The sequence below is a fragment of the Sphaerisporangium rufum genome, from assembly GCF_016863395.1.
GTDB lineage: Bacteria > Actinomycetota > Actinomycetes > Streptosporangiales > Streptosporangiaceae > Sphaerisporangium > Sphaerisporangium rufum.
The window spans coordinates 55,992-159,200 of the sequence record NZ_BOOU01000059.1 but is presented as its reverse complement, the minus strand read 5'-3'; the positions used below and the strand labels follow the sequence as shown (position 1 = coordinate 159,200).

101 protein-coding genes and 1 riboswitch (1 of these 102 cut by a window edge) are annotated in these 103,209 nt (G+C 73.5%); of the genes, 47 read left to right on the top strand and 54 right to left on the bottom strand.

The features are described 5' to 3' along the window. On the top strand, window positions 1–955 hold a 955-nt coding region (locus Sru01_RS23000), incomplete at its 5' end, for a KamA family radical SAM protein (RefSeq protein ID WP_203989730.1). A gap of 158 nt (window positions 956–1,113) precedes the next feature. On the opposite strand, the gene Sru01_RS22995 is transcribed toward Sru01_RS23000, so the two are convergent. The 4 genes from Sru01_RS22995 to Sru01_RS22980 all read right to left on the bottom strand — a co-directional run bounded on the left by Sru01_RS22995 (window position 1,114) and on the right by Sru01_RS22980 (window position 3,835). Further along, complete coding sequence (locus tag Sru01_RS22995; RefSeq protein ID WP_203989728.1) at window positions 1,114–1,293, bottom strand: hypothetical protein; 180 nt, start codon at window positions 1,291–1,293, stop codon at window positions 1,114–1,116. 112 nt (window positions 1,294–1,405) lie between these two features. Continuing rightward, entirely contained in the window at window positions 1,406–1,939 is a 534-nt protein-coding gene (locus Sru01_RS22990) for a YbhB/YbcL family Raf kinase inhibitor-like protein (protein WP_203989726.1), read from the bottom strand. 89 nt (window positions 1,940–2,028) lie between these two features. Next, window positions 2,029–2,883: an ABC transporter ATP-binding protein gene (locus Sru01_RS22985; protein WP_239137664.1), complete on the bottom strand. Its 855-nt coding sequence runs from the start codon at window positions 2,881–2,883 to the stop codon at window positions 2,029–2,031. Next, window positions 2,876–3,835 carry an ABC transporter permease gene (locus Sru01_RS22980; protein WP_203989724.1) on the bottom strand — a complete coding sequence of 320 codons (960 nt, stop codon included), beginning with the start codon at window positions 3,833–3,835 and terminating at the stop codon, window positions 2,876–2,878. The genes Sru01_RS22985 and Sru01_RS22980 overlap by 8 nt, the downstream gene beginning before the upstream one ends. Window positions 3,836–4,278: 443 nt before the next feature. Here Sru01_RS22980 and Sru01_RS22975 point away from each other — a divergent pair, with 443 nt between their 5' ends. The 5 genes from Sru01_RS22975 (at window position 4,279) to Sru01_RS22955 (ending at window position 9,942) form a co-directional block, all read left to right on the top strand. After that, window positions 4,279–5,928, top strand: a complete 1,650-nt coding sequence (locus Sru01_RS22975) for a peptide ABC transporter substrate-binding protein (RefSeq protein WP_203989722.1) — start codon at window positions 4,279–4,281, stop codon at window positions 5,926–5,928. A gap of 115 nt (window positions 5,929–6,043) precedes the next feature. Then, a complete protein-coding gene (locus tag Sru01_RS22970) occupies window positions 6,044–6,985 on the top strand; it encodes an ABC transporter permease (RefSeq protein WP_203989720.1) in 942 nt (313 codons plus the stop codon). Beyond that, a complete protein-coding gene (locus tag Sru01_RS22965; RefSeq protein WP_203989718.1) occupies window positions 6,978–7,895 on the top strand; it encodes an ABC transporter permease in 918 nt (305 codons plus the stop codon). The genes Sru01_RS22970 and Sru01_RS22965 overlap by 8 nt, the downstream gene beginning before the upstream one ends. Before the next feature lie 15 nt (window positions 7,896–7,910). Further along, window positions 7,911–8,948, top strand: coding sequence for an ABC transporter ATP-binding protein (locus Sru01_RS22960; RefSeq protein ID WP_239137663.1), 1,038 nt, complete (start codon window positions 7,911–7,913; stop codon window positions 8,946–8,948). Continuing rightward, window positions 8,932–9,942, top strand: coding sequence for an ABC transporter ATP-binding protein (locus Sru01_RS22955; RefSeq protein ID WP_203989716.1), 1,011 nt, complete (start codon window positions 8,932–8,934; stop codon window positions 9,940–9,942). Before Sru01_RS22960 ends, Sru01_RS22955 begins: the two co-directional genes overlap by 17 nt. A gap of 72 nt (window positions 9,943–10,014) precedes the next feature. Here the strand turns inward: Sru01_RS22955 and Sru01_RS22950 are convergent, their stop codons facing one another. Both Sru01_RS22950 and Sru01_RS22945 read right to left on the bottom strand, forming a co-directional pair. Beyond that, complete coding sequence (locus Sru01_RS22950) at window positions 10,015–10,416, bottom strand: hypothetical protein (RefSeq protein WP_203989714.1); 402 nt, start codon at window positions 10,414–10,416, stop codon at window positions 10,015–10,017. Window positions 10,417–10,821: 405 nt separating this feature from the next. Then, the gene (locus Sru01_RS22945) at window positions 10,822–11,634 is read right to left on the bottom strand and encodes an SAM hydrolase/SAM-dependent halogenase family protein (RefSeq protein ID WP_203989712.1); all 813 of its coding nucleotides are present in this window, start codon (window positions 11,632–11,634) and stop codon (window positions 10,822–10,824) included. Between the two features lie 262 nt (window positions 11,635–11,896). Here Sru01_RS22945 and Sru01_RS22940 point away from each other — a divergent pair, with 262 nt between their 5' ends. Both Sru01_RS22940 and otsB read left to right on the top strand, forming a co-directional pair. Beyond that, a complete protein-coding gene (locus Sru01_RS22940; RefSeq protein WP_275412203.1) occupies window positions 11,897–12,154 on the top strand; it encodes a DUF3263 domain-containing protein in 258 nt (85 codons plus the stop codon). Window positions 12,155–12,230: 76 nt separating this feature from the next. After that, the gene (gene otsB, locus Sru01_RS22935) at window positions 12,231–13,004 is read left to right on the top strand and encodes a trehalose-phosphatase (protein ID WP_203989708.1); all 774 of its coding nucleotides are present in this window, start codon (window positions 12,231–12,233) and stop codon (window positions 13,002–13,004) included. Between the two features lie 32 nt (window positions 13,005–13,036). Here otsB and Sru01_RS22930 read toward each other — a convergent pair whose 3' ends face one another. Then, window positions 13,037–14,464 carry an alpha,alpha-trehalose-phosphate synthase (UDP-forming) gene (locus Sru01_RS22930; RefSeq protein ID WP_203989706.1) on the bottom strand — a complete coding sequence of 476 codons (1,428 nt, stop codon included), beginning with the start codon at window positions 14,462–14,464 and terminating at the stop codon, window positions 13,037–13,039. A gap of 156 nt (window positions 14,465–14,620) precedes the next feature. Between Sru01_RS22930 and Sru01_RS22925 the strand changes: the two genes are divergently transcribed. From Sru01_RS22925 to groL, 5 genes are all read left to right on the top strand, one after another. Beyond that, a complete protein-coding gene (locus Sru01_RS22925) occupies window positions 14,621–15,175 on the top strand; it encodes an RNA polymerase sigma factor (RefSeq protein ID WP_203989705.1) in 555 nt (184 codons plus the stop codon). A gap of 125 nt (window positions 15,176–15,300) precedes the next feature. Then, a riboswitch (SAM riboswitch) is annotated at window positions 15,301–15,467 on the top strand. A 14-nt stretch (window positions 15,468–15,481) separates the two neighbouring features. Next, the gene (gene thrC / locus Sru01_RS22920) at window positions 15,482–16,783 is read left to right on the top strand and encodes a threonine synthase (RefSeq protein ID WP_203989704.1); all 1,302 of its coding nucleotides are present in this window, start codon (window positions 15,482–15,484) and stop codon (window positions 16,781–16,783) included. 4 nt (window positions 16,784–16,787) lie between these two features. Beyond that, window positions 16,788–17,063 carry a MoaD/ThiS family protein gene (locus tag Sru01_RS22915; RefSeq protein WP_203989703.1) on the top strand — a complete coding sequence of 92 codons (276 nt, stop codon included), beginning with the start codon at window positions 16,788–16,790 and terminating at the stop codon, window positions 17,061–17,063. A 349-nt stretch (window positions 17,064–17,412) separates the two neighbouring features. Beyond that, the gene (locus Sru01_RS22910) at window positions 17,413–17,613 is read left to right on the top strand and encodes a cold-shock protein (protein ID WP_203989701.1); all 201 of its coding nucleotides are present in this window, start codon (window positions 17,413–17,415) and stop codon (window positions 17,611–17,613) included. A 404-nt stretch (window positions 17,614–18,017) separates the two neighbouring features. Then, window positions 18,018–19,646 (top strand): chaperonin GroEL, encoded by a 1,629-nt coding sequence (gene groL, locus Sru01_RS22905; RefSeq protein WP_203989699.1) that lies wholly within the window; start codon window positions 18,018–18,020, stop codon window positions 19,644–19,646. 96 nt (window positions 19,647–19,742) lie between these two features. Here groL and Sru01_RS22900 read toward each other — a convergent pair whose 3' ends face one another. From Sru01_RS22900 to Sru01_RS22885, 4 genes are all read right to left on the bottom strand, one after another. Beyond that, window positions 19,743–20,438 (bottom strand): alpha/beta hydrolase, encoded by a 696-nt coding sequence (locus Sru01_RS22900; RefSeq protein ID WP_203989696.1) that lies wholly within the window; start codon window positions 20,436–20,438, stop codon window positions 19,743–19,745. Between the two features lie 40 nt (window positions 20,439–20,478). Next, window positions 20,479–20,997, bottom strand: coding sequence for a pyridoxamine 5'-phosphate oxidase family protein (locus Sru01_RS22895; RefSeq protein ID WP_203989694.1), 519 nt, complete (start codon window positions 20,995–20,997; stop codon window positions 20,479–20,481). A 90-nt stretch (window positions 20,998–21,087) separates the two neighbouring features. Continuing rightward, on the bottom strand, window positions 21,088–22,158 hold the full coding sequence (locus tag Sru01_RS22890) for an RNA polymerase subunit sigma-70 (RefSeq protein ID WP_203989692.1): 1,071 nt from the start codon (window positions 22,156–22,158) through the stop codon (window positions 21,088–21,090). A gap of 37 nt (window positions 22,159–22,195) precedes the next feature. Then, window positions 22,196–22,822 carry a TetR/AcrR family transcriptional regulator gene (locus tag Sru01_RS22885; protein WP_203989691.1) on the bottom strand — a complete coding sequence of 209 codons (627 nt, stop codon included), beginning with the start codon at window positions 22,820–22,822 and terminating at the stop codon, window positions 22,196–22,198. A 75-nt stretch (window positions 22,823–22,897) separates the two neighbouring features. Here Sru01_RS22885 and Sru01_RS22880 point away from each other — a divergent pair, with 75 nt between their 5' ends. Continuing rightward, on the top strand, window positions 22,898–24,613 hold the full coding sequence (locus Sru01_RS22880) for an FAD-dependent monooxygenase (protein ID WP_203989690.1): 1,716 nt from the start codon (window positions 22,898–22,900) through the stop codon (window positions 24,611–24,613). 26 nt (window positions 24,614–24,639) lie between these two features. Further along, window positions 24,640–25,338 (top strand): DUF998 domain-containing protein, encoded by a 699-nt coding sequence (locus Sru01_RS22875; protein ID WP_203989689.1) that lies wholly within the window; start codon window positions 24,640–24,642, stop codon window positions 25,336–25,338. Here Sru01_RS22875 and Sru01_RS22870 read toward each other — a convergent pair. The 8 genes from Sru01_RS22870 to Sru01_RS22835 form a co-directional block, all read right to left on the bottom strand. Beyond that, window positions 25,323–25,961: a TetR/AcrR family transcriptional regulator gene (locus tag Sru01_RS22870; protein WP_203989688.1), complete on the bottom strand. Its 639-nt coding sequence runs from the start codon at window positions 25,959–25,961 to the stop codon at window positions 25,323–25,325. The two genes, Sru01_RS22875 and Sru01_RS22870, sit on opposite strands and share 16 nt — an antisense overlap. A 42-nt stretch (window positions 25,962–26,003) precedes the next feature. Beyond that, window positions 26,004–26,636, bottom strand: a complete 633-nt coding sequence (locus Sru01_RS22865) for a DUF2306 domain-containing protein (protein WP_203989687.1) — start codon at window positions 26,634–26,636, stop codon at window positions 26,004–26,006. A 122-nt stretch (window positions 26,637–26,758) separates the two neighbouring features. Beyond that, window positions 26,759–27,127: an NYN domain-containing protein gene (locus Sru01_RS36630; RefSeq protein WP_373869536.1), complete on the bottom strand. Its 369-nt coding sequence runs from the start codon at window positions 27,125–27,127 to the stop codon at window positions 26,759–26,761. A gap of 487 nt (window positions 27,128–27,614) precedes the next feature. Then, a complete protein-coding gene (locus Sru01_RS22855) occupies window positions 27,615–28,043 on the bottom strand; it encodes a GNAT family N-acetyltransferase (RefSeq protein WP_203989684.1) in 429 nt (142 codons plus the stop codon). A 75-nt stretch (window positions 28,044–28,118) separates the two neighbouring features. Next, window positions 28,119–28,562, bottom strand: coding sequence for an MFS transporter (locus Sru01_RS22850; protein WP_203989682.1), 444 nt, complete (start codon window positions 28,560–28,562; stop codon window positions 28,119–28,121). Next, window positions 28,553–28,738: a DUF397 domain-containing protein gene (locus Sru01_RS22845; protein ID WP_203989680.1), complete on the bottom strand. Its 186-nt coding sequence runs from the start codon at window positions 28,736–28,738 to the stop codon at window positions 28,553–28,555. Before Sru01_RS22845 ends, Sru01_RS22850 begins: the two co-directional genes overlap by 10 nt. Beyond that, a complete protein-coding gene (locus tag Sru01_RS22840) occupies window positions 28,735–28,929 on the bottom strand; it encodes a DUF397 domain-containing protein (RefSeq protein ID WP_203989679.1) in 195 nt (64 codons plus the stop codon). The genes Sru01_RS22845 and Sru01_RS22840 overlap by 4 nt, the downstream gene beginning before the upstream one ends. Window positions 28,930–28,941: 12 nt before the next feature. Further along, window positions 28,942–29,778 (bottom strand): helix-turn-helix domain-containing protein, encoded by an 837-nt coding sequence (locus tag Sru01_RS22835; protein WP_275412202.1) that lies wholly within the window; start codon window positions 29,776–29,778, stop codon window positions 28,942–28,944. Between the two features lie 400 nt (window positions 29,779–30,178). Here Sru01_RS22835 and Sru01_RS22830 point away from each other — a divergent pair, with 400 nt between their 5' ends. Together Sru01_RS22830 and Sru01_RS22825 are read left to right on the top strand one after the other, a co-directional pair. After that, window positions 30,179–30,772: an ATP-binding protein gene (locus Sru01_RS22830; protein ID WP_203989677.1), complete on the top strand. Its 594-nt coding sequence runs from the start codon at window positions 30,179–30,181 to the stop codon at window positions 30,770–30,772. A gap of 26 nt (window positions 30,773–30,798) precedes the next feature. Further along, window positions 30,799–31,224 (top strand): DUF4143 domain-containing protein, encoded by a 426-nt coding sequence (locus Sru01_RS22825; RefSeq protein ID WP_203989676.1) that lies wholly within the window; start codon window positions 30,799–30,801, stop codon window positions 31,222–31,224. An 18-nt stretch (window positions 31,225–31,242) separates the two neighbouring features. Here Sru01_RS22825 and Sru01_RS22820 read toward each other — a convergent pair whose 3' ends face one another. Beyond that, entirely contained in the window at window positions 31,243–33,288 is a 2,046-nt protein-coding gene (locus tag Sru01_RS22820) for a HelD family protein (protein ID WP_203989675.1), read from the bottom strand. A 266-nt stretch (window positions 33,289–33,554) separates the two neighbouring features. Between Sru01_RS22820 and Sru01_RS22815 the strand changes: the two genes are divergently transcribed. Next, a complete protein-coding gene (locus Sru01_RS22815) occupies window positions 33,555–33,848 on the top strand; it encodes a hypothetical protein (protein ID WP_203989673.1) in 294 nt (97 codons plus the stop codon). A gap of 243 nt (window positions 33,849–34,091) precedes the next feature. On the opposite strand, the gene Sru01_RS22810 is transcribed toward Sru01_RS22815, so the two are convergent. From Sru01_RS22810 to Sru01_RS22800, 3 genes are all read right to left on the bottom strand, one after another. Further along, window positions 34,092–35,738, bottom strand: coding sequence for a DNA repair helicase XPB (locus tag Sru01_RS22810; protein ID WP_203989672.1), 1,647 nt, complete (start codon window positions 35,736–35,738; stop codon window positions 34,092–34,094). 103 nt (window positions 35,739–35,841) lie between these two features. Beyond that, a complete protein-coding gene (locus tag Sru01_RS36310) occupies window positions 35,842–36,516 on the bottom strand; it encodes a hypothetical protein (protein ID WP_275412200.1) in 675 nt (224 codons plus the stop codon). 91 nt (window positions 36,517–36,607) lie between these two features. Next, complete coding sequence (locus Sru01_RS22800; protein ID WP_203989671.1) at window positions 36,608–39,022, bottom strand: helicase C-terminal domain-containing protein; 2,415 nt, start codon at window positions 39,020–39,022, stop codon at window positions 36,608–36,610. Window positions 39,023–39,194: 172 nt separating this feature from the next. Here Sru01_RS22800 and Sru01_RS22795 point away from each other — a divergent pair, with 172 nt between their 5' ends. After that, the gene (locus Sru01_RS22795) at window positions 39,195–40,286 is read left to right on the top strand and encodes a hypothetical protein (RefSeq protein WP_203989670.1); all 1,092 of its coding nucleotides are present in this window, start codon (window positions 39,195–39,197) and stop codon (window positions 40,284–40,286) included. Here the strand turns inward: Sru01_RS22795 and Sru01_RS22790 are convergent. Continuing rightward, window positions 40,234–40,878, bottom strand: coding sequence for a TetR/AcrR family transcriptional regulator (locus tag Sru01_RS22790; protein WP_203989669.1), 645 nt, complete (start codon window positions 40,876–40,878; stop codon window positions 40,234–40,236). The genes Sru01_RS22795 and Sru01_RS22790 overlap by 53 nt on opposite strands. Window positions 40,879–41,201: 323 nt before the next feature. On the opposite strand from Sru01_RS22790, the gene Sru01_RS22785 reads away from it, so the two are divergent. After that, entirely contained in the window at window positions 41,202–41,834 is a 633-nt protein-coding gene (locus Sru01_RS22785; RefSeq protein WP_203989668.1) for an HAD family hydrolase, read from the top strand. Window positions 41,835–41,898: 64 nt separating this feature from the next. Beyond that, entirely contained in the window at window positions 41,899–42,297 is a 399-nt protein-coding gene (locus Sru01_RS22780; RefSeq protein WP_203989667.1) for a cold-shock protein, read from the top strand. 22 nt (window positions 42,298–42,319) lie between these two features. On the opposite strand, the gene Sru01_RS22775 is transcribed toward Sru01_RS22780, so the two are convergent. Further along, on the bottom strand, window positions 42,320–43,957 hold the full coding sequence (locus Sru01_RS22775) for an MFS transporter (RefSeq protein WP_239137661.1): 1,638 nt from the start codon (window positions 43,955–43,957) through the stop codon (window positions 42,320–42,322). Window positions 43,958–44,212: 255 nt separating this feature from the next. On the opposite strand from Sru01_RS22775, the gene Sru01_RS22770 reads away from it, so the two are divergent. After that, a complete protein-coding gene (locus Sru01_RS22770) occupies window positions 44,213–45,028 on the top strand; it encodes a DUF3027 domain-containing protein (RefSeq protein WP_239137660.1) in 816 nt (271 codons plus the stop codon). Window positions 45,029–45,148: 120 nt separating this feature from the next. After that, window positions 45,149–48,184, top strand: a complete 3,036-nt coding sequence (locus Sru01_RS22765) for a sacsin N-terminal ATP-binding-like domain-containing protein (RefSeq protein WP_203989663.1) — start codon at window positions 45,149–45,151, stop codon at window positions 48,182–48,184. A gap of 132 nt (window positions 48,185–48,316) precedes the next feature. Here the strand turns inward: Sru01_RS22765 and Sru01_RS22760 are convergent, their stop codons facing one another. Continuing rightward, window positions 48,317–48,664, bottom strand: a complete 348-nt coding sequence (locus Sru01_RS22760) for a DUF2530 domain-containing protein (protein ID WP_239137659.1) — start codon at window positions 48,662–48,664, stop codon at window positions 48,317–48,319. A 182-nt stretch (window positions 48,665–48,846) separates the two neighbouring features. On the opposite strand from Sru01_RS22760, the gene Sru01_RS22755 reads away from it, so the two are divergent. Continuing rightward, a complete protein-coding gene (locus Sru01_RS22755) occupies window positions 48,847–50,319 on the top strand; it encodes an NCS2 family permease (RefSeq protein WP_275412199.1) in 1,473 nt (490 codons plus the stop codon). Between the two features lie 49 nt (window positions 50,320–50,368). On the opposite strand, the gene Sru01_RS22750 is transcribed toward Sru01_RS22755, so the two are convergent. Next, the gene (locus Sru01_RS22750) at window positions 50,369–50,971 is read right to left on the bottom strand and encodes a hypothetical protein (RefSeq protein ID WP_203989661.1); all 603 of its coding nucleotides are present in this window, start codon (window positions 50,969–50,971) and stop codon (window positions 50,369–50,371) included. 189 nt (window positions 50,972–51,160) lie between these two features. Next, the gene (locus Sru01_RS22745; protein ID WP_203989660.1) at window positions 51,161–51,430 is read right to left on the bottom strand and encodes a hypothetical protein; all 270 of its coding nucleotides are present in this window, start codon (window positions 51,428–51,430) and stop codon (window positions 51,161–51,163) included. A 611-nt stretch (window positions 51,431–52,041) separates the two neighbouring features. Between Sru01_RS22745 and Sru01_RS22740 the strand changes: the two genes are divergently transcribed. The 6 genes from Sru01_RS22740 (at window position 52,042) to Sru01_RS22715 (ending at window position 56,957) form a co-directional block, all read left to right on the top strand. Further along, window positions 52,042–52,545 (top strand): helix-turn-helix transcriptional regulator, encoded by a 504-nt coding sequence (locus Sru01_RS22740; RefSeq protein WP_203989659.1) that lies wholly within the window; start codon window positions 52,042–52,044, stop codon window positions 52,543–52,545. A gap of 10 nt (window positions 52,546–52,555) precedes the next feature. Further along, the gene (locus Sru01_RS22735; protein WP_203989658.1) at window positions 52,556–52,984 is read left to right on the top strand and encodes a VOC family protein; all 429 of its coding nucleotides are present in this window, start codon (window positions 52,556–52,558) and stop codon (window positions 52,982–52,984) included. A gap of 331 nt (window positions 52,985–53,315) precedes the next feature. Next, window positions 53,316–53,759: a MarR family winged helix-turn-helix transcriptional regulator gene (locus Sru01_RS22730; RefSeq protein ID WP_239137658.1), complete on the top strand. Its 444-nt coding sequence runs from the start codon at window positions 53,316–53,318 to the stop codon at window positions 53,757–53,759. Continuing rightward, window positions 53,756–55,141: an MFS transporter gene (locus tag Sru01_RS22725; RefSeq protein ID WP_239137657.1), complete on the top strand. Its 1,386-nt coding sequence runs from the start codon at window positions 53,756–53,758 to the stop codon at window positions 55,139–55,141. Before Sru01_RS22730 ends, Sru01_RS22725 begins: the two co-directional genes overlap by 4 nt. Beyond that, a complete protein-coding gene (thpR, locus tag Sru01_RS22720; RefSeq protein WP_203989655.1) occupies window positions 55,095–55,685 on the top strand; it encodes an RNA 2',3'-cyclic phosphodiesterase in 591 nt (196 codons plus the stop codon). Before Sru01_RS22725 ends, thpR begins: the two co-directional genes overlap by 47 nt. 381 nt (window positions 55,686–56,066) lie before the next feature. After that, window positions 56,067–56,957 (top strand): hypothetical protein, encoded by an 891-nt coding sequence (locus Sru01_RS22715; RefSeq protein ID WP_203989654.1) that lies wholly within the window; start codon window positions 56,067–56,069, stop codon window positions 56,955–56,957. Window positions 56,958–57,012: 55 nt separating this feature from the next. Here the strand turns inward: Sru01_RS22715 and Sru01_RS22710 are convergent, their stop codons facing one another. Then, window positions 57,013–57,354, bottom strand: a complete 342-nt coding sequence (locus Sru01_RS22710) for a VOC family protein (protein ID WP_203989653.1) — start codon at window positions 57,352–57,354, stop codon at window positions 57,013–57,015. Window positions 57,355–57,507: 153 nt separating this feature from the next. Here Sru01_RS22710 and Sru01_RS22705 point away from each other — a divergent pair, with 153 nt between their 5' ends. Next, window positions 57,508–60,087: an efflux RND transporter periplasmic adaptor subunit gene (locus Sru01_RS22705; protein ID WP_203989652.1), complete on the top strand. Its 2,580-nt coding sequence runs from the start codon at window positions 57,508–57,510 to the stop codon at window positions 60,085–60,087. Window positions 60,088–60,343: 256 nt separating this feature from the next. On the opposite strand, the gene Sru01_RS22700 is transcribed toward Sru01_RS22705, so the two are convergent. Further along, window positions 60,344–62,596: an ATP-binding cassette domain-containing protein gene (locus tag Sru01_RS22700; protein ID WP_203989651.1), complete on the bottom strand. Its 2,253-nt coding sequence runs from the start codon at window positions 62,594–62,596 to the stop codon at window positions 60,344–60,346. Window positions 62,597–62,659: 63 nt separating this feature from the next. Between Sru01_RS22700 and Sru01_RS22695 the strand changes: the two genes are divergently transcribed. Beyond that, a complete protein-coding gene (locus Sru01_RS22695; protein ID WP_203989650.1) occupies window positions 62,660–63,628 on the top strand; it encodes a helix-turn-helix transcriptional regulator in 969 nt (322 codons plus the stop codon). A 247-nt stretch (window positions 63,629–63,875) separates the two neighbouring features. Here Sru01_RS22695 and Sru01_RS22690 read toward each other — a convergent pair whose 3' ends face one another. The 3 genes from Sru01_RS22690 to lhgD are packed head-to-tail and all read right to left on the bottom strand — an operon-like array spanning window position 63,876 to window position 67,317. Then, window positions 63,876–65,414, bottom strand: coding sequence for a sensor histidine kinase (locus tag Sru01_RS22690; protein WP_275412198.1), 1,539 nt, complete (start codon window positions 65,412–65,414; stop codon window positions 63,876–63,878). Continuing rightward, on the bottom strand, window positions 65,411–66,109 hold the full coding sequence (locus Sru01_RS22685) for a response regulator transcription factor (RefSeq protein ID WP_203989648.1): 699 nt from the start codon (window positions 66,107–66,109) through the stop codon (window positions 65,411–65,413). The genes Sru01_RS22690 and Sru01_RS22685 overlap by 4 nt, the downstream gene beginning before the upstream one ends. Window positions 66,110–66,132: 23 nt before the next feature. Next, window positions 66,133–67,317, bottom strand: a complete 1,185-nt coding sequence (lhgD, locus tag Sru01_RS22680; protein ID WP_203989647.1) for an L-2-hydroxyglutarate dehydrogenase — start codon at window positions 67,315–67,317, stop codon at window positions 66,133–66,135. A gap of 172 nt (window positions 67,318–67,489) precedes the next feature. Between lhgD and Sru01_RS22675 the strand changes: the two genes are divergently transcribed. Continuing rightward, window positions 67,490–67,873: a hypothetical protein gene (locus tag Sru01_RS22675; protein ID WP_203989646.1), complete on the top strand. Its 384-nt coding sequence runs from the start codon at window positions 67,490–67,492 to the stop codon at window positions 67,871–67,873. Between the two features lie 32 nt (window positions 67,874–67,905). Here the strand turns inward: Sru01_RS22675 and Sru01_RS22670 are convergent, their stop codons facing one another. After that, window positions 67,906–68,988, bottom strand: a complete 1,083-nt coding sequence (locus Sru01_RS22670) for a hypothetical protein (protein ID WP_203989645.1) — start codon at window positions 68,986–68,988, stop codon at window positions 67,906–67,908. Between the two features lie 243 nt (window positions 68,989–69,231). Here Sru01_RS22670 and Sru01_RS22665 point away from each other — a divergent pair, with 243 nt between their 5' ends. The 8 genes from Sru01_RS22665 (at window position 69,232) to Sru01_RS35835 (ending at window position 79,429) form a co-directional block, all read left to right on the top strand. Continuing rightward, complete coding sequence (locus tag Sru01_RS22665) at window positions 69,232–70,203, top strand: aldo/keto reductase (RefSeq protein WP_203989644.1); 972 nt, start codon at window positions 69,232–69,234, stop codon at window positions 70,201–70,203. 192 nt (window positions 70,204–70,395) lie between these two features. After that, entirely contained in the window at window positions 70,396–71,601 is a 1,206-nt protein-coding gene (locus tag Sru01_RS22660) for an efflux RND transporter periplasmic adaptor subunit (RefSeq protein WP_203989643.1), read from the top strand. After that, window positions 71,598–72,443 carry an ABC transporter ATP-binding protein gene (locus Sru01_RS22655; RefSeq protein WP_239137656.1) on the top strand — a complete coding sequence of 282 codons (846 nt, stop codon included), beginning with the start codon at window positions 71,598–71,600 and terminating at the stop codon, window positions 72,441–72,443. Before Sru01_RS22660 ends, Sru01_RS22655 begins: the two co-directional genes overlap by 4 nt. Before the next feature lie 36 nt (window positions 72,444–72,479). Continuing rightward, a complete protein-coding gene (locus tag Sru01_RS22650) occupies window positions 72,480–73,751 on the top strand; it encodes an ABC transporter permease (RefSeq protein ID WP_203989642.1) in 1,272 nt (423 codons plus the stop codon). Between the two features lie 33 nt (window positions 73,752–73,784). Next, window positions 73,785–74,384 carry a hypothetical protein gene (locus tag Sru01_RS22645; protein WP_203989641.1) on the top strand — a complete coding sequence of 200 codons (600 nt, stop codon included), beginning with the start codon at window positions 73,785–73,787 and terminating at the stop codon, window positions 74,382–74,384. 257 nt (window positions 74,385–74,641) lie between these two features. Then, complete coding sequence (locus tag Sru01_RS22640; protein ID WP_203989639.1) at window positions 74,642–75,160, top strand: hypothetical protein; 519 nt, start codon at window positions 74,642–74,644, stop codon at window positions 75,158–75,160. Window positions 75,161–75,371: 211 nt separating this feature from the next. Beyond that, window positions 75,372–77,339: a P-loop NTPase family protein gene (locus tag Sru01_RS22635; RefSeq protein ID WP_203989637.1), complete on the top strand. Its 1,968-nt coding sequence runs from the start codon at window positions 75,372–75,374 to the stop codon at window positions 77,337–77,339. Beyond that, window positions 77,336–79,429: a GTPase gene (locus tag Sru01_RS35835; RefSeq protein ID WP_239137655.1), complete on the top strand. Its 2,094-nt coding sequence runs from the start codon at window positions 77,336–77,338 to the stop codon at window positions 79,427–79,429. Before Sru01_RS22635 ends, Sru01_RS35835 begins: the two co-directional genes overlap by 4 nt. Before the next feature lie 329 nt (window positions 79,430–79,758). On the opposite strand, the gene Sru01_RS22625 is transcribed toward Sru01_RS35835, so the two are convergent. From Sru01_RS22625 to Sru01_RS22605, 5 genes are all read right to left on the bottom strand, one after another. Beyond that, window positions 79,759–80,856 (bottom strand): SPFH domain-containing protein, encoded by a 1,098-nt coding sequence (locus Sru01_RS22625; RefSeq protein WP_203989636.1) that lies wholly within the window; start codon window positions 80,854–80,856, stop codon window positions 79,759–79,761. A 10-nt stretch (window positions 80,857–80,866) separates the two neighbouring features. Next, complete coding sequence (locus Sru01_RS22620; RefSeq protein WP_203989635.1) at window positions 80,867–81,298, bottom strand: NfeD family protein; 432 nt, start codon at window positions 81,296–81,298, stop codon at window positions 80,867–80,869. A gap of 111 nt (window positions 81,299–81,409) precedes the next feature. Continuing rightward, window positions 81,410–82,651 carry a fumarylacetoacetase gene (gene fahA / locus Sru01_RS22615; RefSeq protein WP_373869535.1) on the bottom strand — a complete coding sequence of 414 codons (1,242 nt, stop codon included), beginning with the start codon at window positions 82,649–82,651 and terminating at the stop codon, window positions 81,410–81,412. Continuing rightward, window positions 82,648–83,823: a homogentisate 1,2-dioxygenase gene (locus tag Sru01_RS22610; RefSeq protein ID WP_203989634.1), complete on the bottom strand. Its 1,176-nt coding sequence runs from the start codon at window positions 83,821–83,823 to the stop codon at window positions 82,648–82,650. Before Sru01_RS22610 ends, fahA begins: the two co-directional genes overlap by 4 nt. Window positions 83,824–83,937: 114 nt before the next feature. Beyond that, entirely contained in the window at window positions 83,938–84,756 is an 819-nt protein-coding gene (locus tag Sru01_RS22605) for an NAD(P)H-binding protein (protein ID WP_203989633.1), read from the bottom strand. Between the two features lie 93 nt (window positions 84,757–84,849). On the opposite strand from Sru01_RS22605, the gene Sru01_RS22600 reads away from it, so the two are divergent. Next, window positions 84,850–85,458, top strand: coding sequence for a TetR/AcrR family transcriptional regulator (locus Sru01_RS22600; RefSeq protein WP_203989632.1), 609 nt, complete (start codon window positions 84,850–84,852; stop codon window positions 85,456–85,458). 112 nt (window positions 85,459–85,570) lie between these two features. Here the strand turns inward: Sru01_RS22600 and Sru01_RS22595 are convergent, their stop codons facing one another. Further along, window positions 85,571–86,218, bottom strand: a complete 648-nt coding sequence (locus tag Sru01_RS22595; protein WP_203989631.1) for a helix-turn-helix domain-containing protein — start codon at window positions 86,216–86,218, stop codon at window positions 85,571–85,573. 177 nt (window positions 86,219–86,395) lie between these two features. Here Sru01_RS22595 and Sru01_RS22590 point away from each other — a divergent pair, with 177 nt between their 5' ends. Next, on the top strand, window positions 86,396–87,664 hold the full coding sequence (locus tag Sru01_RS22590; RefSeq protein ID WP_203989629.1) for a hypothetical protein: 1,269 nt from the start codon (window positions 86,396–86,398) through the stop codon (window positions 87,662–87,664). 53 nt (window positions 87,665–87,717) lie between these two features. On the opposite strand, the gene Sru01_RS22585 is transcribed toward Sru01_RS22590, so the two are convergent. From Sru01_RS22585 to Sru01_RS22550, 8 genes are all read right to left on the bottom strand, one after another. After that, the gene (locus Sru01_RS22585) at window positions 87,718–89,052 is read right to left on the bottom strand and encodes a CU044_5270 family protein (RefSeq protein WP_203989627.1); all 1,335 of its coding nucleotides are present in this window, start codon (window positions 89,050–89,052) and stop codon (window positions 87,718–87,720) included. After that, window positions 89,045–89,644, bottom strand: a complete 600-nt coding sequence (locus tag Sru01_RS22580) for an RNA polymerase sigma factor (protein ID WP_239137654.1) — start codon at window positions 89,642–89,644, stop codon at window positions 89,045–89,047. Before Sru01_RS22580 ends, Sru01_RS22585 begins: the two co-directional genes overlap by 8 nt. 97 nt (window positions 89,645–89,741) lie before the next feature. After that, on the bottom strand, window positions 89,742–90,938 hold the full coding sequence (locus tag Sru01_RS22575; protein WP_239137653.1) for a PucR family transcriptional regulator: 1,197 nt from the start codon (window positions 90,936–90,938) through the stop codon (window positions 89,742–89,744). A 67-nt stretch (window positions 90,939–91,005) separates the two neighbouring features. After that, the gene (locus Sru01_RS22570) at window positions 91,006–91,212 is read right to left on the bottom strand and encodes an EF-hand domain-containing protein (RefSeq protein ID WP_203989625.1); all 207 of its coding nucleotides are present in this window, start codon (window positions 91,210–91,212) and stop codon (window positions 91,006–91,008) included. 151 nt (window positions 91,213–91,363) lie between these two features. Continuing rightward, window positions 91,364–91,813 (bottom strand): DUF6789 family protein, encoded by a 450-nt coding sequence (locus tag Sru01_RS22565; RefSeq protein WP_203989623.1) that lies wholly within the window; start codon window positions 91,811–91,813, stop codon window positions 91,364–91,366. Between the two features lie 45 nt (window positions 91,814–91,858). After that, window positions 91,859–92,578 (bottom strand): MgtC/SapB family protein, encoded by a 720-nt coding sequence (locus tag Sru01_RS22560; protein WP_203989621.1) that lies wholly within the window; start codon window positions 92,576–92,578, stop codon window positions 91,859–91,861. Window positions 92,579–92,776: 198 nt separating this feature from the next. After that, window positions 92,777–93,547: a helical backbone metal receptor gene (locus Sru01_RS22555; protein ID WP_203989619.1), complete on the bottom strand. Its 771-nt coding sequence runs from the start codon at window positions 93,545–93,547 to the stop codon at window positions 92,777–92,779. Continuing rightward, window positions 93,544–94,545, bottom strand: coding sequence for a (2Fe-2S)-binding protein (locus tag Sru01_RS22550; RefSeq protein ID WP_203989617.1), 1,002 nt, complete (start codon window positions 94,543–94,545; stop codon window positions 93,544–93,546). Before Sru01_RS22550 ends, Sru01_RS22555 begins: the two co-directional genes overlap by 4 nt. A 331-nt stretch (window positions 94,546–94,876) precedes the next feature. Here Sru01_RS22550 and Sru01_RS22545 point away from each other — a divergent pair, with 331 nt between their 5' ends. Further along, complete coding sequence (locus tag Sru01_RS22545) at window positions 94,877–95,698, top strand: GDSL-type esterase/lipase family protein (RefSeq protein WP_239137652.1); 822 nt, start codon at window positions 94,877–94,879, stop codon at window positions 95,696–95,698. Between the two features lie 4 nt (window positions 95,699–95,702). On the opposite strand, the gene Sru01_RS22540 is transcribed toward Sru01_RS22545, so the two are convergent. Genes Sru01_RS22540 through Sru01_RS22520 form a run of 5 tightly spaced genes read right to left on the bottom strand, consistent with a single transcriptional unit; the run spans window position 95,703 to window position 100,210 of the window. After that, the gene (locus tag Sru01_RS22540; protein ID WP_203989616.1) at window positions 95,703–96,527 is read right to left on the bottom strand and encodes a putative hydro-lyase; all 825 of its coding nucleotides are present in this window, start codon (window positions 96,525–96,527) and stop codon (window positions 95,703–95,705) included. Between the two features lie 38 nt (window positions 96,528–96,565). Continuing rightward, window positions 96,566–97,477 (bottom strand): 5-oxoprolinase subunit C family protein, encoded by a 912-nt coding sequence (locus Sru01_RS22535; RefSeq protein ID WP_203989615.1) that lies wholly within the window; start codon window positions 97,475–97,477, stop codon window positions 96,566–96,568. Beyond that, on the bottom strand, window positions 97,470–98,090 hold the full coding sequence (locus Sru01_RS22530; RefSeq protein WP_203989614.1) for a 5-oxoprolinase subunit B family protein: 621 nt from the start codon (window positions 98,088–98,090) through the stop codon (window positions 97,470–97,472). Before Sru01_RS22530 ends, Sru01_RS22535 begins: the two co-directional genes overlap by 8 nt. Then, window positions 98,087–98,893 (bottom strand): LamB/YcsF family protein, encoded by an 807-nt coding sequence (locus Sru01_RS22525; RefSeq protein WP_203989613.1) that lies wholly within the window; start codon window positions 98,891–98,893, stop codon window positions 98,087–98,089. Before Sru01_RS22525 ends, Sru01_RS22530 begins: the two co-directional genes overlap by 4 nt. 36 nt (window positions 98,894–98,929) lie before the next feature. Then, on the bottom strand, window positions 98,930–100,210 hold the full coding sequence (locus tag Sru01_RS22520; RefSeq protein WP_203989612.1) for an MFS transporter: 1,281 nt from the start codon (window positions 100,208–100,210) through the stop codon (window positions 98,930–98,932). A 188-nt stretch (window positions 100,211–100,398) separates the two neighbouring features. On the opposite strand from Sru01_RS22520, the gene Sru01_RS22515 reads away from it, so the two are divergent. Continuing rightward, window positions 100,399–101,088, top strand: a complete 690-nt coding sequence (locus Sru01_RS22515; RefSeq protein WP_239137651.1) for a GntR family transcriptional regulator — start codon at window positions 100,399–100,401, stop codon at window positions 101,086–101,088. Between the two features lie 58 nt (window positions 101,089–101,146). Here the strand turns inward: Sru01_RS22515 and Sru01_RS22510 are convergent, their stop codons facing one another. Next, window positions 101,147–101,647, bottom strand: a complete 501-nt coding sequence (locus tag Sru01_RS22510) for a DUF2690 domain-containing protein (RefSeq protein WP_203989611.1) — start codon at window positions 101,645–101,647, stop codon at window positions 101,147–101,149. A 210-nt stretch (window positions 101,648–101,857) separates the two neighbouring features. Here Sru01_RS22510 and Sru01_RS22505 point away from each other — a divergent pair, with 210 nt between their 5' ends. Beyond that, window positions 101,858–103,114 (top strand): helix-turn-helix domain-containing protein, encoded by a 1,257-nt coding sequence (locus Sru01_RS22505; RefSeq protein ID WP_203989609.1) that lies wholly within the window; start codon window positions 101,858–101,860, stop codon window positions 103,112–103,114. Window positions 103,115–103,145: 31 nt separating this feature from the next. Further along, on the top strand, window positions 103,146–103,209 hold the 5' portion of the coding sequence (locus Sru01_RS22500; protein ID WP_239137650.1) for a metallophosphoesterase family protein. It continues 428 nt past the right edge of the window; the window shows 64 of its 492 coding nt (coding positions 1–64); the start codon lies at window positions 103,146–103,148; its stop codon lies off the right edge, out of view.

Here is a 103,209-nt window from a genome sequence, read left to right as displayed (position 1 = left end):
CAACGCGCCGAGGCTCGACGGCGAGACGGTCCCCGGCATGCAGCACAAGTACCCCGAGACCGTGCTCTTCTTCCCCCGGCAGGGGCAGACGTGCCACGCGTACTGCACCTACTGCTTCCGGTGGGCGCAGTTCGTCGGGGAGCCCGACCTGAAGATGGCCTCCGGCGACCCCGGTGCGCTGGTCGAGTACGTGCGCGCCCACCCCGAGGTGACCAGCGTGCTGTTCACCGGTGGCGATCCGATGATCATGAGTACCGCGGTGCTCCGGCGGTACGTCGAGCCGCTGCTGGAACTGGGGCAACTGGAGTCGATCCGGATCGGCAGCAAGGCACTGGCCTACTGGCCGGCCCGCTTCACCGCCGACCCGGACGCCGCCGACCTGCTGCGGCTGTTCTCCACCGTGGTGGAGTCCGGCCGCAACCTGGCGTTCATGGCGCACTTCTCGCATCCCCGCGAGTTGTCGCCCGGAGTCGCCCGGACGGCGGTGCGGGCGATCCGCGACACCGGGGCGGTGATCCGCACCCAGGCGCCGCTGATCCGGTCGGTGAACGACGAGGCGGCGACCTGGGCTCGGATGTGGCGCGAGCAGCACGCGCTCGGCATGGTGCCGTACTACATGTTCGTCGAACGGGACACCGGCCCGCGTGACTACTTCGCGGTGCCGCTCGCCCGGGCACACGAAATCTTCCGGGACGCGCACGCCGCGGTGTCCGGGCTGTGCCGTACGGTACGCGGGCCGTCGATGTCGGCGACCCCGGGGAAGGTGTGCGTGGACGGCGTCGCCGAGGTGGCGGGTCGCCGGGTGTTCGTGCTGCACCTCATCCAGGCGCGGGACCCGGCCCTGGTGGGCCGCCCGTTCTTCGCCGAGTACGACCCGGAGGCGGTGTGGCTGGACCAGCTGCGCCCGGCCTTCGCCGGCCGGTTCCCCTTCCAGCCGGCCGGGCCCGGCGGGTGAGGCGGCCGGGCTCGCGACGGCGGGACGCCGAACGGCCGGGCGGACGCCCCGCGGACGGGGCGCCCGCCCGGCCGCGGCTGTTCGAACGGCGGGTGCCTCGAACGGCGGGCGTTCGAACGCCCGCCGCCCCGGGCGGCGGTGAGCGGACGGGGCGGCCCTCAGGCGCCCGGGGCGCGCACGTAGGTGCGCCGGGCGATCTGGGCCTGCAGCCTGGCCATCTGCCAGTGCAGCTCGATGAGCTGCTCGGCGAGCTGGCCGCGCGGGACGTCCGACGGGTCCTCCGCGGACAGGAGATCGATGGCGGTCGCCAGCTCTCGCACCCCGCACCCCCACTCCATCACGGTTCCCTCGACTCGAATCTACGTTCGAATCATAATGGAACCGTGGTCACGGTGTCAGCTCATTCACCGCCCGTTTCCCGGATTCTGTACGGTGTGTCGCGCGGCCCGGTCAGGTCCCGTAGATCGATGTGATGTAGCCGCGGGCGAGCGTGTTCGCGACGATGTTGAAGCCGACCACCGCCGAGGTCGCGCCCGCCGGGACGTCCAGCCTCTCCACGCCGAGCGCGTGCACCGCGAAGATGTACCGGTGCGGCGGGCCGGGCGGCGGCGCGGCGCCGCCGTACTCGCGGGTGCCGTAGTCGGTGGGGCCGAGAACGGCGCCCTCGGGCAGGCCCTTCTTCTCTCCTCCGCCGGCCCCGCGCGGTAGTTCGGTGACGTCGGCCGGGATGTCGTAGAGCATCCAGTGCCAGAAGCCCGAGCCGGTGGGCGCGTCGGGGTCGAAGCAGGTGACCGCGTAGCTCCTGGTGCCCTCGGGCGCACCGGACCAGCGCAGGTGCGGCGAGATGTTCTGCCCGGTCATGCCCCAGCCGTCGAACACGTGGTCGTCGGACAGCGTCCGGCCGTCGGCGACGTCCTCGCTCTCCACGCCGAGCGCCGGGACGGCGGGAAGGTGGTCATAGGGGACCGGTGGCTGGTTGGCCACGATGAACCTCCGATGGAAGGCGTTCTCGAACGCCTTCCATCCTGCCCGCTACGGGTCGGATCAGGCCGCCGCGGCGGCCCGCCCGGAGATCAGGAGTTGTAGGCGGCCAGCACCGTGGCCGGGTCGCCGTCCATCTTGATCTTGCCCTTGTGCAGCCAGATCACCCGGTTGCAGGTCTCCTCGATGACGTCGAGGTTGTGCGCCACCAGGAAGACCGTGCCGGCCTCCTTGCGCATCTGCTGGATGCGCTCCTGGCTCTTGCGCTTGAAGTCGCGGTCGCCGGTGGCCAGCGCCTCGTCGATGAGCAGCACGTCGTGCGCCTTGGCCGAGGCGATGGCGAACCGCAGCCGCGCGCCCATGCCGGAGGAGTAGGTGGACATGGGGAACTGGACGAACTCCCCGATGCCGGAGAACTCCACGATCTCGTCGTACTTCTCGCGGACCTGGGCCGGTGTCATGCCCATGGCGTAGCAGCCGAGCACCACGTTGCGCTCGCCGGTGAGCTCCCTCATCAGTGCCGCGTTCACGCCGAGCAGCGAGGGCTGGCCGTCGGTGTAGACGGCGCCCTTGTGCGGAGGCAGCAGCCCGGCGATGGCGCGCAGCAGCGTCGACTTGCCCGAGCCGTTGCGGCCGATGACGCCGATGGCGTCGCCGTGGTGGGCCACGAAGGACACGCCCTTGATGGCGTGCACCTCCTTCATCTGCGGCCGGCCCTGCCGCCGGAGGATGCGCAGCAGGGCGTTGGCGGCGTTGCCCTTCTCCGCCGCGCTGGCCGCGCCGTAGACCCGGTACACGATGTGCAGGTCGTCGACGATCACGGTGGGCGTACTGGCCGGGGCGGCCTCCGCAGCGGCCTCCACGGGCGCCGGAGCGGCGGCCGCGGGCTGCGGCGTCTCGTCATATGGATGGGCCATCCGGGACGGCTCCTTGGTCAGCTCAGCCACGGCCATACCTCTCCTCGGCCCGCCAGAAGTACCAGAAACCGCCGATCAGCGCGACCGCGGCCCAGAAGCCAGCGTATAGCCACAGTCGGGGCAGGTCGGCGTGCGGATACCCGTGGGCGGCGAGGTCCTTCGAGTAGGACTCGACCAGCAGGTGGCGCATGATGTCGATGAAGACCGACGGCGGGTTGAACTCCAGCAGGAAGCGCGCCCAGTCGGGCGCGTCCTTCATCCGGGCCGGGATGCTGAAGAAGACGCCGGAGGTGTAGAGCCAGGTGCGCAGGATGAACGGCAGCAACTGGTTCATGTCCCGGACGAAGGCGCCGACCCGGGCCAGCAGCAGGCTCATCCCCACGTTGAACACCGTCTGCAGCAGCAGCGCGAACGGGATCAGCAGCCACATCCAGGTGATCGGCTCGTCGGTGAGCAGCACGATCACCGACAGCACGCCCATCGAGATGGCGAGCTGCTGGAACTCCTGGATGGTGTAGGCCAGCGGCAGCGCGGCCCGCGGGAAGTGCAGGGCGCGGATCAGCGACAGGTGGCCGGAGATGGACTTGGCGCCGCCGGTGATCGACCGCTGGGTGTAGCCGAAGACGAACACCCCGGTGATCAGGAAGGCGGTGTAGTTCGTCAGGTCCTTCTTCTGCCCGAGGATCAGGCCGAACATCAGGTAGTAGACCGCGGCGTTGAGCAGCGGGGTCAGCACCTGCCACAGCTGGCCGAGTGCGGAGTTGGAGTACTTCGAGACGTTACGCGATGTGGCGTACGTGAAGACGAAGTGCCGCCTGTCCCAGAGCTGGCGCAGGTAGACAGGCAGACTGGGACGTGCGATGGCACGTCGCAACCCGTGGCGTTCGGCGAGCGCGGACAGCGATTCCTTCCCGCCTGGGGAGGAGCCGCCCGCCCGGTCGCCCGCCCGGGAGTCCGCGACAGCGGATTCCGGCTGACTCATGGCATGGACTCTATTGGATCCGGGTGAATGAGACGCCTGCGGTGCGGCCCGTCCGCCGGCGTTCATGAGCGGGCAAGCGCGGTCAAAGGGCATCGCGCGGCGTCGTCGCAGCTAGCGGAACACGCCGTGCCGTACCGGCGCACGCGTCGGGGGGCGCGACCACTCTCCGGGTGTGTGTACCTTAGTGGCACCTTTATGCCTTATCAAGGCATTATCGACCAGCCTAGTTGGTATGCGTGTGACGTCCAGCAGGACCACGTGTGACCGAACTGCAATACACCGGAGACTCGCTGGTGAGGAGTGGTGAGGGATGCTCGCGGTCAACTGGCAGGGCGTCGACTGATTTGTGCATGTCTGCGTGCTCCGGGGACGGATCCCTCGGAGGCGTCCCCCGGCATGATCGTTCAGTCGAGCGCCTACCTTAGAGGGAGGATTAATCCACGATGCGTGTGACCAAGGGCGCACAGATCGTCGCCGGGACCGCTTTGCTGGCGCTGGCGGTCGCTGCATGTGGCGGGAGCAGCGATTCGTCCGGCACCGGTGCCGGCGCGACGGCCGCGGGTGGCAACCCCAACGCGGTACGGGTCGAGATCGCCGAGCCTCAGCACGACCTGATTCCGGGCAACACCACGGAGAGCAGCGGCGCCGAGGTGCTGAACGCGCTGTTCGTCGGCCTGGTGGACTACGACGCCGAGAAGAAGCCGTACAACCGCGTCGCCGAGTCGATCGAGTCCGACGACCAGACGACGTGGACCGTCAAGCTCAAGGACGGCTACAAGTGGCACAACGGTGAGCCCGTCGTCGCCCAGAACTTCGTCGACTCCTGGAACTACACGGCCAACGGCGCCAACGCCCAGGAGGGCAACTACTTCTTCGGCAGCGTCGAGGGCTACGACGAGCTGAACCCGGGCGAGGGCAAGACCGCGACCGCGACCACGCTCAAGGGCCTGAAGGTCGTCGACGACAAGACCTTCACCGTGAAGCTGAAGAACCCCTTCTCCGGCTTCCCGACGATGCTCGGCTACACCGCCTTCTACCCCCTCCCCAAGGCCGCCTTCGAGTCCGAGGGCAAGCTGAAGGCCGACTACGGGGGCAACCCCGTCGGCAACGGCCCCTTCAAGATCTCCAAGCCCTGGAAGCGCGGCTCCGACCAGACCATCTCGCTGGTCCGGGACGACGCCTTCAAGGAGGGCAAGGCCAAGATCGACGCGGTCGACTTCAAGATCTACACCGACCTGAGCACCGCGTTCAACGACCTGCGGGCCGGCAACCTGGACATCATGGACCAGCTGCCGCCGGAGGGCATCGCCACCGCCAAGAACGAGTTCGGCGACCGCTACATCGAGCAGCCGTCCTCGGGCATCGGCTACATCGGCTTCCCGACCAAGAGCGGTGCCGAGTACGCCAAGAACGCGGACGTCCGCAAGGCGATCTCCATGGCGATCGACCGTAAGACGATCACCGAGCAGGTCTTCTCCGGCACCCGTGTCCCGGCCGACGACCTGATCAGCCCGGTCGTCTCCGGGTACCGCCAGGGCGCCTGCGGTGAGGCCTGCACCTACGACCCGGCCAAGGCCAAGCAGCTGTTCGACTCGGCCGGCGGCGGCAAGATGGGCCCGATCGAGCTCGGCTACAACGCCGACGGCGGCCACAAGGAGTGGATCGAGGCCGTCGCCAACAACCTGCGCACCAACCTGGGCGTCGAGGTGACGCCGAAGCCCGTCGAGAAGTTCGCCTCCATCCTCGACGACCTCGGCGACAGGAAGTGGTCCGGCGCCTTCCGCATGGCGTGGCTGATGGACTACCCGTCCCCGGAGAACTACCTGCGCCCGCAGTACGGCACCGGCGGCAGCTCGAACTACTCGGAGTTCAGCGACAAGAAGTTCGACGAGCTGGTGACCAAGGGCGACGCGGCCAACTCGCTGGAAGAGGGCATCAAGTTCTACCAGCAGGCCGATGACATGATCCTCAAGGAGCTGCCCTACATCCCGGTCTACTTCTACCAGACCAATGGTGCCTACTCGCAGCACGTGAAGAACGTGAAGATCGACCCGTTCGAGCGGATCGACCTCTTCAACGTCGAGCGGGCCTGACGTCGACCACCCCGGGCGGTCGGATACATTCAAATCGCCCGGGGTGGCCGGCCACCCCAGAAGGGCAGCCCACAGGTTGCGGCGGGCTGCCCTTTGTGATGATCCGGGAGATTGAATGGGCCGCTACATCATCCGGCGCCTGCTCCAGGCGATCCCTGTGTTGCTGGGCACCACTTTCCTCATCTTCGCCATCGTGTACGCGCTGCCGGGTGATCCGGTGCAGGCGCTGGCCGGTGACCGGCGGGTCGACCCGGTCTTCGCGGCGGCACTGAGGGAACAGTTCCACCTGAACGACCCGCTGATCGTGCGGTACGGCTACTACGTCCGGGACATCTTCTCCGGCGATTTCGGCCAGACCTTCCGCGGACTGCCCGTCTCGACCATCTTCGAGGGCAAGTTCCAGGTCACGTTCAAGCTCGCGGCGACCGCCCTCATCATCGAGGCGATCGTCGGCGTCCTGTTCGGCTTCTGGGCCGCGCTGCGCCGCGGCGGCTGGGAGGACAAGGCCATCCTGGCCTTCAGCCTGCTGCTCGTCTCGGTCCCCACCCTGGTCAGCGGCTTCGTGCTGCAGCTGGCCATCGGTGTCAAGCTCAAGCAGCTCACCGGCACCCAGATCCTGCCGGTCGCCGGCGTGCAGGACGGCCTGCGAAGTTACCTGCTGCCCGGCTTCGTGCTCGCCACGGTCTCCATCGCGTATCTGACCCGGCTCACCCGGACCAGCCTGATGGAGACGCTGCGCGCCGACTTCATCCGCACGGCGGTGGCCAAGGGCCTGCCGCGGCGGCGGGTGCTCGGCCGGCACGCGCTGCGCAACTCGCTGATCCCCCTGGTGACCTATCTCGGCGCCGACCTCGGCACGCTCATGGGCGGCGCGGTCATCACCGAGGCCATCTTCAACCTGCCGGGCATCGGCCAGCAGCTGTTCCAGTCGGTCTACCTGCGCGAGAACTCCGTCGTCGTCGGCATCGTGACGGTGCTGGTCCTGATCTACATCGTGGCCAACCTCGTCGTCGACCTGCTGTACGCCGTCCTCGACCCCAGGATCCGCTATGAGTAACGACACCCTGCCGGCCGCGGCGCCGGTGCAGCCGGCCAAGCACGTCAAGGAGCGGTCCGCCAGCCTGTGGTCGGACGCCTGGTACGACCTGCGGCGCAACCCGGTCTTCCTCATCGGCTCGGGAATGGTGCTGCTGTTCGTCATCATCGCCGCCTTCCCCGGCCTGTTCGACACCGTGGGCGTGGAGTCGCGCACCTGCAACCTGGCGAACGCCCGTAAGGGCATCACCTCCGAGCACTGGTTCGGCACCGACAACCTCGGCTGCGACGTCTACTCGCGCGTCATGCACGGCGCCCGGGTCTCGATCATCGTGGGCTTCGTCAGCGCCCTGGTGACCGGCGTGGTCGGCGGGGCGCTCGGGCTGCTGGCCGGCTATTACGGACGCTGGGTGGACATCATCCTGTCCCGGGTGGCCGAGATCTTCTTCGCGATCCCGTCCATCCTCGGCGCGCTGCTCATCCTCGCGGTGATCGGCCGGAACAACGCCGGCATCGCCACCGTGGTGCTGGCGCTGTCCATCCTGGCCTGGCCGATGATCCTGCGCATCATGCGAGCCGCGGTGATCACGGCCAAGCACCAGGACTACGTGATGGCCGCGCGGGCGCTCGGCGCGGGTCCCGGCCGGATCATGCTGCGGCACATCCTGCCGAACGCGGTGGCCCCGGTGATCGTGGTGTCCACGATCAACCTGGGCGCGTTCATCGCCGCCGAGGCGGCGCTGTCCTTCCTCGGCGTCGGCATCCAGTCCCCGCAGATCTCCTGGGGCCTGATGATCGCCGACTCGCGGACCCGCTTCCTGGAGGCCCCGCTGCCGCTGCTGTTCCCGGCGCTGTTCCTGAGCCTGACCATCCTGAGCGTGGTCATGCTGGGCGACGCGGTACGCGACGCGCTCGATCCGAAGCTGCGGTAGGAGAGGGGACAGAAGGTGAACAACCCGTCAGTGGACACGGCCCCGCCGGCCGCGGACGCCGCCACCGAGCCGCTGCTCGCCGTGGATAATCTGCACGTCGAGTTCGTCACCCGGCAGGGCCTGGTCCGGGCGGTGAACGGTGTCAGCTACACCGTGAACCCGGGCGAGTCGCTCGCGGTGCTCGGCGAGTCCGGATCCGGCAAGTCGGTCACCGCCCAGGCGATCATGGGCATTCTCGACATGCCGCCGGCCCGCATCCCGAAGGGCGAGATCCGCTTCCGCGGTACCGACCTGCTCAAGCTCTCCGACCAGGCGCGCAGCCAGATCCGCGGCCAGCGGATCGCGATGATCTTCCAGGACGCGCTGTCCTCGCTGAATCCGGTGCTGACGGTCGGCTGGCAGATCAGCGAGATGTTCCGCGTGCACCGCGGGATGAACAAGCGCGACGCCATGAAGAAGGCCGTCGAGCTGATGGACCGGGTGCGCATCCCGGCCGCCCGCCAGCGGGTCAACGACTATCCGCACCAGTTCTCCGGCGGCATGCGCCAGCGCATCATGATCGCGATGTCGATCGCGCTGGATCCGGAGGTGCTGATCGCCGACGAGCCGACCACGGCGCTCGACGTGACGGTGCAGGCCCAGATCATGGAGCTGCTCGCCGAGCTGCAGCGCGAGAGCAACATGGGCCTCATCCTGATCACGCACGACCTGGGCGTGGTGGCCGACGTGGCCGACAAGATCGCCGTCATGTACGCCGGGCGGATCGTCGAACACGCCCCGGTGCACGACGTGTACAAGTCGCCGGCGCACCCCTACTCCAAGGGCCTGCTCGACTCGATCCCCCGGGTCGACATGAAGGGCCAAGAGTTGTACGCCATCAAGGGGCTGCCGCCGAACCTGCTCGACATGCCCTCGGGCTGTGCCTTCCACCCCCGCTGCCCGTACCGCCGCGACAACTGCGTGACCGACGTCCCGCCGCTGTACGAGATCAGCGGGACGCGGGGGAGCGCCTGCCACTACTACCGGGAGGTCCTCGATGACACCGTCGGGTGAGCGGATCCTGGAGGTCCGTGACCTGGTCAAGCACTTCCCGCTGACCCAGGGCATCGTGTTGAAGCGCCAGATCGGCGCGATCAAGGCCGTGGACGGGGTCTCCTTCGACCTCGGCCGGGGCGAGACGCTCGGCGTGGTCGGCGAGTCCGGCTGCGGCAAGTCCACCCTCGCCAAGCTGCTGATGGCGCTGGAGCGTCCCACCTCGGGCTCGGTGAAGATCAACGGGGTGGACATGGCCAAGGCGCGCGGCGGAGAGCTCAAGCGCATGCGCCGCAACATCCAGATGGTCATGCAGGACCCCTACACCTCGCTCAACCCGCGGATGACGGTCGGCGACATCATCGGCGAGCCGTTCGAGATCCACTCGGAGGTGGCGCCCAAGGGCGACCGCCGTCGCAAGGTGCAGGAGCTGCTGGAGGTCGTCGGCCTCAACCCCGAGCACATCAACCGCTACCCCCACCAGTTCTCCGGCGGGCAGCGGCAGCGCATCGGCATCGCCCGCGGGCTGGCCCTGCAGCCGGAGGTGATCATCTGTGACGAGCCGGTGTCGGCCCTGGACGTGTCGATCCAGGCTCAGGTGATGAACCTGCTGGAGCGGCTGCAGGACGAGTTCGGCCTCGCCTACATCTTCATTGCGCACGACCTGTCGGTGGTCCGGCACATCTCCGACCGGGTCGCGGTGATGTACCTCGGCAAGATCGTCGAACTGGGCAAGGACATCGACATCTACGAGCGGCCCAGCCACCCGTACACCCAGGCGCTGCTGTCGGCGGTGCCGGTGCCCGATCCTGAGGGGCGCGAGCAGCGCGAGCGGATCATCCTGCAGGGTGACCCGCCGTCGCCGGCCAACCCGCCGTCCGGGTGCCGGTTTCGCACCCGCTGCTGGAAGGCGCAGGACATCTGCGCCGAGCAGGAGCCGCTGCTGGAGATCCGCTCCGGCGGTCACCCGAGCGCCTGCCACTTCGCCGAGGCGCACGACGTGATCAGCGCCTGAGTACGGGCGGAGCATGAGAAGGCGGCGCCGCCACGGGCAGTGGGGGCGCCGCCGTCGTCGTCAGAGCGTGGGTCAGAGGACCTTGATGCTGCCGACGCCCACGCCGATGAGGCCGCCGGTGCCGACACCGGTGTTGTTGCCGATGCCGTTGCCGATGCCGTTGAAGCCGCCCGGGCCGTAGCCGCCGCCGAACCCACCGAAGCCGCCGAAGCCGCCCCCGTAGACGCCGCCCCCGTAGACGCCGCCGCCGTAGACGGAGGCGCCGTAGACGGAGCTGCAGCCGCCCCCGTACACGCCGCCGCCGTAGACGACGGCGCTCGGGAGGACGGTGGCGGTGGGCCCGCAGTAGCAGCAGGCGGCCTTGCCGGCCTTGGCCTGGTGGACGGGCTTGGCGGCGTCGGCGGAGGCCATGGCGGCGGAACCGAGGACGATCATGCCGGCGCATGCCGAAGTGACGAGAAGACGGCGAATCATGAGTTACTTCTCCTTGTACTAACCACCTGGGAAGAATGCCGCACTTCCACATTCTGTGCCGTGGTGGTTACCGAATGTGACCGCTCAGACAGTACCCAATGGCCGAACAGGACTAAGGGCGGCGAACGGTCAGCTGATGGCAATGGTTGGCGGCCCCGGCCCATGCCCCCGCCAAGCCGCGGCAAGGCGCGCTGCGCGACCCGGGGCGGGGGGCGTCCCGTCCCGGGCGGGGTCAACCACCTGGTCAGCTCGCCTTCCGGGGCGTCCCGCCCGGCCGGGCGGGACGCCCGCCGCCCGGTGCCGGCCCGCCCGCGCTTTGCCGGCGCTTTGCCGTCCCCGGCGGTTTCGGCGGTGCTGTCCCGCGATGACCTTCGCCGGGTTCGGCGCAGGTCAGCGCCGGTGCGCTCAGCCCTCGGCGGCGCGCGCCAGCCGGACGTGCGCGCCGGGCGGCAGGCCGAGACGCTGGGCCGCGTCCCCGCCGTTGACCGCCAGGGACACCATGCCGGCCGAATCGGTGAAGGCGACGAGGTTCCCCGGTGCCACCGCGGCGTAGGTGTCACGGAAGGGGACGGTCATCTGGCGCCGGCCCATGGTGACCGCCAGCGGGTCGCCGGTCCGGACGCCGAGCGTGGCCAGGTCCTCGGCGGTCACCGACAGCTGGACGTTGCCCCAGCGGTCCACCGACAGCACCTCGCCCTCGGCCGCCTCCTGGCCCAGGCGCGCGGTGGGCGCGGGCAGCGAGAGCAGGCGGTCCAGCGGGATCTGCGGGCCGAGTTCGGCCGGTTCGCGGCCGGTGCCGAGGTGTGCCGCGACCGGGGCGTAGATGTCCCGGCCGTGGAAGGTGGCCGACACCGGGGTGAGGAACAGCTCCTCGTTGGTGATCTCGTACGCCGCCCGGGCGCCGCCCGCGGCGAGCAGCGCCCATGACAGCAGGCCGTTGTCCGGGCCGATGAAGACGCGGTGGCCCGCCAGGACGGCGATCGACCGGCGCGTGCTGGCCGCGGCCGGGTCGACCGCCGCGACGTGCACGCCGGCGGGCAGATATGGCAGGGTCTGGGCGAGGATCGCGGCGCCGCGCCGGATGTCCCCGGCCGGCACCTGGTGGCACACGTCGATGATCCGCGCGTCCGGCGCGATGCCGATGATCACCCCGTGGCACGAGGCCACGAAGCCGTCCTCCAGACCGTAGTCGGTGAGAAGCGTGATGACAGAGGTCACACCTGGTGACTGTACGTCTCCCGAACTGTCGTGAACAGCCGCGAATTGCCGACTACCATGGCCACGGGCCACCCCCGCGCGTCGTGGCCCGGTGCGAGCCCTCCCTGTCCTGGCGACGGGCGCCGCGCCCGGCCCGCGTCCCCCGCCGGCTCGACGCCTGGACCTTCACGTGCCCCACCGAGGAGGAACGGCATTGGACACCGCACCCGAGCATGGTGACCACGCGGCCGGCGAGGCGCCGGCCGCGCGCGTCCCCGGCGAGCTGACCGAGCGGGAGCGGGACCTGCTGGCGTTCGAGCGCCAGTGGTGGCGGCATGCCGGCGCCAAGGAGCAGGCGATCCGCGAGACCTTCGACCTGTCGGCGACCCGTTACTACCAGTTGCTCGGCGCGCTGATCGACCGGCCGGAGGCGATGGCGCGCGATCCGATGACGGTCAAGCGGCTGCTGCGCCTGCGGCAGGCCCGGCGGGAGGAGCGTACGGCCCGCCGGCTGGGCATGCGGCGGGGAACGCCGGGGTAGTCCCCATTTCGTGACTCAAGATGTATTGCCGGACGTTGCCGGTTTTGCGGCGATAAAGAGTGATCCTTCGGGTGCGGTGATCGGGCTCGACTTCGACGGCACCCTCGCGCCGATCGTCCCTGACCCGGCGGACGCCCGGGTGGCTCCGGAGGCCGCCGCGGCGCTGGCCAGGCTGGGTGCCCTGGTCGGCGCGGTGGTGATCGTCACCGGCCGCCCCGCGGCGACCGCCATCGACTACGGGCAGGTGGCCGGCGGGCCGTCCCTGGCCGACGTGCCGGGCCTGGTGGTCCTCGGCCAGTACGGCCTGGAGCGGTGGGAGGCCGGCACGGTGACCTCCCCGCCGCCGCCCCCGGGGGTGGCGCGGGTACGCGAGGAACTGCCCGGCCTGCTGGACCGGCTGGGCCTGCCCCGTACCGACGGCACCCGGCCCGGGGTCGCCGTCGAGGACAAGGGCCGGGCCGTCGCGGTGCACACCCGGCGCGCCGCCGACCCCGAGGGCGCGCTGCGGGCGCTGCGCGAGCCGGTGCAGGCCCTGGCCGCCCGCACCGGGCTGGTCGTCGAGCCCGGCCGGCTGGTGCTCGAACTGCGGCCCGCCGGGATGGACAAGGGGCAGGCCCTGCGGGCGTTCCTCGACCGGCGCGCGGCGCGCTCGGTGCTGTTCGCCGGGGACGACCTCGGCGACCTGGCCGCCTTCGAGGCGGTCCGCGACTGCGGGCTGCCGGGGGTGACGGTGTGCAGCGCCTCAGCCGAGGTCACCGCGCTCGCCGAGCTGGCCGACGTGGTCGTCGACGGGCCGGCCGGGGTGGCCGCGCTGCTGTCCGCCCTCGCCGGCGCGCTGGCGGCCCGCTGAGCGGCTTCAGCGGCGCGCGTGGTGCACGGCGGTCAGTCGTCCAGCGCGGCGAGCTGGTCGGCGAACCACCGGGCGGGCGGCAGCGCGGTCGCCGCCGCCCTGAGCCGCGCGCCGCGCTCGGCGCGCTCGCGCTCGGGCATGACGAGCCCGTCGTACAGCGCGCGGGCGGTGCCCGATACGTCGTAGGGATTGACCACCAGCGCGTCGCCGCCCAGCTCGGCCGCCGCCCCGGCCTCGCGGGACAGCACCAGCGCGCAGCTCGGCGCCAGGATCGGGCCCTCCTTGGCGACCAGGTTCATCCCGTCGCGGATCGGATTGACCAGCAGCACGTCGGCGATGCGGTAGGCCGCCAGCGACCGGGCGTAGTCGTCGTCCACGTTGAGGATGAGCGGATCCCATTCCTCGCCGCCGAACTCGTCCTCGATCTCCTTGGCGCAGCGCTGCACCGCGGCGGTGTACTCGCGGTACTCGGGCAGGTCGTGCCGGGAGGGGTAGGCGAACGCCAGGTGCACCACCTTGCCGTGCCATTCGGGATGGTCGGTGAGGAACTGCCGGTAGGCCGACAGGCCGCGCACGATGTTCTTCGACAGCTCGGTGCGGTCGATCCGCACGATGAGCCGGCGGTCGCCCACCCGTTCGCGCAGCGCGGTCATGTGCGATTCGACGTCCGGCTCGGTGGCGCGGGCCCACAGCGCGTCACCGTCCACGCCGAGCGGGTGCACGCCGACGTGCGTCGCCCGGCCGTCGAAGACCACCAGGCCGGCCTCCCGGTCCACCTCGGCGCCGAGTATGGCCCGGCAGCAGTCCATGAACGCCGCCGCCCACCGCGCGGTGAGGAAGCCGGCGTGGTCGGCGCCGAGGATGCCGCTCAGCAGCTCGGCGGCGATGTCGTCCGGCAGCAGCGAGAAGTACTCCGGCGGCGCCCAGGGGGTGTGCGAGAAGTGCGCGATGCGCAGGTCGGGCCGCTCCACCCGCAGCATCGCCGGCGCGAGCGTGAGATGGTAGTCCTGGATCATGACCCGGGCGCCGTGCGTGGCGTCCTCGGCCAGCGCCAGCGCGAAGGCGGCGTTGTAGTCCTGGTAGGACTCCCATTCGCGGCGGAACCGGGTGTCGAAGTGCGGGGAGTTCGGGGTGTCGTAGAGCAGGTGGTTGACGAACCACAGGGTGGAGTTGGCCACGGCGTTGTAGGCGCGGTGGAAGGTCGCCGGCGGGATGTCGAGCATGCGCACCGGCCCGGTGTCGTATCCGGCCTGGTCCAGCCGCCCGCCGGGCGCCCGGCGGGCGGCGCCGCGGTCGCCGTCCGACAGCGCCGCGCACACCCACAGCACCTCGGAGTCCTTGGCCACCTCCGACAGCCCGGAGACCATCCCTCCGCCGCCGCGCCGCATGGTCAGCGACCCGTCGTCGGCCAGGTTGAAGGACACCGGGCCTCGGTTCGATGCCAGCAGAACAGTGTTCATCCGCCCACCACTCCTGTCCGCCTGCGGCGGTCGTCCCTCGCCGTTCTCTCCGCTGTGATGCTCGGCCGGCAGCACATTAATAAAAGTTAACGTTCCCAATAAGATGAGCTGGTGGCCACGCCGAACGCAACGGGCGGTGGTGGGGGAGGGCTGGGCATGGCGCTTGACGAGACGACCGAGGAGCTGGCGCGGGCCGCGGCGGCCGGCGACCACCGCGCCCTGGGCGAGCTGCTGCGCAGGGTGGAGCCCGACGTGCTGCGGCACTGCGCCAAGCTCCTCCCCTATCGCCAGGACGCCGAAGAGGCCTCGCAGGACACGCTGCTGGCCGTGGCCCGCAACATCCGCCGGTTCGAGGGCCGGGCGCGGTTCTCCACCTGGCTGCACATCGTGACGGCCAACTGCGCCCGCACGACGTACCGGTCGCTGAAGCGGCGGGCGGCCGAGCAGTCCTCCGGCGAGGTTCCCGACCTGCGGGCCGACCCCGCCCGGGTGAGCGTCATCGCCGGTGCCCGGCTCGACCTGCTGGACGCGATGGAGGCGCTGGAGGCCGACAAGCCCGACCTCGCCCAGGCGCTGGTGCTGCGCGACATCTGCCAGCTCGACTACAGCGAGGTCGCCGGGCAGCTCGGCATCCCGCTCGGCACCGCCAAGTCGCGCATCCATCAGGCCCGCAAGTACGTCCAGGCCGCGCTCGGCGACGCCTACGGCTGATCCCGCCGCGTCTCGCGCTGAGGTCGCCGCCGTCTCGATGAGTGAGACGCCCGGTCGATGGGGCAGGATGCCGGGGTACAGTGCAAATGGCCCGCCGGACGCCGGCGTGGCCGACAACTGCATATTGCTCATCCAGAGGGGTGGAGGGACCGGCCCTGCGAAGCCCCGGCAACCCTCCCGGCTGTGGTCATCGCGTCTTTCGGGAACGGCGCGGCACGCGACCTAGTGAGACCGGCCGGGACAGGTGCCAATTCCGGCCCGCGATCAGGGTGGTCGCGGGCGAAGATGAGGGAAAGGCCTCGCTTCATGGCGCTCGCACCAGCTGAGACTACGACCGCGTTCGACTTCGGCCCCGCCGTGGCGCTGTCCTGCCGCGAATGCGGCACCCGCTACGACCTGGGCCCCGACTTCGCCTGTGTCGAGTGTTTCGGGCCACTCGAAGTGGCCTACACCTGGAACTCCCCCGGCTCTACGGCGGTGCCGGTGACCCGCCGGGAGATCGAGTCCGGCCCGGCGAACATCTGGCGTTACCGCTCCCTGCTCCCCGTCCCGGCCGGCGTGGCCGGCCGGCGTAACCTCGCGCCCGGCTGGACCAAGTTGATCCACGCCGAGAACCTAGGCCGCGAGCTCGGGATGCGCCGCCTGCACGTCAAGGACGACTCGGGCAACCCCACCCACTCCTTCAAGGACCGGGTGGTGGCGATCGCCCTGGAGGCGGCGCGCAACTTCGGGTTCCACACCCTGTCCTGCTCGTCCACCGGCAACCTCGCGGGCGCGGTCACCGCCGCGGCCGCCCGCGCCGGGCTGGACGCCTGCGTCTTCATCCCCTCCGACCTGGAGGAGGCGAAGATCGTCATGGCGTCGGTGTACGGCGGCCGGCTGGTCGGCATCCAGGGCACCTACGACGAGGTGAACCGCTTCTGCTCCGAGCTGATCGGTGACCCGCTGGGCGACCGGTGGGGGTTCGTCAACGTCAACCTGCGGCCGTACTACGCCGAGGGCTCCAAGACACTCGCGTACGAGATCGCCGAGCAGCTCGGCTGGCGGCTGCCGGCGCAGATCGTCATCCCGGTCGCCTCCGGATCGCAGCTCACCAAGATAGACAAGGGTTTCCGCGAGCTGGTCCGCCTGGGCCTGGTCGAGGACACCCCGTACAAGATCTTCGGTGCCCAGGCGGCGGGATGCTCGCCGGTGTCGGCCGCCTACAAGGCCGGCCGCGACACGGTGCAGCCGGTCCGGCCGGACACCATCGCCAAGTCGTTGGCGATCGGCAACCCGGCGGACGGCCCGTACGTCCTGGACATCGCCCGCCGCACCGGCGGCGCGGTGGAGGACGTGACCGACGCCGAGGTGGTCGACGCGATCCGGCTGCTCGCCCGCACCGAGGGCGTCTTCGCCGAGACGGCGGGCGGGGTCACGGTGGGCGTGCTGCGCAAGCTGCTGGCCGGCGGGCTGCTCGACCCCGCGGCCGAGACGGTGGTGCTGAACACCGGCGACGGGCTGAAGACGCTCGACGCGGTGGCGGAGCAGGCGCGGCCGGCCGCCGTCATCCGGCCGTCTCTCGACGCTTTCCGCACGGCCATCGGCGATAACCAGGGAAAGGGCTAGGGGAATGAGCGTTTCTGTACGGATTCCGACGATTCTTCGTACGTACACCGATGGAGCGGCCGAGGTGACCGGCGAAGGGGCCACCCTGCGCGAGGTGCTGCAGAAGCTCGATTCGGACTTTCCGGGAATCGGAGCTCGAGTCTTGGATGAATCGGGCAAGATTCGCCGTTTTGTCAACGTCTATGTCGGCGAAGAGGATGTCCGTTTTGCTGACGGACTTGACACCGCCACCCCGGAGGGCGCCCAGATCTCCGTGATCCCGGCGGTGGCCGGCGGCTGACCCCGGGGCCGTCCGGCGGCCCGCACGACGCCCGTACCTCGCCCCGAGGTGCGGGCGTCGTGCTGTCGGGGGCCCAAGAGCGGCGCGGCTATCATAATAGAAGTCCTAACTCGCTCGGTCAGACCATGTAATTGTCAACTAACTGACCGGCTGAGGAAATAATCACGTACCGCTCTCGGCGAACGTCAAGAAGTGATTTCTGGTTTGACTCTGTTGCGCCAAGGCTCCTCACAGGTATGGTCGAGAACGATCGACGTGGCCGAGAAGTTCGCATGCGTCTCGGTTCCGAAGGTCACGGGCCTCGCGGAGGAGTGGGTGAGGTCCGGAGCCCAGCAAGAGGAGTCGGAAAGTGGCGCAGGGCACCGTCAAATGGTTTAACGCGGACAAGGGCTACGGCTTCATCGCGGTAGACGGTGGTAAGGACGTGTTCGTCCACTACTCCGCGATCCTGGCCGAGGGATATCGCTCCCTCGAACAGGGGCAGAGGGTGGAGTTCGAGATCACACAGGGCCAGAAGGGGCCCCAGGCGGAGGCCGTCCGGACCGTGTGACCTGACCCGGCCGGCCTGTCCGGCCGTCGCGGGGAGAGCCATCTCCCGCGTCCGGTGGTGGGAAGGTTCGGTCCGTCGCCCAGTCCGGGGCCGTGCCCCGGGACGGACCGGGCCTTCCGTCATGTCCGGTGTCCTCGTCAGATGTGACGGACGGTCCAATACTCGACATACGGCCAGAGAAATCCAGGCGCCGCCCTGGTCATAGGGGTTGCCGCTTGCACTCGGCGGGGTAGAGTGCTAAACAGTTCGTTGGCACTCTCCTGTCGAGAGTGACAACCTGGATCGAGGCGATGGGGCCTCGCGACCCACGGCGACAGGTGTCGTGCGGGCGCGCGGTTCACATGCCGTCGCGGGCGTCGGCTCGATCCGCTGCACGCCACCCTCTGTCTGGGAGGTCTAGCCGTATGGCAGCCAAGATGATCGCGTTCAACGAGGACGCCCGGCGCGGTCTCGAGCGCGGTATGAACCAGCTCGCCGACGCCGTCAAGGTGACCCTTGGTCCCAAGGGACGTAACGTCGTGCTGGAGAAGAAGTGGGGCGCTCCCACGATCACCAACGACGGTGTGTCGATCGCCAAGGAGATCGAGCTCGAGGACCCGTGGGAGAAGATCGGGGCCGAGCTGGTCAAGGAGGTCGCGAAGAAGACCGACGACGTCGCCGGTGATGGCACCACCACCGCCACCGTGCTCGCCCAGGCGCTGGTCCGTGAGGGTCTGCGCAACGTTGCCGCCGGTGCCAACCCGATGGGGTTGAAGAAGGGCATCGAGGCGGCCGTCGAGCGGGTGAGCGAGGAGCTCTCGAAGATCGCCAAGGATGTGGAGACCAAGGAGCAGATCGCTTCGACCGCCTCCATCTCCGCCGGTGACCCGCAGATCGGCGAGATGATCGCCGAGGCGATGGACAAGGTGGGCAAGGAAGGCGTCATCACCGTCGAGGAGAGCAACGCCTTCGGCCTGGAGCTCGAGCTCACCGAGGGCATGCGCTTCGACAAGGGCTACATCTCCGGTTACTTCGTGACCGACCCCGAGCGCATGGAGGCCGTGCTCGACGACCCCTACGTGCTGGTCGTCAACTCCAAGGTCTCCGCCAACAAGGACCTGCTGCCGCTGCTCGACAAGGTCGTGCAGGCCGGCAAGCCGCTGGTGATCATCGCTGAGGACGTCGAGGGCGAGGCGCTGGCCACCCTGGTCGTCAACAAGATCCGTGGCCTGTTCAAGTCCGTGGCCGTCAAGGCCCCCGGCTTCGGCGACCGCCGCAAGGCCATGCTGGGCGACATCGCCACCCTCACCGGTGGCCAGGTCATCAGCGAGGACGTGGGCCTGAAGCTGGAGACCGCCGGTCTCGACCTGCTCGGCCGGGCGCGCCAGGTCATCGTCACCAAGGACGAGACCACCATCGTCGACGGTGCCGGCGACCCCGAGGAGATCTCCGGCCGGGTGAACCAGATCCGCGTCGAGATCGAGAACACCGACTCCGACTACGACCGCGAGAAGCTGCAGGAGCGGCTCGCCAAGCTGGCCGGCGGCGTGGCCGTCATCAAGGCCGGCGCGGCGACCGAGGTCGAGCTCAAGGAGCGCAAGCACCGCATCGAGGACGCCGTGCGCAACGCCAAGGCGGCCGTCGAGGAGGGCATCGTGCCCGGCGGTGGTGTCGCGCTGCTGCAGGCCGGCGCCAAGGCGTTCGACAAGCTCGAGCTGCACAACGACGAGGCCACCGGTGCCGCGATCGTGCGCAAGGCCCTTGAGGAGCCGCTGAAGCAGATCGCGGTGAACGCCGGCCTCGAGGGCGGCGTCGTGGTCGAGCGCGTGCGCAACCTCGAGCAGGGTGTCGGCCTCAACGCCGCCACCGGCGAGTACGTCAACATGCTGGAGTCGGGCATCATCGACCCGGCGAAGGTGACCCGTTCGGCGCTGCAGAACGCCGCGTCCATCGCGGCGCTGTTCCTCACCACCGAGGCGGTCATCGCCGAGAAGCCCGAGAAGACCCCGGCCGCTCCCGCCATGCCCGGCGGCGGCGGTGACATGGACTTCTGAGCCTCGGCTCGCACAGTACGGCAAAGGGCCGTCCCCGGGATCCCGGGGACGGCCCTTTGCCGTGCTCGCCGGCCGTGCTCGCCGGCCGTGCCCTTCTCAGGCGGCCGGGCCGGCGGACCGATCCCCGGCCAGCCGGGCCAGCTGGTCGGCGAGCTCCCGGGGACGGCTCAGCGCCACCAGGTGCCCCCCGTCGATCTCGATGGGCGTGATCCCGAGGCGCTCGCGGACGACGCGGCGCATGAACTCCGCAGGCAGGAAGCGGTCGTGGCGGCACAGCAGGAACTCGGTCCGGACCGCCGGCCAGGCCGCCGGCGGCCACGGCCGCGCGAACGGGGTCGCCGACTGGTCGCGGCCGTGGCGGGCCGCCTCCGCCGCCAGGGCCGGCGGGACGTCGTGGAAGAACAGCGCCGCGTCGTCGTCCGGTGCCCGCCCGTCGCGCTCGTCCTGCTCGCGCCGGGCCCGTTCCCAGCCGGTGCGGGCCCACCAGTCGCCCGGCGGCTCGCCGGGCGCGGGCACCATGCCCGACAGCAGCACCAGCAGCTCGACCGGCAGCCGCTCGCACACCAGGGGCGCGGTGAACGCCCCGAATGAATGCGCGACCACCACCAGGCCGGTCCGGTCGCCGACCGCGCCGACCACCGCGCCGGCGTACTCGGCGAGCCCGGCCGAGTCGTCCGAGCAGGGCAGGTCGGGTGCCACCACGTCATGACCGCGCGCCCGCAGCTCGGCGGCGGTGAGATGCCAGTACCACGAGTCGGTGCCGGCGCCGGAGACGAACACGAAGGTGGTCATGGCCGGTCCGCCCGGCGCCGGCCGGGGCGCGTCCGGGCGGTCACGCCCGGCCCCGCCGCTCGAAGTCGGCCGCGCTCGCCCCGCCGGGCAGCCGCGTCTGGAAGTCCAGCACGCCGACCCAGGCCGGCCGGACCGCGATGCGGGCCATCCTGGTGCCCGGATGGTCCACCGCGGCCACGTTGGCGGCGCCCTGCTCCGGTCCGGCGTACCGGTGCTGGGCCAGCACGTACTCCGGCACGATCCCCGCCACGTCGGTGACCGACGCGCTTCCGCGGATCAGCAGCACCTCGGGCGGGGTGGTGGCGGCGTCGATGGTGATGGCGACGGCCGGCCGGGCCCGGAGCGCGTTGATCTTGGCGGCGCCGGCGAAGGTCGACATCACGACCTCGGTGCCGGTCCAGTGGAACAGCATCGGAAAGACGCGCGGCGTCCCGTCCGCCGCGACGTAGGCCAGCCGGGCCAGTTCGGTGGAGGCGAGCAGCCGGCGCGCCACCGGGCTGTCCAGCAGCCGGACGTCGCCCTGCGGCAGGGTGGCCACGTCCCGCTCTTCGATCTTCATGGTGCTCCTTCACGGTGGGCGGCCGCGCTCCGGGCGGCCGTACCACCGTTGAGACGGGTGCCCGCCCCGAAAGGGGGCACCCGGCGGCGGTCAGCCGCCGGCCGGCAGCACTTCCGGCAGCTCGAACGCGGCCAGCAGCCGCGGCTGGAACACGGTCATCTCGGCGATCCGCCCGTCCTCGATCCGCAGCACGGTCAAGGACTGGGCCCGGTACCGGTCGTCACCGGGCAGCCGGATGTAGCCGGCCACCGCCGGCTGCCGGTTGGCCCGGGTGAGCAGGCTCCGCCAGCGCCCGCCGTGCAGCGGGGAGTCCGGGCCGAAGGCGTGCGCGGCGAAGGCCTCGATCTCGGCGCGGCCGGAGAAGCGGAACGGCAGCGGCGGCATCGTCAACCGGGCGTCGGCGCTCAGCAGCTCGGCCAGCAGGGCCGGGTCGGCCCGCTCGTGCGCCGCCATGAACCGCCGCAGCAGTTCCCGTTCCCGCGCGCTCGGTTCCCCCGATGGCGCCCATTCGGTACGCCGTTCCGGGAGATGCGCCCGCAGGGTGGCCCTGGCCCGCTTCAGGCTGCTCTTCACCGACTCGACGGTGGTGCCGAGCTGCGCGGCCGTCTCCTTCGCCGACCAGCCCAGCACGTCCCGCAGCAGGAGCACCGCGCGCCGTCTCGGCGGCAGGTGCTGGATGGCGGCGAGGAACGCCAGCTCGATGGTCTCCCGGGCGACGACGGCGGTCTCCGGGGCCAGGGCGTCCGGCGCGGCCGGTTCCAGCAGGCGGTCCGGGAAGGGCTGCAGCCAGCCGATCTCCGCGGGCGAGGCCGGGCCTGCCGGTGCCCCGTCCGCCCCGTCCGCCGCGTGCGGCCGGCGGGCGTCGCGGTCCAGGAAGTCCAGGCAGGCGTTCGTCGCGATCCGGTACAGCCAGGCGCGCAGGGTGCTGCGGCCCTGGAAGGTCGCCCGGCCGCGCCAGGCGCGCAGGAAGGTCTCCTGCACCAGGTCCTCGGCCTCGTCGAAGGATCCGAGCATCCGGTAGCAGTGCACCCGCAGTTCCCGCCGGTGACGCTCGAGCAGCTCGGCGAACTCCGGGCCGTCGCCCGGCCCGGCGAATCCCGCGGAGTCGCCGGGATCGGGCCCGCCGGTGGTGGCGCCGCTGGTGATCCGCCCCGGGTGCATGCCCACACGCTAGCCGCCCGCTCCCGCCCGCGGAGGATCAGTAGCCGGGGAGGGCGCGGTCCAGGGCGTCGAAGGCGTCGGTGAGCAGCCGGAGGTGGTCGGCGGCGACCGCCTCGGCCGGCTCGCCGGAAAGGACGCGTCCGGCGCTGACGGCGTAAGCGGTGCGGTAGGCGGTGACGACCAGGGCGCCCGCCAGCCGGCACCAGGGGTCGCCCGGCGGCGCGCCGGTGGCCTCGGCGAGCAGGGCGGCGAGCAGCTCCTCCAGCTCCTGCATCGCCTCCCGGATCCGGGCCTGCAGCGCCGGTGAGTCGAGGACGACCTGCCAGAACCGTCGGTAATCGCCCACGCCGGACAGCGGGTGCCGGTCGCGCGCCAGGCCGATGAAGAGCTCGCGCAGCGCCGCCAGCGGCCCGGTGCCGGCCGGCCGCGCGCGGACCGCCTGGGTGATCAGCGCCTCGGCCTCCGGCATCCGGTCGAAGAAGAGGTCCTCCTTGCGCGGGAAGTAGTTGAAGACGGTCTTGGCCGAGACGTCCGCCGCCGCCGCGACCTCCGCCACCGTGACCGCGTCGAACCCGCGCGCCACGAACAACGTCGTGGCCACGTCGGAGATGAGTTGCCGGGTCTGTTGTTTCTTGCGCTCGCGCAGCCCAGGGGTGCCCTCCACGGAACGACTCTAGTCGATAAAAAACTACTGCTACAGTAATTTTATAGTGAGGGTAATTTAAGCTAGGGGGACCGGATGGCGTACGACGTCGACGTGGTGGTGGCGGGCGGCGGCCCGGTCGGCCTGATGCTGGCCGGGGAGCTGGCGCTGGGCGGGGTCTCGGTCCAGGTGCTGGAACGGCTGGCCGAGGTCGATCCGACGATGAAGGCCGGTTCGATGAACACGCCGGCCGTCGCGGCGCTGCACCGGCGGGGCATGCTGGCCGAGCTGGAGGAGGCGCAGCGGCAGAACCTGGCGCGCGCCGCGGAGTTCGCCCGGCAGCGCGCCGGGACGGCGCCGGGGGCCGGCGGCTCGGCGGGCCGGCGGACCCCGCCCCGTTTCGCGGGCCACTTCGCCGGAATCATGCTCGACGGCGGCCTGCTCGACGAGACCGACCCCGAACTGGCCGGCCACGGTCCGGCCGACCGGATCGGCTTGATCACCCAGCAGCAGGTGGAGGCCATGCTCGCCGGATGGGCGACCCGGCTCGGCGTCCGGATCCGCCGCGGCGTCGAGCTCACCGGCCTGGCCGCCGACGAAGACGGGGTCACCGTGACCACCGGCGAGGGCACCGTCCGGGCCCGCTGGCTGGCCGGCTGCGACGGGGGCCGCAGCGCGGTGCGCAAGCTCGCCGGCTTCGACTTCCCGGGAACCGACCCGGAGATCACCGCCTACCAGGCCATCGCCGAGATGGCCGGCACCGAGCGGCTCGGCACCGGCTGGCACGCCACCCCGACCGGCGTCTACGCGCACGGCCCGTTCCCCGGCCGCATCCTCACCGTGCAGTTCACCGGCCCGCGCGCCGAACGGGACACCCCGGTGACCGTCGAGGAACTGCAGGCGTCCATCCGGCACGTGACCGGGGCCGAGGTGACCGTCACCGGCATCACCAGCGCCACCCGGTTCACCGACAACGCCCGCCAGGCCACCACCTACCGGCACGGCCGGGTGCTGCTGGCCGGCGACGCGGCGCACGTCCACTCCCCGTTCGGCGGACAGGGCCTCAACCTCGGCATCGGCGACGCGGTCAACCTCGGCTGGAAGCTCGCCGCCACCATCCGCGGCTGGGCGCCGGACGGGCTGCTGGACACCTACACCACCGAGCGGCACCCGATCGGCGCCTGGGTGCTCGACTGGACCCGGGCCCAGATCGCGCTGATGCGCCCCGATCCGCGGGCCCGGGCGCTGCGCGGCATCGTGCAGGACCTGGCCGGGACGGTCGCCGGCACCACCTACCTCGTCAAGAAGATCTCCGGTACCTGGCAGCGCACCGACCTGCCGGGCGACCATCCGCTGATCGGCGCGGGCTCGCTGGACCTGGAGCTGTCCGACGGCTCCCGGCTGGCCGACCACCTGCACGACGGCCGCGCCCTGCTGCTGGACCCCTCCGGCGTGCTCGCCGAGGTGGCCGACGGCTACGGCGACCGGCTGACCATCGTCCCGCTCGGCTCGCCGGAGCGTCCGGCCCTGACCGGACTGCTGGTCCGCCCGGACGGCGTGGTCGCCTGGGCCGCCGACAAGGCGGCGCCGGACGAGGTCATCGGGGACGCCGCAGGTCCGGACCCGTCTCCCGGCCGGCCCGCCGGCGACGGGCCGGCCCAGGTCACTCCGGACACCACCGGTCCGGACCAGTCCGGCAACCGCGCCGATGCGGGCGGGCGGGCCGTCGATGACGGGCTGGACCCGCTCCGGGCGGCCCTCATCACCTGGCTCGGCACCCGATCCGCCGCCTCCGCCGCACCCGCCCGATGATGGAGCCGTCTGCCCGAGGAGGCACCATGCCGGACCCGTCCGCACGGACGTCCCCGCCCGCCGGTGACCCGGTGACCCGATCCCTGCTGCGGTGCGGGGTGATCGCCGGACCGCTGTTCGTGTCGGCGTTCCTGATCGAGGGCGCCACCCGGGCCGGGTACGACCCGATGCGGCACCCGATCAGCTCCCTCTCGCTGGGCCACCTGGGCTGGACCCAGGTGACCAACTTCCTGGCCGGCGGGCTGCTCACCCTCGGCTACGCCGCCGGGCTGCGCCGCGCGCTGCGGCCCGGCGCCGGTTCGTGGGGCATCCCGCTCACGGTGGCCGGTTACGCGGCCGGCCTGATCGGCGCCGGGTTGTTCACCACCGACCCGGTGGGCGACTACCCGCCCGGTGCGGCCCGCCCGCCCGGCGGCACGACGGCCGGGCAGCTGCACGACCTGCTCTCGTTGCTGGTGTTCCTCGGGCTGCCGGTGCTGTCCATCCTGCTCGCCCGCTGGTACGCCCGCCGGGGACGGCGCGGCCGGGCGGTGTACGCGGGCGTCTCCGGGGCCGCCTTCCTGGCCGCCTTCGCGGTGGCTGCCGGCGGCTTCGGCCAGGCCCCGGGGCTCGCGGCGGTCGGCGGGCTGTCCCAGCGGATCGCGCTGGTCATCGGCTGGACGCTGCTCGGCGTCCTCGCCCTCGACCTGCTGCGCGGCGGGAGCGCGGGTCAGCGGCGGCCGTAGTCGCCGATGCCCTGCTCCAGCAGGTCAAAGGCCAGCTCGGCCTGGGCGCGCAGGCTCGGGGCGATCTCGTCGGCGCCCTGGCCGGCGGTCTTGCGCCGGGTGATGTCCGCCTGCAGCCGCCGGGTCGCCGCGCAGATCTGCGCGGCGACCAGTGCCGGGCGCGGATCGTCGTCGTCCGCGCCGAGCTCCTCGGCCAGCGTGCGGGCCAGCAGCTCCTCGCGCCGCTCGGCCAGCTCGCGCATCCGCGCGCTGAGCGACGGGCTGTCGTCGATCAACCGGGTGATCACCTCGGCGCCGTCCGGTACGCCGCTGCGCCAGTGCCGCTGATCCAGGTCGGCCAGGTAGTCGCGGCGCAGCGCGGCCAGCACCGACTCGCCCGGCCGCCGCTCGCGGACCACCCGGCTCGGCCGGCCCACGAACTCGTCCTGCCGGTCCAGAAGGAGGTCCTCCTTAGTGCGGAAGTAGTTGAACACCGTGTTCACCGAGACGTCCGCCGCCCGGGCCACCTCGGCCACCGTCACCTTCTCGAACCCGTGGATCATGAACAGGCCGGTGGCGACGTCGGAGATCCGCTGCCGCGTCTCCCGCTTCTTGCGCTCCCGCAGCCCGACCTCGTCCGCCATGCCCCGATCCTAGGCGTCATCCGTGGTGAGGAGGGCCGGTGATCAGGGGCGGGCGGCCGCGGTGCGCCGCCGGATGATGCTCTCGGCCACGATCAGGTTGACGATCCACCCCAGCGTCTGGCCGATCGGGATCATCGAGGTCGCGGCCTCGCCGATCGACCCGGCCGCGAGCCCGCCGAGCGGGATCCGGACCAGCAGGGACAGCGGGACGATGACGCGCGCGGTGACCGCGAGGAAGGTCAGGGCGTAGTTGCGCGTCATCCAGTCCCGGTGGGCGGTGAAGTCGCCCCGGCGCGCCGCCCGGTACGCCAGCCCCGCCGTGACCAGCCACAACGCGGCGGCGGTGGTGAGACCGATCTGCGTCACCAGGCGGCCCGACCACATCGCGACCGGGATGGTGGCCACCGCGGACGGCAGGACCCCGGCGAGCAGGTAGACCCGGCCGATCGTCCGGTGGACGCGCCGGCGGGCCCGGACCTTCGGCACGAATTGCAACGGGCCGAGCACCAGCGCCACCGCGGCGGTCGCGATGTGACCGACCAGCACGTAGTAGTGCAGCCCGTTCCGGACCTGGAGCCGGCTGTCCTCGATGTCGAGGCTCAGGTACGGGTACACCAGCACCAGGGCGACGACGGTCGCGACGGTGAACATCAGCCAGGTCGTTCGTGGACGCATCCCTGAAAGCTCGCACGCCCCACCCCGACCGGCATCCGCCCCCCGGCGGCCGCCCCGGTACACCGACCGGAGTACGTCCGAGCAGTGTCAAGATACTGCTTCGTACCCGCCAGCCGAGATCATCAACGGCAGATGTTGTGAGCGATGGAGTCCAGATCGAAGGATCCCCAGCACGCCGCCTTGAGTTGATGCCCTTTGCCGGACCAGCCGGCATTGATGACCTTCAAGCCGCGCTCCTGCACGCGTTCGACCGCAGGGACGAAGTCGGCATCGCTCGTGACCAGGACGGCAACGTCATAAGCATCCTGCCAGGCCAGCGACAGCATGTCGGTAACGATCGCGGCATCGACGCCTTTCTCCAACCGCACTCGATAGGGCTGTGCACAAATCGGACAGGTCGTAGTCTTGGCGCCACAGTTTCGGCAATGTACCGATCTCGATTGTGACCTTCGCTCCCGGATGGAGACCCGCCAACTCGGTAGGCGCTCCATGGTCCCCGTAAGCCAGTGCCGTAGCCTGGTATCGGTGACTGGATCGACGGACGCGTAGAGCAGGGTCTCCTCCAGGTCGACCTGGTCACTCAGGTCGACCGACGAAAGCACCATGGCCGCCGCGGTTACTACTGCGGGCGGCAACGCCCGCCAATCGCACTGTTTCGGGTTCATGCTGGAGTTCCAGCTCAGCTGGAAGTTCCAGAAGTCAATGAAGATCCTGACTCGGCGCGTCACCCTGGACCCCTCGACATCGCGTCTAGCCGAAACGAATACGGGGAGCCCTAAGTCGGACTCCCCGGAGACGCAATGCGTGCGCGAGCGATGCCGCACACGGGGTTGTAATACATGCCAACCTATCTGACCCGCCGAACACTGTCAAGATTCGTCGCATCACGCTCCGTGGTGAAGAAGTCTCCCACCGAGGCTCTGACGGCGAGATGGATTTGCGGAACTTCCTCTGAAGGGCCGCAGATGAGGCGGCTGATCAGACCGTCAGGGGTTTGACCCAGCGGCCCCATTGGGGTTGGTAGGTGTAGCCGGCGGCGACCCAGGCGGGGTGGGCGATGGTGTTGTCGTGCAGGACCATGGCGTCCGCCCGAATCCCGCCCGCCTCGGTGAACCGCCGCTCGGCGGCGGCCAGCAAGGTCCGGGCGATGCCCTGGCGGCGGTGCGCCGGGTCGACGGCCAGCCGGTAGAGGTGGCAGCGCCAGCCGTCCCAGCCGGCGATCAGCGTGCCGACCAGCCGGCCGTCCAGCTCGGCGAGCATCAGCGCCTCGGGGTCCCGCTCGACCAGCCGGTACACCGCCGCCGCGCTGTCCTTGCGATCGGTGCCCTCGGCGGCGTGCCGCCAGAACGCCAGCACCTCCTCGACATCCCCCGCCGTCCCTGCCCGTACCCGCACCGATTCGCCCATGATCGGGAGGCTAGCAAGCCCGCTGGACGGGAGATGCGGCACGCGGTGGGAGCCGCGTTCCCGGGCGGCCGCGGATCAGCGGGCCCGGATGGGACGGCGCCGGAGCACGTTCGTCAGCACCGTTGCCGGCAGCATCGCCAGCACGGTCGCCGCGAACAGGGACCACAGGCCCGCGTGGAAGGCGGTCAACGGCGCCTGGTGTGCGGCCAGGCCCCGGCCGATCACGACGACGGTGATCGCGGTGCCGATCGAACCACCGATGCGCTGCACCGCGTTGAGCTGCGGCGTCGCATCGGCCAGCTGGTCGGGTGAGATCGTGGCGTAGGCGGCGGCCACCGCGGGCATGAGGCTGAGGCCCAGGCCGAGCCCGAGCAGGGTGATCACGACCTCGACCGCGACCAGGCCGGTGTGCGCGTCCATCAGCGCCAGCGGCACGATGGCGATCGCGGTGATCGAGAGCCCGGCCACGCTGACGACGCCACCGCCGAACCGGTCGGTCAGCCGGCCGGTCAACGGCATCGTGACGGCCGCGCCGACCCCGCCGGGACGCACAGCATCGGCCCGCCCGAGTCCTTGCTGTCCCGCACCCCCCGCTCCGGTGCCACCGAAGAACCGCCCACCTCCACGCAGTTGTCATTGGCTCCGCTGTGGGTGCTCTTGCGCCAGGTAGTCGTGACTAGGTCTGTGGCGCTCACCGCAGTGCCTCGTGTTTGAGACCGTTGATGAACGCATTCCAGCCGTCTGACGACACCTGAATCGCTGATACGCCGCGAACCTTGCTGTCCCGGACCGCTCTGCCTCCATCGGAGGCCACTGCCACTTCCACGCAGTTGTCATCCGTACCGCTGTGGATGCTCTTCCGCCAGGTCAACTTGGTCCAATCCATGGTTCGGTCACCTCACTCGTGGGCGATCAGTGCTGCCATGTGCCTCGTAGTCTCCTCCGGAGACAGCGCCAATGTCGATACATGCGTGAAAATGAGCCCATATTTATGGCACTCTTCCGGTCGTTCCAGCCAGTGAGTTTCGGTAGCCGTTGCCATATAGATCAGGCTCGGATCACCTGGGAAGTTCAGAATCAGGAACGGAGGGCTGGTTAGTGCCGAGTGTGCACCAATGCTGTTTGGAATTACCTGGATAGTGATGTTAGGGCGCGCGGCCATTGTGATGAGATGCTGTATTTGTTCCCTCATCACTGCCCGACCGCCAATGTTCTTCAGTAGAGCGGCCTCATCGATCAGTGCCACCAGTGATGGAGGTTCTTTGCGATCAAGAATTTTCTGCCGAGTGCGACGCGCCTCTACGTGACGCTCCACCGTTGAGGGAGCGATTACCTGGCCTCCGCGGAACACCGCAGCCGTATATCCGGCGACCTGCAGGAGCCCTGGTATGAGTAGGGATTCGTACGTTCGGATCAGTGAAGCGCCGGCCTCGAAGGCTGGCAGATTGCTGCGAAAGACATCCTTATAGTCGGCCCACCAGCCTCGTTGGCGCGACTCTCGGGCAAGCGTGAGCAGTGCTTCACGTCTACTCTGCTGTGTCACAGCGTAGAGATCGAGCAACAGTCGAATGTCGTGAACATTGGGTAGTTTCCATTCGTTTCGTTCGATCCTAGTGATTTTGCTGGCCGGCCACTCAAGACTTTTGGCGGCTTCGGTAGAGGTCATACCTCTTTCCTCGCGTAGCTGGCGAAGTGCGGCAGATAGCTGACGTCGTTTGAGAGCCGGGCTATGCACAGAAATCGCCTCTTTTGTCGCTATTTTGGTGACTGTTTTGGCGTAAAACGGAACTTTAAGAGTATTCCGATTCGGGTATTGCATTGAATTTCGTTCGGTCTCATGATGATGAGACCGAAGTTGCTCTACCGGAATTCGGTGGGCCGGCAAAGCCTTGAGGGCGCGTAGGGGTGGGGGCCCAGTGCAGCACCATAGTGGAAATTCTCGCCTCACAGACAGGCGTTCGACCAGAGGTCGTCACAGACGCGGTGTAGTTATTCCAGCTTTTTGTCGCAATTGCTGGGATATAAACGAAAAATTCGCTGCCGAGCGAATCAATCAGGCAGAGCCGGGTTGGTTGGTTTGGTATGGGGTGGGGGCGCGGCGGTTCTACGCGGCCGCGTGCGGGACGCCTCGTCCGGTGCTCCTGGAGGCGCGTACCGCCGAAGAACTGCCGGTTCTCCTCCGGGAGGCCGAGGCGTCGATGCGCCGAGCCGAACCGGCCGCCGCCGGGCCGTCCGTACGTGCGCGCGGCGGGGCCGCGCACGCCCTGCCGGAAGAGGCGATCATGAACGTGGACGCGGGCGGCCTGCGGGCCGTCGCCTGGGAGCTGCCCGGTGACCTGGCCGTCGTCGGCAAGGCCCGCCGGCTCGCCGGGGAGATGCTGCGGCTCTGGCAGTTGGACCACCTCGCCGACGACGCGACGCTCGCCATCGGCGAACTGCTGGCGAACGCGGTCACCTACGGCGCGCCGCCGATCCGGCTGTCGCTGTGGGCGTCCGCCGACCGGCTGTGCGTCCGGGTGACCGACCACGGCCAGGGCCGGCCGCGCCGCCTCGATCTCGGCCCCGAAGCCGTGCACGGCCGGGGCCTGGCGATCGTCGCCGGACTGGCCACCGGCTGGGGCGTCACGCCGCACGCCGATTCCCAGGGCAAGACGGTCTGGGCGTGCTGGACGCTCGGCCGGCCGGCACCCGCCCGCCACGTTCCCCGGCCTCCGGATCCACGACATTGAGGCGGCCAGGGAGCCTTCGAACCTTCATGCCGCGGGACCAGGTGGCCGCGGTGTTCGCCGGGGCACCCGTGGTGGATGACCGGAGATTCCGGACCTTCGTGTACACCGAGCTGCTGAAGGCGGGGTCCTCGGCCGAGACGGTCGTCTCCCTCCAGCACTTCCGTGAGCGTGACGACCGGGAGATCGACTTCATTTTGGAGACACGGGACGGCCGGATCGTGGCGATCGAGGTGAAGGCCAGCTCGTCTCCGCCGCGGGACGCCACCCGGCAGTTGCGCCGGCTTCGCGACAAGCTCGGCGACCGGTTCGTGCACGGTGTCCTGCTGTATCTGGGTGAGCACACCTTGTCGCACGGGGACCGGATCACCGCGGTCCCGATCTCCGCGCTGTGGGGACACGCCGGACTCGCGCGCGGTGCGGCGACGGCGCCAGGAGCGGGCGAGCCGGAATGACCGGCCCGCCCGCCTGGATCAGGTGAGTTCGGCGGGGAGGGGGTGGGTGTGCAGGACGGTGAGGGTGGTGACGGCGCGGGTGAGGACGACGTAGAGGCGGGCCAGGCCGCGGTCCTCGGCGGCGACGATGGCGGCCGGTTCGGCGACGACCACGTGGTCGTACTCCAGACCCTTCGCCAGGGTGGCCGGGATGACCGAGACGCGGTGCCCGCCGGTGGAGTCCGGGCCGAGCACGTCGTGCGGGACGCCGTCATCGGCGAGCGCGGCGGCCAGCGCGGGGACGGCGGCGTCGGCGGCGATCAGGCCCACCGAGCCCTCCCGGGCGGTCACCTCGCGGACGGCCGCGATCACCTCGGCCGCCAGGTCGCCGGTCCGGCGCACCGTCAGCGAGCCGGCGCCGGGGCGCAGGGACCGCGGGGCGGCCAGCCCGGGCGCGATGGACGGCAGCAGCCGGGCGGCGAAGTCGAGCACCTCGCGCGGCACCCGGAAACCCATGGTCAGCTCGGTGACCGACCCGTCGGCCAGGCCGAGATGCGTCAGCACCTCCTCCCACGAGCGGGCCGACCACGGGGTGGTGCCCTGGGCCAGGTCGCCGAGCACGGTGGCCGAGCCGGTCCGGCAGCGGCGGCCGAGCGCGCGCAGCTGCATGGCGGACAGGTCCTGCGCCTCGTCCACCACGATGTGGCCGAGGGTGGCCGGGCGTTCGATGAGGGCGGCCAGCTCGTCCAGCAGCGCGGCGTCGGCGGCCGACCAGCGCGCCGACTTCCACGACCGGGGCGGCTTCGGCCAGCGCAGGGTGTCCTGCTCGGCGGCGGTCAGGTCGTCGCGGGCGGCCCGGGCCAGGAAGTCGCCGCCGGACAGCAGCCGGAACAGCACCTGCTCGGGGGTCACCTTGGGCCACACCTGGTCCAGTAGCTGCTTGACCGGCCGGGACCGGGCCACCGCGTCCTGCACGCGGTCGTCGGGCGACTCGCCGCGCTGCTCCATCCGGACCAGGACGGCGTGCGCCAGCCGCTGGGCCAGCGCCGCGCGGCCGGGGCCGTACCGGGTGGTGCCGCGCAGCGAGGCGACGATCTCGCGGACCTCGTGGTCGGGGACGCGGAAGCGGTTGACGCCCCGGGTGATCAGCAACCCTTCCTCGGGCTTGCTGATGTGCGCCCACAGCGCGCGGCGCAGCACCGGAGCCAGCCGGGCGTCGCCCTTGATCGCGGCGACCGCGGGCGGCTCGGCGGCCGCGTGGCCGCCGAGGATGCCGCCGACGGTGGTCTGGTCGACCTTGACCTCGCCGAGCGCCGGGAGCACCGAGGAGATGTAGGACAGGAACGCCCGGTTCGGCCCGACGATCATGACGCCGGACCGGGACAGCTTCTCGCGGTGCGTGAAGAGCAGGTACGCCGCCCGGTGCAGGCCGACGGCGGTCTTCCCGGTGCCCGGGGCGCCCTGGACGCACACGGTGTGCTCCAGGCCGGCCCGGACGATCTCGTCCTGGTCGGGCTGGATGGTGGCCACGATGTCGCGCATCGGCCCGGTGCGCGGCCGCTCGATCTCCGCGGTGAGGATCTTCGACTCCTGCGGGGCGGCCCCCTGGCCGAGGTCCTCGTCCTCGTAGGCGGTCAGCTCGCCGCCGTGAAAGCCGAAGCGGCGGCGGCGGCGCACGTTCATCGGGTCGGACGGCCGGGCCTGGTAGAAGGCGCGGGACACCGGCGCGCGCCAGTCGATCACCAGCGGGCGGCTGCCGTCGTCGTGCACGTGGCGGCGGCCGACGTGGATGGTGACCGGCAGGTCGTCGCGGTCCTCGCGGTCGAGCCGGCCGAAGAACAGCGGGGTGTCGGGGTGGTCGGCGAGCGCGGCCACCCGCTGGTCGAGCAGGCCCTGCAGGACCTGCTGGGAGACCCAGTCGCCGGCGGCGTCGGCCGACAGCGAGGCGGCGTGCTCGCGCATCGCCCGCAGCGCGGCGCGGGCGGCGGCGAGGTGCGCGCGCTCGGCGCTCAGCACCTGGGCGGGATCGGCGGGGTCGGCGTGATCGCCGCCGGGTATGTCGGGGGCCAGTTGGTGTCCGGGCATGCTGACGCGCTCCTTGCGACGGTGGTGGACGGCCGGTGGACGGTGTGGACGGCCGGTGGACGGTGTGGACGGACGGTGGTGGACAAAGGCAGCGAACCCACGAGCCTATATGCTCGCCGGAGGCGGCCGCGGTCTCGTCCGCCAGGTGCGAGCTGGTGCGGCATTATCGGTCCGGCGTTTGCCGGTTCATGACCCGTGGGTAGGCCATCAAGGTGACGACGCGCGATTCGGCGGCGATGTCGCCAATGTCCCCACTTATCCCTGCGATGGCCAATCTGCTGCTCGGCGGGGTGTGGACGCTGTCCGTCTTCGCGGGCTGGGGGCTGGCCGCGTTCTGTGGCGCCGACGAATCGCCGGACGCGTGCATCGGCCGGCTCACGGTGGTCTCCACGCTGTCCGGAGCGTGTGCGCTGGTAGGGGCTATTGGCACCCTTGCCGGACTACTCCCGCCGATTATGCGTAGATATCCGGAAAAGTCGCTCCGGCTGTTGGGCGTCGCCATCGCCGCCTGGCTGATCGCGCTCGCCGTCCTTTACGTGGGCGGCCTTGTCGGCCGGTGACCTGCCCGGCACGCTACGTCAGCCGCCCCTAAAATACCGAAAAAGCGGGACAAAGCTTGTGATTTGGTTAGATCATAGGGTATGTCGCACTTGGCGTGCCGGAAGCCAATGGGCGAGGGGGTGATGCGGTTGTCCAGGACGCAGGGTATTTCATGGACCTGAATTCATTTCCGGTGGCCCCATTCCCGGGCCATCAGGGCCGGATCCGGCGGGACGGCGGCGTGCCGCGCGGCGACGGCGATCTCAATCGCCGGCGAGCACGTCGTCCGCGTCGATGATCTGGTAGGCGTACCCCTGCTCGGCGAGGAACCGCTGCCGGTGCGCCGCGAAGTCCTGGTCGACCGTGTCCCTGCTGACCACCGAGTAGAACCGCGCGCCGCCGCCGCCGGACTTCGGGCGGAGCACCCGGCCGAGCCGCTGCGCCTCCTCCTGCCGTGACCCGAAGGTGCCGGACACCTGGATGGCCACCGACGCCTCGGGCAGGTCGATGGAGAAGTTGGCGACCTTGGACACCACCAGCACCTGGATCTCCTTGTCGCGGAACGCCTGGAACAGCCGCTCGCGCTCCTTCACCCGCGTCTCACCCTTGATCACCGGGGCGCCCAGGTGCTCGGCCAGCTCGTCCAGCTGGTCGATGTACTGTCCGATGACCAGCACCTGCTCGCCCGCGTGCCGGCGGACCAGCGTCTCGGTCACCCGGGTCTTGGACGGCGTGGTCGCGCAGAAGCGGTACCGCTCGTCGCTCTCGGCCATGGCGTAGGCCAGCCGCTCCTGCTCGGTGAGCGTCACCCGCACCTCGACGCAGTCGGCGGGCGCGATCCAGCCCTGGTTCTCCATCTCCTTCCACGGCGCGTCGTACCGCTTGGGGCCGATCAGCGAGAAGACGTCCCCCTCGCGGCCGTCCTCGCGGACCAGCGTCGCGGTCAGCCCGATCCGCCGGCGGGCCTGCAGGTCGGCGGTCATCCGGAAGATCGGCGCGGGCAGCAGGTGCACCTCGTCGTACACCACCAGGCCCCAGTCGCGCGCGTCGAACAGCTCCAGATGCCGGTAGACGCCCTGCCGCCGGGTGGTCATCACCTGGTAGGTGGCGATGGTGACCGGGCGGATCTCCTTCTTGGTGCCGGTGTACTCGCCGATCTCGTCCTCGGTCAGCGAGGTGCGCTTGATCAGCTCCTGCTTCCACTGGTGCGCCGAGACGGTGTTGGTGACCAGGATCAGGGTGGTCGCGCCGGCCCTGGCCATCGCCGCCGCGCCGACGATGGTCTTGCCGGCGCCGCACGGCAGCACGACGACGCCCGAGCCGCCGTGCCAGAACGCGTCCGCGGCCTCCCGCTGGTAGGGCCGCAGCGTCCAGCCGGCCTCGCGCAGGCTGATCGGGTGCTGCTCGCCGTCGACGTACCCGGCCAGGTCCTCGGCCGGCCAGCCGAGTTTGAGCAGCGCCTGCTTGATGTTGCCGCGCTCGCTCGGGTGCACGGCCACCGCGTCCTCGCCGATGCGCTGCCCGAGCATCGGCTGGATCTTCCGCGCGCGCAGCACCTCCTCCAGCACCGCCCGGTCGGTGCTGGTGAGGGTGAGCCCGTGGTGGTCGCTCTTCTCCAGCCGCAGCCGGCCGTAGCGGGACATCGTCTCGGCGACGTCCACCAGCAGCGCGTGCGGGACCGGATAGCGGCTGAAGGAGATCAGCGCGTCGATCACCTGCTCGGCGTCGTGCCCGGCGGCGCGCGCGTTCCACAGCGCGAGCGGCGTCACCCGGTAGGTGTGGACGTGCTCGGGGGCGCGTTCGAGCTCGGCGAACGGGGCGATCGCCTTGCGGCAGTCGTCCGCCCTCGGATGCTCCACCTCGAGCAGCAGGGTCTTGTCCGACTGGACGATCAGCGGGCCATCAGACACGGGTTCTTCTCCTGGATCGGCTGCGGGCACCGCGCCGGCGGCCCCGTCCGCTCATCAAACAAGAGTGCGCGCCGGATCAATCCCGCCTCACCGGTGACTTGACCTAGTCGAGGTAGCCGTTCACCCCCAGAAAGATCATCGTGCCGACCCCGATGATCACCAGTCCCACGTTGATGCCGATGGAGATCCACGTCCATTTGAGAAGATTGCGGGCCTTGTCAGGCTCGGTGTCCACCTTGCCGAGCGCGACGCCGGACAGGATCGCCCCGGCGATGCCGCCCAGCGACACGTAGCAGCTCAGCGCCAGGACGATGCTGATCACCAGTGCGACGATCGCGTGAGTACGGGGCCCGTCGCCGGCCGGCCGCGCCGGGTAGCCGTAGGGGGACGGCGCGCCGTAGCCGGCGGGCTGCCCGTAACCCGGCTGCCCGTAGCCGTGCTGCCCCTGACCCGGCTGCGCGTACTCCTGGCCGTACCCGTCGGCCCCCTGGCCCTGCCCGTAACCCTGCTGCCCGTAGCCCTGCTGCTCGTAGCCCTGCTGGGCGTAGGGCCCCTGGTCCTGGCCCGGCGCGCCGTAGCCCTGCTGCCCGTACGCCTGGTCGCCGGACGGCTGCCCGTACGCCTGGCCGCCGGACGGCTGCCCGTACGCCTGCCCGCCGGACGGCTGCCCGTACGCCTGCCCGTTGGCCGGCTGCCCGTACGGCGCGTCCTGCGGGGCGTACGGAGTCTGCCAGTCGTGCGGGTTCTGGCCGGGGGATTCTGGAGTGCCGCTGCTCACTGTCTCTCGCTTCTCTGGCTCTGCCGGGACCGACCACACTTACCACGCCATCGGCGGAATGTGCCCGGCATATCAGACATAGGTTGACCTGTCACTGCAGGTCGGCCACGCCGGTGATCCGGTGCAGCGCGAAACGGTGCACCGCCGCCCGAGTCTCGTCGTACGCCGTCAGGTAACCGCCCTCCATCCGGGCGGGTTCGAGGATGCGGCTGGTGGCGTGCCCCTGGGAGTCCAGATAGCCGATCCACACCCGCGCGCCCTGCCGGATCGCCTCGCGCAGCGCGGTGATCGTCCCGGTCGACGGGGAGCGCGGCACCTGCCCGTCCGGCGCCGGCACCGGATGCCGGCGCGCCCGGTGCGCCTCGTCGCCCGCCCGGATCGCACGGACCGCCGCCGCGACCATCTCCGGATCCGGCCCGGAGACGGTGCCCGCCGGCCGCGGCATCGGCTGCCGCTCGGTGCGCCGCGAGTCGGCGCGGGTCACCATCACGTCGCCCTCGATGGACTCGGCCACCGGCGAATAGCCCAGCGAGCGCAGCGTGTCGACCACCGTGGGCCGGGAGGCGCGCGAGACCACCACGGTCGGCGCCAGCCGGCGCAGCCGCAGCGGGACCGCCCGCCGGTCGGCCATCACCTCGTCCAGCACGGCCGGATCGTCGCACCGGACGTACGCGCCGGCCGACCCGACGCGCAGCCGGCCGTGCCGGCGGGCCACGTCGGCCACCAGGTAGCGCAGCGGCTGCGGGACCGGTGTCGCGGAATGCCGTTCCAGCATGGCCACCAGCTCGTCGGCGCCCACCCCGGCGTCCAGCGCCCGCCGGATCGAGGACTCCCCGAAGCGGTAGACGGTGGCGCCGCCGGTGGACTCCACGTCGGCGGCCAGCGCCAGCCGCCGGCCGAGATCGCTGGTCAGCGGGCCGGGAGCCACCGCGGTGAGATCCGCCTGGAGCACCACATGGTCCACCGGCTCGGGCAGCAGCGGGGCCAGCGCCTCGGCCGCCGCCGCGTCCTTGCCGGGCAGCAGCGCGCGGCCGAAGGTGGACAGCACGCCGAGCCCGGTCACCCCGAGCTGCTCGGCCTCGCGCAGCGTGAAGCCGGCCAGCCGGTCGCGGTCGGCGCCGCGGCGCCGCGGCTGCTCGAAGGCCAGCCGCTCGCGGACCGAATCGGCCGACGGGGCCAGCCCGGGCCCGGCGGCCAGCACCGCCAGGGTCCGTGCCCGCACCTCGGCGGCGGCCGGCCGGCGCAGCTCGGGATGCAGCGCGTTCAGCAGCCGGTCCCGGTCGTCGCGCTCGCCGGCCAGGCCGGGCACCCGGTCGCCGGCCAGCCAGGCCGCGGCCAGCGCCGCCCAGCGGTCCTCGGTGGCCCGGACCCGCCAGGCGTCGTAGGCGGTGGTCGGCAGCCACTCGCCGTCCACCGGCGCGCTCGCGGCGATCAGCCCGGCGGCGTACGCCACCTCGACGGCGAGCGCCGCGACCCACTCGGGCAGGTCGAGCAGGGTCGCGGTGCGTTTCAGGTCCCGCACCGCCAGCCCGCCGGTGCGCAGCGTGCCGGGCGGGTCCACCCCCCAGCGCTCGCAGAGCTCCTCGACGGTCCGGACGAAGGTGAACGCCTGGCCGGCGGCCGTCCGGTCGGCCAGCGCCGGGTCGCGCGCGGTGCCGGCCGGTGCCGGGGGACAGGGGGACAGATCGCGGTGCACCCGGCCGCCGCGCAGCGCGAGCCCCACCTCGCGCGGCAGCACCACGCTCTCCTCGCCGGTGGCGGCCAGCAGGCCACGGGCCAGCAGCTGCTCGACCGGTGACCGGGTGGCCTCCAGGCCGACCTCGCGCCGGGCGTTGGGCAGCCGGCCGGCGGGCGGGCCCCACGCCAGCTCCTCCAGGGCGGCGCGGGCCTGCGGCCCGACGCCGTCCAGCAGGCGGGGCACCACCCCTTCGGCGGCCAGCAGCCGGCCGAGCCGCTCGGCCGCGCCGCCCGTCCGGTCGCCGCCGCCCGGCAGGCCGGCCGCCACGTCCCCGCCGGCCGGGCCGACCGCGTCCAGCAGCGCCGCCAGCCGCTCGGGCGGATGGTCGCGGAACGCCTCGGCGGCCGGCGGGCCGAGACCGGCCGGGAACTCCGACACGTCGCGCACCCCGGGCGCCGGTCGCAGCGCGTCGTCCGGCCCGTACACCAGCGCCAGCCCGCGCAGCCGCTCGACCGTCTCGCGCAGCGGGGCGTCCAGCGCGGGCTCCTGGCCGGCCGCCACCGACCGGGCCAGGGCGGCGCGCAGCGCGTCGTAGCCAAGGCCGGGTCCGTCGTCACCGGTGATCACCAGCAGCGTCTCGACGACCGCCAGGGCGAACCGGTCCAGCCGGTCCAGGGCCCGCCCGGTCGCCGACGGGCTGGTGGCCCGGATGGCCAGGCCGTCGACGTGCGCCGGGACCGGGGTGACCAGCTCGGGCCGGGCCGCCACCAGCTCGCGCAGCCGCTCGTCGGGGCGGGCGCGCAGCCAGTCGGCGAAGTCGGTGTTCATGGTCTGCCGCCCGGCCCCCTGTCGCCCTCGCCACCCGGCCCCGCCGCGCGGAGCCGTCCCGTCCATCGTAAGAGCCGCCACGCCCTGGCCCGGCAGGCGATCGATCGCGCGGCCGGATGCCCGTTCGGTGGAAAGGAGGCGTGCGGCGGCGGCCTCGGGCAGTATGGCGAGAGTGATCGAGCGCGCCGACCAGCTCGTCCTGGAGTACGTCAGCAAGGTGGCGGACGCCGCCCACGGCGTGCTGCGCCCCGAGCAGCGCCTCGACTTCGTGCGGCGGCTGCGCGCCCGCATCGAGCAGGAGCGGCGGGGCAGCGACGACCCGGTGAAGGTCCGCAAGGTGATCGCCCGGTTCGGCGACCCGGCGGAGCTGCTGCGCCGCGAGCTGCGGCGGCTGGCGGAGGAGGGCCGGCCCGTCCCGGCGCCCGGCGTGCGGACGCCGCCGCGCACGCCCTTCGGACCGGTCACCCGGCGCCCCGCCGCGTCCCCGCCGTCCGGGGTCCGGCCGCGTCCCGCCGGGCCCTTGCCGGGGGCCGGGCCGCGGGCCTCCGCGGGCGGGAACCGGGCGTGGCGGAGCGCCGGCCCCGCGCCGCCGGACGAGTTCGGCGACTCGGCCACCGAGGTGATGCCCGCGATCACCGGCGACGACCCGCCCACCGCGGCGGGCCCGCCCGTCCGGCCCGGCACCGGCGGGCCCGCCCCCGGGGCCGGTGACCCGGGTGCCGGCGCGGCCCGGCCGGGCGCCGGGGCCGGACGTCCGGGGGCCGGCGGGCCGGGCGGGCGAAGTGCCCCGGCCGGCGGACCCGCCGGTCGGCCATGGCGCGTCCCGCCCGTCGCGGCCGGCCACGACCTCGCGCGGGTGCTGCGCGGCCGGCGTCGCGAGATGCTCGGCCTGGCCCTGCTGGCGCTGGCCGCCGCGCTGATCCCGTTCCCGCTGCCGTACGTCGCGATCTTCCCGGTGCCGCTGCTCGTCTGGGCCCTCGCCTCGGTCGTCGTGCTGTCGTGCGGCGGCTGGTCGTACGCCGGGCGGGTGAGCGCCGTCCTCGCGCCGGTGGTGGCCTACGCGGCCGGCGGCGCCGCGCTCGGCGTGGTGCGGGCGCCGGACGCGCCCGGCACCGGCCTGACGGCGTTCGCCAACGCGTACTTCGACGTCAGCGGCACCATGTTCGTGCTGGGCACGGTGGCCGGGGTGCTGTGGCTGGGCTACCGGCTGGTCAGCCCGCCACCTCCGCCACCGCGGCGCCGGACGCCGGGCTCGGCGCGCTGAGCAGCCCGAGCGACAGCCGCACCCAGGAGGCGACGAACCGCTCGCGCTCCGCCCGTCCCGGCGGCTCGCCCACGGTGTCCTGGAACAGGCGGTAATGCACCACCGCGCCGCCGAGCACCGCGCCCACCGCCGGCCAGTCCACGTCGGCGCCGGCGTACTCGGGTTGGGCCCGGAACCAGGTCGTGATCGCGTCGAACATCGGCTGCAGCAGGCCGTCGCGCACGATGGCGACCAGCTCGGGGAACTGGCTGAGGTCGCGGAAGAACACGCGCATCAGCTCGCTCTCCTCCCGAGCCTTGGCGAGCCCGATACGGCACATGAGCGCCAGCCGCTCCTCCAGCGGGACCGTGGTGGCGACAGTGCTCGCCTCGGCCAGCCCTTCGGTGATCTGGGTGCGGGTGCGGGCCGCGTGCTCGTGCGTCGCGGCGGCCAGCACCTCGTACTTCGACCGGAAATGCCGGTAGAGGCCACCGGCGCCGGGGGAGAGCCCGGCGGCGGCCTCGATCTCGGCGACCGAGGTGGCGGCGTAGCCCCGCTCGGCGAACAGCCGGAGGGACTCGGCGACGATCCGTTCGCGCGTCGATCTGCTCATGGGTCCCTGATTACCTCCGCCGCGACTTCATGGTGCCGGAGGGCGCCGGACGGGACGTCGCGGCCGCCGGGGACCGCTCCGGTCGCTCGGGCCACCGCGGCGCTCGCCGGGCCTCGATGGGGTTCGATGGGGCTTGCCGGGGCTGGACGGGTGGGCTTTAGGGGGGTCGGGCCGGCCGGGGACCGCGCCGCCGCGAGCCCGCTGCTCGGCGGGCCGCGGCGACCACGCCGGGGGCCGGCGATGAGCAAGTCCTTCCTGCCCGCCAAGGTTCTCATAACCGCTGAGTGCGCGCACGGTGGCGTTGAGTTTGGCATGCTTCTAGGGTGCATTCGGTAGGATTCGATCTTGATCTCACGCTCGCGGACACCCGGGCGGGAATCGCCGCGACCTATGACGAGCTGTCGCGGCGCCTCGGCGTGGCGATCGACAGCGCCGTGGTGGTCGGCCGGCTCGGGCCGCCGCTGGAGCAGGAGCTGACCTGCTGGCTGCCGCCCGAGGACATCCCGGCCGCCGCCGCCCTCTACCGCTCCCTCAGCCCGCGCATCGCCGTGCCGATGACGACGCTCATGGCCGGCGCCGCCGAGGCGCTGGCCGAGGTCCGGCGGTACGGCGGGCGGGTCATCGTGGTCACCGGCAAGCATCCCGCCACCGCCCGCCAGACGCTGGACTTCCTCGGACTGGAGGTGGACGAGGTGGTGGGGTCGGTGTTCGGCGCGGCCAAGGGCACGGCCATCGCCGGCTTCGGCGCCGCGGTCTACGTCGGCGACCACGTGGGCGACATCGAGGCGGCGCGGGCCGGGCGCGCGGTGAGCGTCTCGGTGGCCACCGGCCCCTTCACCGAGCAGGCGCTGCGCGACTACGGCGCCGATGTCGTGCTGCCGGATCTGACGGGGTTCGCGGCCTGGTTCAAGGTGTGGCGGCTCGCGGAAATCGGGGCCGTTTCGACGGTCATGTAGCGCTCCGCGGGGGCATAACCTTTATCCATTCACCATTCATGACGGTCTGAACGAGGTCACCCCTGTGCCCACTGGCAAGGTCAAGTGGTACGACGCTGACAAGGGCTTCGGCTTCCTCACCCGCGACGACGGCGGCGAGGTCTTCGTCCATTCCTCAGCGGTTCCCAAGAGCGTCGAAGTGCTGAAGCCGGGCCAGAAGGTCGAGTTCGGCGTGGCCGAGGGCCGCCGTGGCCAGCAGGCGCTCTCCGTCCGCGTGCTGGAGCAACCACCGGTGCTGGGCAAGGCGCCGAAGATCAAGGGCAAGCGCAAGAAGCCCGACGAGCTCGTGGTCATCGTCGAAGACCTGATCAAGCTCCTCGACGACGTGTCCAATTACTACCAGCGCGGCAAGCACCCCGAGCCCGCGCACGCCAAGAAGATCGCCACCGTGCTGCGCGCGGTCGCCGACGACCTCGACGCCTGATCCGCGGCCGGTCCGGGCGGCGTCAGCCGTGCGGGTCGGTCAGCGGCCGCGTCCCCGCCGGGCCGGCCGGTCCCGGCGGGAGCGCCGCGTCCGGCGGTCCGGGGGCGCGCGGAGTCTCCGAGTCAGGCGGGACGGGCCCGCCGCGCGGCGCCTCCCGTTCCCGGCGGACGCGCTCGGCCAGGGCGCGCGAGCGCCGGTGGCGGGCGAGACCCAGCCAGGCCAGCGCGGCCGCCAGCGCCGCGGTCATCACCCAGAGCCCGGCCGGCCCGGCCGACCGGCCGGGCACCAGCGACAGCGCCAGCCCGGCGAGCCCGCCCGCGACCCAGGCGACCTGAAGCAGCGCCTCCACCACGCCGAAGGTGGAGGAACGCACCTCCTCGCCGATCTCGCGCTGCACGATCGCGTCCAGCGCCAGCTTGCCCACCTCCAGGGCCAGCCCGGCGACCAGCGCGAGGGCGAGGGCGGTCCACAGCGAGAAGAACACCGCGCCGGCCGCCGCCGTCAGCGTGGTGAGGCCGAGCGCCAGCAGCACGATCAGCTGGGGGGAGTGGCCGCGCACCCAGGACGCCACCGCCGCGCCGGCCAGGCCGCCCGTCCCGGCGGCCGCGGCGAGCATCGCCAGCACCGCCTCGTGCGGCAGGCCGCGCCCGGGCAGGTGTCCCTCCCGCACCAGGAACAGCAGGAAGAACACCAGGAACCCCGACAGCACCCGGACGGCGGCGTTCGCCCGGACGGCCTCGCCGACCACCGGCCCGACGCTGAGCAGCGTCCGCCACCGGCGGGGTGCCCGTGACCGGCCCGGCCGCGGCTCCCCGGCGGCCGCCCCGGCCTCGGCACCCGCGGGATCCCCGGTGGCGGCGCCCGCGAGGTACAGATCGTCGGCTTCGAGGTCCAGGTCCGGCGCGTCCACGTGGCGCGGCAGCCGGACGGCGGCCACCCCGGCCGCGATGAAGACGGCGGTGGTGCCGCGCAGCACCCACTCGGCGCCGAGCCAGACGGCCAGCCCGGCCGCCACCGGGGCCACCAGGGCGGCCGACACCAGTGCGAACAGCGCCACCCGGGCGTTGGCCGCCACCAGTGTGATGTCGGCGGGCAGCACGCTCGGCATCGTCGCGGCCCGGGAGACGTTGTAGGCCTTGGACAGCACCAGCACCGCCAGCGCGGCCGGGAACAGCGTCACCGCGTCCGCCGGGACGACCGCCGCCGCCAGCGCCCAGCACAGCAGGCCGCGGGCGAACAGCGTGCCGGCCATGACGTAGCGGCGGCCGGAGCGGAACCGGTCCAGCGCCGGCCCGACGAACGGGGCGAGCACGCTGAACGGCACCGTCGTGATCAGCAGGTAGAGCGCCACCTGCCCGCGCGCCTGGTCGACCGGCAGGCCGAAGAGCAGCGTGCCGGCCAGGCAGACGGTGACCAGCGCGTCGCCGGCGCTGTGCGCGGCGGTGAGCTCGATCAGCCGGCCCAGCCCGGTGCGGCCGGCGCCCTGGGCGTGGGTGAGCCTGCGGGTGGCGTGCCGCACGCCGCGCCCGGCGCGCGCCACGCCGCCGGCGGTGCCCCGGCCCGCGCCCGCCGTGGCGCGGGCCGCCGCCCGCCCGGCGCGCGCGGCACCGCGGCCGGCGCCCGCCGCCGCCGCGCCCGCCCGGGCCAGCGCCTCCCGCACCCGATCCCCGCCGCCGGGCCTCACGGGCGCGCGCCGGGGACGCCCGCGTGCCCGACCTGCCTCACCTGCGCCACCCTGCCCCTTCCATCTGCGACCCACCTGCCACTCGCGACGCGCCGCCGCGGGTCGCGGGGGTCCGGCCGGGCCGCCGGATCCGCCGCGCCGGGCCGCCGGGCGGCGGGCGTGGCATGGATTTCCAGTCTTACCCGACGGGTACGCGTGATGTCCGGTCCTGGCATGGGTGAGAATTGGCATGTGAGTCGCACTCGTTCCCGCACCTTTGCCGTCGACCAGGCCTGCGCGGCCGCCGTGGAGCCGGCCAGGGCCGCCGCCGAGGCCATCGCCCGCCCTGGCGAGGTGGGCGAGCATCTCGGCTTCGAAGCCGAGGCCGAGCGGGTCGTGACGCATTACTTCGGGTGCCTGGACCGCGCCTACCGCGGCTGGCGCTGGGCCGTCACCGTGGCGCGCGCCTCCCGGGCCCGTAACGTCACGGTGAGCGAGACGGTGCTGCTGCCCGGGTCCGACGCGCTGCTGCCGCCCGCCTGGGTGCCGTGGAGCGAGCGGCTGCGCCCCGGCGACCTCGGCGTGGGCGACCTGCTGCCCACCTCCGACGACGACGACCGGCTCGCCCCCGGCTTCACCGAGACCGAGGACGAGAACGACCGGCAGATGCTCTTCGAGTACGGCCTGGGCCGCGCCCGGGTGCTGTCGGCGATCGGCCGCGACCGGGCGGTGCACCGCTGGCACGCCGGCGACTCCGGCCCGCACACCCCGATCGCGCACGCCGCACCCGCGCAGTGCTCCACCTGCGGCTTCTACTGGCCGCTGGCCGGGTCGCTGCGCCTGGGCTTCGGGGTCTGCGCCAACGAGTTCGCCCCGGACGACGGCAAGGTCGTCGCCGCCGACCACGGGTGCGGCGCGCACTCCGAGGCGGCGGTGGTGCAGGCCCCGGGCGCCGAGCCGGCGACGCCGATCCTGGACGACCACGACTACGACACGGCCGTGGAGGAGACCGCTCCCGAGCCCGGCTCGGTCGACGACAACGGCGCCGAGCCGCTCGGCCACGCCTGATCCGCTCGGCCCAGCGCACGTCCGCCGGCCGGCCCGGCCGGGCGGTTTCCGGCGTACCGTAGGGCCGATCTCCGGCCGTGGGGGCGCGGCCGGTCCACTTCTGCCACTGGGACATGACCGTTGACTGACATCTTTGGCACCGAACGCCTGCGCGCGACCGTCCTGGCCGCCTGGACGGCCTCGCCCGCGCGGTTCCGCGAGGACGCGAACGCCGAGGAGGACTTCGCGCTCGGCGGGTACCGCGACCGGCTGATCGTGGAGCTGGCGCAGAACGCGGCGGACGCGGCCCTGCGGGCCGGCGTGCCCGGCCGGCTGCGGCTCACCCTGGCCGACGGCGTCCTCACCGCCGCCAACACCGGTGCCCCGCTGGACCAGGGCGGGGTGGAAGGGCTGGCGACGCTCCGCGTCTCGGCCAAGCGCGACGAGGCCGGGTCGATCGGCCGGTTCGGTGTCGGCTTCGCGGCCGTGGTGACGGTGACCGACGAGCCGCTGGTCGCGTCCCGGGCCACCGGCGCGGTGCGCTGGTCCCGGGCCGAGACCACCGCGCTGGTCGCCGCCGAGCCCGCGCTGGCCGGGCGGCTCGCCGAGCGCGGCGGGCACGTCCCGCTGCTGCGCCTGCCGTTCGCCGCGGGCGCCGTGCCGGTCCCGGACGGCTTCGACACCGTCGTCCGGCTGCCGCTGCGCGACAAGACCGCCGAGCAGGCGGTCCGCCAGATGCTGGACGAGGCCGGGCCAGCGCTGCCGCTGGCCATGCCGGCGCTGGCCGCCATCGAGATCGAGGTGGACGGCCGTACCCGCACGCTCACCGCCGCCGGGTGGCGGGTGCTGGAGGAGGCCGGCACGTTCACCGCCGAGCAGGTGGCCGAGCTGTTCGCCGACCGCCCCACCGAGGAGCGGGCCCGGCCGCGCTGGCTGGTCCGCTGGGCGGTGCCCGAGGAAGGCCACGGTCGGCTGCCCAGGGACGTGGCGCCGGTCGTGCACGGCCCCACGCCGAGCGACGAGCCGCTCGACCTGCCCGCGCTGCTCATCGCCACCTTCCCGCTGGCCACCGACCGGCGGCACGTCGCGGCCGGCCCGCTGACCGACTTCCTGGTGGAGCGGGCCGCCGAGACCTACGTCCGGCTGCTCGGCGAGCTGCCGCGGACGCCGCGCCTGCTCGACCTGGTGCCCGGCCTGATGGGCAAGGGCGAGCTGGACGCGGCGATCCGCCGGGCGGTGCTGCGCCGGCTGCCCGGCACCCCGCTGCTGCCCGCCCTCTCCCCGCCCGCCGACGCCGTCCCCGGCCCGGCGGCCGGCGGCGCCTTCCTGGTGGCCGGCCGGCAGGCCGCGGCCGTCGCCGGGACGGCCGAATTCCTCGCCCTGGTCGCGCCGATGGTGCCCGGCGTGCTCGCGGCCGGCTGGGCGTCCCGCCATCCGGCGCTGGCCGCGCTCGGCGTGCGGCGGGTCGAGCTCGCCGACGTGATCGACATGCTGTCCGGCGAGGCCGTCGAGGACCGCACGCCGGCCTGGTGGCGGTCGCTGTACGAGGTGCTGCCCGCCGACGATCCCGAGGCGCTCGGCGCGCTGCCGGTGCCGCTGGCCGACGGCCGGCTGGTGCGCGGGGCGCGCGGCACGCTGCTGCTCGCCGACGGGTCCGGGCTGGACCCGGCCGCCCTCGGCCCGCTCGGGCTGCGCGTCGTGCACCCCGAGGCCGCCCACCCGCTGCTGCTGCGGCTCGGCGCCGCCGAGGCCACCCCGCGCGGGGTGCTGGCCGACCCGCTCACCCGGGCCACCGTCGCCGAGTCGCTGGACAGTGCCGATCCCGAGCCGGTGGCCCAGGCGGTGCTGGCACTGGTGGACGCGGCCGGGCTGGCCCCGGGGGAGGCGCCGTGGCTGTCGGCGCTGGCACTGCGCGGCGCGGACGGCGAGCTCTACCCCGCGGGCGAGCTGCTGCTCGGCGACGGCTCGCTGGCCCGGCTGATCGACCAGGACGTGCCGTTCGGGGTGGCCGCCCCGGACCTGGTGGAGCGGTACGGCTCCCGGGTGCTGTCGGCCACCGGCGTGCTGGACGGGTTCGCCGTGGTCAACGACGAGGACGTGCTGCTCGACCCGGACGAGTGCGACCACGAGCTGGACGCCGAGGACGAGTGGCTGGAGCACGTGCTGGACGTGCTGCCCGCCGGCGACGTCCCGCCGGTCGCCCGCGAGTTCACCGCGGTCCGTGACCTCGAGTACGTGGCCGACTGGCCCGCCGCGCTGGCCCTGCTGACCAGGCCGCCGCTGCGGGCCGCCCTGCAGCCGCTGCGCGCCCTGGTCGACGGGCAGGTCGTCGAGGCCCCCTCGTACACGTCCTGGTGGCTGTCGCGCCACCCGGTGCTCGCCAGCCGCCGGCCCACGTCGCTGCGGCTGCCCGGCGGCGACCCGCTGCTGTACGGGCTGTACGGGGACGCGCCGGCCGGCCTGGACGAGGGTGCGCTCGCCATGATGGGCGTGCGCACCACGCTGGCCGACCTGCTGGCCGCGCACGGCGGCCCGGACGAGCTGCTGGAGCTGCTGGCCGATCCGTCGCTGGAGGTGGACCGGGCGCAGCTGCGGTCGCTGTGGATCGCGCTGGCCGCGGTGGAACCGGCCCGGGTCGCGCCGCCGGCCGCGGTGCGGGCGGTGCTGGCCGGTGAGATCGTCGTCGCCGACGCCGACGACGGGCACGTGACCGGCGGGAACGGCGGCCCGCCGCTGGCCGGGCTCGCCGCCGCGGGCGGCCCGGTCGTGGTGGAGGCGCCCGACCTGCTGCCCCTGGTCGCGGCCCGGCCGCTGGTGCTGGCGCCGTTCGACCTGGCCGAGGCGCTGTCGGAGCTGCTGGACCTGCCGGTGGCCGGCGAGGAGGTGGCCGGCGAGGTCACCTCCGCCGGCCAGGAGCGGCCGGTGCCGGCCGAGGTGCGCTCGCTGCTGCCCGCCGCGCCCGCGGCGTACGTGCACCACGCGGAGCTGCGGGTGGACGGCGTGCCGGTGGCCTGGCGGTTCTTCGAGGGGGCCGTGCACGCGAGCGGGGTGGACGGGCTGGCCCGCGGGCTGGCCTGGGCGACCGGCCAGTGGGGCGACCGGCTGGCCGTCGCCGCCCTGCTGCGCGATCCGGCCGCGGTGCCCCTGCTGCTCGCCGAGGCCGACCTGAACGGCTAGCGCGGGTCCGCCGGCCCGCGGTGCCCCGACGCGGTCAGGACGCCCTGTTCTGTCCGTCCGGCACCGCCCTGACCAGGGACCGGCGGACGGTGGCACCTGGCCGGCGGGTGCCGGCGGCTGCGCACCGGTCGTTCAGGGGGTGGCCGGGCCGCGTACCGGGTCCTCGCCGGGTTCGGCGGCGGCCGGGGTGCGGGGCGCGGGCGGGCCGGCCGGGTCCGGGACGGCCGGCGCGGGGTGCGGGGCGGTGTCGCCGCCGCCCTGAGCCCGCCGGCGGTCGAGGTGGCGGATGAACAGGCAGCCGAACAGGCCCAGGCCGACGCCGGCCACGCAGGTCCAGATCCACCACTCGTGGCCGGCCGGCGGTCCGGCGGCCAGCAGCACGACCAGGGCGATCACCCACAGGCCGGTCCCGGCGAGGACGGTGACGGTGTCGTTCGTCTCCAGCGGAGCCGGGTCATCCGGGGGGCGCGGCACATTCACGGGTTCCAGCCTAGGCGAGAGCGTTTGCCATGGTGCGCGGTGGGTCGGGTAGCCTTTTCGCGCATCCGAAATGTCCATAAATTGGTCACGATCTGACCACAAGCCATACAGCTTGGTCTCGATCGGACCACGAGCGCGTCAGGGGTCTTCCGGACTGTGATACCGCCTGCCACTCTGCCCGCGTGAGCGAGACAACCACCCCCGCCCCACCGCCGGCCGGCCTGGCCGGGCGGCTCGACCGTTACTTCCACATCTCCGAGCGCCGGTCCACCATGAGCCGGGAGATCCGTGGCGGGCTCGCCACCTTCTTCACCATGGCCTACATCGTGGTGCTGAACCCGCTGATCATCGGAACGGTGAAGGACGCCGACGGCCAGTACCTCGGTGACGGGAGCGCGCCCAACACCGCCATGGTCGCCGCGGCGACCGCGCTGGCGGCCGGCCTGTTGACGATCCTGATGGGCATCGTCGGCAAGGTGCCGTTCGCCCTGGCCGCCGGGCTCGGGCTGAACGCCTTCGTCGCCTTCGGCATCGCCTCCACCATGTCGTGGGAGGACGCGATGGGGCTGATCGTGCTGGAGGGCATCGTCATCACGATCCTCGTGCTGACCGGCTTCCGCACGGCGGTCTTCCATGCCATCCCCAACCAGCTGAAGACGGCCATCAGCGTCGGCATCGGCCTGTTCATCGCGCTCATCGGCTTCGTCGACTCCGGTTTCGTCCGCAAGGCCGCCGGCACCCCGCTGGAACTGGGCATCGGCGGCGCGCTGACCAGCTGGCCCATCTTCGTCTTCGTGCTCGGCCTGCTGGCCACCGCGCTGCTGGTCGCCCGCAAGGTGAAGGGTGCCATCCTGCTCGGCATCGTCGGCACCACGGTCCTGGCCATCATCGTCGAGGCGATCGCCAAGGTCGGCCCGTCCATGGCCGGCAAGAACCCGCAGGGCTGGAGCCTGGTCGTGCCCACCATGCCGGGACAGGTGGTCGGCGTGCCGGACCTCGGGCTGCTCGGCCAGTTCAGCCTGTTCGGCTCGTTCACCAAGATCAGCGCGGTGCTGGCGGTGCTGTTCGTCTTCACCCTGCTCATCACCGACTTCTTCGACACCATGGGCACCGTGGTCGGCGTCGGCGGCCAGGCCGGGCTGGTCGCCCCGGACGGCACGCTGCCGCGCACCCGGGAGATCCTGCTGGTCGACTCGGTCGCCGCGGTGACGGGCGGCGCGGCGAGCACCTCGTCCAACACCACCTACATCGAGTCGGCGGCCGGCGTCGGCGAGGGCGCGCGCACCGGCTTCGCCAGCCTGGTCACCGGCGTGCTGTTCCTGCTGGCGATGTTCCTGTCGCCGCTGGTCGAGGTGGTCCCGTACGAGGCCGCGGCCCCGGCGCTGGTGGTGGTCGGCTTCCTGATGATGACCGCGATCCGCGAGATCGACTTCAACGACTACGAGATCGCCATCCCGGCGTTCCTCACCATCGTGCTGATGCCCTTCACCTACAGCATCTCCAACGGCATCGGCGCCGGTTTCATCTCCTACGTGCTGATCAAGGCGGTCAAGGGCAAGGCCCGCGAGGTCCACCCGCTGCTGTGGCTGGTCACCGCGCTGTTCGTCGTCTACTTCGCCATCGGCCCGGTCAAGATCCTCCTTGGCCTGGCCTGATCCCGCGCGCCGCGCCGGCCGCCACCGGGCGGCCGGCGCCCATGAAGGATCAGCCCGGGACGACCGGCGGGTCCGCGCCGAAGAGGACCGGGAGGTCGACCAGGAGCACGTCGCCGCGCCGGCGTGCCGACGACACGAGGTCCGGGTGGAAACCCTCCATGGAGAAGACGGCGAGCCGGGTGGCGGTGACATCGTGTCCCCGCGCGCCCAGGAGCTCCTTGACGTGGAGCAGCCGATCCAGGTCGGCCGGCCCCCGGCGTGTCAGGGTGGCCTTCGCCTCCCCCAGCATCCCTATCCTGGCCCGGCCGGCCTGGCGGTCGAGCGCGACGACGTCGATCTCGTGCTTGGCGTGTCCCGCCTGATCGTTGACGACGGTGGCGGCGACGGTGCTCGCGCCCCCGCGGATGTCCCGGTCGGCGCGGCATAGCCAGTCACGGCAGCATTGTTCGAAATGCGGCCCCAGGATTCGGGACACGAAGGTGGACCGTGACTCCTCCCAGGCCTGCCGGGCGCCTCCGGTTTCCACCAGGTCCCGCTTGGGTACCGTGATCAGGTTGTGGAAGCGGATGATGGGATCGGCGACAGTGATCACTGGACGCCGTTCCTGCAGCGGATCCCGGGCGTACTCCAGGTGGCCGGCGGTCGTGAGCATGTCCAGCGGCCGGCTCAGTGATGTGCGGTCCCGTTCCAGCAGGCCGCCGATCTTCGCCGGGCTGCTTGTGGGAGGAGGATCCCGGGTCGCCTCGGGCAAGGGCGTGCCGGGCCCGCCCCCGTGGGCCGGGCCCGGCACACCGGGACGGGCGGACGGCCGCCGGCGTGCGCCGGCGGCCGTCCGATCCGCTCAGCAGAACTTGGACTTGATGGACTGGATGTAGGGGTTGGGCCCGTTGAACTTGCGCTTGCCGTAGTCGCCGCCCTTGACCCACAGGCAGGCGTCCTTGGTGCGGGCGACGCGGATCTTGATCGGCTTCGTGTGCTTGCAGCGGTTGTGGTAGTAGACGGTCACGCTGTGGGTGCCGCGCTCGCTGTAGGAGTAGCTGAAGCACCCCGTCTTGCCGCGCACCACTCCGCCGCCCTGAAGGGTGGCGGCGGCCGCCGGAACGGCGGTCATGGTGGAATTCGCGGTGGCGGTGGAAACGGGGGCCGCCGCATATGCCGGCGCCGAAATGAAACCGATGGCGGCGGCGGACGCGGTGGCGACGGTGAGCTTGTTCATGAATCGCATTTGATTCCTCTTCCGGTTCTCGGCTGTTTCGTGCCGGGTCCAACTCTTACGCCTCGACCCCGGCGCCGCCAAGCCGGATCGGCCCGATCGATGTCCGAACAATGTCCAAGAACACTTGGACAATTGCCTGCTAGGGGCGGCTCTGGCCGTCGATGGACGCTCCGCGCCCCGCTCGGTCCGCCCGCGCCTCGCGGTGACGTGGGAAAAGGGCGGCCGGCTTATCGGGAACGGGCGGCCGGCGCGGTGCTTCGAACGCCGGCCGCCCGGTGAAGAGTCATCGGCGGAGGTTTTCCGCCGGAATCTCTGGTGGGCGCCGACGGCTTTAGTCCGGTGAATCGCCATCTGTTGTAGATGACGCGGAACTGCGGGCCGGATTTCTCCATGTTCACCAGGGAGCCGGCCCGGTCCGGTGTCTTGGGTGCGTGCCCGCGGGCGATGGAGCATCCGGTCGCGCCCGGTGGCCGTGCCCGGGGCGGCGGAACGGTTAGGGTCGGGGCATGGTCCTGGACGAGCGGCGGACCCGGCGCGCGGTGCCGGTGGAACTGCTGCCGCACCTGCGCCACGCCCGGGACCGCATCGACCGCGAGTACCACGCCGATCTCGACCTCGCCGCGCTGGCCGCCACCGCCGGGATCTCCAAGTTCTACTTCGTCCGCTGCTTCGAGGCCGCCTACGGGGAGACCCCGATGCGCTACCTGACCCGCCGGCGCCTGGAGCGCGCCCAGGATCTGCTGCGGCTGGCCAACCTCACCATCACCGAAGTGTGCATGACGGTGGGCTTCAGCAGCCTCGGCTCGTTCTCCGCGAAGTTCACCCGGCTGGTCGGCGAGAGCCCGAGCGCGTACCGGGACCGGTGGGCGGCGCATGGCGGACCGCGGGTGCCGGGGTGCTTCCTGTTCATGCGCGGCGCGCTGGACCTGCGCGGCACCGCATCGCCCGGCCGGGCCGCCGGGCCCGGTTGTGCAATTCCGGAGAAGCCCGGCGGTGAACTGGGGCAATAGCCTCGGCCGCATGATTACCAACGTCTCGCTGGTCACCGTCTGGTCCCTGGACCAGGAACGGAGCCGTGACTTCTACGTCGACAAGCTCGGCTTCGTCGTCAACACCGACGCCGTGATGGGCGACGGATTCCGCTGGATCACCGTCAACCACCCCGACCACCCGGAGCTGGAGATCACCCTGCGGCCGCCGGGGCCGCCGCTGGACCAGGAGGCCGCCGCCTTCGTCCGCCGGGAACTCGGCAAGGGGCACCTCGGCGCGCTGGGCCTGCAGGTCGATGACTGCCACAAGACGTTCCAGGAACTCAGCGCCAAGGGCGTGGAGTTCGTGCAGGAACCGGCGGACCGGCCGTACGGCACCGAGGCCATCATCCGCGACGACTCGGGCAACTGGCTGGTCCTGGTCGAGAAGAAGGAGTTCCGGCCCCTGGACGCCGGCTGAGGCCGTCGGCCGAGTATTCCGGGCGGGCGCGCCGGGTGCGGGCGCCGATCACGGGGAACGGCGGCGGGGAAGGCGGCGGCCGGGGGCAGGTGAGCGGGGGAACGAAATCGCCACCCAAGGGGCGGGTGGTGATGTCGTTCCCCTGGTCCGATCGGATGAGATCGAGGTCGCGCCGGTGCTTCCGCCGCCCTCCCGCCTGGCGCGCACGATGCGATCGTCCGGTCCGCCGGCGGCGGGGCGGCGGACCTTGACCGGCCCGTGGTGGACGGAATACCTGGGGCTCCAATATAGTTAGCAAGGGTAACTATGACTCGTGCTAATGATTTTGGTGATGGAACCCCTGACGGATCAAAGTGGCGGCGACGCCCGGCTCGCCGCGGCCCTGCGCGTGTCGCTGGCCCGGCTGAACAGACGGCTGCGGCGGCAGTCCGGGGCGCACTCGCTGACGCCCACCCAGCTCGCGACGCTCGTGGCGGTAGAACGGCATTCCGGGATAACCCCTGGCGCGTTGGCCGAGCTCGAAAAAATGCAGCCTCCTTCGATGACCCGGGTGATCGCCGCACTGGAGGAGCGAGGGTTGCTCGACCGGACCGCGCATGCGACCGACCGGCGGCAGGTGACGGTCAGCCTGACCGAGGAGGGCCGGGTGCTCCTCCGGGAGGAGCGCCGGCGCAAGGAGGCGTGGCTGGTCCAGCGGCTGGGCGAGCTGACGCCGGAGGAGCGCACGACGCTGCGGGCGGCGGCGCCCATCCTGGAGAGGCTGTCGCAGATGTGACCGCCCTGAGGCCGGTGGACGCCGGGCTGCGGGAGCCTGCCGACCCTCTCGAACCCCGCTCGCCGCGTGCCGCGACGTCAACGCCGGGCCCGGAACCGGCGGAGCCGCCGGCCGGACGACCGGCCACCGGGGGCATGTTCCGCTCGCTGCGCAACCACAACTACCGGCTGTTCGTCTCGGGCAGCGTGGTCTCCAACGTCGGCACCTGGATGCAGCGAACCGCCCAGGACTGGCTGGTCCTGGAGCTGAGCCACGGCAGTTCCGCCGCCCTCGGCATCACCACCGCCCTGCAGTTCCTGCCGGTGATGCTGTTCGGGCTGTGGGGCGGCATGCTGGCCGACCGCTATCCCAAGCGGCGGCTGCTGATGGTCGCGCAATCACTCCTGGGGACGCTGGCGCTCACCGTGGGCCTGCTCGTGCTGACCGGGTACGCGCAGATCTGGCACGTGTACGTCATGGCGTTCGCGCTCGGGATGATCTCCTGCGTCGAGATGCCGACCCGGCAGTCGTTCGTCGTGGAGATGGTCGGGCGCACCGACCTGCCCAACGCGATCGCCCTGAACAGCTCGACCTTCAACCTGGCGCGGGTGGTCGGCCCGGCCGTGGCGGGCGTGCTGATCCACGCGCTCGGCGGCACCGGCCCGATCTTCCTGGTGAACGCGGCCTCGTTCGCCGCGGTGATCGCCGGCCTGCTCCTCATGAGGCGGTCCGAGCTGCGCACGGCCGCACCGGTCGCCCGGGCGAAGGGACAGCTGCGGGCCGGCCTGCGGTACGTGCGGGGACGGCCCGAGCTGCTGCTGCCGATCCTGCTGGTGGCCTTCGCCGCCATGTTCGCCACCAGCTTCTCGATGAGCATCGCGCTGATGGCCCGGCAGGTGTTCGGCCAGGACGCATCCTCCTTCGGCGTGGCGTCCAGCGTGTTCGCGGTCGGCGCCCTCGGCGGCGCGCTGCTCGCCGCCCGCCGGGCCCGGCCCAGCCGCCGCCTGCTGGTCGGCGGCGGCCTGTGCTTCGGCGTCGCCCAGATCGCCGCCGCGCTCGCCCCGGCGTACCCCGCGTTCCTGCTCGCCCTGGTGCCCGCCGGTATGGCCATGATCACCACGACCACGGCCGCCAACTCCTCGGTGCAGCTCGCCGCGTCCCCGGAGATGCGCGGGCGGGTGATGGGAATCTATCTACTGGTGTTCACCGGAGGCGCGCCGATCGGGGCGCCGCTGGTCGGCTGGGCCGGCGAGATCGCCGGCCCGCGGCTCGGCATGGTGATCTGCGGGGTGATGTGCCTGATCGGTGTCGGCCTGGCCCTGCTGGTGACCCGGCTGGCCACGGGAAGGAGGCGCGATGCGGTTGTTCGTGGCGTTGTCGCCGCCCCCGGAGGCGCTCGCTGAGATCGCGGCGGCCCTCGGCTCCCACCGGGAGGCGTGGCCGGAGCTGCGCTGGACGGCGCCGGAGACCTGGCACGTCACCATGGCGTTCCTCGGCGAGGTCCCCGAGCGGGTGCTGCCGGACCTCACCGGGCGGCTGGGCCGGGCGGTCGGGCGGTACCAGGCGGTGACTCTGGTGTTCGGCGCCGGCGGGGCGTTCCCGTCCGCCGCCCGGGCGCAGGTCGTCTGGCTCGGCCTGGCCGGCGGCGAGCCGGTGCTGCCCCGGCTGGCCGCGTCGCTGGCGGCCGGAGCGCGGCGCGCGGGCGTGGAGATGGCCGAGCGGCGGAGGTTCCGGCCGCACCTCACCGTGGCGCGGGCCCGCCCGCGGGCCGGCATCGACGTCCGGCCGCTGGTCGAGTCGCTGCGCGGCTTCGCCGGGTCGCCGTGGCACGCCGGGCACGTCCACCTGGTGCGCAGCCACCTCGGCGCCACCGTCCGCTACGAGATCCTGGAGACCTGGCCGCTCGGCGGTGCCGGCGTGCGCGGGTCATCGGCCGGGCGGAGTTAGGCTCCAATACGTGGACCGTCCCCGTCGCTGGTTGCTCCCCACGGTGCTCGCGCTGCTCGTGCTGATCGTACTGATCGGCGCGCTGTTCACCTGACGCGCCGCCCGGGTCGTTCCCCCGGCGCGAGCCGGCCCGGAGACGAGCCCGGGGAGCCGGAGGTCACCTCGCGGGCCGCAGCCGCCGCCGATGAGCCATCGATCATGGCTCTCCCGCTATCGGTGCGCCCCATCGCCGGCGGACGGATCCCCCCAGCGATCTTCCGGGTGGCCCATTCAGCAAGGCACGAATGCCGGAAATAGAGTATTAAATAGCTCGCTGACGGCAGATTTAACCACCTGCTCGAAAGTTTGAGCGAACTTTGCCGGCGCTATAAAGTCCTGGCCATGCTGACGATGGAACACGAGGCGTTGATCGCCCTTTTCCGAAATCGCCCCGAGTTGGCGGGCGAGATCCTGGAACAAGTGCTCAAGGTGCCGTTGCCGGCGCATCGCGAGGCGCGCGTGGAGCCGGGCGATCTAACGCAATTCAAGCCGCTCGAATACCAATCGGACACGATCACCGTGCTGTGGGCCGACAAGCCGGCCCTGGCGGTGGTGGTCGAGGTGCAACGCGGCCGCGACCCCGGCAAGCGTTGGAGCTGGCCGGTCTACCTGGCGTCCATCCGTGCGCGCCTGAAATGTCCGGCACTGCTGCTGGTCATCTGTACCGACCCGGGGATCGCCCGGTGGTGTGCGAAGACCATCGACATGGGACACCCCGGGTGGAATCTCACTCCACTGGTGGCCGACCCCGGCGCGGTGCCCCTGATAACCGATTCAAGGACGGCGATCCGCTCGCCGGAGATGGCCGTGCTCTCGGCGGTCACTCATGGCGGTGAGGACGCCGCCCAGCCGGTGCTGGAGGCATGCCTGGCCGGGCTTACCGTCGTCGACGACGAGCGGGCCCGGTTGTACGCTGATTTCGTGTTCGCGATGCTGCCGGAGGCGGCGCGCAAGAACTGGGAGGTATTGATGGCGGTGGGCACGTACGAATACCAGAGCGACTTCGCCAAGAAGTACGTCGCCGAAGGAAGAGAAGAAGGGAAAGCCGAAGGGAAAGCCGAAGGGAAAGCCGAAGGGAAAGCGGAGGCGGTCCTCGTGCTGCTGGCCGGACGAGGAATCCCCGTCCCAGGCGAGGTACGCGACCGCATCATGGAGTGCACCGACAGCACCCTGCTGGACACCTGGATCCAGCGGGCCGCGACCGCCACCACCGCCACCGACCTCTTCGACTGACTCCGCCCGCCGCCACCGGCCCGTCCGGTGGCGGACCGAACCAAGACCGGTGGCGTCACCCGGGGGCGTGGCCGAAGGCGATCTCGTTGCCGTCCGCGTCGCGGTAGGTCACCTTGGTCACCCCGCCGTCGTACGTCTCGTGCCGGGCCGGCTCGATGCCCCGCCCGGCCAGCCCGGCGACCCGCTCATCCAGATCGTCGACGAAGGACAGCACCAGGGCGTTCCCGGCACGTTCCGGATCCTGCACCAGGTAGACGTACCGGTGCTCGGCCATCTCCCACACCGCCTCGACATCGTTCGGCCGGAACGAGGGCGGCCCGCCGAAGAGCCGCTCGTACCACGGCAACGCCGCCGCGAGGCTTACGACGGGGACGCCCGCGAAAAGATCTCGTGACATGTGATCCTCCCGGTGATCGATGTGTCCCCATACTCCCGCGAAACCGCCGGAACCGTCGCCCGCCGTCGCGTCTCGTGGTGGCCGGCCTGATCCTCAGGAAACCTTCAGGATGGGCTGAGCCAGACATGACCTGGTGCCGCCAGGATGGCCGCCATGAGATCGAGGAGCGCACCGGCCGCCGCGCGCGCGGGAGGTCTCGCCCTCGCGGCCGTCCTGCTGGCCGGCGCCGGGCTGGTCCTGCTCGCCGAGGACGGGACGCCGAAGGCGCCGATCGAGCTGGCCGCCGCCCGGCGTGGCACCGTCGTCAGCGCGGTGTCCGCCGCCGGGAACACGGTGGACGCCCAAACCCGGGACCTGGCGTTCGGCGCCTCCGGCCGGGTGGTCGATGTCCGCGTCCGGCCGGGCAGCCGGGTGAAGAAGGGCCAGGTGCTGGCCCGGGTGGACGGCACGCTCGCCCGCGAGGACCGCGAGGGGGCCGCCGCCGCGCTGGCCGCCGCCGAGGAGACGCTGGACCGGCTGGAGAACCCGCCGGCCGCCCCGGCCGGCGGGACCGGTGGCAGCGGGCGGCGTGCCCCCACCGGCACCCGGCCGTCCGGCGGCCCCGCTCTCCGCCCGACCGGCGCGCCGTCCGGGCGGCCGACCACCGGTCCCACGGGTACGCCGTCCGGGTCACCGTCCGCCCGGCCGACCACCGGTCCGACCGGTACGCCGTCCGGGCGGCCGACCACCGGTCCGACCGGTACGCCGTCCGGCCGGCCGTCGGGCGGGCCCACCGGCCGGCCGTCCAGGACGCCGACCGTCCGGCCGCCGGCGACGCCCACGGCGAGAGTGACCTGCCCGCCGGCGGCGAGCCCGGCGCCCTCGCCGGCACCGACCGCGCCCCTGGTGGTGGTGACCGTGCGACCCCGGACGGAGCCGATCATGGCGGTACCGGCAGCGGCGCTGATGGCGGCCGAGGCCCCGGTGTCCGGCGTGGCCACGGCGCACGATGGCACCGCGGATCCGGCCGGCGTCCCGGTGCGCGGGGCCGGTGCCGAGTGGGGCGCCGGCGGTGACCGTGCCGGTACGCCCGCCGCCTCCCGCACGCCCAGCCCGACCCCGACGCCGTCCCCCGAGCACGCCAGGACGAAGGCGACCCCGGCGCCCGCGCGGACCAGGGCGGTCCCGGCGCCGGCTCGGACGAAGGCGGTCCCGGTGCCCGCGCGGAGCAAGGCGCTCCCGATGGCGGGCCGGACCGGGTCGGCTCACGTGCCCGAGGGTGCCGGGAACCCGGCGCCACACCGGACCAGGCCCGCCGGGACGGCGTCGCCGCACCCGCCGGCCTCCGCGAAGGCGACGCCCACGTCGCCGGCACCGGTCCGCCCCTCGGTGTCGGCGTCCCCCTCCGCTGCCGGCCGGACGCCGGTGGCGGGCGCTCCTTCGGACACCGGCCGCCGGGCAGCGGAGGCCACGCCGTCCGCCGGCCGCTCGCCGTCGCCCGCCGGGAGCCGTACGCCGGCCCCGCGAGCCGGCTCGCCGGCCGGTGGTACCGGTGCATCCGGATCATCCGCCCGGGCCGGTGAGCCGGGGGCCGCGACGGCCGGAGCAAGGCGGTCGGGAGGTGCGGCGGCCGGTGCGGGGCACCTGGGGGCTTCACCGGCCGGTGCGACCCCGGTGGGAGCCCTGGTCGCGGCGGGGGCGGCACCCTCGGGTTCGCCGACTCCGACCCCGCCGCCGGGTCCGCGCGGATCCGGGTCACCCGGCCCGCGGCCGTCCCCGTCGATCGTGGTGGTCGCCCCGCCGCCCGGCGCGCCGGACGGCGGCAGCACGCCCGGACCGCCGGTGGCGCCGTCCGCTGCGCCGCCCACCGGCTGTGAATCGCCGGACGGGCGCACGCCGCGGCCGGAGCCGTCGGCGCGCCCGTCCGGCTCCGGCGGCCAGGGCGACCCGTCCGGATCGGGCCGGTCGGGGAACGGCCGGGGCGCCCAGGGCGGCCGGGGCGCCCAGGGCGGCCGGGGCGCGCAGGGCGGCCAGGGTGCGCAGGGCGCCTTGGGAGCGCACGGTGGTCAGGGCGGGAGTGGTCAGGGCGGCGCGGTGACCACGGTGGCGCAGGCGGCGGCCGCGGTGGCCCGGGCGGCCACCGACCTGCGCGAGGCGGACGAGGCGCTGGCCGGAGCGACGATCAAGGCACCGGTGGCCGGCACGATCCTCGCGGTGCTCGGCGCGACCGGTGACCAGGCGTCGGCCGGTGCCACCTTCGTCACCCTGGGCGACCTGGACGAGCTACAGGTGCAGGCGATGTTCACCCAGACCGACGTGGGCCGGCTCCGGGTCGGCCGCCGGGCCGAGGTGACCCTGGCCACCCGCCCCGGCCAGGTGTATCCGGGCCGGGTGACGCACGTCGACGTCGCCGCGACCGGCACCGGCCGGCTGGTGCGCTACGGAGTGATGATCGCGTTCGACCGGCCGCCCGGCGGGCTGATGCTCGGGCAGGGGGCGACGGTGAGCGTGACGGTGGACGAGGCGGCCGGCACCCTCTACATCCCGGCGCAGGCGGTGCGCACCCGGGCCGACGGGGTGAGCACCGTGCTGGTCAGCGCCGGTGGCCGGACCGTCCAGCGGCCGGTCCGGCTCGGCGTGCGGGGCGACCGGTACGTGGAGGTGCGGTCCGGGCTCGCCGAGGGTGACCAGGTCGAGCTGCCCACCGGCACCACCTCCGGGGCCTTCCCCGACGAGCCTTTCCCGGCGGGCTGACACCGGCCGCCCGGCGTGGACCACCGGCGCCGGCCGCGGGGTGTTCGCGACCTGGGTACGGCGGCCCGGCGAGGACGGCGCCGGCTGGGCGGCGTCATGCCGGTGCCCCCCGGTGGGTGGCCGAGCGCGGACCGGCTCCGCGTGGCTTGGCACCGGTGAGGTGGCTCCATGCGGGCGCCCCGGGTGAGGTGGCCGAGCGTGGACCGGCTCCGGGCGAGGCGGTGCCGGTCGCGGCGGCTCCGGGTGAGGGGGGCGGTCAGCGGGCGGCGAGGTGGTGCCGCAGGGCGGTGCCGGTGTGCGAGCCGCCGGCGGCCGCCAGGTCGTGCGGCGTGCCCTCGAAGACGATGGTGCCGCCGCGGTCGCCGCCGTCCGGCCCGAGGTCCACCACCCAGTCGGCGTGCTCGACCACGTCCAGGTCGTGCTCGATGACGATCACCGTGTTCCCGGCGTCGACCAGCCGGTCCAGGATGCCGAGTAGCCGCTCGACATCGGCCATGTGCAGGCCGGTGGTGGGCTCGTCCATGACGTACACCTTGCCCTGGCGGTGCAGCTCGCCGGCCAGCTTGATCCGCTGGCACTCGCCGCCGGACAGCGTGCTCAGCGGCCGGCCGAGCTTGAGATGGCCCAGCCCCACCTCGTCGAGGGCGCGCAGGACGCGCCGGGGCTTCGGCTCGGTGAAGAACTCCACCGCCTCGCTCACCGTCATCTCCAGCACGTCGGAGATCGACCTGCCGCGCACCTTGTGCCGCAGCACGTCATCGCGGAACCGCCGTCCGCGGCACGCCTGGCAGGCCGAGGTGACGCCGTCCATGAACGCCAGATCGGTGTGGACCACCCCCAGGCCGTGACATTCAGGGCAGGCGCCGGTGGAGTTGAAGCTGAACAGCCCGGCGCTCACCCCGCCCGCCGCGGCGAACATCGCACGCACCTTGTCCATCAGGCCGGTGTAGGTGGCCGGGGTGGAGCGGGCCGAGGTGCCGACGGCGGACTGGTCCACGACCACCGCGTCCGGGTGCGCGGCCAGGAACGCCGTGTTGACCAGGCTGCTCTTGCCCGAGCCCGCGACCCCGGTGACCGCGGTGAGCACTCCGGCGGGGAAGTCCACGGTGACGTTCTTGAGATTGTGCACGGTGGCGCCGGCCACGGTGAGCCGGCCGGTGGCCGGCCGGACGGCCTTCTTGAGCTCCGGGCGGCGGCGCAGATGCCGCCCGGTGACGGTGCCGGCCCGCCGCAGCCCGGCGACGCCGCCCTCGTAGACGATCTCACCGCCGCGGGTACCGGCGTGCGGCCCGACGTCGACCACGTGGTCGGCGATCTCGATCACGGCGCGGTCGTGCTCCACGACCAGCACGGTGTTCCCCTTGTCGCGCAGCTCGCGGAGCAGCCGGTTGGTGTTGGCCACGTCGCGCGGGTGCAGCCCGATGGTCGGCTCGTCGAAGATGTAGGTCATGTCGGTCAGGCTGCTGCCCAGGTGCTTGACCATCTTGACGCGCTGCGACTCGCCGCCGGACAGCGTGGGAGTGGGGCGGTCCAGGCTGAGGTAGCCGAGTCCGATGGTGACCATGTGCCGCAGCCGGTTCACCAGGGCCTCCACCATCGGGGCCGCGACCGGGGCGTCGATGGCGGCTACCACGTCCACCAGGTGGCGGACCTCCATCGCGGCCAGCTCGGCGATGTTGCGGCCGTCGATCCGGCAGGCCAGCGCGGCCTGGTTCAGCCGCGCCCCCCGGCACAGCGGGCAGCGCCGGACGGTGGTGAAGGCCAGCGCCGCGTCGCGCCGCGCGGAGTCCTCGGTGTCCCGGTTGACGTGCAGGCGGTCGAACTTGACGATCAGGCCCTCGTACTTCTGCGGAGCCTGGCCGCTCTTGATCTTGATCTGGAAGCGGGGGCCGACGCCGTGCAGGAACGTCTCCCACTCGGCCTCGGTGTAGCCGGCCAGCGGCTTGTCGTTGTCGAACAGGCCGGACTGCGCGAACGTCGACCAGTAGTAACCGCCCACCGTGTAGCCGGGCAGCAGGATGGCGCCGTCGTTCAGCGACTTCGACCGGTCCACCGCCCGGTCCACGTCCAGCGCGACCCGCCGGCCGAGGCCCTGGCACTCCGGGCACATGCCGGCGGGCTCGTTGAACGAGAAGGCGTCGGAGTAGCCGGCGAACGGCGTGCCCACCCGGGAGAAGAGCAGCCGCAGCAGCGCGTGGATGTCGGTGGCGGTGCCGACGGTGGACCGGGAGTTGCCGCCGAGGCGCTGCTGGCCGATGACGACCGCGGCGGACAGGCCGGCGATCTCGTCGGCGTCCGGGCGGCCGTATTTCGGCAGCCGGTTGCGGACGAACGCGGGGAACGTCTCGTTGAGCTGCCGCTGCGACTCCGCCGCGATGGTGCTGAACACGATGGAGGTCTTGCCGGATCCGGAGACGCCGGTGAAGACCGTGATCTGCCGCTTCGGGATCTTCAGCGAGACGTTCTTGAGGTTGTGCTGCCGCGCACCGGTGATCTCGATATGGCTCATGTACCCGACGCTAGACAGCATCGCGGTCGGTTCCTGGCCGCGATTCGTGCCATCGTGGCATCCATGGCGGACACGACGGGCCGGGTGCTGCGGTTGCTCTCCCTGCTGCAGGCGCGGCACGAGTGGCCCGGCCCGGAGCTGGCCGGGCGGCTGGCGGTCAGCCCGCGCACCCTGCGCCGCGACGTCGACCGGCTGCGCGAGCTGGGCTATCCGGTGGACGCGACCAGCGGCCCGGCCGGCGGTTACCGGCTGGCGGCCGGCACGGCGATGCCGCCGCTGCTGCTGGACGACGAGGAGGCGGTGGCCATCGCGGTCGGCCTGCGCACCGCGGCGGCGGGCACGGTCACCGGGATTGAGGAGACCTCGGCCCGCGCGCTGGCCAAGCTGGAACAGGTGCTGCCCTCCCGGCTGCGCCGCCGGGTGAACGCGCTGCAGACCCAGACCGTGGCGCTGCCCGCCCCGCCGCCCGGGCCGTGGCCGACGGTCGACCCGGCGACGCTGGCGCTGCTGGCCCAGGCCGGCCGGGACCGCGAGCGGCTGCGGTTCGGCTACCGCCGCCGGGACGGCGCGCAGAGCCCCCGGCTGGCCGAGCCCTACCGGCTGGTGGCGGCCGGGCGCCGCTGGTACCTGGTCGCCTGGGATGCCGGGCGGGGTGACTGGCGCACCTTCCGGGTGGACCGGATCACCGGTCCGCGGCCGACCGGTGTCCGGTTCGCCCGCCGCGAGCCGCCCGAGGGGTACGTCGAGCGGTCCATCGTGGCCCCGATCAGCCGGTACCAGGCCGTGGTCACCCTGCGCGCCCCGCTGGCCGTGGTCGCCGAGCGGATCCGGCCCTCGGCCCACGTGCGGCTGGAGGCGGTCGACGAGGACACCTGCCTGCTGCGCACCGGGGGCGATTCGCTGGAGTGGCTGGCGCTGACCCTCGGGCTGCTGGACCTGGACTTCACCGTGCACGAGCCGCCCGAGCTGGCCGGCCGGATGCGTGCCCTGGCCGCCCGCCTCCGCGACGCGGCCGGCCCCCCGCCGCCCTGAACCGGCCAGGCCGGGCCCGGAACGCGACGGCTACGGCCCCTGGGCCGCGCCTGATCGCCCCCGCCTTACCGCCCGGGCCGCATCCGCTCGCGTACCGGGAGCAGAGTGGTCAGGTGGTCGCGGGCCTGCTGCCGGGTCGCGATGACAAGCCTTGTCGCAGCCCGGCATCGGCTGACCTGCCTTGTCGCAGCCCGGGATCAGGAGTGAACCGGAGTGCGGGCCCACGCGACCGGCGTGCGGGCGCCGGTCAGTCCGCCGGCGGATGCGCCTCCGGGGTGAGGGGCAGGAGGACGCGGAAGGTGGCGCCGGCGCCGGGCGCGGTGTCGACCGTCACCGTCCCGCCGTGCGCGGCGACCAGGCCGGCCACGATGGCCAGGCCGAGCCCGCTGCCTCCCGGGTCCTGCTCCGGCGCCGCGCGGGTCCGGGCGCGGGAGCGGTCGGCGCGGTAGAAGCGTTCGAAGATCCGCTCGGCGTCCTCCGGCGCCAGGCCGGGTCCCTTGTCGGCGACCTCGAGGAACGCCTCGACGCCGCTCGCCCCGGTCCGGACGGTGATCGGCGTACCGGGCGGGGTGTGCGCCAGCGCGTTGCTCACCAGGTTCCCGATGATCTGGCGGAGCCGCACCTCGTCACCGGCGACGATCGGCGCGGCGTCGCCGGCCACCTCCAGGGTGATCTCCCGGTCGGCGGCCAGGATGCGGGCGTCCTGGACGGCGTCCCCGGCCAGCGCGAGCAGGTCGACCGGCCGCCGGTCCGGCGGCCGCTGCCCGTCCAGCCGGGCGAGCAGCAGCAGATCCTCCACCAGCACGCCCATCCGGGCGGCCGCCTCCTCCACCCGGAGCATGAGCCGGGCCGGGTCGCCCGCCGGGTTCTGCCGGTAGAACTCGGCGAACCCGCGGATGGTCGTCAGCGGGGTGCGCAGCTCGTGGGAGGCGTCGGCGACGAACCGCCGCATGCGCTCCTCGGAGGCGCGGGCCGCCGCCGCGGCGATCTCGCGGTCCTGGAACGCCGCCTCGATCTGGGCCAGCATGCCGTTCAGCGACCCCGCCAGGCTGCCCACCTCGGTGCGCGGATCGCGGTCGGGCACCCGCCGGCCGAGGTCGCCCGCCGCGATGGCCGCCGCGGTGTGCTCCATCTCGGCCAGCGGGCGCAGGCTCCGGCGGACGATGACCGCGCCGAGACCGGCCAGCCCGAGCGTGACGGCCGCCCCGCCGAGCGCCTCGATCAGCACCAGCCGGCCGATGATCTGGTCCACCGAGGACAGGTCGATGGCCAGCACCAGGCTGCCCACCTCGGGGACCGCGGCCACCAGCACCCGCCAGGTGCCGCCGCCGGACTCGGCCCGCACCGTGCGCGGCTCGCGGCCCGCCGGCCCCGCGGCGGCCACCGGCGGCACCGGTCCGGGCCGGCCCTCGGCGGCCAGCCCGGTGACCGTGGCCAGGACCCGGCCGTCCTGCCCGCGGACCTGCAGCAGGCCCTCCGGCGGTATCCGGCCGCCGAGCGGGGCGGGGCCCGGCCAGGGGCGCTGCAGCCGCCGCGCGACGTCCCGCGCGAACGTGTCGAGCTGCTGGTCCACCCGATGCATCAGGTAGCCGCGCAGCAGGGACACGCTGCCCACCCCGACGACGGCCAGCGCGATCGCCACCAGCGCCAGCATGGTGGCGATCAGCTTGACCCGTAGCGGGGTGCGGGCCGACAGCGCGGCGAGCACCGGCCGCGTCCGGGCCCGCGGCGCGGTGGCGGCCGGCGCGGGCGGGACCGGCGCGGCGGCGGGGGCCGGGCCGGTCACGGCGGCGGGGTGCGCAGGACGTAGCCGACACCGCGCAGCGTGTGGATCAGGCGCGGCGTGCCGGTGTCGATCTTCCGGCGCAGCACCGACACGTACGACTCGACGATGCCCGCGTCGCCGCGGAAGTCGTAGTCCCACACGTGGTCGAGGATCTGCGCCTTGGACAGCACCCGCCCGGGGTTGGCCATGAAGTAGCGCAGCAGCTTGAACTCGGTGGGCGAGAGCGCGACCACCTCGCCGCCCCGCCACACCTCGTGGCTCTCCTCGTCCAGCTCGATGTCGGCGAAGGTCATCCGGGGCGGCGCCGCCGGGTCGCCGGCCGTGCGGCGCAGCACCGCCCGGATCCGGGCGATCACCTCCTCCAGGCTGAACGGCTTGGTCACGTAGTCGTCGCCGCCCAGGGTGAGGCCCCTGATCTTGTCCTCGGTGGCGTCCCGGGCGGTGAGGAACAGGACGGGGGTGTGGACGCCGCCGCCGCGCAGCCGTCGCACGACGTCGAATCCGTCCATGTCGGGCAGCATGACGTCCAGCACGATCAGGTCGGGACGGCGCCGCTGGGCGGCGCGCACCGCGTCGGCGCCGCCGGCGGCCGGCGTCACCTCGAACCCGGCGAACCTGAGACTGGCGCACAGCAGTTCGAGGATGTTCGGGTCGTCTTCGACGATCAGCAGCCGCGCTTCCGGGGAGTCGGTCACCCTCCTATAGTGGCGTGCCCGCTTTAAGTTCCGATGAAAGTCATGATGTGCCGGGCGATGGCCAGGCTGGAGGTCGCGGCCGGCGAGGGGGCGTTGCGCACCAGGACCACCGGGCCGTGCACGTCCACCACGAAGTCGTCGACCAGGGTGCCGTCCCGGCCGACCGCCTGCGCCCGCACCCCGCCCGGCGCGCGGGCGAGGTCGAGCGCGGTCAGCCCGGGCACGTAGCGGCGGGCGGCGTTCAGGAAGGCGTTGCGGGCCAGCGACCCGTAGATCTCGTGGACGCCGGTCCGCCAGTTGCGGGCCGCCATCCGCCGGGTGCCCGGCCAGGCGGCCAGCTCGCGCAGGTCGCGCGGCGAGATTCGCCGCCACGAGTAGCCCTCCCTGGCCAGCGCGGGCACGGCGTTCGGCCCGACCAGCACCTCGCCGTCGATCCGCCGGGTCAGGTGCACGCCGAGGAACGGGTAGCGGGGGTCGGGCACCGGGTAGATGAGCCCGCGGACCAGGTTCCTGGCCTCCGCGGTGAGCCGGTGGTACTCGCCGCGGAACGGCACGATCCGGACGTCGCCCGGGTGCCCGCTCATCGCGGCGATGGCGTCCGAGCCGAGTCCGGCGCAGCCCACCAGCCGGTCGAAGGCGAACCGGGTGGAGCCGGCCAGCACCTCCACCCCGGTCGCGGTCTCGCGCAGCGCGCGCACCGGGTGGCTCAGCCGGACGGTCCCGCCGAGTTCGGCGACGTCCTCGGCGAGCCGCCGCGCCACGGCGGTGAAGTCGGTGATCGCGGTGTGCGGGGAGTGCACGGCGCCGACGCCGACGGCGTGCGGCTCGATCTCGCGCAGGCCGAGCGCGTCCAGCTCGGTGACGCCGGGGACGCCGTTGTCCCGGGCCCGCTCGGCGATGCGGCGCAGTCCGGCGCGTTCGGCGGCGGTGGCGGCGATGACCAGTTTGCCGACCTCCTCGTAGGGGAGCCGGTGTTCGGCGCAGTACTCGCGCAGCAGGGCGACGCCCTCGCGGCAGAGCCGCGCCTTGAGCGAGCCCGGGGCGTAGTAGATGCCGGCGTGCACCACGCCGCTGTTGTGGCCGGTCTGGTGCGCGGCGACCCGGTCCTCCTTGTCGAGGACGGTCACCGTGGCACCGCGGGCGGCCAGCTCGCGGGCCACCGCCAATCCCAGGATGCCCGCGCCGACGATACCGATTCGCTGAGTCACAGGGGGTTATCTTGCTCGCTTTACCGAATGTGCGCCAGGCATGAGCAGTGGACGGTATGTCGGGATGCCCGGGACGCGCCGTCCGGCGGCCGGACCGAAGGCCGCGGAGACGCTGGAAACGGAGCCGGAGGCCCTACCACTTGATCGAACAGGTATTCGATAGGCTGGCCGGGTGTACCTTCCGCCCGGATGGCCGGCGGAGGTCCGCCCGCCGGGCAGCCCGGACTGGGAGGCCTCCGCGGTGGCCTGGCTGCTCGACGCGGTGCCGCCCGACTACCGGGCGTACGGCGTGCTGCGCCGGCATCCGCTCGCGCTGGCCCGAATGGCCCGCGGGCACGTGCGGGCGAACGTGGCGGCGGCGCGCGACGGCTACCGCGGCGCGGCCGTGGAGCTCAAGGAGCACCTGCCGCCGCACGCCGTGGAGGCGGTGCTGGCCGCCTACCGCCGCGAGGGGCCGCGGCTGGTGCGGCTGGCCGCGGCGATCGAGCTGGTCGAGCAGGCGCTGCGCGGCGAGCCGTTCGTCCAGCGGATGAACGGCACCGGCCCGCGCCGCTGATGAACATCGCCAGGCGGCCGCACCGCGGGTGATCAGCGGGCCCGGCGGGCGATCAGCGCGATGATCCCGGTGGCGCCGAGCGCGACGGCGAGCCACGCGGCGATGACCCCGGCCGGCACCCCGGCGTCGCCGGCGGTCATCGAGGTGCCGGTGGCCGCCGCGTCCGGCACCCCGGGCACGCGGGACGGCCGGCTCCGCTCCCGCGCGGCGGAGGGCGAGCCGGCCGGGCGGGCGGCGGCGGACTCGGGCAGCGGCACCAGGTGGACCGGGCTGCGCGGCCCCTCGCTCCCGGTGAGCAGCGCCTGGCCGTCGGAGGTGTAGGTGATCGACTCGGCCTGGCGCAGCGGCGGCATGGTCAGCCGGGTGATGAGCTTGTCGGGGGCGCGGTAGAGCGAGGCGGAGAAGTAGGTGCGGATGACGAAGCCCGACCCGTCCGGGGCGTAGGCGGCGTCGGTGGCCATGATGGGCGCCGAGCCGACCCGGCGCAGGATGTTCACCCGGTCGGTGCGCAGCCGGGTGGGCGCGGCGTAGATCGACCCGGCGAACTCCTTGCTCACCACGTAGACCCGGCCGGTGCGCGGGTGCACCATCATGCCCTCGGCGTTGCGCGGCCCGTCGTGGTAGCGGAAGCGGTAGCGGGTCGCGCGCACGGTGGCGTCGCGCAGCGTCCGGGGCTCGGGCACCCGGTAGATGGAGTAGTCGGGCCAGGCGCCGTCGAAGTTGTCACCGATGTCGGCGAACCACAGGTGGCTCTGCCCGGTGGCCGGGTCGATCGAGGCGGCCATCGCCTCCCAGTCGCGGGCCGCCGCGCCCGCCACGGTGAACGCGGCCCGGGTGCGCCCGTCCGGGCCGACCGCGTAGAACCGCGGGCCGGAGCCGCTGTCGTTGTGGGTGTAGACGATGCCCTTGTGGGTCGGCGATACGGCCAGCCCGCTGGACTCGGTGATCCGCGGATCGCGGAAGCGGAACAGCAACCGCTCGGCGGACCCGCCGGTGGCGCCCGGGTCGCGGGCCGCCGCGACGTCCCGCCCGGCGGCCCGCGCCGGCACCGGCGGTGCCAGCACCGCCAGCAGCCCCAGCACCCCGGCCACTCCGGCCAACCTTCTGTTCCCCACCCGGACATCATGCCCGCCGGTACCCGGCGGTGCGCGCCGGCCGCCGGACCATGGCGCGGAGTTGGCGCAAGCCTGGTGATCCCGCCGGGCCGGCCGGAGCGCGTTCCTGATCCAGGGTGAGGGTGGAATCTCCGACGGGTGACTTCGGCAGAGGGTTCTTCGCGATCACGGGATCAACTTCTTCGAGACCGCGAACGTCTACGGCTGGCCTGGAGTGCGCTCCAGGTGCTTAGTGTGGGAAGCATGGATTACGTACATCTTGGACGTTCTGGTCTGTCCGTCAGCCGCCTGTGCCTGGGCACCATGAACTTCGGCCCGGTGACCTCGGAAGAGGACTCCTTCGCCATCATGGACAAGGCGCACGAGCTGGGGATCAACTTCTTCGACACCGCGAACGTCTACGGCTGGAAGAAGGGCGAAGGCGTAACCGAGAACATCATCGGACGATGGTTCGCGAAGGGCGGCGGCCGGCGGGAGAAGACGGTCATCGCCACCAAGCTGTACGGATCGATGGGCGACTGGCCCAACGACACGTTCCTGTCCGCGCTGAACATCCGGCGGGCCTGTGACGCCTCGCTGCGGCGGCTGCAGACCGACTACATCGACCTGTACCAGATGCACCACGTCGACCGGGACACCCCGATCGACGAGGTCTGGGAGGCGATGGAGGTCCTCCGCCAGCAGGGGAAGATCATCTACGCCGGCTCGTCCAACTTCGCCGGCTGGCACATCGCCCGCGCGCAGGAGGCGGCGCGGCGGCGCGGCTTCACCGGCCTGGTCTCCGAGCAGTCGCACTACAACCTGCTCACCCGCCAGGTCGAGCTGGAGGTGCTCCCCGCCTGCGAGGACTACGGGCTCGGCGTGATCCCGTGGAGCCCGCTGGCCGGCGGCCTGCTCGGCGGCGTGCTGCGGAAGATCGACAAGGGCCGCTCCGCGTCCGACCAGGTGGCGGAACGGCTGGCCGAGCACCGGCCGAAGATCGAGAAGTACGAGGCGTTCTGTGACGAGCTGGGGGAGGACCCGGCCGACGTCGCGCTGGCCTGGCTGCTCACCCGCCCGGCGGTCACCGGGCCCATCATCGGCCCGCGCACCGGCGCGCAGCTGGAGGGCAGCCTGCGCGCCCTGGAGATCAAGCTGGACGACAAGGCGCTCGCCCGGCTGGACGAGATCTTCCCGGGGCCGGGCGGCCCGGCCCCGGAGGCGTACGCCTGGTAACGGCCGCCCTCGATCCGCCGCCCGGCCGCCCGCGGGGTGCGCGAGCACCCCGGGGCGGCGCGGGCGGCCGTGCCGTACCGCCGGCGCCCGTACCGCCGGCGGCGCGCCACCCGCCCGCCGGCCGCCCGTTGTCAGGAAACGCTCAGGTACGGCGCAGGTTCGTCCCAGCGGGATGGTCCAGGCTCAAGGGTCGTGAAGCTGTCGACCAAGCGCCGAGCGCTGATCGTCAACGGCACCCTGGCGGTGCTGTTGCTGGGCGGCGCGGGCGTCGCCTACGCGTCGCTGACCGCGGGGCCGTCCGCCGAGGCGCCGCCGCCGACCGCCCCGGTGACCAGAGGAACCGTGCTGGCCACGGTGTCGGCGTCCGGTGCCGTGGCCAGCGCCAAGACCCGCTCGCTGGACTTCGGCACCGCCGGCACGGTGACCAAGATCTACGTCGAGGCCGGCGAGAAGGTCGACAAGGGGCAGATCCTCGCCCGGGTGGACGGCACCGCGGCCCGGGAGGACCTGGACGCCGCGGCGGCGTCGCTGGACGCGGCGCGGGACGGCGACACCTCCACCGCCGCGGGCTACTCCCAGTACGTGCAGGCCAGGAACTCTTATCGGGCCGCCGAGCGGGCACTGGACGGCACGGTGATCAAGGCCCCGTTCGCCGGGACGGTCACCGCCGTGAACGGCACCGTGGGCGGGAGCTCGGGGTCCGCCGGCTCCGGCGGCAGCGGGTCCGGCGGATCCACCGGCTCCGGCGGATCCGCCGGCTCCTCGGGAGCCTCGGGGGCGGCCGGCGCGTCGTCCGGCACCTCCGGCTCGTCCGGCGACGGGTTCATCGAACTCGCCGACACCCGGCGCCTGCAGATCGTCGGTGACTTCACCGAGTCCGACGTCACCCGGCTCAAGATCGGCCGGCCCGCCACCGTCACGTTCGACGCGCTGGCCGGGGTGACCGCGAGCGGCAAGGTCACGCTCATCGACCCGGTGCCGCAGACCAGCGACAACGTGGTGCAGTACGCGGCCACCATCTCGCTGTCCGGTGTGCCGGCCTCGGTGCGGCTGGGCCAGACCGCCACCGTCCAGGTCGTCGTCGCGCAGGCGGACGGCGTGCTGACCGTGCCGAGCACCGCGGTGCGCACCGCCGGCGGGCAGAGCACGGTGAGCGTGTACGAGAACGGGCGGCAGGTGACCCGGCGGGTGGAGATCGGGGTCAAGGGCGACACCACCACCGAGGTGAAATCGGGGCTGCGCGAGGGCGAGCGGGTGGTGCGCAGCACCTCGACCGGCACCGGCGGCCTGCAGGGCGGCTTCCCGGGCGGCGGCTTCCCCGGCGGCATCCGGGTGGGCGGCGGCAACGGCGGCGGCGGGGGCCGGGGCGGCGGGACCGGCGCGGGAGGCGGCCGATGACCGGCCCGGTGAGCGGCCCGATGACCGGCCCGGTGAGCGGCCCGGTGAGCGGCACGGCGAGCGGCACGGCGAGCGGCACGGCGAGCGGCACGGCGCCGGACCGGGCAGGCGGCGAGGTCCCGGTCCTGGACGTCCGCGAGGTGACCAAGGTCTACGGGGCCGGCGAGGCCCGGGTACGCGCGCTGGCCGGCGTCTCCTTCACCGTCCGGCGCGGCGACTTCGTGGCGATCATGGGGGCATCCGGCTCCGGCAAGTCGACGCTGATGAACATCCTCGGCTGCCTGGACATCCCCACCAGCGGTCGCTATCTGGTCGACGGTACCGACGTCGTCGCGCTGGACGACCGGCAGCAGGCGATGCTGCGCAACCAGAAGATCGGGTTCGTCTTCCAGTCGTTCAACCTCATCCCGCGGATGACCGCGCTGGCCAACGTGGAGCTGCCCCTCGCCTACGGCGGGGTGGCCGCGGGCGTCCGGCGGGCCCGGGCGCTCGCCGCGCTGGAGCAGGTCGGGCTGGCCGACCGGGTGCGCCACGAGCCGAACGAGCTGTCCGGCGGCCAGCAGCAGCGGGTCGCCGTGGCCCGGGCCCTGGTCACCGCGCCGTCGCTGCTGCTCGCCGACGAGCCGACCGGCAACCTCGACACCGCGTCCACCGCCGACGTGCTGCGGATACTGGACCGGCTGAACGCCGGCGGCCGGACGATCGTGCTGATCACCCACGAGGACGACGTGGCCGCGCACGCCAGGCGGGTCATCCGCCTGGTGGACGGCCACATCGTCGAGGACCGCCGGCAGGCCCCGGTGGACGGCCCGCCGCCGCGCCCGGCCGGGAGCACCGGATGACCGGGCCGGCGCGGACGGGTGGGAAGGCGGCGGGCGATGGGCGTCCTTGAGATCATGCGCTTCGCGGTGCGCGGGCTGCTGGCCAACAAGCTGCGCAGCGGCCTGACCACGCTCGGCATCCTGATCGGGGTGGCCGCGGTGATCCTGCTGGTCGCGGTAGGCCAGGGCGCCTCGCAGTCGATCCAGCAGAACATCCAGCGCCTGGGCGCCAACACCCTCACCGTGATGCAGTCCTTCGCCGGTGGCGGCGGCCGGGGCGGCGGCTTCGGCCCCGGCCCGGTGCAGGCCGAGGCCGGGCAGGCGCCCGCCGGGCCGCGCACCCAGGCGAAGCGGCTCAGCCTGGCGGACGCCCGGGCCCTGGCCGACACCGCGAGCGCGCCGTCGATCAAGAGCGTGTCCCCGGTGGTCACCGCCGCGTCCCAGGCCGCCGCCTACGCGGGCGGCAGCCATACGATCCAGCAGCTGGTCGGCACCTACCCGAGCTACTTCGAGGCGTCCAACAAGCCGGTGGACAAGGGCACGTACTTCTTCAACGACGACGTGCTGGCCGCCCGGAAGGTCATCGTGATCGGGCGGACCGTCGCCGACGAGCTGTTCGGCCAGGTCGACCCGCTCGGCAAGCAGGTCAGCGTGGCCGGCGTGCCGTTCACCGTGGTCGGCGTGCTCAAGGAGACCGGCTCCACCGGCTTTCAGGACGCCGACGACATCGCCGTCGCCCCGCTGCCCGCCGTCCAGCAGAGCCTCACCGGGTTCGGCCCGCTCGACCAGATCATCGTGCAGGCGCGCAGCGCCGAGGCGGTGGACGCGGCGCAGTCGGAGGTCACCGGGGTGCTGGACCAGCGGCACGGCATCGCGGCCGGCGCCACCGCCGACTACCGGATCCTCAACCAGGCCGCGCTGCAGGAGACCGTCGGCGCCGCCGTCGGCACGTTCACCGTGCTGCTCGGCGCGGTCGCCGCGATCAGCCTGCTGGTGGGCGGCATCGGCATCACCAACATCATGCTGGTCACGGTCACCGAGCGGACCCGGGAGATCGGCATCCGCAAGGCCATCGGAGCGCCGCGCGGCGCCATCCTCGGCCAGTTCCTCGCCGAGGCCACCATGCTGAGCCTGTTCGGCGGGGTGCTCGGCGTGATCGTCGGCGTGGCCGGCGGCAGCCTCACCATCGCCGGCATCGAGCCGGTCGTCGTGCCGGCCTCGATCGTGCTGGCGCTGGCGGTGTCGGTCGCGATCGGACTGTTCTTCGGTAGCTATCCGGCGAACCGGGCGGCGAAGCTGCGTCCCATCGAGGCGCTGCGGCACGAGTGACATGGCCATCGGATCAGGGAGATCGACCCACAGATGAGTACGAGCAGGCGCAAGCCGGAACCGGCGCCCGCCGCGGAGCCGCTGGAGACCTCGCCGTTCGACGGCGACCTCGACGCCGAACTCACGCCGCGGCCAGCCGGTCGCCGGATGTCCACGCTCACCCTGGTGCTCGGTGCCGGGGTGCTGCTGGTGGCCGGCATGGTCGCCGGCATCCAGGCGCACAAGTGGTGGGGCGCGTCCACCGGGGTCGACGCGCTGATCGCGGCGGCGCAGCGCTCTGGTGCCGGCCAGGGCGCGGGCCGGCCGGCCGGGGCGGGCCGCTTCCCCGGCCAGGGGCAGGGCGGCCAGGCCGGGCAGGGCGGTCTCGGGCAGGGCGGTGCCGGCCAGGTCACCTTCGGCACCGTCAAACTGGTGGACGGCGCCAAGATCTACCTGCAGACGGCGAGCGGTGAGATCGTCACGGTGCGCACCACCGGCGACACCCGGGTCCAGGTGACCCGGGCGGGCAAGGTCAAGGACCTCAAGCCCGGCAGTACGGTCGTCGTCCAGGGGGAACGCCGGGACGACGGCACGGTCGGCGCGACCGCGGTGAGCCAGGCCGGCGCGCCCGGCGGCCGGACCGGCGGCGGCTGACGGCGGTGCCGTGCCCGCGGTGCCGTGCCACGGCGGTGCCGTGCCACGGCCGGCAGGATCGCCGGTGACCGCCGGCCCGGTTCGCCATCCCTGCCCTTTTGCTGCTACCTATCGGTTTTGTTGCCGTATGCCCGCTTCGCTGCCGCCGGCCCGGCCGGGGCTTCCAGGTGATTCTCAGGTTGGGGCCATGTGGCGTTGAGATTCGTGGACTTCGATGGTGCCGTCAGAGTCCCCCGGCTTCCTTTGGAGTCCATCCCGTGACCGCGTCGCTCCGGGTGCCCGCGCTCGTCGTGGCCGCCGTCCTGCTGGCGGCGGGCTGTGGCGGCGGCACCGCCGGCGACGCGGCGGCCGTTCCCTCCGCCTCCACCACCCCCGGTGGGGGCGCGGCCTTCGCCGACTGCCTTCGGGCGCACGGGGTGGCACCGCCCACGGGCCGCCCAGGTGGCGCATCCACGCCTCGGCCGGACGCCTCCCCGTTCGCCCGGCCGAGCGGGGGGCCGGGGGGCCCTGGCGCCATGAACCCGCAGTGGCGCGCGGCCTTCGAGGCCTGCCGCTCGCTGGCGCCGCGCGGCGGCCGCGGGCCGGGGCGGCCGGACGACTCCGCGCTGCGCGCCTTCCGGTCCTGCATGAAGGACAACGGGGCCGACCTGGCCGAGGGCGAGGGCCGGCGGCGGCTGGACACCGGTGACCCGGCGGTGGCCAGGGCGCTGGAGAAGTGCCGCCCGTTGATGCCCACTCCCGTCCGGCCCGGCGCCGGCGCGTCCTCACCGACCTGACGCCCTGGCCTGACGCCCTGGCCTGCCGGGCGGCGATCACCACCGGACTACGGCTCGGCCTGACCCCTGGCCTGCCGGGTGGCGGTCACCACCGGCCCCGGCCCGCCTGACGCCCCGTCCCATCGGATGGCGATCACCACCGGACCCGGTCCGGCCTGCGGTTTCACCCCACCGGCGGATACCCGGGCGCCTGCGGGGCATGACCGGGTGTATGGCAGGGAACGACGGTCTGCGCACGGCCCTGGAAGACCTGCGCCGCCGGCTCGATCACGATCTCTTCCCGCTGGCGGTCGGTGACGCGCCCGAGCACCGCCGCGCGCTGAGGGAGCTGGTCGGCCAGCTCGACGACTATCTGCTGCCCCGCGTCGCCGCCATGGACGCGCCGCTGCTGGCCGTCGTGGGCGGCTCCACCGGGGCCGGCAAGTCGACGCTGGTGAACTCGCTGGTGGACGCGGACGTCACCGAACCGGGCGTGCTGCGGCCGACCACCCTCGCGCCCACCCTGGTCGCCAATCCCGCCGACGAGGCGTGGTTCACCCGGCAGAGCGTGCTGCCCGGCCTGGCCCGGACCACCGGCGGCGGGCGCGGCGAGCCGGGAACCCTGCGGATCGTCACGGCGGGCACCCTGCCCCCCGGGCTGGCCCTGCTGGACGCGCCGGACATCGACTCGGTGGTCACCGCCAACCGGGAGATGGCCGCCCAGCTGCTGGCCGCCGCCGACCTGTGGCTGTTCGTCACCACCGCCGCCCGGTACGCCGACGAGGTGCCCTGGGGGTTCCTGCGCAGCGCCCGCGAGCGCAGCACGGCCCTCGCCGTCGTGCTCGACCGGGTGCCGTCCGAGGCGATGGAGCCGGTGACGGCGCACCTGGGCCGGCTGCTGGCGGCCAACGGGCTGGCGGGCACGCCGCTGTTCAGCGTGCCGGAGGCGGCGCTGGCGGAGGAGGACACCCGCCTGCCCCCGGCGTCGGTGCGCCCGATCCGCGACTGGCTGGCGACGATCGCCGCCGATGCCCAGGCCCGGGGTGAGGTGGTGCGCCGCACGCTGGCCGGCGCGCTGGACAGCCTGGCCGTCCGGGTCCCCGCGCTCGCCGACGAGGCCGACCGGCAGCGGGCGGGCCTCGCGGACCTGCGCCGTTCGGTCGAGTCCGCCTACGGTGCGGCGATGGCCGCCTTCGACGACGGCATCCGGGACGGCTCGCTGCTGCGCGGCGAGGTGCTGACCCGATGGCAGGACTTCATCGGCACCGGCGACTTCATGCGGTCGCTGGAATCGCGGATCGGCCGGCTGCGCGAGCGGGTGGTCTCGGCGTTCACCGGCCGGCCGGCCCCGGACGCCCGGCTGGAGATGGCCCTGTCCACCGGGGTGGAGGCGCTGATCCGGTCCGCCGCGGACGCCGCCGCCGAGCGGACCCTGGAGGCGTGGTCCGGCACGCCCGCCGGCCGCGACGTGGTGGAGCGGGCCGGCGCGGTGGCCGCCGGGCGGCTGGGCCGCGCCTCGGGCACCCTGCCCGAGCGGGCCGGGTCCGCCGTGCGGGACTGGCAGGGGTACGTGCTGGAGCTGGTCGCCCGGGAGGGGGCGGAGAAGCGGACCACCGCGCGGCTGGCCTCCTTCGGGGTCAACGGGCTCGGGCTGCTGCTCATGCTGATGGTCTTCGCCTCCACCGGCGGGCTCACCGGCCTGGAGGTCGGCATCGCCGGCGGTACCAGCGTGCTGAGCCAGAAGCTCCTGGAGGCGGTGTTCGGCGATCAGGCCGTGCGCACGTTGACCCAGATGGCGCGGGACGACCTGCGCCGCCGGGTGCGGGCGCTGCTGGACGAGGAGGCCGCCCGCTTCACCGCCCTGCTGGACGACGTGGGGCCGCCGCCGGACGCCGCCGACGGCCTGCGCCGCGCGGCGGCCGAGGTCCGCGCCCACCGCGCCGAGATCGGCGTCCCCGACGCCGCCGGTCCCCAGGAGGCGGGGCCCACCCGGCCGCTGCCCGTTCCCCAGGACGCCCGCGACGCCGGTCCCCAGGACGCCGGGACCACCCGGCCGCTGCCCGTTCCCCAGGACGCCCGGCCGGAGCCGTCCGGCCCGCAGGACCGCCCGCCCGCACCGCCCGCGGACCCCGGGGAGCGGGGCCGGGGAAGCGCGCCGGCTCCCGGCGAGGCGCCGCGCACCTGGGCGGACCGGCCGTGAAGGTGCTCAGGCGGGTCAAGGAGGTCCCGCTCGACAACCGGCTCGCCGCGCTCGCCGAGGCGGCGGCGCTGGCCGAGGGACGGCTGGACCAGGCGGCGGTCGAGCAGGCCCGGGGGGTGGCGGCCCGGGCGGCGGCCCGGCGCGGCCTGTCGGTGGGCCACACGGTGGTCGCGCTGGCCGGCGCGACGGGCAGCGGCAAGTCCTCCCTGTTCAACGCGGTATCCGGCACCTCGCTGGCCGGGGTGGGGGTGACCCGCCCGACGACGTCGGCGGCGCAGGCGGCGATGTGGGACCCCGAGGGGTCCGGGCCGCTGCTGGACTGGCTGGAGGTGCCGCGCCGGCACTCGGTCGAGGCGGCGGACGCCGCGCTCGGCGGGCTGGTGCTGCTCGACCTGCCCGACCACGACTCCATCGAGGTCGCGCACCGGCTGGAGGTGGACCGGCTGGTCGCGGTGGTCGACCTGCTGGTCTGGGTGCTCGACCCGCAGAAGTACGCCGACGCGGCGGTGCACGAGCGCTACCTGCGCGGGCTGCGCCGGCACCGGGACGTCATGGTCGTCGTGCTGAACCAGGTGGACCGGCTGGCGCCGGCGGCGGTGGACCGCTGCCTGCGCGATCTGCGCCGGCTGCTGGACGAGGACGGGCTGGCCGGCGTGCCGGTCATCGCCACGTCCGTGCCGCGCGGCACCGGGATCGCCGAGCTGCGCGCCGAGCTGGCCCGGCGGAACGCCGATCACCGGGTCTGGGCCGACCGGCTGGCCGCCGACGCCCGCCGGGCCGCCGACCTGCTGGCCGCGGCGTCGCAGGGGCCGGCCGGGACGGCGGGAACGGCCGGAACGGCGACGGCGACGGGCGGCGTCCCGGTGGCGGAGGTCGCGGTGGACCCCGCCGGGCTGCGGCGGCGGGCCGAGGAGGCCGGTGACGCGCTCGGCGGGCTGCCGGCCGAGCGGCTGACCGCCGCGCTGGCCGAGGCGGCGGGAGTCCCGCTGGTGGTCGCCGCCGTCGCCAAGGCGCACCGGCACCGTTCGATCGCGGCCACCGGCTGGCCGGTCACCCGCTGGCTGCGGCGCTTCCGGCCCGATCCGCTGCGCCGCCTCCACCTGGGGGTGCCGCCCGGTGGCCGGCACCTGGTCGCCGCCGAACCCGGCGGCCCGTCCGCGCTCCCGCCCCCCGGGCGCCAGGCGTTGCCCGGCGCCCAGCCGGCGCCGGCGCAGCCCGCGGCGCCCGGCCAGAGTCCGCCACCGGTCCTGCCGGGTCCCGATGGACCCGGAGCCGGTCCTGCGCACCCCGCCGCGTCCGGTCAGAACCCGTCCGGTCGGGCCGCTGCCGCTCACGGCGCGGCCGATGAGACCCGATCCGATCAGACCCGGTCCGCCTCGGGAACGTCTGCCGGCGGAGGCGCCACGCCGGATGCGCCCGGCGGCCGGACGGCCGTGCCCGCGACCTCCCGGACGTCCCCGAGCGCCTCCCCGGCCACCCGGACGTCCCCGGGGGTGCCGGGCGGGCGGCCGGTGCCGGAGCGGACCTCGCTGCCGCCGGCCACCGCGGTACAGCGGTCCCGGGTGGACACCGCGATCCGGGACGTCGGCTCGGCCGCCGCGTCCGGGCTGCCCGAGCCGTGGGCCGCGGCGGTACGGCACGCGGCCCGCTCGGCGCAGGGCGAGGTCTCCGACCGGCTGGACCGGGCGGTGGCGACCACGACCGTGGGCGCCGGGCGGCGGCCGCACTGGTGGCGGCTCGCCGGCGCGGCCCAGTGGCTGCTGTTCGCGGCGATGGTCGCCGGGGCCCTCTGGCTGACCGCGCTGTTCGTCCTGGACTACCTGCGGCTGCCGGAGCCGCCGACCCCGACGCTCGGCGTCGTTCCGTGGCCGACCGTACTGCTGGCCGGCGGCGCCGCGGCCGGCCTGCTGCTCGCGCTGCTCTGCCGGCTGGCCGCCGCCGTCGGCGCGGCCCGCCGGGCGGGCAGGGCCCGGCGAGCGCTGACCGCCGGGGTGGCCGAGGTGGGACGCGAGCTGGTCATCGAGCCGGTCCGCGACGAGCTGGACCGCACCGGCCGGTTCGCCGAGCTGGTCACCCAGGCTCGCACCTAGCCCAGCGAGCCGGCCGGCACCACCGGTTCGCCGACCTGGTCACCCAGGTCCGCAGCCGGACCGGTGCCGGGTGGGTCCGTCGGCCTCGGCGACCGGGTCGAGGCCTGGCCGGTCGGCGCCGTCCCCGTTGAACGGCTCGGCGCGGTGGCGGGCCGGTCGGAGGCCCCCGTGGTTCTCGTCCGGTCGAAGTCAGGCGACGACGCGCCGGCCGGTTCCGTCAGCGGACCGGGCGGGTCTGCCGGGTCCGGAGACCAGGCCCGCTGGCCGGTGTCCCGCCCGGCCCGGTGCCGTCGATCGTGGCGCCGGGCCGGGCGGGGTGGCACACCGGTTCAGGGGTTCTCCGGGCGGCGGACCCGGTGGGTGGCGGTCTCCTCGGTGAGGTCGGCGAGCGGGTCGGCGGCGGCAGCGGCGGGTGCGGCGGGCGCGGCGCCGAGCTGGCGGGGGCCGGAGTCCTCGGCGTCGGCGATGGCCTCCTCGGCGGCCTGCACGGCGTTCGCGGCCTCCTTGCGGGCGGCGGTGCGCGGCCGGGTGTCCTCCCGGGTGGCCGGCGACTGCGGCAGCGACTCGGTGAAGGCCCGCGAGACGCCCTGCAGCGCCGAGGTGACCTCGCTGGGGATCACCCAGAACGTGTTGCCCTCGCCCTGGGCGAGCTGCGGCAGCACCTGGAGGTACTGGTAGGCGAGCAGCTTGGGGTCGGGGTCGTTGCGGTGCACGGCCTGGAAGACCTCGTCGATCGCCTGCGACTGGCCCTCGGCCTTCAGGATGGCCGAGGTGCGCTCGCCCTCGGCGCGCAGGATCGCGCTCTGCTTCTCGCCCTCGGCGGTGAGGATCTGCGACTGCCGGAAGCCTTCGGCGGTGAGGATGGCGGCGCGCTTGTCCCGCTCGGCGCGCATCTGCTTCTCCATCGCCTCCTTGATGGTGCGCGGCGGGTCGATCGCCTTGATCTCCACCCGGTTGACCCGGATGCCCCACTTTCCGGTGGCCTCGTCCAGTACGCCGCGCAGCTGGCTGTTGATGGTGTCCCGCGAGGTCAGCGTGCTCTCCAGGTCCATGCCGCCGACGACGTTGCGCAGCGTGGTGACGGTGAGCTGCTCGACGCCCTGGATGAAGTTGGCGATCTCGTACTCCGCCGCCCGCGGGTCGGTGACCTGGAAGTACAGCACGGTGTCGATGTCGACGACCAGGTTGTCCTCGGTGATGACCGGCTGCGGCTGGAAGGAGACCACCTGCTCGCGCAGGTCGAGCATCGGGCGCACCCGGTCCACGTACGGGATGACGAAGTTCAGGCCGGGGCCGAGCGTGCGGTGATAGCGGCCGAGCCGCTCGACGTTGCCCGCCCGCGCCTGCGGGACGATGCGCACCGCCTTCAGAATGGTGATCACCGCAAGTAGTACGACGAAGATGCCGGCGATCAGAGCAGCATCCATATTGGCTCCCTCATTCCCGGGGATATACGAGGGCGGTCGCACCCTCGATCTCGATGACGTCGACGGTGGCGCCCGCCGGGATGACCAGGGTGTCATCGTAGGCGCGGGCCGACCATTCCTCCCCGCTGATGCGTACCCGGCCGTCGTGGCCGGTCACCTCGCGGGTGACGTACGCCGGCCGGCCGACCAGGGCCGCGACGCCGAACCGCCGCGCGGGCCGCTCGGTCAGGTGGCGGCGGGCGATGGGGCGCAGCACCACGATGCCGGCCACCGAGGCGACGACGAAGACGAGCAGTTGCACGAAGACCGGCAGCCCGAGGGCCGCGACCGCCGTGGTGAGCAGCGCCGCGCCACCCAGCAGCCCGAGTGCCGCGGTGAGCGTGAATATCTCCGCCACGCCCAGCACGGTCGCCAATATCAACCAGAAGATCCACGACTCCATCCGCCCGGCCCTCCCATAATGGACAACGCCCGCCGGTCACCGGTGGTTCCCCTATGCCCGGTGAATCGGTATCCAATGACATAAAGTGCCGGAAGTCACTGGCCGTCGCGGTCAGGATGCGGGTACCGGCCGGGCCGGCTGGATGGTGCCGGTCACCTCGCCGAGCGCGATCCGAGCGCCGCCCGGTCCCGGCGCGGTCGCCGAGATGGTCACCGTGTCGCCGTCCGCCAGGAAGGCGCGCTCGCCGGCGGCGGTCCGCACCGGCTCGGCGCCGTTCCAGGTCAGCTCGATCAGCGATCCGCGCTGCTCGCGTGCCGCCCCGGAGACCGTGCCGCTGGCGTACAGGTCGCCGGTGCGCAGCGACGCCCCGTTGACGGTCAGGTGGGCGAGCATCTGGTCCGGCGTCCAGTACATCTCGCGGAACGGCGGGTGCGAGACCGGCTCGCCGTTCAGCTCGACGGTGATCGCGATGTCCAGCCCCCACGGCTCGCGCCGGGCCAGGTAGCCGGGCGGCGCCGGGTCCTGCGCGCGCCCGGGGACGCGGGCGGCGGCCAGCGCCGCGAGTGGGGTGATCCAGGGCGACACCGAGGTGGCGAACGACTTGCCGAGGAACGGCCCGAGCGGGACGTACTCGAAGGCCTGCACGTCGCGGGCGCTCCAGTCGTTCAGCAGGGTGACGCCGAAGACGTGGTCGGCGAAGTCGCCGGCGGGCTCGCCGAGCCGGGTCGGGGTGCCGACCACGAACCCGAGCTCCGCCTCGATGTCCAGCCGGGTGGACGGCCCGAAGACCGGCGAGCCGTCACCGCCCGGTTCCGGTGCCCGCTGGCCGAGCGGGCGGCGGACCGGGGTGCCGGAGACGACCACGGTGCCGGCCCGCCCGTGGTAGCCGACCGGCAGGTGCCGCCAGTTGGGCGGCAGCGGGTCCTGGTCCGGGCGGAAGATCCGTCCGACGTTCGTGGCGTGCTCTAGCGAGCAGTAGAAGTCGACGTAGTCGCCGACCTCGACCGGCAGGTGCAGCCGTACGTCCTCGAGCGGTACCAGGTGCGGCTGGACGGCGGCCCGGTTGGCCGCCGCCTCCGGGACGTCGGCGGCGAGCAGCCGGCGCAGCCGGTCGCGGGTGTCGGCCCAGGCGGCCCGGCCGCGGGCCAGGAAGCCGTTCAGCGCGGGCGCGGCGAACACCTCGTCGTGCAGGGTGGCGGCCAGGTCCAGCACCTGGTCGCCGATCCGGACGCCGCACCGGGCCGGCCCGCCCGCCCGGGAGTAGACGCCGTAGGGGAGGTTCGCCAGGGAGTACGGCGAGGCGTCGGCGCCCGGCACCCAGCTGGACGCCGGCGGGCCCGCGGCGTCGGTCACCGGGCCCACGTCCAGGCGTAGGAGGAGTCCTCGCAGGCCAGCGCGGCCTCGCCGAGGTCCAGCGGGCGGAAGGTGTCCACCATCACCGCCAGCTCGCTGGTGAGGTTCATCCCGCGCTTGACCGCGTCCACCGCGGCCTCCACCGCGCCGGGCTGCGGGCCGTGGGTGAACCCGGCCGGGTGCAGCGAGATGGAGCCGACGTCGATGCCGGATCCCTTGCGCGCGGTGTAGTCGCCGCCGGCGTAGAACATGAACTCGTCGGAGTCCACGTTGTGGTGGTTGTACGGGATCGGCACCGCCTCGGGGTGGAAGTCCAGCGGGCGGGGGCAGAAGGAGCAGATCACGAAGCCGGGGCCCTCGAACGTCTGGTGGACCGGCGGCGGCGCGTGGGTGCGCTTCACGATCGGCTCGAAGTCGGCGATGTTGAAGGCGTACGGGTACAGGCAGCCGTCCCAGCCGACCACGTCGAACGGGTGGTGGGCGTAGGTGAGCCGGGTCAGGCCGCCGCGGGTGCGCACCAGCACCGGCACCTCGGTGTCCTCGACGATCAGCGGCTCGCCGGGGGTGCGCAGGTCGCGCTCGCAGTACGGGGCGTGCTCCAGGAACTGGCCGTACTGCGACAGGTAGCGCTTGGGCGGCCGGATGTGCCCGGCGGCCTCGATGACCAGCGCCCGCACGGTGGTGCCGTCCAGCGGCACCCAGCGGTGGATGGTGCCGGTCGGGACGACCACGTAGTCGCCCTCGCCGGCCTCGATGGCGCCGTAGGTGGACTCGAAGCGCACCCGGCCGCCCGCCACGTAGACGCACTCGTCGCCCTTGGAGTCGCGGTACAGCTCGCTGGGGCGGTCGGCGGCGGCGTACGACATGCGGACGTCGCCGTTGCCGGCCAGCGCCCGGCGGCCGGTGACCAGGTCGCCGCCGGCCGGCAGGTCCTGGGTGCGGAAGTGCCGGGGGGACAGCGGCAGGTTCGGCGCCAGCGCGGCGCCCGGCCCGTCGGTCACCGCCTCGGCCTTGACGATGGCGGTCGGCAGGTACCGGTGGTAGAGCAGCGAGGAGTCCGAGGAGAAGCCCTCCTCGCCCATCAGCTCCTCGGCGTACAGGCCGCCGTCGGGCCGGCGGAACTGGACGTGCCGCTTGCGGGGCACCTCGCCGACCGTGCGGTAGTACGGCATCGACCCTCCCGTTGTACGTATATCGGACAACGATGTCCTCTATACGTACAACGATCCGCCATCCCTCGGGCCCTGTCAATCAGGCCCGGGCCGCGCCGCCCGGGCCCGGAGGGATCAGCGGAAGGCGTCCAGGTTGCGCTCGACCCAGGCGGAGAACGGCCGCGCCGGGCGGGCGAGCACGCGCGCCACGTCCGGGCTCGCCACCCGCTCGGCCGGGGTCGGCTCGCCGAGGATGTCCAGGGTGCCGTCCGCCACGACCTCCGGCATGAACGTCACCAGCTGGGCCCGCGCCTCGGCCCGGGTCTGCTCGACGAACCGCACCGGCGCGCCGAGCGCCTCGCCGATCACCTGGGCCCGCCGCCGCGGGCTGATCGGTTCCGGGCCGGTGAGCACGTAGGTGCGGCCCTCGTGCCCGCCGCGCAGCGCCGCCGCCGCGACCTCGGCGATGTCGGCGGGATCGACGAAGGGCAGGCCGACGTCGCCGAACGGCGCGGCGGCGCTGCGGTGCGCGCGGATGCTCTCGGCCCACATGAAGGCGTTGGAGGCGAAGCCGCCCGGCCGCAGGAGCGTCCAGTCCAGGTCCTGCTCCAGCACGGCGGCCTCGTGCGCTCGCAGCCCGTCGTGGGACGGGCTGTCCGGCCGGGTGGCGGCGGCCTGGGACGACAGTAGGACGACCCGCCGGACCCCGCCGGCCTTGGCCGCGTCGAGCAGTGCGCGCGGATCGCCCGCCGCGCCGATCAGGAAGAGGGCGCGGGCGCCGTCGAACACGGCCCGCAGGCCGTCCGGGTCGGCGAGGTCGGCGCGGAGGTGGCGCACGCCGGGCGGTTGCTCCGCCGCGTGCCGGGAGACCGCCGTCACCTCCTCGCCGGTCGCCGCGAGCGCCGCCACCAGCGGGCGGCCGACGTTACCGGTCGCTCCGGTCACCACGATCATCAGGACTCCTTGGTTATGAGTTAGTTGGCTAACTGACTGGCACGGTAGCGGGTCCGATCCGGCGCTGTCCACCGCCGTACACTGCTGAGTGAGATGACTGACTCGGTTGCCGGGCCGCCCGGCCCCATTTCGGATGCGACGGTCGCGCGGCGGCCGGGCAAGCGCGCGCGGCTGGCCGCCGCCGCGTCCCGCGTGCTGCACGAGCGCGGCGTGGAGCGGACGACGCTCGCCGACATCGCCCGGGCGGCCGACGTCCCGGTGGGGAACGTCTACTACTACTTCAAGACCAAGGACGAGCTGGTCCAGGCGGCGATCGACGCGCACGCCGCCCGGCTCGGCGAGATGATCGCCGCGCTCGACCGGCTCCGCACGCCGCAGGAGCGGCTCAAGGCCCTCATCGGCGGCTGGGTCGGGCAGCGCGACCTCGCGGTGCGGTACGGCTGCCCGTTCGGCACGCTCTGCTCGGAGCTGGACAAGCGCGCCGACGGCCTGGACCGCACCGCGGCGGAGGTCATGCGCATCCTGATCGACTGGGCCGAGCGGCAGTTCCGGTCGATGGGCCGGGCCGACGCGGGGGAGCTGGCCGTCCAGCTCATGGCGACCTACCAGGGCATGTCGCTGCTCACCAACACCTTCCGCGATCCGGAGATCATGACCGTCCAGGGGCGCCGGCTGGCGGACTGGATCGACTCGCTCGGCTGACCTGCCGGCGCGGTCTCCGGAGTCCGGAGGCCGGCGGGATCTCAGGATCGAGGGCCGGTGGAGCCCCGGGCGCCCCGGCGGCGGGTGGAGACCGGGGCGGGCCGGCGGAACCTCAGGAAAGGGCGCGGCCGAGCTCGGCGGCGGCGGCCACCACCCGCGGGCCGGCGGCGGCGGTGTCCACCGCACCGAAGGTGACGATGCCCACCGAGGCCTCCAGCCAGGGCAGCCCGGGCACCGGCGCCGCCACGCCCCGCGCGCCCTCCTGCAGCTGGCCCTCGCTGACCAGATAACCGGACCGCCCCTCGCGCAGCGCGAGGATCGCCAGCCCGGCCGCGCCCCGGGTGAGCGGGTGGCGGGAGCCCTCGCGGTAGGCGAGGTGCAGATCGGTCCAGGTCGGCTCGACCACCGCGACCGCGAGCCCGTCGTCGCCCTCGGCGGCGGTCAGATGGGCGGTGGCGCCGGTCTCCTCGGCCAGCCGGCGCAGCGCGGGCAGCGCCGCCGCCCGCAGCAGCGGCTGCACGGCCTGGGCGAGCGCCAGCACGCCGAACCCCAGGTGCGCCCGGCCCTCGGCGTCCCGCCGGGCGAAGCCCTCGTTCTGCAGCGTGGTGAGCAGCCGGTAGACGATCGGCCGGCTCAGCCCGAGCTCCTGGGCCAGCTCGGTCGGGGTGCGCCCGCGATGCCCGTCGGCGAGCAGCCGGAGCAGCCGCAGGCCGCGCTCCAGCGTCTGTGCCGACTCGGGGCTTCCTTTTCGCTCGCGCATCGCCTTCTTGCCTGACCCGCCCGGCGCGGGCCGAAACCCGATGACCTTACCAGGGACTTCACTGGATATGACCGGCCAATACCGCCGAGACTCTGGCCGAGTAAAGATACGCCCGATACAGTCGTTTCGCTCGTTTGTGGACGATCACCGGGAAATGTGTCGCCAAGGAGACGCTGGATGCGGATCAAGAGAGTTCTCGCGCTGAGTGCCGCGCTCACCGCCCTCGCGGTCGGTGCGCCGGCCTACACGGCGTTCTCCGCGGACGGTGAAGGAGACTGCAAGAACGTCAGCAACGGCGCCTCCGAGTCCGACCCCCAGTGCTTCTGGATGGTGACCGACAGCCAGGAGGCGCTGGACATCGTCCGTTACTGGGCCGAGAACGACGGCGCCAACATGGTGGCGGCCACCCCCGACCAGCGCGGCTTCATCGACTGCACGGTCGAGGAGTGCAGCAAGGACGGCGAGGGCGACGGCAGCCTGCCGCCGGACGGCGCGGTGGACGAGAGCGGCCTCACCCCCACCTGCGCGAACGGCCAGCCCGGCTGCGCGGTCCCGCCGCAGGCCGAGGTCGACGCCGCCGCCCGTACCCCGGCCGGGCAGGCCGTCGCCGCCGCGGCGGCCGGCGACATGCGGGTGTGGATCGACACCGAGCTGCTCGACGAGTACCAGGCGGGCGGGCAGACCTTCACCGACGCCGTGCGCCGGACGGCCGCGCTGGCCGCTCAGCCGGGCGTGGTGGGCATCCGGTTCAGCACCCAGCTCGGCTGGAACGGCGCGGTGAAGACCGCCGAGGACATGAAGCGGTTCGTCACCGACACCTCCGCCGCCCTCCGGGTGGCCGCGCCGGGCAAGAAGCTCGCCGTGCACACCGTGCTCCCCGGCTTCGGCTGCGGCACCAGCGACCTGTGCGCGGCCGAGATGGCCAAGAAGTACCCGCTGCTCACCGCCGACAACGTCGAGCCGCTGCTCACCTCCGGCGCGGTGGACCAGCTGGCGCTGGACTCCGGCCTGCTGGGCACCGGCTACGCCACCTGGAAGATCTCCGCCGAGCAGGCCGCCCGCAACCAGTGGGCCAAGGTGAAGGCGCTCGCCTGGGACACCCTCGCCCAGATCTCCGCCGAGGACGCCGGGATGGCCGGCAAGGATGCTTCGCCGCTGTCGGCCGACCAGGCCGCCGCCGCGGCCAAGGAGCGCGTCGTGGCCCCGCTGAAGGACGGCGCCGCCACCGTGAACCTGTGGAGCGGCTGGAAGGACGCCTCCGGGGCCACCTACCGCATCATGGGCGCCAAGCTGGCCGCCACCCCCGCCTGGGACCAGCTGGCGAAGCTGCAGCCGCTGCAGCGGCGGCTGACGACGCTGTACAACCCGGCCACCCCCGAGGTGGGCGTCGGCGAGGACCTGAAGAAGCTGTCGGAGGTCTTCGGCCAGGTGTACATCAGCGAGTGACCGCGGCTCCGGCGGGCCGGCCCTGGTACGGGCCGGCCCGCCGGAGCGGCGCCCTAGCCCCGCAGGCGCGGCGAGGCCGCCGGGGCGTCTTGGTCCTGCGGCCCGGGCTGGAGCGCGGGAGTGTGCTGGTCCTGCGGGCCGGGCTGGAGCGCGGGGGCGTGCTGGCTCTGCGGGCCGGGCTGGAGCGCGGGGGCGTGCTGGAGCGCGGGGGCGTGCTGGTCCTGCGGGCCGGGCTGGAGCGCCGGGTCGTCCTGCGCGGGACCCGGCGAGGCGGTGGGAGCGCTGGGAGTGGCCGTGGCCGTCGGGTCCGCCGGGGCGGGCGTCGGCGTCGTGCCCTGGTCCTGCTCCTGGCAGGAGCCGTCCACCTGGACGTTCGAGGCCCGCGGCGGCTCGTCCACCACTGACACCTTCAGCTGCGCGGTGAGTGCGATCACCGCGCCCGCCGGGGCCCGCGCGGTGCCGGCGTCGCGGACGGTGTGCCGCTCACCGAGGAGCATGAACGTCTCCGGGTCGACGATGACCTGCTCCAGCACGCCGTTGCGTTCCCGGCCCACGGCCGTGCCGCGCCGGCCGGCGTCGTCGCGCACGCCTTCGGCCACCGTCACGCCCGGGATGGCCTTCGCCGCCGCGAACAGCGCCCGGCGCTGCGCGAGCGGCAGGTAAGTCTCCCGCAGCAGGTCGCCCAGCGCGGTGAACTCCTTGTCGCCCTCCTGGGCGTCCGGCTTCCCGCCGGCCGTCGCCATCCGCGACAGGTGGGCGCGCATCCCGTCCGGCTCGGTCGGCAGCCCGCTCAGGTAGGCGAAGTCGGTGCGGAAGACGTCCGGCGTTCCCGGGCAGCGGGCCGACAGTTCCAGGTAGCTCCGCTCGGGGCGCCGGTCCGCGTCCGCCGGCAGCGGCGACCCCGGGTACGGCCGGGGGGGCAGGCCGGCGATCCACAGCAGGCCCGGCTCGGTGCCGTCGACCGATCGCCACATCTTGCGCTCGGTCCGGTACAGGTGGCGGGCCGGTTCACCGCCCTGGCCGAAGGACTCCGACGGGTACATCGTCCGCGACTCGACCAGGATGTACTGCCCGGGCCGCGGGTGCAGTTCGGTGAACGCGCCCGGCGGCACGGCGGCGGCCACCCCGACGCCGTCACGGGCTCCGGTGGCCCCCGGCGTCCCGTCCGGCGCACCGTAGGACGACAGCGCCACCGACACCCCGGCCACCAGCGCCGCGGTCACCCCGAACGCGCCGGCCGCCTGCCAGGCGAAGCGGGGCGGCCGGAACCGGCGGCCCCGGTCGGCCGCGGCGTCCAGCAGCCGGTCGCGGGCCGCCGCCCGCGCCTGCGGCCGGTACGGCGGGGCCGCGGGACGGCCGGCCGCGAAGATCTCGATCTCGTCATCCATGGGTGTTCTCCAAACTCAGCGGGTCGGTGCCGCCGAACGCCCTGCGGACCTTCGCCCGGACCCGGTGCAACCGGGACCGGACGGTGCCCACCGGGACGCCGAGGGCGGCCGCGGCGTCCTCGTAGCTCAGTTCCGCCCAGGCCACCAGCAACAGCAGGTCGCGCTCGCCGGCCGACAGCCTGGCCAGCACCTGGGCGAGGCGGGGTTGCAACTGCTCGGCGGTGACCCGGTCGGCGCTGCGCTCGTCGAACTCCGGCGGCGGGTCGGCCGGCACCCGGGCCATGAGCCGCACCCGCCGCCGTTCGGCGCGGCGGTGCTGGGAAACCAGGTTCGTCGCGATCCCGTACAGCCAGGGCCGGGCGTCCGCGCGCGCGGCCACGTATCGGCCGCGGCCGCGGAACGCCACCAGGAACAGCTCGGCCACCAGGTCCTCGGCCGGCTCCGCGCCCAGCCGCCTGGCCGCGTACCGGTACATCTCATCGGCGTACCGGTCGAACAGGACCGCGAACAGCTCCGGCCGGTCCAGCGAACGCTCGATCACCGTCGAATCGTCGAGCGCGGCACCGTCGAGCAGTGCCCGGGCACTCTCCACGTCACGGTCCTCTCCGGGGTTTCGTCATCGTCACCCCGTACATGGCGGACCGCCCCCGCCGGGTTCCCGGATTCCGGCCGCGAGCTTTCGCGGTGGGTCAGTCCCGGGCCGCCGGGCCGCCGCGCGCCTGCCGGGCGCGCAGCACGATCTCCAGCTCGAAGCGCGCGTCGGGATCGTCGAGCTGGTCGCCGTACAGCTCCTCCAGCTGCCGGAGCCGGTAGCGCACGGTCTGCGGATGCACGTGCAACTGCGCGGCGACCTCGCCGGCGGCCCGGCCGCACCGCAGCCAGGCGAGCAGCGTCTCGGCCAGCCGGTCGCGCTGGGCCGGCCGCAGGTGGGCCAGCGGTGCCAGCCGGGACTCGGCGAGCACGGCCACCAGCTCCTCGTCCCGGAAGACGATCAGCGTGGCCATGTGGTCGGTGCAGCGCAGCACGCCGCGACGGTCGTCGAGCACGCCGCGCGCGGCCAGCGCGAGCGCCTCGCGGGCCCATCTCAGCGATGTCGCCGCACTGGCCAGCGGCACCGGCGGCCCGAGCGCCGCCCGGAAGCCGCGCAGCGCGGCCTCCACGGCCCGGACGCGGCCGGGACCGGCCGGATCGGGCACCAGCAGGCAGGGGTCGCCGTGGTCCAGGCCGGCCAGCACGTCCGGCGGGAGCGATGGCGCCCGGTAGTCGTCGCGCTCGGCGAGCGCCACGCCGGCCACAGTGCGCGGCAGCCGCCACCCGGCCGCCTTGGCCAGTCCGGCGATGGCCTCCGGCGAGGCGGGCGGCCGGGAGAGCAGCAGGTCCAGCAGCCGGCGGCGGCGGCGTTCCATCTCGCCGGCCGCCCCGGCCCGGGCCTCGTTGTAGCCGTCGGTCGCCGCGTCGGCGAGCTGGTCGAGGAAGACGAAGATCGCCTCACCCAGGTCGTACAGGGTCGGCGGGTCCAGGCCGAGCTGCTCGGCCTGCTCGGTGAGGCGGCGCCAGGCCACCCGCGCGCCGAGCCGCATCGCGGTCTGGAACGGCTCCAGGTCGCGGCCTTCGGCGGCCTCGCCCCGCCCGATCGCGCGGAACACCTCCGGATCCCACGGCTGCCGGGGCCGCTCGATCCGGTCGACGAACCGGCGCAGCGCCTCGGCGACGCCCAGGTGCAGCACCTTGATGTACATGTCGTCGGCGGGCCGGGAGTATTCCGGCACCCGGGCCTGGATCTCGGCGACCATCTGGTCGGCCAGCTCCGCGGTGACCGCGCGGAGCAGGGGCGCGACGGCGGGCCGGACCGAGGTCCAGGGCTCGTCGCCCGAGGTGGTCGCCATCGTGGCCTCCCGGCGTGCGCGTCCGGTCCTGAGGTCCGCCTCCCGCTGCGCCCGGTGGCGGCCCGGGTCAGGCGGTGGCGCTGAGGTAGCGGGAGAACTCCTCCAGCGAGATGCGCCCGTCGCCGTCGATGTCCAGCTTGCGGACCGCCGCCTCGGCGGCCTCGTTGGTCACCGGCTGGCCGAGCACCTCCATCAGGTGCAGCAGCTCCTCGGCCGAGATGAGCCCGTCCTTGTCGGCGTCGACCAGGTCGAAGGTCACCGCGTACTCGTTCATCGACACTCCTCGCATGGTGGGTCGCCCAGAACCTTAGTCCGGGCGGCCCGGCGGTTGATCGGTTTTGCGGCACTCGCCGCTCTACTGCCACCGTGCGAAGGTTGTACACCCAGGTACCCGTGGCCGGACACCCCCGGGCCGGGCGGGTTCGTCAGTCCCGGGCGGCCCGGGACATCCGGGCGAGCGCGAGGGCCAGGGTCGTGCCGTAGACCACATGGCCGGCGGCCATCACCGCCTGGCGGTCTTCCCGGTCCCGGTGGACGGGAGGCATGATCCGCAGGCCCGGGACCCAGCCCTGGTAGCTGACCAGCCAGATCGCCAGGCCGTAGGCCACGCCGAGCGGCACCGGCGGGCGCCGTCCCGCGGCGAGCACGCCGAACAGCGCGCCCGTCCCGGCGCCGAACCCGAAGTGCGCGACCGCGCCGAGCGCCCCCTCGCCGCGCTTGGGCCGCCGGCGGGACCCCGGCAGGAACGCCCGGGCGATGAGCTTGGGCGGGTGCTCGCCGAGCAGGCCCGCGCGGTCACCGGCGAGCATCACGGCGCTCATGGCCGCGGTGGCGAGCACGCCGCCGGCCACACCGTTCACGAGATTGCGCAGCATTGGGGCTGCCTGCCCGACCCCCGGCCGGGGAAACCCGCGGCGCCGTCAAGGGGCGGCGTCGCCGTCCATGCCCAGCACGGCAAGCACGCCCTCGATGTCCGCCAGACCGGCGACCAGTTCAGGGACCGAGCCCTTCCCGCGCACGCTCAGCCATACCGAGACCGCCGGCGTCCCGGCCGCCTGCGGCCGCCGGTCGACCGACAGCTCGCTCACCCCGAACCCGCGCTCGGTGCAGCCGCTGATCACCCGCCGCAGCACCCCCTCGCCGCCGGCGCAGCTCAGGTGCAGCCGGGACGGGGCGTACCTGGAGCGCGGCAACCGGTCGACGAGCGGGCTGAGCAGGACCGTGACCGCGAAGTGCCCGCCGGTGACGACGAGGGCGAGCAGCCACAGCCCCGCACCGGCCGCCATGCCGACGGCGGCGGTGAGCCAGACGGTCGCGGCGGTGGTCAGCCCGCGCACCGCGTCCCGCCGGATGAAGATGAGCCCGGCGCCGATGAAGCCGATGCCGGACACGATCTGCGCGGCCACCCGGGACGGATCGAGGGTGACGTACCGCCCGACGACGTCGTCGAAACCGTGTTTCGAGACGAGCACCAGCAGCGCGGCACCGAAACCGACCAGAGCGTGCGTGCGCAGTCCAGCGCTTTTCTGGTGGAACTCCCGTTCCAGTCCGATAAGGGCGGAAAGCAGGAAGGCGAGCGCCAGCTCGCCGAGCTGGGCCCAGCCCTGACCGGTGAACACGCCGGCGGCCATTCCTCCCATCGTCCCAGCGTAGACACCGGTACCCGCCATCTCCGGTAGTGACGGGCGCCGGCGGGAAGGGGCGGAACCGGTGCCCGCCCGCCGCCGCGCGAGGCGCGTGCCGGCCGGCCTCCGGTATGGCGTGGCGGGTCGGCCGGCCGGTCCGGGAGTAGGTGTGTGCCGGGTCGGCCGGCCGGTCCGGAGCGGGCGCGTGCCCGGTCAGCCGGCCGGGCGGGCGGCCGCCAGGGCGGCGGCGAGCACCTCGGGCGCCTCGGCCAGCGACGGGCCGTACCAGGTGAGGTGCCGGCCGCTCACCAGGGCGGCGGGTACGCCGGGGAAGAAGCCGGGACCGTCCTGCGCGGTGAACCGGTACGGCTCGTCCGGCAGCACGACCAGGTCCGGGCGGGCGGCCAGCAGCTCCGGCAGCGGTACCCGCGGGTAGCGCTCGGCGTGCCCGGCGTGGAGATTGCGCACCCCCAGGCGGAGCAGCAGGTCCCCGGCGAAGGTGTCCCGGCCGAGCACCATCCACGGCCGGCGCCAGATCGGGACCACCGCGGTCCGCGGCGGCCCGGCCGGCGGCGTCCGCCAGGCCCGCCCGGCGTCCGCCAGCCAGCCCGGTTCCGGCCGGCCGAGGGCGGAGCCGACCAGCCGGCGCAGCGAGGCGAGGGCGTCGTCCAGGGTGCGCACCACGGTCACCCACACCGGGATCCCCGCCGCGCGCAGCGCGTCGAGGTCGGCCGGCCGGTTCTCCTCCTCGTTGGCCAGCACCAGGTCCGGCGCCAGCCCGATGATGGCCGGCACGTCGGGGTTCTTGGTGCCGCGCACCCGGGGCACGTCCAGCCCGGCCGGGTGCGAGCACCAGTCGGTGGCACCGGCCAGCAGCTCCGGCGCGGTGGCGGCCACCGTCTCGGTCAGCGACGGCACCAGGGACACCACCCGGCGCACCGTGCCGGGCACCGGCACCGCCCGTCCCAGGTCGTCCTCGATCATCCTGGCCCCTCTCGTCCGCCATCGGTCCCTTCGGCGGCACCTCCGCCGGCCTCTTCCCGGTCTGTCCCGCGGCCTTCCCGTCCGCCATCGGCCCCTTCCCCGGCGGCTCCGCCGGCCGCGTGCCGGGCCGCCGCGCCGGCCGCGCGGGCCGCGCGCGCCCAGGCGGCCGCCCGGTCCGGCGGGCGCACCAGCGCGCAGTCGTCGCACAGGCCGCCGCCGGGGACGCGGTAGTAGAGGCAGCAACTGGTCCGTACGAAGAAGTGCACGCCGGGCGCCGGTTCGGCCGGCTCGCCGGTGCCCGCCAGCAGGCCCAGGCGGACGACTCCGGCGACCAGGCGCGCCGCCGCCGGCCCGAGGTCCGGGCGTACCGGGGGCAGGGTGCGCAGCGTGCCGGCCAGCGCCGACGCGGCGTTCCCCCACAGCACGGCCGCCGGGATCTTCACCACATCGCGCACCGCGTCCGCCAGCGGCGCCAGCAGGCCGGGGACGACGGCGTCGTACACCAGCCCGGCCACCCGGCCGGCCGGGAGATCGGCCGGGACGGCGAGCCAGCCGCCGCCCGCCGCGGCGCGCAGCGGCAGCGGGCCGGTGGCGGCCGGCCGCCAGCGCAGGCAGCCGGCGGCGTCCACCGGGACCAGGCCGCGGGCGGTCACCGTACCGACCACCGGCGACCACAGCCGGGCGGCCAGCCCCTGGAACAGGATGGACGCCGCCACCCGCGGCTCGCCGGTGCCCAGGCGCCGCGCGAAGTCGGCGATCCGCGCCCGCAGCGCCGCGGTGTCGGTCGCCAGCTCCGCCATCGGCCGCCACCCGTCCCCGCCGTCTCCGGCGGCACCGGCCCACCCGGCACCGCCCGGGCCGGCGGCCCGCCCGCGCCCGTCACCGTCGCCGTGCCCGTCGCGCTCGCCGGGGCCGGTGGTCCGCCCGGTTCCGGCGGGCTCGACGGCGAAGTACGGCCCGAACGCCGACACCTCGGCCAGTGCCCGGCCGACCGCCACCGCATCCGCCGGAACCGGGCCCGCCGGAACCGCACCCGCCGGAACCGGGCCCGGATGCCGTGTCCTGTCGCCGTCGCCGGTGATGGCGCCTCCCGTTCCCGCCCGTCTCGCGGCGCCGCCCGCCCGGCCCCGCCCATGGTCGCCAGCCTGTCACAACCCCCGCCGCACCGGCCCGGCCGCCGGGGCAGGCGGGGGTCAGAGGCCGGAGGTATGGCCGAGTCGTATGTTACTAACTGGTAAGAAACAACTAATGTGAGGTTGTGGTTCCGGTCAAGCGGCCGCACATTCAGGGCTACCGATCACATCGGGGGAGAGCCCTCAGGAGCCCCGCTTGGACATCCGCCGCATCCTCGTCGCCTGCACGATCCTCGCCACCGCCCTCGTCACCCTCGCCGCCGGACCCGCCGTCGCCGTCGCGGCCCCGGTCCCGGACTCGATGGCGTCGCTGGGCGACTCCATCACCCGCGGCTTCAACGCCTGCGGGTTCTACGTCGACTGCACCTCCCGGTCCTGGTCCACCGGTTCGTACTCCAGCGTCAACAGCCACTACACCCGGATCCGGGCGGTGAACTCCGGGCTGTCGGCGAACAACGACGCCAAGACCGGGGCCAAGGTCGCCGACCTGGCCGGCCAGGCCGACAAGGCCGTCGCCCAGGGCGTCGACTACGTGACCATTCTGATCGGCGCCAACGACGCCTGCACCTCCTCGGAGTCGAGCATGACCTCGGTCGCCGACTTCGAGACCCGGTTCCGCGCCGGGATGGACCGGCTGCGGACCGGGCTGCCGGACGCGCTGGTCTTCGTGGCCAGCGTGCCGGACATCAAGCGGCTCTGGGAGGTCGGCAAGGGCAGCTCCTCCGCGCGCAGCGCCTGGTCGCTGTTCGGCATCTGCCAGTCGATGCTCGCCAAGCCCACCTCGACGGCCGACGCCGACGTCGCCCGGCGCGACCGGGTGCGGCAGCGGGTCGCCGACTTCAACCAGGTGCTCGCCAGGGTGTGCGGCGAGCACCCGGCCTGCAAGTACGACGGCGGAGCCGTCTTCGGCTACCCCTTCGCGCTGTCCCAGATCAGCACCTGGGACTACTTCCACCCCAACACCACCGGCCAGCGGGTGCTGGCCGAGGTGACCTACGCCGCCGGATACGGGTGGTAGCCCGCTACAGCCCGGCCAGCTTGTAGTCGTGGTCGCGGGCGTCGGTGATGGCCATGTGGCCGGGCGCGTGCCCGATCGCGAACGGCGGCCGGGAGCGCATCACCGCCGCCTGCGGCGTCACCCCGCAGGCCCAGAACACCGGTACCTCTCCCGTACGGACCTCGACCGGGTCGCCGAAGTCGGGCCGGTCGAGGTCGGCGATGCCGAGCTCCGCCGGGTCGCCCACGTGCACCGGCGCGCCGTGCACCGCCGGATAGCGGGCGGTGACCCCGACCGCGGTCGCCACCAGCTCGGCGGGGATCGGGCGCATGGTGACCACCAGTGGCCCGGCCAGCCCGCCGGCCGGCCGGCACGGCCGCGAGGTGCGGTACATCGGTACGTTCGTGCCGTTCTCGATGTGCCGCACCGGCACCCCGGCGGCCAGCAGTGCCGACTCGAAGGTGAAGCTGCAGCCGAGCAGGAAGCACACCATGTCGTCCCGCCAGTGGGCGACGACGTCGGTGACCTCCGCCACCTGCCTGCCGTTCTCGTAGATCCGGTAGGCGGGCAGGTCGGTGCGCAGGTCGCCGTCGAAGATGGACGCGGCGACCTCGCCCGGCTCGGTGACGTCCAGCACCGGGCAGGGCAGCGGGTTGCGCTGCGCGAACAGCAGGAACTCGTACGCCCGATCGCGGGGCAGCGCGATCAGGTTGGCCTGGGTCCAGCCGGCCGACCACCCGGAGGTCTGCGAGACGTGGCCCCGGCGGAACAGCGCCCGCGCCTGCGGGGGCGTCAGCCGGGCCGCCTCGTCGGGCGTCGGGCCGGGGAAGGTGGGGGAGGTCGTGTTCATCGGATCGCGTTCCCTTCGGTACGGCCGGACGGGCGGGGTCACCGCGCGTCCAGGCACAGGCGGAAGCGGACTCGCTGCCCCGGGCGGAGCTGGGCGGCGAGGTCGACGTCCCGGGCCGTGACCACGGCGATCACCGGGTAGCCGCCGGTGATCGGATGGTCGGCCAGGAACAGGGTGGGCTGCCCGGCGGGCGGCACCTGCAGCGCCCCGGGCACCATGCCCTCCGGCGGCAGCTCGCCGTCGCGGGCCCGGACCAGTTCCGGGCCGCGCAGCCGGATGCCGACCCGGTTGCTGTCCACGGTCACCTCGTAGGCCGCCGAGCACAGCAGCCGCAGCGCGTCCGGGACGAACCAGTCGTCGCGCGGGCCGGGCAGCACCGCCAGCACCGGGGTGCCGGACGGCGGGCCGGGGGCCGGCACCTGGTCGACGACCGGGAAGCGCCGCGGCGGCGGGCCGACCGGCAGCAGCGAGCCGGGTTCGGGGCGGGCCGGGCCGAGCCCGGCCAGGACGTCGGTCGCCCGCGACCCCAGCACCGGCGGCACGTCCAGCCCGCCGCGCACCGCCAGGTAGGTGCGCAGGCCGTGCCGCGGCACGCCGAGGCGCAGCGTCGCGCCGTCCGGCAGCCGCTCGACCGACTGGTGGCCGATCACCCGGCTGCGCCCGTCCGGGCCGGTGACCGTGGCAGGGCACGGGGCGCCGGCCAGCGCGACCAGCAGCTCGCCCCGGGCGCGCACCTGCAGCCCGCCCAGGGTGACCTCCAGCGCGGCGGCGTCGCCGGGGTTGGCCAGCAGCCGGTTGGCCAGCCGCAGCGCCCCCCGGTCGGCCGCGCCGGACCGGCCCACGCCGAGGGCGCCGCGGCCGGGCCGGCCGAGGTCCTGCACGGTCGCCAGCGGACCGGTCGCCAGGACCTCCAGGAACCTCCGCGCGCCCGGCGGCGCGGGCTCAGCCACCGGACGCCTCGGTGAACCGCACCCGGGTGCCCGGGCGCAGCAGCGCGGGCGGGTCGGCGGCCAGGTCCCACACCGCCAACCCGGTCCGGCCGATGAGCTGCCAGCCGCCCGGCGACTCGCCGGGGTAGACCGCGCTGTACCCGGCGGCCAGCGCCACCGAGCCGGCCGGCACCCGCACCCGGGACTCGCGGCGCCGGGGCACCCGCAGCCGTGGATGCCCGCCGACCAGATAGCCGAAGCCCGGGGCGAATCCGGTGAACGCCACGGTCCACGGCGTGCCGGTGTGCGCGTCCACCACCTCGCGTTCGGACATCCCGGTGAGCGCGGCCACCTCGGCGAGGTCGGCGCCGTCGTACACCACCGGGACGGTCACCTCCGCCGCCGCGTCCCGCTCGCCGGTGGCCGGCCGGGCGGCCCGCACTGCGGACGCCACGGTGTCGTGCCGGGCGGGCGGGCCGAAGCGGAGCAGCAGGGTGCGGGCCGCCGGCAGGATGTCGGTGACGCCGGGCGGCGGGTCGGCGGCCAGCGTCTCGTACAGCGCCAGCACCTCCGCCACCCCGGCCACCTCCACCAGCACCGCGCTCTCGCCGCACCGCCGGACGCGCGGGCTCACCGGCCGGCTCCGGAGGCGCCGCCGCCGGTGAACGGGGCCAGCTCGATGCCGTGCGCGGTGAGCGCGGCCCGCACCCGGCGCGCCATGTCCACCGCGCCCGGGCTGTCGCCGTGCACGCAGATCGACGCGGCCCGCACGTGCAGCTCGGTGCCGTCCACCGCCTCGATCGGCTCGCCGGTGGCCATCCGCAGGCACCGTTCGGCCACCTGTTCGGGGTCGTGCAGCACCGCGCCGGGCCGGTTCCGCGGCACCAGCCGGCCCTCGCGGGTGTAGGCGCGGTCGGCGAAGGCCTCGGTGACCACGGTCAGCCCGGCGGCCTCGGCCTGCCTCAGCCACTCCGAGCCGGGCAGGCCGAGCACCGGCAGCCCCGGGTCGTACGCCCGGACCGCGGCGACGACCGCCGCGGCCTGTTCCTCGTGGTGCACGATCGCGTTGTAGAGCGCGCCGTGCGGCTTGACGTAGCCCACCCGGCCGCCGGCCAGCCGGGCGAAGGCGTCCAGCGCGCCGATCTGGTAGATGATCTCGTCGGCCAGCGTCTCCGGGGCCACCTCGATGAAGCGCCGCCCGAACCCGGCCAGATCGCTGTAGCCGACCTGGGCGCCGATCGCCACGCCCCGCGCGGCGGCCGTCTCGCAGGTGCGGCGCATGATCGACGGGTCGCCGGCGTGGAACCCGCAGGCCACGTTGGCGCTGGTGACGATGGACAGCAGCGCCTCGTCGTCCCCGAGCTCCCAGCGGCCGTAGCCTTCGCCGAGGTCGGAGTTGAGGTCGATGCTTCTGGACGGGCGGGACGCCGGGGTCATGTCAGGCTCCAAGGTGCTGTTCGCGCGCGGTCGAGGTCAGGCGAGCCGCCGGGCGCGCGTCTCCGGCAGGCCGAACAGGGCCACCACCGCGATGCCGTACGCGAGCGCGCCGAACGCCATCGCGCCGCCCACGCTGTAGGTGGTGGCCAGGAATCCGATCACCGTGGGGAAGAACGCCCCGATCCCGCGCCCCACGTTGTAGGTGAAGCCCTGGCCGGTGCCCCGGACGCCGCTCGGGTAGAGCTCGGACAGGTAGGCGCCGAAGCCCGAGAATATGGCCGAGGAGCAGAACCCGAGCGGGAAGCCGAGGAACATCACGTAGGCGTTCGCCGCCGGCGGCAGCATGGTGTAGAGCAGGATCAACCCGCCGCTGAGCACGGCGAACAGCGCGATGGTCTTCTTGCGGCCGATCCGGTCGGTGAAGTGCCCGCCGGTCAGGTACCCGCAGAACGCCCCGGTGATGAGGAAGGCCAGGTAGCCGCCGGTGCCGATCACCGACAGGCCGCGCTCGGTCTTGAGGTAGGTGGGCAGCCAGGTGGCCAGGGTGTAGTAGCCGCCCTGCGTGCCGGTGGCCAGCAGGGTGGCGAACAGCGTGGTGCGCAGCAGGCCGCCGCGGAAGATCGCCGACACCGGGACCCGGGCGGCGGTGCGCCGGTGCTCGGTGAACAGCGGGGCGTCCGCCACGTTGCGGCGAAGGTAGATCAGCGCCAGGGCGGGCAGCGCGCCGGTGAGGAAGAGCACCCGCCAGGCCAGGCCGGGGTCGGCGAGCTGGAAGACCAGCGTGTAGACGAGGACCGCCAGCCCCCAGCCGACCGCCCAGGAGCTCTGGATCACCGCGACCGCCCGGCCGCGGTGCCGCGCCTCGGCGTACTCGGCGACCAGGATGGCGCCGGCCGCCCACTCGCCGCCGAAGCCGAGCCCCTGCAGCGCGCGGAAGACCAGCAGCGTCTCGTAGTTCGGCGCGATCCCGCACAGCGCGGTGAACACCGCGTACGTGATCACGGTGATCATGAGCGTGGTGGCCCGGCCGACCCGGTCGGCTAGCACGCCGGCGGCGATGCCGCCGATGGCCGAGCAGACGAGCGTGGTGGTGGCCAGCAGGCCGGTCTGCGCCTTGTCCAGGCCGAAGGTCGCGGCGATGGCGACCAGGCCGAGCGGCAGGACCCAGAAGTCGTAGGAGTCGAGGCCGTAGCCGAGGAAGGCGCCCTTGAACGCCTTGCGGCCCTGGCGGGTCAGCGACGTGTACCAGGCGAACAGCGCCGGGCCGGGCCGCTCTTCGGTGGTTCCGGTCGGTTGGGACGTGGGCGATGTCGTCATTCGCGCACCTCACTGCCTTCTGCCGGACAGAGACGGCGCCGGGCCGGGCCTGGGGCCCGGCCGGGTGCCCCCGACGTCTCACGGCTCCGGAGGAGCCGATTGCTTCAACATAAGGATCGTTGAACGATTTGACAATAGGCTCGTGCTAAGATCCGGGAGTCCCAGGCCGGAGAAGGAGCCGTACCGTCGTGACCGAGACCGGCGTGCGGGCGGCGGATCGCCTCGCCGCCGAGCGCGCGATGCTGGACCGCACCAGCACCGCCGAGCGGGTGGCCTGGGTGCTGCGCCAGCGCATCACCGAGGGCGTGTACGAGCCGGGCGAGCGGCTCTCGGAGGGGCCGATCGTCGACGACCTGGACGTCTCCCGCAACACCGTGCGCGAGGCGTTCCGGCTGCTGTCCCACGAGCGCCTGCTGGTGCACGAGCTCAACCGCGGGGTGTTCGTCCGCCGGCTCACCGCGGCCGACGTCACCGATCTCTACCGCCTGCGCCGGCTGGTCGAGTGCGCCGCGGTGCGCCAGGCGGCCGGCTCGTCCCCCGACGGCCTCGCCGCGCTGCGCGAGGCCGTGCACGCCGCCGAGCGGGCCGCCGCCGAGGGCCGCTGGGAGGACGTGGGCACCGCCAACATGGGCTTCCACCGGGCCGTGGTCGCGCTGGCCGGCAGCGAGCGGCTGGACCAGATGATGCGCCAGACGCTGGCCGAGCTGCGCCTGGTCTTCCTCGCCATGCGCAACCCGCGCGCCTTCCACGAGCCGTACCTGGCCCGCAACCGGGAGATCCTCGGCCGCCTCACCGAGGGAGACGCCGAGGGCGCGGCCCGGCTGCTGGAGGGCTACCTCGCCGAGGCCGAACGACAGCTCGTCGAGGCCCACTCCTGAACCCGTGCGACGGCGTCCCCGCCCGCGATCGGGCGGGGACGCCTATCGGCTGACGTGGTCAGACGTATCGCCCGCAGGCGGAGAAGAACGCGTTGGAGGCGCAGGCCCGCGCGCTCAGCGGTGAGGGGGCGTAGACGAGGTCGGTGTACATGATCGACCACAGGCCGCTGGGATCCACGTTGTGCACCAGCCCCTGGGTGCGGCCGTCGCTCGCCTGCACCCGCAGGTAGACGTTGGGCAGCGTCTCGGTCAACCCGTTCGCCACGATCCGGGCCCAGTTGCTCTTGCAGGCCGGCGACCACCACAGCTGGATCTGCACCTTCACCGGCACCCCGAGGCTGTCCTTGGGGACGACCGGATAGCCGTAGGCCGTCCCCACCATCCAGGCGCCGTTCCGGCAGGGGACACGCCCGTCGCTCGGGTCGACGCCGTCACAGTTGGCGGCACTGGGCGCGGCCAGGCAGGCGTCCGCGGACGCCGCGTGGGCCGGTGCCTGGGTGATGGTGGTCACCCCGACGGCCATGAGCGCGCAGGCGATGGCGGTGATGAACTTGCGCATGGAACCTCCGATTCCAGGTGCGCCGCAATAGTGCGGCTCGGCGGTGGACATGGGCGGACCCGGCCCAGGACGGACCAGGTCCGGAGCGGTCTTGGTCACAGACCTTCCGCCGTGGAACCTGTATGCGGTCGGTATTGTCCAGTCGCCACATTTCTGGACAATCGCCACCAGGTTCGTTGTCTTCTTTGTCCAGAAGTCGAGGTGGTGGCGGTGGGCCGGCATATGCGCCCGCTCGACCCGGCCTGGGGGCCGGTCGAGCGGTTCGCCTGCGAGTTACGCGCCCTGCGCGCGGCGGCGGGGGAGATGCCGTTCGGCAGGATGGCGCGCCGGTGCGGCGTGTCCAAGAGCGCACTGGCCGCGGCGGTCGCCGGGCGGGGGTTGCCGTCCGAGCGGGTGCTGCACGAGTTCGTCCGGGTCTGCGGTGGCGACTGGCCCTGGTGGCGCGACCGGTGGCGGGCGGCGGCCCGCGAGGCGGCCGCCGGGCACCCGCACGGCGATGGCAGGGAGGAACTGGACGGCCCCGCCGGCCCGCCGCCCGGCGCCGGGCCGGCGGGCTCCGATGGCCAGGCCACCGATGACGCGGCCGGGACGGAGGCGCCGGGTGGCAGCGGGATCCCGGCAGACCTGCCCGGTGAGCCGGGCCGGGCGCTGCCGGTCCCGCTCCGGCGCGGGATGGTGCTGCCACGGATGGCGTTCTGGCCGGCCGGGACGCGGGAGAGGCCGCTGGACGGGGCGGTCCGGCCGCGGCCCGGCGGCCCGGGGGCGGGCTGGTTCGGCACCGGCGGCTGGACCGGCGCGGGCGGCTGGGGCGACACCGATGGCTGGGCCGGTGCCGGTGGCTGGGCCGGCGCGGGCGGCGCCGGGTGGTCCGGCGGTCGCCGGCGGGCGGCGGGCCGGCTGCTGGCGGTCGCGCTGGTGCTGTTGCTGGCGGGCGGCGCCGGCGGCTGGCTGCTGCACCCGGATGAGCCGCCCTGGCTGGCCGGGAGATCGGTCGGCGGCCCGCCCGTCCCGGATGACGGTGTCGACCCCTACATCGCCAACTGCGGGCCCGACCAGCGGCTCATCGAGCGGCAGGGCATGTTCTGGCCGGACGAGGAGCCCTACGGCTCGCTCGCCCTGTACTACTCGGCGCGGTGTGATGCGGTCTGGGGCTACGTCTACGGGCCCAACTCCGCCACCTGGAGCGTGCACATCATCACCCGCCGCCCGGTCGACGGCGCCGTCGCACCCGCCTATTACAAGGCCGACGCCCGGCCGAACAGCTGGGGCAACATGCTGATCGCCCGCAAGGGCTGCGTGCAGATCGAGGCGTACCTGCAGATCGGCGCCACCCGGACCAGGTCGGCCAAGACCAGCTGCTACCGCGGACACGGGCCGGTGCTCTACGAGCCGCCGCCGGACGTCCACCCCCCGGCGGAAACCCCGTCCGGCGGCCCGCCGCACTCTTCACCGGCCGCGTCCGGGTGACCGGCCCGCCCCGGCGGGGCAGGGACCTCGCATGGGGACGCTGAAGGTGGTCGCGCTGGCGGACACGCACGCGCCGCGCCGGTGGAAGGGGTGTC

What these genes read in the sequence shown, in the direction of transcription:
- Sru01_RS22995 (WP_203989728.1), bottom strand. Translation starts at nt 1,293, where the DNA reads ATGGAGTGGGGGTGCGGGGTGCGAGAGCTGGCGACCGCCATCGATCTC.
- Sru01_RS22980 (WP_203989724.1), bottom strand. Translation starts at nt 3,835, where the DNA reads ATGAGTCAGCCGGAATCCGCTGTCGCGGACTCCCGGGCGGGCGACCGG.
- Sru01_RS22975 (WP_203989722.1), top strand. Translation starts at nt 4,279, where the DNA reads ATGCGTGTGACCAAGGGCGCACAGATCGTCGCCGGGACCGCTTTGCTG.
- Sru01_RS22970 (WP_203989720.1), top strand. Translation starts at nt 6,044, where the DNA reads ATGGGCCGCTACATCATCCGGCGCCTGCTCCAGGCGATCCCTGTGTTG.
- Sru01_RS22965 (WP_203989718.1), top strand. Translation starts at nt 6,978, where the DNA reads ATGAGTAACGACACCCTGCCGGCCGCGGCGCCGGTGCAGCCGGCCAAG.
- Sru01_RS22955 (WP_203989716.1), top strand. Translation starts at nt 8,932, where the DNA reads ATGACACCGTCGGGTGAGCGGATCCTGGAGGTCCGTGACCTGGTCAAG.
- Sru01_RS22950 (WP_203989714.1), bottom strand. Translation starts at nt 10,416, where the DNA reads ATGATTCGCCGTCTTCTCGTCACTTCGGCATGCGCCGGCATGATCGTC.
- Sru01_RS22930 (WP_203989706.1), bottom strand. Translation starts at nt 14,464, where the DNA reads ATGAACACTGTTCTGCTGGCATCGAACCGAGGCCCGGTGTCCTTCAAC.
- Sru01_RS22925 (WP_203989705.1), top strand. Translation starts at nt 14,621, where the DNA reads ATGGCGCTTGACGAGACGACCGAGGAGCTGGCGCGGGCCGCGGCGGCC.
- thrC (WP_203989704.1), top strand. Translation starts at nt 15,482, where the DNA reads ATGGCGCTCGCACCAGCTGAGACTACGACCGCGTTCGACTTCGGCCCC.
- Sru01_RS22915 (WP_203989703.1), top strand. Translation starts at nt 16,788, where the DNA reads ATGAGCGTTTCTGTACGGATTCCGACGATTCTTCGTACGTACACCGAT.
- groL (WP_203989699.1), top strand. Translation starts at nt 18,018, where the DNA reads ATGGCAGCCAAGATGATCGCGTTCAACGAGGACGCCCGGCGCGGTCTC.
- Sru01_RS22900 (WP_203989696.1), bottom strand. Translation starts at nt 20,438, where the DNA reads ATGACCACCTTCGTGTTCGTCTCCGGCGCCGGCACCGACTCGTGGTAC.
- Sru01_RS22895 (WP_203989694.1), bottom strand. Translation starts at nt 20,997, where the DNA reads ATGAAGATCGAAGAGCGGGACGTGGCCACCCTGCCGCAGGGCGACGTC.
- Sru01_RS22890 (WP_203989692.1), bottom strand. Translation starts at nt 22,158, where the DNA reads ATGCACCCGGGGCGGATCACCAGCGGCGCCACCACCGGCGGGCCCGAT.
- Sru01_RS22880 (WP_203989690.1), top strand. Translation starts at nt 22,898, where the DNA reads ATGGCGTACGACGTCGACGTGGTGGTGGCGGGCGGCGGCCCGGTCGGC.
- Sru01_RS22875 (WP_203989689.1), top strand. Translation starts at nt 24,640, where the DNA reads ATGCCGGACCCGTCCGCACGGACGTCCCCGCCCGCCGGTGACCCGGTG.
- Sru01_RS22870 (WP_203989688.1), bottom strand. Translation starts at nt 25,961, where the DNA reads ATGGCGGACGAGGTCGGGCTGCGGGAGCGCAAGAAGCGGGAGACGCGG.
- Sru01_RS22865 (WP_203989687.1), bottom strand. Translation starts at nt 26,636, where the DNA reads ATGCGTCCACGAACGACCTGGCTGATGTTCACCGTCGCGACCGTCGTC.
- Sru01_RS36630 (WP_373869536.1), bottom strand. Translation starts at nt 27,127, where the DNA reads ATGGAGCGCCTACCGAGTTGGCGGGTCTCCATCCGGGAGCGAAGGTCA.
- Sru01_RS22855 (WP_203989684.1), bottom strand. Translation starts at nt 28,043, where the DNA reads ATGGGCGAATCGGTGCGGGTACGGGCAGGGACGGCGGGGGATGTCGAG.
- Sru01_RS22850 (WP_203989682.1), bottom strand. Translation starts at nt 28,562, where the DNA reads ATGCCGTTGACCGGCCGGCTGACCGACCGGTTCGGCGGTGGCGTCGTC.
- Sru01_RS22840 (WP_203989679.1), bottom strand. Translation starts at nt 28,929, where the DNA reads ATGGATTGGACCAAGTTGACCTGGCGGAAGAGCATCCACAGCGGTACG.
- Sru01_RS22825 (WP_203989676.1), top strand. Translation starts at nt 30,799, where the DNA reads ATGCCGCGGGACCAGGTGGCCGCGGTGTTCGCCGGGGCACCCGTGGTG.
- Sru01_RS22820 (WP_203989675.1), bottom strand. Translation starts at nt 33,288, where the DNA reads ATGCCCGGACACCAACTGGCCCCCGACATACCCGGCGGCGATCACGCC.
- Sru01_RS22815 (WP_203989673.1), top strand. Translation starts at nt 33,555, where the DNA reads ATGGCCAATCTGCTGCTCGGCGGGGTGTGGACGCTGTCCGTCTTCGCG.
- Sru01_RS22800 (WP_203989671.1), bottom strand. Translation starts at nt 39,022, where the DNA reads ATGAACACCGACTTCGCCGACTGGCTGCGCGCCCGCCCCGACGAGCGG.
- Sru01_RS22790 (WP_203989669.1), bottom strand. Translation starts at nt 40,878, where the DNA reads ATGAGCAGATCGACGCGCGAACGGATCGTCGCCGAGTCCCTCCGGCTG.
- Sru01_RS22750 (WP_203989661.1), bottom strand. Translation starts at nt 50,971, where the DNA reads ATGCTCACGACCGCCGGCCACCTGGAGTACGCCCGGGATCCGCTGCAG.
- Sru01_RS22745 (WP_203989660.1), bottom strand. Translation starts at nt 51,430, where the DNA reads ATGACCGCCGTTCCGGCGGCCGCCGCCACCCTTCAGGGCGGCGGAGTG.
- Sru01_RS22740 (WP_203989659.1), top strand. Translation starts at nt 52,042, where the DNA reads ATGGTCCTGGACGAGCGGCGGACCCGGCGCGCGGTGCCGGTGGAACTG.
- Sru01_RS22735 (WP_203989658.1), top strand. Translation starts at nt 52,556, where the DNA reads ATGATTACCAACGTCTCGCTGGTCACCGTCTGGTCCCTGGACCAGGAA.
- Sru01_RS22730 (WP_239137658.1), top strand. Translation starts at nt 53,316, where the DNA reads ATGGAACCCCTGACGGATCAAAGTGGCGGCGACGCCCGGCTCGCCGCG.
- thpR (WP_203989655.1), top strand. Translation starts at nt 55,095, where the DNA reads ATGCGGTTGTTCGTGGCGTTGTCGCCGCCCCCGGAGGCGCTCGCTGAG.
- Sru01_RS22715 (WP_203989654.1), top strand. Translation starts at nt 56,067, where the DNA reads ATGCTGACGATGGAACACGAGGCGTTGATCGCCCTTTTCCGAAATCGC.
- Sru01_RS22710 (WP_203989653.1), bottom strand. Translation starts at nt 57,354, where the DNA reads ATGTCACGAGATCTTTTCGCGGGCGTCCCCGTCGTAAGCCTCGCGGCG.
- Sru01_RS22705 (WP_203989652.1), top strand. Translation starts at nt 57,508, where the DNA reads ATGAGATCGAGGAGCGCACCGGCCGCCGCGCGCGCGGGAGGTCTCGCC.
- Sru01_RS22700 (WP_203989651.1), bottom strand. Translation starts at nt 62,596, where the DNA reads ATGAGCCATATCGAGATCACCGGTGCGCGGCAGCACAACCTCAAGAAC.
- Sru01_RS22695 (WP_203989650.1), top strand. Translation starts at nt 62,660, where the DNA reads ATGGCGGACACGACGGGCCGGGTGCTGCGGTTGCTCTCCCTGCTGCAG.
- Sru01_RS22665 (WP_203989644.1), top strand. Translation starts at nt 69,232, where the DNA reads ATGGATTACGTACATCTTGGACGTTCTGGTCTGTCCGTCAGCCGCCTG.
- Sru01_RS22655 (WP_239137656.1), top strand. Translation starts at nt 71,598, where the DNA reads ATGACCGGCCCGGTGAGCGGCCCGATGACCGGCCCGGTGAGCGGCCCG.
- Sru01_RS22650 (WP_203989642.1), top strand. Translation starts at nt 72,480, where the DNA reads ATGGGCGTCCTTGAGATCATGCGCTTCGCGGTGCGCGGGCTGCTGGCC.
- Sru01_RS22645 (WP_203989641.1), top strand. Translation starts at nt 73,785, where the DNA reads ATGAGTACGAGCAGGCGCAAGCCGGAACCGGCGCCCGCCGCGGAGCCG.
- Sru01_RS22635 (WP_203989637.1), top strand. Translation starts at nt 75,372, where the DNA reads ATGGCAGGGAACGACGGTCTGCGCACGGCCCTGGAAGACCTGCGCCGC.
- Sru01_RS22625 (WP_203989636.1), bottom strand. Translation starts at nt 80,856, where the DNA reads ATGGATGCTGCTCTGATCGCCGGCATCTTCGTCGTACTACTTGCGGTG.
- Sru01_RS22620 (WP_203989635.1), bottom strand. Translation starts at nt 81,298, where the DNA reads ATGGAGTCGTGGATCTTCTGGTTGATATTGGCGACCGTGCTGGGCGTG.
- Sru01_RS22610 (WP_203989634.1), bottom strand. Translation starts at nt 83,823, where the DNA reads ATGCCGTACTACCGCACGGTCGGCGAGGTGCCCCGCAAGCGGCACGTC.
- Sru01_RS22605 (WP_203989633.1), bottom strand. Translation starts at nt 84,756, where the DNA reads ATGATCGTGGTGACCGGAGCGACCGGTAACGTCGGCCGCCCGCTGGTG.
- Sru01_RS22600 (WP_203989632.1), top strand. Translation starts at nt 84,850, where the DNA reads ATGACTGACTCGGTTGCCGGGCCGCCCGGCCCCATTTCGGATGCGACG.
- Sru01_RS22595 (WP_203989631.1), bottom strand. Translation starts at nt 86,218, where the DNA reads ATGCGCGAGCGAAAAGGAAGCCCCGAGTCGGCACAGACGCTGGAGCGC.
- Sru01_RS22590 (WP_203989629.1), top strand. Translation starts at nt 86,396, where the DNA reads ATGCGGATCAAGAGAGTTCTCGCGCTGAGTGCCGCGCTCACCGCCCTC.
- Sru01_RS22585 (WP_203989627.1), bottom strand. Translation starts at nt 89,052, where the DNA reads ATGGATGACGAGATCGAGATCTTCGCGGCCGGCCGTCCCGCGGCCCCG.
- Sru01_RS22575 (WP_239137653.1), bottom strand. Translation starts at nt 90,938, where the DNA reads ATGGCGACCACCTCGGGCGACGAGCCCTGGACCTCGGTCCGGCCCGCC.
- Sru01_RS22570 (WP_203989625.1), bottom strand. Translation starts at nt 91,212, where the DNA reads ATGAACGAGTACGCGGTGACCTTCGACCTGGTCGACGCCGACAAGGAC.
- Sru01_RS22565 (WP_203989623.1), bottom strand. Translation starts at nt 91,813, where the DNA reads ATGCTGCGCAATCTCGTGAACGGTGTGGCCGGCGGCGTGCTCGCCACC.
- Sru01_RS22560 (WP_203989621.1), bottom strand. Translation starts at nt 92,578, where the DNA reads ATGGGAGGAATGGCCGCCGGCGTGTTCACCGGTCAGGGCTGGGCCCAG.
- Sru01_RS22555 (WP_203989619.1), bottom strand. Translation starts at nt 93,547, where the DNA reads ATGATCGAGGACGACCTGGGACGGGCGGTGCCGGTGCCCGGCACGGTG.
- Sru01_RS22540 (WP_203989616.1), bottom strand. Translation starts at nt 96,527, where the DNA reads ATGAACACGACCTCCCCCACCTTCCCCGGCCCGACGCCCGACGAGGCG.
- Sru01_RS22525 (WP_203989613.1), bottom strand. Translation starts at nt 98,893, where the DNA reads ATGACCCCGGCGTCCCGCCCGTCCAGAAGCATCGACCTCAACTCCGAC.
- Sru01_RS22520 (WP_203989612.1), bottom strand. Translation starts at nt 100,210, where the DNA reads ATGACGACATCGCCCACGTCCCAACCGACCGGAACCACCGAAGAGCGG.
- Sru01_RS22510 (WP_203989611.1), bottom strand. Translation starts at nt 101,647, where the DNA reads ATGCGCAAGTTCATCACCGCCATCGCCTGCGCGCTCATGGCCGTCGGG.